Genomic DNA, 107,302 nt, shown 5'->3' on the forward strand with positions numbered 1-107,302 from the left:
GCCGTATACGCGGGGGTGGCCGGGGGTACCTCGGGGCGCTTGGGCCCCCCCCACGCGGCCCACCCCCCCCCCGGGGCTTCCCCCCGGGGGGGCGCCCCCCCCCGGCGGGGGGCGCCCCCCCCCCCGGTGTTCACCGAGCGGACGAGCCGCCGGTCAGAAGCCGAAGTGGATCACGTTGAAGGCCACGGTGCAGACGACGGTGACGCGGAAGGCCAGGACCCCGCGACTGCGCGCCAGCAGCGCGTGACCGTTCTGGAGGAACGACCCGTACTGCTTCAGCCGTACGGCGATGAGCGGCAGCAGCGCCAGCGCGAACCACCCGGGGATCCAGCCCAGCGCCGACGGCACGAGGATCACCAGCAGATTCAGCGCCGTCAGGGTGCCCAGGAAGATCTTGTTGCCGCGCTCCGACGTGAGGACGGCGACGGTGCGGCGGCCGACCGCCGCGTCACCGCTGATGTCCTTGGTGTTGGAGTAGCCGGCTATCAGCAGCTGGCCGAATCCGAAGAGCAGTCCCTCGACCAGGATGAGCGCCGGCAGTTCGCCGACCGTGATGCCGTACGGAGCGAGCACGAACGCCGAGGCGGAGAAGAGCAGCAGCAGCTCCCCCAGCCCGATGTAGCTGAGCTTGAGGCCCCACGAATACTGCACGCTGAAGACCAGCAGCAGGGCGGCCACGACGAGCGCCCAGACGGGCGTGTGCGGCGCCTGCCATACGGCCACCAGCCACCACACCGCCCCCCAGGCCAGGCTCAGCTGCCCGAAGCGCTGGGCCTGCTGAACCGTCAGGTCACCGGTGAGCAGGGGCTTGCGCTTCAGCGGTCGCAGTTCCGTGTTGTCGTCGGCGAGGTAGTTCGCACTGTCACTGCCGTCCTTGATCCCGGTCACGTCGTCCAGCGTCATGACCGCGGAGAGCACGCCGACCTTGCCCAGCGCCCAGAGCAGGACGGTCAGCAGGACGTCGCCGTCGAGCCGGGTCTCGGGCTCCATCCCCGTCCACACGATGACGAGGGCAAGGAAGAAGTCGATGACGAACTGGAACTTGACCAGTCGGGCGAAGACGCCGATCCGCCGGAGCACTCCGGACGCGGGCGGGACCTGGGTACTCGCTGCCATGGTTATTCCTTACGGTCGAGAGTCGCCGCGGCGGTGTTGAGGCAGGCGAGCAGGGAGCGCGCCTGCACGTTGACGTAATGTCCGTGCTGCACAAGGGTGTTGAGCTGGCCGGGGGTGGCCCAGAGATATCCGGGCGGCGGCTGCGTGGGAGCCTCGTCCTCGTCGGCCTCGACGATCAGATAGCGGCTCTCGGCGTGGTGGAAACGGCCGCCCTCCTCGGAGTGCACCGCCTCGTAACGCACCCGGTCCCGGGAGGCACCGCGTACGAAATCGAGGAAGGGCGGGCGGTCCGGACCGCTCAGGTGGCTGTAGTTCTCCGGCGTGTGCTGGACGGTCGGTGCCAGCTCGACGGTGTCCAGGAACCCGCCTTCGAACCGGGCGTGGACCAGCACGTGCGCGACCCCGCCGAAGGTGCGGGTCACGAACGCGGTGACGCCGAGCCCGAGGGGCTCGATCAGCGGCTGCGTCCAGCTCGTGACCTCCCGGTTCTCCGCCTGCACCGCCACCGCCATCAGCCGGAAGTACCGCTCCTGCGCGTGGTCGACGGTGGCCTCGCCGCGGGTCCAGTCCTTCACCTGGGCGAGGGGGATGCGGCGCACCCGTACGTCGTGCCGGGAGCGTTCCGCGGTGATCCAGGAGCGCAGCTGGGTGTCCGAATGGAGCGCGAAGCCGTCCTCGGCGTGGGTGAGGGGAGCGCAGGCGAGGACGGTCCGGGCGTCCATGTTCACGGTGTTGTCGCGGCGCAGCAGCTCACCGAGTTGCCCCAGGGTGAGCCAGCAGAAGTCCTCCTCCAGCACCACGTCGTCCCGCGTCTCGACGATCATGTTGCGGTTGGACTTCTGCAGGAACCAGGCGCCGTGCTCGGACTGGAGTACGTCGGCGAGCACCCGGGCCGGCCGGCCCTGTCCGGGCGGCAGGAAGTAGTCGAGGTACTTCACGTCCGCGCCCCGGTGGACCTTGGTGTAGTTGCTGCGGGTGGCCTGCACCGTCGGGGACAGCTGCAGCAGATTGGGGTTCCCGGGCTCCATCTTGGCCTGCATGAGGAAGTGCAGTACGCCGTCGAACTCCTTGGCCAGGATGCCGAGAATGCCGACTTCCGGCTGGTTGATGATCGGCTGCTGCCATTCGGGGAACGGGCCGTCCCGGTGCGTGACGTGCAGTCCCTCGACGGAGAAGAACCGTCCGCTGCGGTGTACCAGGTTCCCGGTGTCCTCCTCGAACGACCAGCCGTCGAGTTCGTGGAACGGGATCCGGTCGACCCGGAAGCGGTTCGCGGCGGCGCGCCCGGCGAGCCAGTCGGTGAACTTCTCGGTGGGCATCCCACTGCCCTGCAACGTACGGGCGGACAGCGCCATCCGGTCGGCCTGCCCCGCGTCCTCGCGGCGTTGGAGCCCCTGCCGCGCGGGCGGATCGTACGGCGGTGTCGCGGGGGAGAGCGGCGCGGTCACCGGGCGGCCATCTCGAGTGCGGACGCCTTCCACCAGCCGGGGTTGTCCCGGTACCAGGCGACGGTGTCGTACAGGCCCCGCTCGAACGGGATCCGCGGTTCGTAGCCGAGCTCCTCGCGGATCTTGGTGTCGTCCAGCGCGTAGCGGTCGTCGTGCCCCGGCCGGTCGGCCACCCGGCGGATCGACGAGGAGTCCGCACCGCAGAGCGCCAGCAGGCGTTCGGCGATGGCGGTGTTGGGGAGCTCCGCGCCGCCGGCGACGTTGTAGATCTCGCCCGCCCTGCCCTTGGTGAGGACGAGCTGAAGGGCGCGGCAGTGGTCGTCGACGTGCAGCCACTCGCGGATGTTGTGTCCGTCTCCGTAGAGGGGAACGTGCTTGCCCTCCAGGAGCCGGGTGGTGAACAGCGGGATGAGCTTCTCGATGTGCTGGTACGGGCCGTAGTTGTTGGAGCAGCGGGTGACGGAGACGTCGAGTCCGTGGGTTCGGGCGTACGAGCGGGCCACCAGGTCGGACGCGGCCTTGGAGGCGGCGTACGGCGAGTTGGGGGCCAGCGGCCAGTCCTCGGTCCAGGCGCCCTCGGCGATCGACCCGTACACCTCGTCGGTGGAGACGTGCACCACCCGCTCGACCCCGCTGTGCACGGCGGCCTCCAGCAGGACCTGGGTGCCGAGCACGTTCGTACGGAAGAACTCTCCGGCGGCGTCGATCGAGCGGTCGACGTGCGACTCGGCGGCGAAGTGCACCAGGGCGTCGTGTCCGGGCAACAGCTCGCGCACCAGCGCGGCGTCGCAGATGTCGCCCTCGACGAATTCCAGCTTCGCGGCATGGGACGGCAGGTTGTCGCGGTTTCCCGAGTAGGTCAGTTTGTCGAGGACGGTGACGTCGGCGTTCTCCATCCCCGGATAACCGCCGTCGAGCAGGGTGCGCACGAAGTGGGAGCCGATGAAGCCGGCTCCGCCGGTGACCAGGATCTTCATCGTGCGACCTCCACCACGGAGTCGTCCCCGACCACCAGCTGGTGGTGTCCGGCGGTACGGACCGATGCCGACTTGCCTATCAGGGAGCGGCTGAGGTGGTCCAGGCCCGACACCGTCGCACCGTCGAGCACGATGGAGTCGGCGATCCGGGTGTCCCGCAGCGCGCAGTTCCGGCCGATCGAGGTGTGCCGGCCGATGTGGCTGTCCTCCACGACCGTTCCGACGCCGATGAACGCCGGTCCCTCGATCGTCGAACGCACCACGCGCGCGCCCGACTCGACGATGACCTCGCCGGTGAGGCGGCTCGCTCCGTCGACCTCGCCGGAGCTCTCGGACCGGATTGCGTCCAGCATTCGGCGATTGCATTCCAGGACGCTGTCCACCTGCCCGGTGTCCTGCCAATAGCCGAGATATTCCACAGCCTTGACTTCGGTGTCCCGGGCGACCAGCCACTGAATGGCGTCGGTGATCTCCAGTTCGCCGCGAGCGCTGGGCGTGATGGCGGCGACCGCCTCATGGACGGCCGGTGTGAAGAAATAGACACCGATGAGCGCCAGATCGCTGCGCGGATCGGTCGGCTTCTCCACCAGACGCTGTACGGTTCCGGCCGCATCGATTTCGGCGACGCCGAAAGCGCTGGGGTCGGGGACCTTTTGCACGGCGATCTGCGCGGTCGGCCGCTCTCTCGCGAACGTCCGGGTGAGTTCGGTGATCCCCTCGGGCAGCATGTTGTCGCCGAGGTACATCAGGAAGTCGTCCTCGCCCAGGAACTCGCGGGCGATGAGCACGCAGTGGGCCAGTCCCAGCGGCTGGGTCTGCCGGATGTAGGTGATGCGGGCACCGAACCGGCTGCCGTCGCCGATTATCTCGCTGATCTTGTCGGCCTGATCTCCGACGATGATCCCGATTTCGGTGATGCCCGCGTCCAGGATGTTGTTCAGCACATGTTCCAGAACTGCCTTGCCGGCAATCGGAAGGAGCTGCTTCGGCGTGGAATGGGTGAAAGGCCGGAGCCGGGCCCCTGTCCCGCCGGATAGCACTAGAGCCTTCACTGGGTCCTCTCGGAGCGCGTATTTATCCGGTCACTCTCGAAAGCAATGTATCGACCACCCGGAACGCATTGGACGCTTGTTTGCCGGAGTCTGTCATGTTCCAGATGAATTCCGGCTCGGGGCCCTGAGGGGATCAAGGAAGCGGGTTACGCAGATGCTCTTCCGGCGTCAGTACGGCGCCCCGCTCGAACTCGGCGTCGTAGCGGGCCTCGCCCAGCGCGTCCCTGACCCGGGTCGTGATGCGGTCCACGTCGAAGCGTTCACCGGCCTGCAGCGGCGCCCGGACCGACTCCCTGGCCGCGGTGGCCGCCCCCAGCAACCGGGCGGCGTGCCCGTGGTGACCGGCCAGGGACTGCGCCCCGGCCAGACCCTCCAGGGCGAGTGCGACCGCCCGTGGATCGCCCGCGTCGCAGGCGGCGGCGTAGCAGTCGAGCTGGAGCGCCAGAGCGGTCGGCGCGTCGCCGCGGCACTCCGCGACGAACCCCAGCTCGGCCAGGATCAGCGCGGGCTTGGCGGGCTCGTAGCCCATCCGGCGGTGCAGCTCGACCACGCGGTGCAGATGCGTCTCGGCCGCGTCGAGCCTGCCCGCCCTGCGCGCTCCGAGGGCGAGCCCGATCTCGGCGAACTGCTCCCCGAACGTGTCCGACTGCTCGGTGGCGAGCCGTCTGGCGCGCTCGTGGAACTCCTCTGCCTGCGGAAGGTCACCGGTCAGCAGCGCGACCCGGCCGAGATTGGAGAGGTGGAAGGACACGTGGAGCCAGAGCCCCAGGTCCTCGGCCATCCGCAGTCCGTCCCGGTACAGCCGCCCGGCCTGCTGGTAGTCGCCGATGACGGTGGCCAGCGTCCCGAGCGGCACCATGGCCTGGAGCTGCCCCCACTGGTCGCCCAGTTCCCGGAACAGTTCGAGGCTCTGCTCACCGTCCCGCCGCAGCGCGGCGAAGTCTCCCCTCAGATTCGCGTGGAAGGTCCGGCTGTTCAGGGCCGCTGCCATGCCCCAGCGGTCGCCGAGCGACCGGAACGTCGTCAGTGCCTGATGGACCAGGTCCTCGCTCGGCGTCAGATCGCCGATGCCGTAGAGCCTGGACGCGAGGAACCACTGGGCACGAGCCTTGCCCTCCGGGTCGTCGACCCGTTCGTACGGCTGGAGGGCGGTGCGGTACTCCGTCACCGGGTCGGCGATGCCGCCGAGCACCAGCTTGAAGCCGCCCAGCAGGGCGGTGGCCCTGGCCGTCGCGGCGAGCGGCGCGCCGCCGATCGACAGCGCCGCGGTCAGCGACCGCTTGGCCTCGTTGTTCCGGCCGCGCAGGTACCAGTACCAGCTGAGCGCGTTCGCGAGGCGCAGCGCGCAGTCGGCGTCGCCGAGCTGCACCGCGCAGTCCAGCGCCGTACGCAGATTCGCGGTCTCGGCGTCCAGGCGGTGCAGCCACTGCCGCTGGCCGTGCCCCCGCAGGTGCGGCTCGGCCCGCTCCGCCAGGCCGGTGTAGTAGTCGCGGTGCCTGCGCCGGACGGCATCGAACTCGCCGGTCTCACGGAGGCGTTCGACGCAGTAGGCGGCGACCGATTCGAGCAGCTGGTACCGCGGCCCGTCCGCCCCGTCGACCATGACCACCAGCGACGCGTCCACCAACCGGGCGAGCAGGTCGAGCACGTCGGTACGGTCCACGTCGTCCGCGGCGCAGATCTCCTCGGCGGCGCCGAGCGTACAGCCGTCGGCGTGCACGGCCAGCCGCCCGAGCACCGCCCGCTCCTGGTCGCCGAGCAGCTCCCAGCTCCAGTCGATCACCGCCCGCAGTGTGCGCTGGCGTGCCGGGGCGCTGCGCGCTCCCACCGCGAGGAGGTGGAAGCGGTCGTCGAGGCGCGCGGCCAGCTCGCGTACGCCCAGTACCCGTACCCGGGTGGCGGCCATCTCCAGGGCGAGCGGAATGCCGTCGAGGCGCCGGCAGATCGAGACGACCGCCTCGACGTTGGACTCGTCGAGTACGAAGTGGGGCGCCGCCGCGGTGGCCCGCGCCACGAACAGCTCCACCGCGCTGAAGCGGCGCACGGCCGCGGGGCTGAGCTCGGTCCTGGGATCGGGCCGGCGCAGCGGGGGCACCTCCTGGAGGTGCTCGCCGCTGATTCCGAGCGGTGTCTGACTGGTCGCCAGGATCCGTAGACCCGGGGCGGCTTTCAGCAACACCTCGGCCAGCTCGGCGACCGGCTCGATCACATGCTCGCAGTTGTCGAAGATCAGCAGGGTCGGTCTCTCGCCCAGCGCGTGGGCGACACGGGCGGTCAGCGAGAGCGGCTCGCCCCCGGCCCCCGGGCTCGGAGTGGCGTCGTCCCGCACTCCGAGGACCGCGCCGACGATCTCGTGCACCTCGGTCGCCGAGGCCATGGTCCGCCGGCCCGGGGCGTCCGCCCGTGCCCCTGGGGCCGGGTCGAGCGCGGCGAACTCGGCCAGCCGTACTCCGCCCGGGAACACCTCACCCACCTGCGCGGCGGTCGCGAGCGCCAGTTGGGTCTTCCCGACCCCGCCCGAGCCGGTGAGCGTCACCAGCCTGTTCGCCTCGAGCAGCGAGCGGAGCTCGCTGATCGCCTCGGCCCGGCCGACCAGGCCGGTGAGCGCGGCCGGCAGGTTCGTCGGAGGGCGGACCGCGGTGGTGACGGGAGAGGGGGCGGCGGTCAGGGCCGGATCCTGGGTGAGGATCGCCTGGTGCAGAGCCGCGAGTTCGGGGCTGGGGTCGAGGCCCAGGCTCTCGGCCAGCCGCTCGCGCAGGTCGGTGTAGCTGCTCAGCGCGGCGCTCTGACGACCCGCGAGGTAGAGAGCGCGCACATGAGCGGTGCGCAGCCGTTCCCGCAGGGGATGCAGGGCGACCAGGTCACCGAGCTCGTCGGCCACCAGAGCGTGCTCGCCCAGCTCCAGCCGCGCCTCGGCCTGCTCCTCCAGCGCGGTCAGCCGCTGTTCCTCCAGCAGGTCCCGCGCGGCGCGGGTGAACTCCTCGTCCGCGAAGTCGGCGAACGCGGGCCCCCGCCACACCGCCAGCGCGTCCGCCAACAGGGCGGCGCGCGCCCGGGGGTCGCCCGTCGCCCGCGCCCGCGTCGTCAGGTCGTGGAACCGGTCCGCGTCCACCGCGTCGGGCCCGGTCCGCAGCTGGTATCCCGGCGAGAGCGACACCACGAGGTCCCGGCCGCCCGGCTCGGCGGCCTCGAGCGCGCGCCGCAGCTGCCACACCTTGCTCTGCAGGACGCCGGCCGGGTTGTTCGGCAGCTTGGTGCCCCACAGGTCGTCGATCAGCCTGTCGGCGGAGACCGGTCGTCCCCGGTGCACCAGCAGGGCGGCCAGCAGAGCGCGGACCTTGAGTTCCGGGACCCGGACCGGCCGTCCATCGGCTGTCCACACCCCCAACGAACCCAGAACCCCGAAGCGCATGTGATCACGCTAACCCGGCGCAGCGGCCCGTGACAGGGCGATATCGGCCCCCGGGACGGCCGAGATCGGACCGAGAGGAGACCGGGAGCGCTCGCGGGCACGGTGGTGTCGTCAAGGAGCGGAGAGCGCGAAGGGAACCGACATGTCCGAAGCCAGGCTGCGCGTAGCCGTGATCATCGGCTCCACCCGGACCGGCCGTTTCGGCCCCGTCGCGGCCGACTGGATCGCCGACGAGGCAGCCGGGCGCGGCGACCTCGACGTCGATGTGATCGACCTGGCCAAGGTGTGGCTGCCCGACGTTCTCGGCGCTGCGGGGCCCGCTCCACAGGCGGTACGGGACCTGTCGCCGTGGCTGGCCTCGTCGGACGCGTTCGTGATCGTGACGCCCGAGTACAACCACAGCTTCCCCGCTTCGCTCAAGAACGCCATCGACTGGTACACCGACGAATGGAAGGCCAAGCCCGTCGCCTTCGTCTCGTACGGGGGGATCGCCGGCGGCCTGCGAGCGGTGGCGCAGCTGCGCGGGATCTTCCCCACGCTGCACGCCGTCACCGTCCGGGACTCCGTCGCCTTCCCCCACCACCGGGAGCAGTTCGACGCCGACGGCCGGCCGAAGGACCCCGAGGGATGTTCGGCCGCGGCCACGTCGATGCTCGACCAGCTGACCTGGTGGGGCCACACCCTCCGCGACGCCCGGGCGCGACAGCCGTATCCGGGCTGAGCCGGTCCGTACGCCACCGACCCGATCCCATCCTCGAATCCACAGAAGGAATCCCCATGTCATCGAACGCCCCTGCGGCCACCGTGCCGCCCAAGGCCGGGGCCCGGGAATGGGCCGGGCTCGCCGTACTGGCCCTGCCGACCCTGCTGATCTCCCTCGACCAGAGCGTGCTGTTCCTGGCGCTGCCGCACCTGGCGGAGGCCATGGAGCCCTCCGGTACGCAGGCGCTGTGGATGATGGACGTCTACGGATTCATGATCGCCGGCTTCCTGGTCACCATGGGCACGCTCGGGGACCGGATCGGCCGCCGGAAGCTCCTGATGATCGGTGCGGTCTGCGTCAGCGTCACCTCGGTGATGACCGCGTACTCCACCAGCTCCGAGATGCTGATCGCGACGCGCGCGCTGCTCGGCATCTCCGCTGCGACGCTCATGCCCTCCACCCTCGCCCTGATCAGCAACATGTTCCACGACGCGCACGAGCGTGGCCGGGCCATCGCCGTATGGGCCAGTTGCTTCATGGCCGGCACCGCGCTGGGTCCGGTGATCGGCGGGACGCTGCTCGAGTTCTTCTGGTGGGGCTCCGTGTTCCTGCTGGGCGTACCGGTCATGGTCATCCTGCTGATCGCGGCGCCGATCCTGCTGCCGGAGTACAAGGACCCCGACGGCGGCAAGCTGGACCTGTTCAGCGTGGTGCTCTCGCTGGCGGCGATCATGCCGGTCGTGTACGGGCTCAAGGAGCTCGCGCGGTACGGCTGGGAGCCGGTGCCCACCACGGCGCTCGTCGTCGGTCTGGCCCTCGGCGCGGTGTTCGTGGCGCGGCAGCGCAAGCTCACCCACCCGCTGCTCGACATGCGCCTGTTCAGCAGCGGCGCGTTCACCTCGGCGCTGCTGATCCTGCTGTTCTCCATGATCGCCACGGGCGGCAGCTACCTGTTCATCACCGGCTTCCTCCAGATGGTCGAGGGCCTGGATCCGATGGAGGCCGGGCTGTGGATGGTGCCGTCGGCGGTGGCCTCCATCATCGCCGGGCAGTTCGCCCCGGTCCTGGCCAAGCGGCTTCCGCTGGGGGTCGTGGTCGCCCTGGGGCTGGGCAGCAGCATGGTGGGTTACGTGCTGATCGCCTTCGTCAGCCCGGTCGGCGGGCTGCCGCTTCTGCTGGCCGGCTTCGTGATCGTCTTCTTCGGCGGAGGCCCCATCGGGGCGCTGGGCACCAACCTGGTGGTGGGCTCCGCCCCGCCGGAGAAGGCCGGTTCCGCCGCCGCGATGTCGTCGATCGCCGGCGACCTGGGCGTGTCGCTGGGCATCGCCGGACTGGGCAGCCTCGGCGCCGCCGTCTACCGGAGCGAGATCGACCTGCCGGCCGGTCTTCCCGCGGACGCGGCCGAGAAGGCCCGAGGCGGCATGGAGGGCGCCCTGGCCGCGGCCCAGGAACTCCCCGCCGAGCTGGGCGGCAAGGTGCTGGCCGCTGCCCGGGATGCCTACACGAGTGGGCTGAACATGGTCGGTATCGCCTGTGCGGTACTCGTGGCCGTACTCGCCCTCACCGCGACGACCGTGCTGCGCGGCTCGGCCGGCGGCAAGGGGAAGAGCCCGGAGGGAGACGCTCCGGGGACCGAAGGCCCGGGACGGGACGAGGCCGCCGCATCCTCCGGGGACAAGGTCGCGGCCCTGCCCGAGCGGTAATCCGGACCACCCGAAAGCACGGGCCCTTCGCGAACGTGGCGAAGGGCCCGTGCTTTCTCATTGTCGGGCCGGACCTGACACACACCCCGGCACCATCTTGAGGGCGTTCGGCAGGATCCAACAGACTCCTTGAATTGGGAAAACCCGCCCCCGCCAAGGAACTCTCAAAGGAGTACGACTGTGGCCAAGTGCCGGATCTGCGGTGGCGCCGTCGATGAATTCTTCGACTTCGGAAGGCAGCCTGTTTCCGACTCCTTTGTGACACCGGAAACGGCCGGCAGCGAGTTCTATTTCCGGCTTGCCGCCGGTGTCTGCACGACCTGCACCATGGTGCAGCTGATCGAAGAGGTTCCCCGGGAGCAGATGTTCCACGAGGACTACCCCTACCGGTCGTCGGGTTCGTCCGTGATGCACCGGCATTTCGAGACGTTCGCCCGCCGGCTGCTGGAGACCGACCTCGCCGGCGACGACCCGTTCGTCGTGGAGATCGGTTCCAACGACGGCACCATGCTGAAGACCATCCAGAAGGCGGGTGTACGGCACCTGGGCGTCGATCCGTCCGCGCAGGTGGGCGAGTTCGCCCGAGCGGACGGCGTGCGGGTGCGCACCGCCTTCTTCGAGGACTCGACGGCGCGTGAGATCGCCGCCTCCGACGGCCCGGCGGACGTCATCTTCTCCGCGAACACCACGAGCCACATCCCCTACATGGACTCCATCTTCCGGGGTGTCGACGCGCTGCTGGCCTCCGACGGAGTGCTCGTACTCGAAGACCGCTACCTCGGTTCCATCATGGAGCAGAACGCGTTCGACCAGATCTACGACGAGCACTTCTACCTGTTCTCGGTGTCCTCGGTGCGGGCCATGGCCCAGACCTTCGGATTCGAACTGGTCGACGCCGAACCGCTCACGGTGCACGGCGGGTCGATGCGCTACACCATCGCGCGCCCCGGGAAGCGGACCCCGTCGACGACCATGACGGAACTGCTGGCGCGGGAGCGGGAACAAGGTCTGGCGAGCCCTCAGACGTACCAGCGGTTCGCGGCCGGGGTCCGGCGCAGCTGCGGCGACCTGATGGATCTGCTCAAGGACCTGCGCGCGCAGGGCCGCACGGTCGTGGGTTACGGCGCGACCGCGAAGAGCGCGACCGTCATCAACTACTGCGGTATCGGCCCGGAGCTCGTGCCGTTCATCTGCGACAGCACCGAGGCCAAACAGGGGCGACTGACGCCGGGGATGCACATTCCCGTCCGGCCGCCCGCCGCCTTTTCCGAGCCGTACCCGGACTACGCACTGCTCTTCGCCTGGAATCACGCCGAGGAAATCATGGCGAAGGAGCAGGGTTTCCGCGATGCGGGGGGTCAGTGGATCCTCTACGTCCCGGACGTCCACATCGTCTGATCGCCGAGAAAAGCAGCGCCCGAAGAAGAATCTCCGAAGAAGAATCACCGAAGAGGGATCACGTGGCGAAATACACAGGTAAGAAGGCCGTCGTCACCGGCGGCACGCACGGCATCGGAATGTCGGTCGTCAAGGCCCTTCTCGAGGGCGGCGCGGAGGTCCTCCTCACCGGGCTGAACGAGAAGAACATCGAGGCGGCCCGCGAGGAGCTCGGCCCGCGCGCCCACGTCGTGCGCTCCGACGCCTCGAACCTGGCCGAGATCGAAGCGCTGGGAAAGACCGTCGCGGACACGCTCGGCGAGGTCGACTTCGTCTTCGTCAACGTGGGCTACGTCAGGTTCGGTTCGCTCGGTCAGGTGACCGAGGAGACCTACGACAAGATGTTCGACACCAACACCAAGGGGGCGTTCTTCACCGCGCAGTGCCTCGCCCCGCTGGTCAGGAACGGCGGCTCGTTCGTCTTCACGACCTCCGCCACGACGGGAACGGCGTTCGTCGGCACGAGCGTCGGGACGGCGATGAAGTCGGCGATCCGCGCGTTCTCCAAGGTCATGGCCTCCGAGCTGCTGCCCAGGGGCATCAGGGTCAACACGGTGAGCCCGGGGTTCGTCCTGACCCCCTCCATGGGCCTCGTGGAGGCGACCGAGGAACACCGCGCGCTCAACATGTCGGAGGGCGAGCGGATCACTCCCATGCGGCGCTTCGGCACCCCGGAAGAGGTCGCCGACGCGGTGCTGTTCCTCGGCTTCGACGCCACCTTCACCACCGGGGTCGACCTGCCCGTCGACGGTGGTCTCGCGCAGGGGATGGAGTACCCGCACGACGAGATCGCCCCGCACTGACCGAAGCGGGACCACCCGCGCGCACGCTCTCACACGGAGGTGGATGTTGATGTCCGGTCGCACCAGGACCGCTGTCATCGGCGGCGGCATGGCCGGCAGCGCCGCTGCCAAGAAACTCATCAAGGCCGGCCGGGACGTCGTGATCTTCGAAGCGGCGGAAGGGCTCGGCGGGCGGGCCCGCTCCTGGCACCGGCCGGAGATCGAACCCGATGTCGGCATCAACTTGATGTACGTCAGCTTCTACAAGCAGATGACCGAACTCATCAAGGAGTACGGGCTGCAGGACGAGCTCGTGAAGATATCGAGCAACGTCCACATCTCCGACAACGGTGACCACGTCGCCCTGTCGTCCGACTCGCCGCTGAGCCTGCTCAGGTACCGGCACGCCCCCCTCCGCGACCGCATCGCCTTCCTGTTCACCACCCTGATGCAGGTGCGCAAGCAGAAGGAGCTCGATCTCTTCGATCCGGTCAAGTCCGCGCCGTTCGACGACGGGCAGTCAGCCGCGGACTGGGGCTACGGCCACGTGTCGCGGCGCGGCTTCGACTTCCTGCTGAGGCCGCAGATCGAGGGGTTCTGGAACTTCGCCTCCGAGGAGATCTCCGCGGTGCACGCCAGGGCGCTGCTTGCGTGGATGGGCGGGTCCGGCTTCTACGTGCTCCGCAACGGCATGGAGGTCATCGCCGAGAAGAACGCGGAGGGCGCCGAACTGCGTCTGTCGCACGAGGTGACCGGCGTGCAGATGATCGGCGACGAGCTTCGGGTGACGGCTGCCCGTGACGGCTCCGCGCCGGTGACCGAAAGCTTCGACGACGTGGTGATCGCGACCCCGGCGCCGATCGCGGCGAAGCTCGTCGCCTCCCTGCCCGACTCGGCGGTGAGCGACGACACGCGCGGCTTCCTGGAGACGCAGCGGTACGAGCCCGCCCTCTCGGTCTCGTACCTCGTGGATGCCGGGAGCCTGCCCGCGGAGGCGCACATCGTGGCCGGCGGCCCCGAAGACCCGCCGCTGCGCAACATGATCACCTACCCGCGCCAGGTACGGGACGAGCAGGGCAGGCTCGTCGACAAGCTGCTGGTCTTCACCTACCCCGGCCGGGCCAACACCCGCCGCCTGCTGGGGCTTTCGCCGCAGGAGCAGTTCGCCGCGGTCACGCCCCTGCTGAACACGCTGTGGCCGGGCTTCCCCGCCACAGCCGAACCGTTCCAGATCGCCGAGCGGCCGTACGGGTTCCCGATTCCGGCACCCGGCCGCTACCGCCGGTCCGTCCAGGTCATGCGGCAGATGAACGCCCCGGTGGCGTTCGCGGGCGACTACTTCAACTCGCCGACCACGGAGGCGGCGCTGCTCTCCGGCTTCCGGGCGGCAGCGGTGCTCACCAAGGCGGGCTGACCTGTCGGCCGGCCGCCTCTCAGCCCCCTCTCAGCAGTCCCCGTAGGAGAGACGATGAAGGTCCTGTTCATCCCGGGCAACAGCCCGTACCCCATCTTTTCGCACGCGCCCCTCGCGACGGCCGTACGCAATGCCGGTCACCAGGTCCTGATGGGCGGGATCGACTGGGTGCTGCCGAACATCGCGAGCGTCGGGCTGCCACCGGTCAAGATCTCTCCCGTCTCGATGGAAGAAGTCAGCGCCTTCATGGGTGCGATGCCGGACGACCCGCTGGACCAGCTCAAGGCGGTCGGCCGGGTCTACGCCGAGATCGCCGTGGACAGTCTGGAACCGCTGCTCGACCTGGCCGACCACTGGCGCCCCGATCTCGTGGTCGGCGGCGGGATGTTCTACACCGCCCCCCTGCTCGCGCACCATCTCGGCATCCCGTCGGTGCGCCTGGAGTGGGACCGGATCGACGCGCGTGCGTACGACCCCGGCGCCGAGGCGGTGCTCGCGCCGGTGCTCGGCGAGCTCGGCCTGGACCGGGTGCCCGAACCGGACCTGTGGCTCGACGTGTGTCCGCCGAGCCTCCAGCCCGCGAACCCGGTGCCGGCCCGGCCGATGAGGTGGATCCCCGGGAACCCGCAGAAGCCGCTGGAGCCGTGGATGTACACCAAGGGCGACCGCCCGCGGGTGTACATCACCGCGGGCACCCGCTTGTTCAGCGGAGAGGCCCTGCGGGACATGGCGAGGAGCATCGCCGACCTGGGCGTGGAGGTCGTCGTCGGGGCTCCGGAGAACGTCGCGGCGGAGCTGCGGGCCGAGCTGCCGGACGTACGGATCGGCTGGGTGCCGCTCGACGTGCTGGCCCCCACCTGCGACGTCATCATGCATCACGGCGGTGGCGGCACCGACATGACGGCGCTGAACGCGGGCGTGCCCCAGCTGATCGCCCACCCGGAGTACCCGACGGAGGCGACCCGGAAGGTCGCCGAGTTCGGCGCCGCGATCCTCATCGAGTCCGGCCCTCGGCAGGACATCACCGAGGCGTGCAGGAAGCTGCTCAGCGACGCCTCGTACCGGGAGCGGGCGGGTGTCCTCTCCCGGGAGATCGCCGAGATGCCGCTGCCCGCCGAGATCGTGGGCGAGATGGAGAAGCTCGTGGCCGCGCGAGCCTGACCGCCACCCGCAGCGGATCGAAAGAGAGGAGACACCGCGGTGCACATCGCGGCAACGGCGATCCCGGGAGCCTTCGTGGTCACCCCGCGGCTCCTGCCGGACGAGCGCGGCAGCTTCCACGAAAGTCTGCGCGCCGACAAGCTGGAGCGTGTACTCGGTGAACCCTTCGTGCCCCGGCAGGTCAGCTACTCCGTGTCCTGCCGGGGCACGCTGCGCGGCATTCACACGGTGGCACTGCCGCCGGGGCAGGCGAAGTACGTCACCTGCGTGCATGGAGCTCTGCGGGACGTCATCGTCGACCTGAGGATCGGATCGCCCGCGTTCGGCAGGCATCATGTCTGCACCCTCGACGCGGAGTCCGGCCGGGCTCTCTACATCCCGGAGGGTGTCGGCCACGGGTTCCTCGCGCTGGCCGACGACACCCGCATCTGCTACGTCATGTCGACGGTGTACGCACCCGGCACGCAGATCGACATCAACCCGCTGGACCCCGAACTCGGACTGCCCTGGGCGTACTCGGAGCCACCTCTGATGTCCGAGAAGGACGCCGGCGCGCGGAGTCTGGCCGAGACCGTGGCAGCGGGAGTGCTGCCCCACTGGAAGGCGGATACCTGATGGAGCCGGTCCGGATGGGCGTGCTCGGATGCGCCGACATCGCCAGGCGGCGGATGCTCCCGGCGTTCGCCGCCTGTGCCGCCACCGAGGTCGCCGCGGTGGCGAGCCGGAACGCGGACGGCGCGCGGCGGCTCGCCGCCGAGTACGGAGCCCGCCCGGTGCACGGCTACGACGCGCTGCTGGCGGACCCCGCGGTGGACGCGGTGTACGTGCCGGTACCCGCCGCTCTGCACGCGGAGTGGATCGAAGCGGCGCTGCTGAGCGGGAAGCACGTACTCGCGGAGAAGCCGCTGACCATGACCGCCGACACGACGGCCGCTCTCTTCCGGCTCGCCGAGTCCCGTGGGCTGGCCCTCATGGAGAACGTCATGTTCGTCCACCACGGTCAGCACGCCCGGGTGGGCGCGCTCGTCGCCGACGGGGCGATCGGTGAACTCAGGTCGTTCCAGGCCGCGTTCACCGTGCCGAGGCGGCCCGCCGACGACATCCGCTACCGCCCCGAACTCGGCGGCGGCGCGCTGTGGGACACCGGGGTGTACCCCGTGCGTGCGGCGTCGACGTTCCTCGGCCCCGACCTGAAGGTCGTCGGCGCCGGGCTCGCCTCGGGGGCCGGATTCCGTGTGGACACGGCCGGCGCCGTGCTGCTGCAGTCCCCGGACGGCGTCAGCGCACAGCTGACCTTCGGCCTCGACCACGCGTACCGCAACTCCTACGAGGTGCAGGGCAGTACGGGACGGATCACGCTCGACCGGGTGTTCACCCCTCCTGCCGACCACATTCCGGTGGCTGTCGTGGAGGGGCCGTCGGGGAGCCGCCGGATCCCGCTGCTCCCCGACGACCAGGTGGCCAATACCGTGGCCGTGTTCGCCGAAGCCGTACGGGCGGGTTCGGCACCGTACGAGGACAGCGTCCGCCAGGCGCGGCTGTTGGACGAGATCCGGCGCCGGGCCGCTCAGAACTGAGCGGGCTCCGGCTCGCCGGCGGACGGCTCACTCCGCGGTGTGGGTGCCCGTGGTGGGTGCGCCCGTGGTGTGCGCGGGCCCCAGATCCTCGATCCGGTAGTCGGCCTTGGGGAAGCTGGGGGTTGGCAGCGGGTCGGGGTAGGCGGCCTCCGTGCGGGGCGGTTGCCGGCGTACGTAGGCGGAGCGGGCCTTGATGGCGGCGTCGACGGCCAGGCACAGCAGCCGTGACGGTTCCCGGACGCCGAAGGCCCGCCGCATGTGCGGGCCCAGCAGCGCCGGCATTCCCGCCTTGGCGAGCCGGCGGGCGGTCGGACGCCATCGCTCGGGCACGTGTCCGACCATGGGCTCGACCACGGTCGGCTCCAGTGCCCGCCAGAGCTTCTCCGCCTCGGGCGAGTAGGCGAAATGGGCCTCGACGTAGTCGTCGTGGAAGCGGGCCATCTCCTGGTACGAACCGGGCATGTCCTTGAGGCCCATGAGCTCGCCCTGCTCCTTGATGTGCAGGTACGCCGCGACCTTCTCCTGCCGGCTCGTCGGACGCCAGGCGTAGCGGTCGACCCAGCGGACGGGCCCCAGCATGCTGGTGGCCAGCACGAAGAGGTAGTCCTCGTTGCTGATGCTCCACTGCTTGTTCTCGTCGCTGATGTGCTTGACCGCGTTCTTGTGGATGCGGTTCATCTGCCGCACCGCCGCCTTGCCCCGGTCGTCCTTGAAGCCGTGCCGGACCATCTGCATGGCGATCAGCCCGAAGTGCTCCATCCTCCGCTGGGTGTTCTCCGTGATCTCGCCGGTCCGTACGAGCAGGGCGGCCATGTGCGGCGGGGCGACGCTGTTGGCGAAGGCGAGAGCCCCGGCGACGCTGAAGTCCCACGGGTACTCGTAGCCGATGCCGAGCCACCAGATGTGGCTGTACTTCTCGTTGACGTCCATCGACTCGATCTGCTTCAGCCGCGCGTACCTCGGCTCGGCCCGCCGCTTCGTTCCCGTAGCGGGAGTCATGTCGGTGTTCCTCTCTCGGGGTTGCTGGTCCGTCATACGATCACTCCGTCGACATCGAACTCGGACATCTCCGGCCGGACCGCGGCCGGCACATGCGCCACCGGCGGCAGCGCGAGCACGGCGCGGGCGATCGCGTCGGAGTCGGCCACGGTCACCGAGTCGACCCCGGGGCGGATGCCCGCTGCGGTCACCCAGTGCACGGACTCGGTCGGGACTCCGTAGGCGTACCGGCGCGGATGCGCCTGACCACGCCCGTCGAGCAGCCGGTACGGCCGCTCCGTGACCGCGAGCCCGCCCGTCTCGAACGTGCTGCCGTGCGAACCGGGGATGCGGTACGGCATGGCCTGGTCGGTGTCGAGCAGATGCCGCAGGAGACGGTCATCGGTGCGGCGCAGGTCCGGCTCCGGCAGCCGCGCCTCGATGAGGACGGTCGCCCGCACCGGCGGGCCCGGCACCAGGGCCGAGGAGGCGACGTACTCCGGCGTGGCCGTGTTGAGCCTGACGTGCGTACCGGGGCCGGTGATCTCCAGGAGACCCGCCTCGATCAGCGCGATCAGCTCCTCGACCCGGGAGGCGGGCGGCCCGATGGACAGGAAGGCGTTGAGGGGCGTGTACCAGCCCTGCAGGTCGTCCCGGTGGGAGTTGCCTTCGAGCCCGCTGTGGTCGACCGCGAGCCGGATCTCGTTGCGCAGGTCCCGCAGTACGTCGAGGGCCGCCTTGAGCGGACCGCTCACATTGCCTCTGCGGGCTTCGGCGACATCGCGTTCCAGGTACGCCAGCAGCCAGTCGCGGAAGTCGCCGCGGTCGGTGAACTCCCGGTCGCCGCACGGCTTGGAGACCCGCTCCCAGTCCCACCGGTCGGCGGGCGGGATACCGGCCGAGTCGAGCAGCGGGCCCGGATCCTCGCCGTCGGCGAGGTGCAGGTACCTCTCGACCAGCGCCTCCCGCTCCGGGCCGCGCCCCGCGGCGTCCAGCAGAGTGCCGTAGTAGACGCTCTCCACCTCGCGACGGATCAGCGGCCACAGGTCCCGGCCGAAGTTCACGCGGTCACCGCCCCGGGACCGCGCGCGCATCCGCCCGATCACCTCGGGGGTGAGCAGCCTCGGGACGTACCTGCCGGACGCGCCCTTCTCGTTCTCGCCGCGTGCCTGGTAGGGCACTCCGCGGCGGGAGAACGCGTACATCAGGGGCTCGTTCCCCGACGGGTGGTAGACCAGCCGACCCTTCTCGCGGACGAACCTTCCTCCCCGACCGACGCTGAACAGCGCCATGTAGTCGAAGAAGCAGAGGCCCAGGCCGCGCAACAGCACCGGCCGGCCGGCCTCGACGTCGCTCAGGTCGAGGTCGGCCGGGTTGCTCGGAGTGATGTAGCGGAGACGGTGGATGCGCGCGAGGCTGGCCGTGCGCTCTTCCCTGGCGGTCGGGCGGGTCGGCACGTGCCCCTGCGCGAGGACGATGGCGTCCAGCTGGTTCAGCCGGGTGCCGTCCTCGAGACGGAGCCCTTGCGGGCCGCCGGGCACGCCGTGCGTATCGGCCATGGCGACCGCCCGCGAGCGGTGCACCGTGACGGTGATGTGCTCCGGGGCGGCGGCCGCCACCCGCTGGAAGCAGTCGTTGAGGTACCACCCGTAGAACGCCCGGGTCGGGTAGGTGTCCGGACCAAGCCGTCCGGCCTCGTCGAGGACCTCCTGCGCGTCGGCCTCCCACGGCTGGCCTTCCGGTCCGCCGAGCGCGCGCAGGCCGGCGGCCCATTCGTGCAGGGTCGGTCCCGGCTCGATCGGCCCCGCGATCTCCGAGCTTGCGTCGGTGAACACGGTGATCTGCGAGGCCACCGTGTTCATCAGCAGGTGCCGGGACTGCTCGGTGCGCCAGACCGCGCCGGCGCCGGGCTCCGACCGGTCCACCACATGGATGGTGACGCTCCGGTGCGTGCGCTGCGCCCGCTCGTTCGCACAGAGGCGTTCGAGTACGGACAGTCCGCGCGGCCCGACGCCGACGATCGCGATCTCGACGTGACTGTCCATCACGCCGGCGGGTCCTGGGCGGCCCGCAGCTGCTTGATCAGCTCCAGTCGCTTGATCTTCGTCGTGGCGGTCTGCGGCAGGTCTTCGAGACGCCACAGGACGGGCTCGGCCATCGGCGGCAGGTCGGCGACGGCGGAGCGCCAGGCGATGGTGTCGAGGGGCTTGTTGTCCCGGGTGGACACCACGGGCACCGGCAGCCCGTCCGCGCCGGGCACGATGATGACCTCGGTGAGCTCCCGCATCCGGCCGAAGAGCTTGTCCTCGACCTCCAGCGTGCTGTCGATGCCGGGTATCTCGTCCACCTCGCGGTCCAGCAGGTGCAGACAGCCCCACTTGGTGCGGTAGCCGACGTCGCCCATCCGCCACCAGCCGTCGTTGACCTGCTTCTGCCAGCGCTCGTGCTCGCCGAGGTAGGTGACGATCCGTCCGTCGCTGCGGACCTCGATGAAGCCGGGTGAGGACTTGCTGGGCGGGTTCCCGTCGCGGCTGACGACCCGCACTCCGGTCATGCCGGGGAACGGCGATCCGACGCACCGGCCCTCGGCCTCGGCCCCGCGCTTGTGGCTGTACGTACGGCCGGCGATCGGCCCCACCTCGCTCTGCCCGTACATCTGGATGAACAGGGCGCCCTTGCGGCGGGACGCGCCGAGCAGGCTGTGGACCGTCCGCGGGTGGATGGCGTCGAAGGTGCTGCTGAAGTACTTCACCCGCGCCAGGGGAGCGCGCGGGTCGTCCACCAGCTCCTCCCACCGCATGAACGAGTTCGGGTGTGCCTCGATCAGGCCGGGCGGCACCTGGGTGAACAGCTTGGCGACGCTCTCCGGGTCGTCCTCCGCGAGGATGAGCAGCGGATGCCCCTGAAGGATCGAGATGGGCATCGCGGTGAACATCCGGGAGTGCACGAAGGACACATGGATCGCCACCGGCTCGTTCGCTCCCACCAGCCTGGCCACCGTCCCCTGCGGGCGGTAGCGCGACTGGAAGGTCCGTCCGGTGTGCACGGCCAGCTTCGGGACACCCGTGGTGCCGGAGGTGTGCGTGATCAGCGTGGGGTGATCGGGGGAGACCTGCGCCGGCGCGACGCGCACGGCGCCCGCCAGGGAAGCGAGCTCGGTCGCTCCCTCGTGGCTGCCGGTGGTGAGCAGCAGCTTCCGGGAGAGTTCGAACACCTCGGCAGGCAGGTTGTTCTCGAGCTTGTCCTGGTCGGTGACGAGGTAGGGCCGGTCCACCCGGCGCAGCAGTTCGGCGACCGTCGCGCCGTCCAGCTTCGGTGACAGCAGGACGGGTACGGCCCCGATCCGCGCGATCGCGCAGGCGAGCAGGGTGATGTCGAAGCCGTTGGTCTTGTGGATGACCACACGCTCACTGGTGCGGACTCCGGCGGCCCAGAGCCGGGACGCGAAGTCGTCGACCAGCTCGGCCACTTCCGTCAGGGTGAGGCGACGGCCCAGTTGCGGTGCGATATCCAGATCGTGATCGAGAATCACCGGGCTCGCGGGGTGCTTCGCGGCTGCCCTCTCGAAGAGTGTTCCCAGGCCAATGCCCTTGTTTCCGATGCGCTGCAGAAACATACACACATCCCTCGTCTGCGTGGTGTCCGTCAACCCGGGTCAGAAATCACGACGTCGGGACTTCGAATTCGGCTTCGGACGGTGGTCAGGCCGCTTCGATGATGTTCTTTATGCGACTCAGAGTGGAGTCCAGGTCCTGCGCGATCTTGGAAGTCCACTCGTCGATGAACTTCGCGCGTTCCGTCTCGTCGAGGTCCGCGGCGATTTTGTGAATTCCCGCGGTCGCCGTGGCCATACGGAAGTGGTGCACCAGGACGGCGCCGCCCTCCGCGGGCTCGATGTCGAAGCCCCAGATGCTCTCCTGGTCGTCACCTGCGTGGGAGAGCATCATCCAGCGGAACGTCCGGCCCGGTTCGGCGGCGGTGACCCGGCATTCGGTGTGCCAGATGCCTCGGACCAGTGGAGCCCAGGCGACGACTTCCTCGCTGCGCAGATTCTCGCCGCGGAACACCGAACCAACGGCCGAAGCCTCGCCGGACACCCATTCACCGCCTTGGCATTCCGGGCTCCACTCGCCGCTGCGGGGGAGGTCGCTCACCACGGCGTAAATCTCCGACGGCGAGGCCCCGACGTGAATGTCGGCCCGGAGTTCGAAAAGGGGAGATTTTTCGATGATGGAGGTCATTGGGAAAGCATCGCAGTGGCCGGACCAGGGGTGTCAGAGATCGGTTCAGGGTTGGTCAGGTTCCGTTGGCCGGGTTCACTTCGCGTGCGGATCGGGTCGAGGGGGATCAGGTCCGGTCGGTGTGGAGTACCACCTTTCCGGTCACCTTTCCGGATTCGACGAGCCGGTGGCCTTCCGCCGCGTCGCTCAGCGGGAGCGGTTCGACGGCGCGGGGGCGCAGCAGGCCGTCGGCCAGGAGACCGTTGATTCCGTTGGCCGCCTCGGCGAGTTCGGCGCTCGACGCCTGGGAGATGGCGAAGCCGACGACGGAGCAGTCCTTGACGTACAGCGAGCCCACCGGCAGCACGGGACGGGTCATCAGGCCGGACAGCACGACGATGCGGCCGCGCCGGGCCAACAGGTCGACGGCGGTCGTCAGCTCGTTGCGGGCCGAGGTGTCGACATACATGTCGACTCCGCGCGGTGCCACCGCGCGGATGTCCTCGGCCACCTGACCACGCCGGTAGTCGACGACCTCAGCGGCCCCCAGGCCGCGGACGTACTCGGCGGACTCCGCGCTCGCGACGGCGATGACCCGAGCCCCGGCCTGCGCGGCCATCAGCACCACCGCGCTCCCGACGTTGCCGGCCGCGCCGACGACCACGACGGTCTCGCCCGTGCGCAGCCGCCCATGGGTGAACAGCGCGAGGTACGCCGTCGCCGCCGGGTGGGCCACGGCCACCGCGTCGGAGGACTCGACGCCGTCCGGCAGCCGGTACAGCCGTTCCGCGGCGACCACGGCCTGCTCGGCGGCGGCCCCCTGCCGGCCCTCGTACCCCAGGCTGTTGCACCACACCCGGTCACCGACGGCGAAGCCGGTCGCCCCGGGGCCGGTCGCCGTCACCGTGCCGACGAGGTCGCGGCCCACCACGAACGGCAGCGGGACCGGTGTGCGCCAGGCCCCGGAACGTACGAACGTGTCCACATGGTTGACGGCGGTGACCGCGACGTCGACAAGCACGTCGGTCGGCCCCGGGCGCGGAGCGGGCAGTTCGCCGTACCGGATCACATCAGGTGGGCCGAACTGCTCGATGTAGGCGGCATGCATGCCTGGATCCTGCCTGGCAAGCGCGCCGGGCCGCACGGTCGCCGGGGGACTGTGTCATCTCCCCGGCCGCTCCCCGGGGCCGCTCTTCTCGGACCGCCGGCGGTACCTGACAAAGATCGCGGTTCTGTATACGGGGGGAGGCGCGGGCGTGGGCAAGCTGAGGTAGCCCAGGGGACCTCGGGCTGTTTCTCGCCAGAACTGGAGCCTTCAGTGAGTAAGTTGAACCGACGACGATTTCTGGCCGGTACGGGCGCCGCTGTCGCGACGTCCGGTGCCGTCGGGGCCCTCGGCACCACCGCCGCACGGGCGGCCGAGCCGGTCACGCTCGCCGAGGGGACGACGACCGTCGTCCCCGTCGCCACCGTGACCCCGGCGGACGCCCGGTACCCGGACATGGTCTCGGGCAGCAACGCCCGCCTGGTCGGCACGCCCGAGGCCATCAAGTTCCCGACCACGACCCAGCAGGTCGTCGAGGTCGTACGCCAGGCGGTGCGTGACAAGAAGCGGGTCGTGGTCCGCAGCGGTGGGCACTGCTTCGAAGATCTCGTCTTCAACAAGGAAGCCCAGGTCATCATCGATCTGCGGCAGATGGCCCAGCTCGGCTACGACGACACGCGCAAGGCGTTCTTCGTCGATCCCGGTCTCCAGCTGCTCGACGTCTTCGGGAAGCTCTACAACGGCTGGGGCGTCACCATCCCCGCGGGCGGCTGCTACAGCGTGGGTGTGGGCGGTCACTTCACGAGCGGTGGCTACGGTGTGCTCTCGCGCAAGCACGGTCTCGTCAGCGACCACCTCTACGCCGCCGAGATCGTGACCGTGAACAAGTCCGGCGAGGTGCGCGCCGTCATCGCCACCCGCGAGCCCACCGACCCCAACCGTGACCTGCTGTGGGCGATCGCGGGCGGTGGCGGCGGCAACTTCGGTGTGATCACGCGCTACTGGCTGCGCTCTCGGGGCGCCACCGGGGCGCCGGAGAAGCTGCTGCCGACGCCGCCGACGCGCCTCTACTACTACGAGGTCGGCTGGGACTGGGACAAGATCTCCGAGGCGGGCTTCAAGCGGCTGCTCCGGGAGTACGGCGAGTGGTCCAAGCTCCATGACGACGTCGACTCGGAGTATCTGAGCATGGGGCACTGGGTGTTCCTGCAGCACAAGTCGTCGGGGCCGATCATTCTGGTGGGCCAGCTGGACGCCGACATCCCGGACTCCAAGAAGCTGCTGGACGACTTCATCGGCCTGATGAGTACGGCTTTGGGGACAGAGCCGGTCTTCAACAACCTCAAGCACCTGCCGTACATGAAGGCGACCTCCTACGGCACCACGGCCGGCGAGCCGCTGACCAACCCCAATATGCGCACCATCCACAAGTCGGCGTTGATGAAGTCGGGCTTCCCCGAACGGCAGATCGACGTGCTCTACAAGCAGCTGACGCGGCCCGACTACGACAACCAGTACACCTACATCGTGCTCCACACCGCCGGCGCCGAGATCAACCGGATGAGCCCCACCGAGACGGCGTCCTCGCATCGCGAATCGCCCTTCGTGATCTTCTACGAGTGCTACTGGCGCAATCCGGAGGACGACGAGAAGAACCTGACGTGGATGAAGGAGACCTACCGCGAGGTGTACGCCGACACCGGCGGCGTCCCGGTGCCCAACGACGTCACCGACGGCGTCTACATCGGGTACCCGGACCGGGACCTCAGCGACCCCTACTACAACACGTCGGGGGTCCCGTGGTCCGAGCTCTACTACAAGGGCAACTACCCCCGGCTCCAGCAGGTCAAGGCCAAGTGGGATCCGACGAACTTCTTCCGCCACCGCCACTCCATAGAGCTGCCCAAGAAGTAGGCACGAACCGCTGACGCGGCGAGAGGGTCGTACGGGGCATCCGTACGACCCTCTCGCGGTTTCGCCCTTCGCCCCTCACTGCTTCCTGAAGTGCTCGACCAGACGCGCGTAGCTGTCGTTGGCGTGGCCGTCGGCGACCGCCTTGGCCACCATCCCCAGCGTGTAGTTGGGGAACTCGTCGTTGATGCCTCGCGCGCGGCTCTCCTTGACCAGGTCCTCGACCGACGGCAGATGATGCTCGAGCGCCCCGAACGGGGTCGCGAACTCACCGCGGTCGACCTCGCCGGCGATCATCGGGAAGATGCCGAGCAGCGCGGAGACGGACGCGTCGGCCTGCTCCAGGAAGTGCTTCACCTCGATGCCTTCGTCCGTCAGCAGCGCGGCCGCGTGCAGGAAGCCGTTGAGCGTTCCCCACATCGTGCCGTGCACGGCCATCCCGTACAGGCTCGGGACACCCGCATCGGCCGAGACCACGGTTCCGCGGCCTCCGAGGAGCCCGAGCGTGGACTGGTGGCGGTCGTACACGGCGTCGGAGCCGCCGTAGAAGATCACCGTCTCCGGCTGTCCCACGCCCGGGGCGATCGTCATGATCTGCCCGTGCAGGTACTCGGCTCCCTGGCCCGTGGCCCACTCGGCCACTTCCCTGATCTCCGCCGACGTCCCGTCCGTCAGGTTGACGACGGCCTGGCCGGAAAGAGCGTCACCCGCTAATGCCAGGATCTCGCGGGCGGCGGCGTTGCCCTTCACACTGACGACCACGAGCCCACCGGCGGCCACCGCGTCGCGAACGCTCTCCGCCCGTCGCGCGCCCTTGGCGACCAGTGCGTCGGCCTTTTCCGGTGTGCGGTTCCATACCGTGGTGGGGTGTCCGCCGTCCAGAAACGCAGCCGCGAGAGCGCTGCCCATCTCCCCCAGTCCGATCACCGATACGCCCGGTCGGGCGCTGTTGTTTCCCGAGGTGGTGGTCATGAATTGCCTTTCTCCGGTTGCCGTGGCCCGCTCTTCCCAGGGAAGCCGCAGCTTGTCCATCGATAACGATGCTGGAAACTCAACTACGCCGGTCCGTCCATGTCCGGGCCTCGAGCCGAGTTTGTCAGCTCCGCGATACGACACCCCGATGCGAACCGGGCAGGCCGGAGCACCACCTCTGCGAGGGTTCGAGGTCGGGTTCAGGCCTCCGGAAGCAGGCCCAGTTGGTCCAGGAACTGCATCTGGTCGAAGTAGAGCCGGTAGCTCTGGATCCGGCCGTCCTTGACCGTCGCCAGGTCGATGCCGCGGATCGTGACGACCTTGCCCGTCGGCGGGAGCGTCTCCCCGGTGGGGAGCACGATCGGGCCCGTGTTCCTGCCGCTGAAGGTGCCCTCGTCGATGGCGGTGTCGCCGATCTCGTACTTGTTCAGGCTGGTGTACGTGGCTTCCGGGATCGAGTCGGTCATCGTGCGCCACTGCTCGATGACGGCCTCGCGTCCCCGTACCTCTCCCACGTCCGGGAAGTACGCCACCGCATCCTCCGCGTACAGGTCCCCAGCGACCTTGAGGTCCGGATTCTTCGTGGTCAGTGCCTCGGTCAGACGGTCCATGACCGCGCGCGCCTCTCCCATGATCCACCTCCGTGGCTCGGATCCTGGTGATCTGCTCTGTCCGGTTCCTCCATTTTCTCACCGTCGCGCCACGGGCGACGAGCGGGCGCGTCCTTCCTCATGCACGCTGCGTACGGGACGGACTGAGCCCCGTCTTCGCGCCCGCCCCGCACAGCGGTACGACCGTCAGGCCCGAACGCGGGGCCGACGCGCGTACGGCGGCCCAGCAGGCCACGCCCGTCGACTCGACGAAGAGCCCCCGGCGCGCCAGATCCAGCTGGGCGGCGTGGATCTGGTCCTCCGTCACCGTCATGAAGGTCCCGCCCGTCGCGCGGACCGCCCGCAGGATCTGGCGGGCGCGGGGCGGGTTCGGGATCGCGATGCCCTCCGCGAGGGTGGGGCGTACGGGCGCCGGTTCCGTCAGCTCCTCCGCGCCCGCGTGGAACGCCGCCGCCAGCGGGGACACCGCCTCGGCTTGTACGGCGACCAGGGCGGGGCGCGTGTCGAGGAGGCCGTGGCCGTACAGCTCGTCGACGGCCAGCGCGGCGCCCAGGAGCAGGGTGCCGTTGCCGACCGGGACCACGAGCGTGTCCGGGAGCCGGCCGCCGAGGTCCTCCCAGAGCTCGTACACGTACGTCTTGGTGCCGTGCAGGAAGTGCGGGTTGTAGACGTGCGACGCGTAGAAGGTGCCGGGCTCGTCGGCCGCCTCGCGCGCCGCCCGGGCCGTGGCCTCGCGGTCGCCGGGGACCACGGTCAGCCGCGCTCCGTGCGCACGGATCTGCTCCAGCTTCTTGGGGGACGTGCCGTCCGGTACGTAGACCACGCAGTCGAGCCCTGCCCGCGCGCAGTAGGCCGCGATCGCCGTGCCCGCGTTTCCGCTGCTGTCGGCGAGGACACGGCGCAGACCGCCGGCCCGCGCGAGGCGCCGGGCGAGCTCGGCGAGCATGACCGCGCCCCGGTCCTTGAAGGACAACGTCGGCATGAGGAAGTCGAGTTTGGCCGAAACCGTATCGCTGAGCGGCACCAGGGGTGTGCGGCCCTCGCCGAGGGTCACATGCGGGATCTCGGTTGCCAGCGGCAGCGCCTCCTCGTAACGCCACAATGAATTCACGCGTGACGCCAGGGACTTGAGTGACACGGGTCCGCTGCTGAATTCCAGGTCCCAGGGACCTCGACACTGCGGACAACACCAGGTGAGGGCGTCGGCGGGGGCGTGGACCCGGCAGCGGGGGCAGACGTAGGCGGTCATGGTCGTCAGGATGGCAGCGGTATGGCGCCTGTGTTACAGGGCGCTCGGAGGCCTTGTGGGATTCCTATGGATCCGTCAATCTTTCGCTCGGCAGCCGGACGTTCGAAACGGCGTGGACGCTTCACGTCTCTTTGACATGTCCCTGCCGTACCCCCACAGCAGCGCACCACCTATGAGGAGGATCCCTCACATGTCAGTGATGCGTGACTCGCGGCGCAGACTCGTCGCCGCCAGCGCCATAGCCGTCGCCGCCCTCGCTCTCGGCACCGTCTCCACCCTCCCGGCCACGGCGGCCGAGGCCGCCGCGGAAGGCGTCATCCTGAACGCCGGCGCCCCCGGGACGATCGAGGGCAGCTACATCGTCACCCTCGACGAGTCCGCCCAGGCGGAGACCGCGAAGGGCCGGGCGATCGCGACCAAGCACGGCGCGACGATCAAGAAGACGTACACCTCGGCGCTCAACGGCTTCAACGTCGAGCTCACCGAGGCGCAGGCGAAGAAGCTCGCCGCCGACCCCGCGGTCGAGTCCGTCGTGCAGAACCGCGTCTTCAAGGTCAGCGGCACGCAGCCCTCCCCGCCGTCCTGGGGCCTCGACCGGGTCGACCAGCGGGCCCTTCCGCTGAACCAGAGCTACACCTACCCGGACAGCGCGGGCCAGGGCGTGACGGCGTACATCATCGACACCGGTGTGCGGATCTCGCACAGCGACTTCGGTGGTCGCGCGTTCAACGGCTACGACGCGATCGACAACGACAACGTCGCCCAGGACGGCCACGGCCACGGCACCCACGTCGCCGGCACCGTCGCGGGATCCTCCTACGGTGTCGCGAAGAAGGCCAAGATCGTCGGCGTCCGCGTGCTCAACAACCAGGGCTCCGGCACGACCGCGCAGGTCGTCGCCGGCATCGACTGGGTCACGCAGAACGCCGTGAAGCCGGCCGTCGCGAACATGAGCCTCGGCGGCGGAGTCGACACCGTCCTCGACCAGGCCGTGCGCAACTCGATCGCCTCCGGTGTCACGTACGCCATCGCCGCCGGCAACGACGGTGCCAACGCGTCCAACACCTCCCCGGCCCGCGTCGCCGAGGCCATCACGGTCGGCTCCACGACCAACACCGACGCCCGCTCCAGCTTCTCCAACTACGGCAGCGTGCTGGACATCTTCGCCCCGGGCTCCTCCATCACCTCGGCCTGGAACTCCAGCGACAGCGCCACCAACACCATCTCCGGTACGTCGATGGCGACCCCGCACGTCGCGGGCGCCGCCGCGGTCTACCTCGCCGACAACCCGTCGGCCACCCCGGCCCAGGTGTCGACGGCGCTGACCGGCGCCGCCACACCGAACGTGGTCGGCAACCCCGGCACCGGCTCGCCGAACAGGCTCCTCTTCGTCGGTGGCGGCGGCACCACCCCGCCGCCCGGCAAGAAGTTCGAGAACACCGCGGACTACGCCATCGCCGACAACTCGACCGTCGAGTCCCCGGTCACCGTCAGCGGCGTCACGGGCAACGCGCCCTCCGCCCTGCAGGTGCCTGTGAACATCGTTCACACCTACATCGGTGACCTTCAGGTCCAGCTGATCGCTCCCGACGGCACGGCGTACACGCTGAAGGGGTACGGCACCGGCGGCAGCTCGGACAACATCAACACCACGTACACGGTCAACGCCTCCTCCGAGGTCGCGAACGGCACGTGGAAGCTGCGGGTCAGCGACAACGCGAACTACGACATCGGGAAGATCGACTCCTGGGCGCTGCAGTTCTGAGGACCCGTACCACCGGCGCTGTACCAACGGCGCTGTGCTTCTGAGCAGTGACGCGTGAGTGAGGGGCGGTCGCCTGAGGGCGGCCGCCCCTTCGTCATGCCTCGTCGAGGAGCCGGTACATCGTCTCCAGAGGAAGGGCCGGGTTGGCGGCCGCGTCCTTGGACAGCTCCTCGTCTTCAAGGAGTTGATGAAGGCGCTCTTGGGGGAGAGCCGGGTTACGGGTCGCCCCGGCGCGCACGCGGGCGTCAGGATCCCGGGTGAGCATGTCGGCGACAGAGGGGTCCAAGGCCGGATCACGCGTGGCCAGGAGTCGTACGGCAGGGTCCTCGGCCGTCCCGAAGCGGGCCCCGAGCCCCCGGCTCGGGAACTGGGGCAGGTCGAGAAGCCGGTCCCGGTACCGGCCGGTGTACTCCAGATAGCAGCGCAGAAGAAGCTCCGGTGGCGCACCAGGGTGGTACTGCGCCAGAAGCACCCGTACCCCCAGGTCGTCGTCGGCGGCGAGGAGCTCGACGAGCTCGGCGGGCAGCTCCGGGTTGTGGGCGACACGGCGGCGCAGGAGGGGATGGGCTGACCGGGCGTGGGAGAGCGGGGCCCGGTACGGATCCTCGCCCAGCTCCCCGAGGCTCAGCGGCTCGACGACGTAGTCGACGGCCGCCCGCTCGTCCTCGGTCAGTTCGGGGCGTACGGAGACGGCGGTACGGACGGCGGGGTCCGGGTCACGCGCGAGGAGGTCCACCACTTCTCGGGGGAGGTCCTTGCGCTCGGCGACCTCCAGACGGCTCTTGGGGCCGCCGACGCGGGCGACGTGCGCGACGACGTCCGGCGGCGTGCTGTAGTTGTGCGCGAGGCACCAGAGGTCGTCGTCCTGGCGCTCCCGGAGGAGTTCGTCGACGACGGCCCGGGAGAGCCGGCAGTTCACGAGGATGTGGCCGTGGGCGTGCGAACGGGTCCCGGGCAGCGCGCGCAGCTGCCGCTCCATCTCCTCCGCGTCGTCCTCCGCTGCCACGCGCGCCGCCATCCGCTCGGCGGAGGCGCGCACGTCCGGGTCGGGGTCGGCGAGCAGGGCCGCTCGCCGCTCCTCGGAGAGGTGGCGCCACATCCCCGTGCCGTACGTGCGAACCGCCGGCGTGGGGTGGGTCGCGAACGCGAGACGGGAGCCGAAGGGCACCTGCCGGGAGAAGGCCAGCGACTGGAGTTCCTGGCCGTCGTACGTCGCGTGCATCCGCTCGATCACGCGGTCGGGCAGGTACCGAGGCCATGCGTCCTCCCCCGGCCCGTCCGACAGGCATGCCCGCACGAGCCAGTCCTCGTCGTCGACGACCCGCCCGCGCACCTCCCCCGGCACATGGGGGTTCCGCGCGAGCGCGCCACGCACGCGTGGCTTCGGATGCGCCAGGATCGCGTCCACGACCTCCTCGGGCAGCTCCCGGCGCCACCGGCACACGGCCGACCAGGCGGCCTCGTAGGGCGGTTCGAGCAGCCGCAGCAGGACGTCCACCGGCGTGGCCGGGTTGAGCGCGAGGCCCTCCAGAGCCGCACTCACGCGTCCTCCTCCTCGTACTCCTCGTACTCCTCATCCTCCTCGAAGACGTAGTCCACCGGTTCGGCGACCCACCCCGCCGTCAGGACAAGCCGCGAGGTGCGGTGCACGGTCAGGAAGCCGAAGGGGCGGTCGAAGTAGAGGCCGATGCGTCGGGCCACGTACGCCGGGCGAGGGGCGATCCCGGCCCCGACCGCCCCTATCGCCGACACGGCCGCCGCCTCGAAGCCCTCCGCGTCGAAGCGGGCCATGGCGGACTGGCGGGCGTCGGCGAGCGCGAGCGGGGCGTCGCTGATGCCCGGGAAGTGGCCGCGCCGGCTGTCCAGCGCCGTCGTCAGGCCGAACAACTCGCGGAACCTCAGCAGGTCGTGATGGGCGGTGAGGGAGAACGGGGACGTCGTGACGGACAGCGTCGGTGCGCGGTCGTAGCTGCGCACGTTGCGGACGTTCAGGCCCGGTCCCGGTTCCCCGAGGGGGAGCAGGTCGCCCGGAACGGTCCGGCAGGTGCCCGACAGGACGTCGATCCCGGCCTTCAGGACCGCGCCCGGCTCCGTCTCCTCCTCTCCGAGGAGGAGGTGGACATCGACTCCCGTGTCGCCGAGCACCTTGAGGACGGTGAGCGGCCCGGAGGCCGTCTGCGCGACCCCGACCCGGTCGAGGAGCGAGGTGTCGCGGCGCAGCCCGATCAGTGACCGTCCGGCCCAAGGGCCGTACTCGGGCGCCATTTCACGGTCCCAGAAGGGCTGGAGCCACCGCGTCCGTACGGCCTGGGCGGTGGCGAGGATCAGCTTCGTGTCCTCGTTCACGACGACCGGCATGGCCGGGATCAGCCCGCCGGTCCGTTCCGACGCCCATAGGTCCAGCGCCTCCTGGTCCGCCCGGTCGTCACCGCTGAAGCGGCCGAGCGCGGCTTCCGGAAGGCCGGTCACCCACCGCTCGTGCAGTGCCAGTTCGGGCCGCGTCCACAGCCCGACCGCCGACGCCGAACCGCGGATCGCTCCCAGGGCACCGAGCAGCCCTCGTGCCGCCTCCGCCGCCTGGTCCGCCCGCATGCCGAGGGCGTCCTCCAGCTCGTCGCGCGCCGGGCCGTCCGCGCCGTCCGCCAGGAAGGCCAGGAGGGGCCAGACGCCCGTCGCGGACAGCACGCCGCCCTCGGTGCCGAGCACGCCGGCCGTGCCGGCCCACCGTGCGGTGAGCCGATTGACCACGCGTACCGTCTCCGCCCGGATCGTCGGTGTCCCGACCGCCGTGGATGTCACCCGCATACCGCCCCCGCTCCTGGACACCGTACGATGCGCGCGCCCGATCGCACGTTCGTGTCACCCGCCCCAACAGGAGCACCGTACTCGTGGACCCCTCCCAGCCGCCCCAGGATTCTCAGCCGCCCAGACAGGGCTGGCCCGCCCCTGAGCCGTCGAACCCGATGGGCACCCCGCAGGCGCCCGCGGCCGGGTCCCCCTACGCGTCTCCGGGGCCGTACGGCCCCGGCCCCTACGGCCCCGGCCCCTTCACCCCGTACGGGCCCCACGGACCCGGCGCCGCGCAGGTCCCGCCCGGCACCAACGGTATGGCCGTCGCCTCCCTGGTCACGGGCATCGTCTGCTGCCTCCCGCCCCTCGGCCTGATCTTCGGTCTGGTAGCCCTCCCGCAGATCAGGAAGAAGAACCAGACCGGCAAGGGGTTCGCGATCACGGGCATCGTCATGTCCTCGATCAGTACCCTTCTCGTCGCCGTCGCCCTGATCACCGGCGGTCTCGGCGAGATGTGGGGCGGCTTCAAGGAGGGGATGGACGAGGCCGCGCGCTCGAAGTCCCCGCTCTCACTGCGCGAGGGCGAGTGTTTCGAGGTCGACGGCAAGTTGGAGGCCTACACCACGGACGTCGACATCGTCGACTGCGAGAAGCTGCACGACGGCGAGGTCGTCGGCGGTTTCAAGGTCACCGGTTTCGACTCCTGGCCGGGCGAGGACGCCATCGACAAGCTCGCGGAGGAACGCTGCGCGAAGATCAGCAGCGCGTACGCGATGGACAACTGGGCGATCCCCGAGCACGTCTGGGACTACTACTACCTCCCGAACCGGCAGGGCTGGCGGGCCGGTGACCGCCTGGTGACCTGCACGCTCGCCGTCGACGGCGGCGAGCCGCTCAAGGGCTCCCTGCGCGCCGACGAGACCACCCTGGATCCCGACCAGTTGGCCTATCTGCAGGCCCTCAACCCCGTCGAGAACGCCGTCTTCGAGGAGCCGGAGGAGGACGCCGACGAGGACTTCGCGGCCAACAAGGCGTGGGCGAAGAAGGTCCACACGTCGATCGTGGAGGCGAGCCGGGGGCTCAAGAGCCGCCACTGGGCCGGTACGTCGGCAAAGCCGATCGCCGAGCTGGTCAAGGAGCTCGACGCGGCCGCGAAGGAGTGGGACAAGCTCGCCAAGTCCGCCGATTCGGAGGCGTACTGGGAGACGTACGACGTGGTCTTCGACACCCTGCCCGACGACCTCGGCGCGGACGCCCGGGCGGCTCTGGGGCTCGCACGTTTCGCGGGTCGCGGGGAGAACGGCACGTCCGTCTGACCACTCGACCGCGGCGCGGGTACGCCGACGGGGCCGGGTCTCCAGCGGGAGACCCGGCCCCGTCGTCTGCGGGCCGGGGCGGCGTGCCGGGAGGGAGCCGGGCGCTAGCGGCGCCCCAGGACCCCGTCGACCGCCGTGATCAGCTCGCCGTCGGGGGTGTCCCCGTCCAGCGACCAGAACATCGCGCCGCCGAGCCCCTTGGCCCGTACATACGCCGACTTGGTGCGCAGCACCTGCGGGTCGTCGTACGTCCACAGGGTCGTCCCGTCGAACAGCCAGGCGTGGCCGTTCCATCGGTCGCGGTGGACGGTGTACGAGCCCGAGTCCGCGAGCTTCTTGAGCGCCTTGTAGTCCTCGTAGCCGTTCGCCCAGGTCGCCGGGGCGGGGCCGGTCGCCGGTCGGCCGAGGCCGTTGCCGCCGCCCGTGACGCCTGTCCAGCCCTGTCCGTAGAACGGCATCCCGACCACGAGCTTGCGGGCGGGCGCGCCGCGTCGCAGCCAGTCGTTCACGGTCTGGTCGACGCTGAAGTCGTTCTTCGCGAAGAGCGCGGACTGCTGGGCGGTGGTGGACTCCCAGGAGCCGTGGAAGTCGTACCCCTGGAGGTTGACGAAGTCCAGATCGCGCATGATCTTCCGGACCTCGAAGCCCGCGTCGATCTTGGCGGGGGCGGTGGGGACGAAGGCGGTCAGCTCGTAGTGCTTGTGCTTGCCCCTGTCCTTGTCCTCGTCCTTGTCCTTGCCGTCGCCTTGGGCCTTCTGGGACTTCGCGTACGCGTCGAGCTGGGTGCGGAACTCCCGTACGAGCGCGGTGAAGTTCTGCTTGTCCTCCGGGCGGAAGACGGTGTCGACGTCACCGGCGGACGCGGGCCACTCCCAGTCGAGGTCGATGCCGTCGAAGAGACCCGCGGCGGCTCCCGCGCCGCCACGGGCGCCGTCGGTGGGCAGGTTGCCCTTGATGTAGAGATCGATGCAGGAGGAGACGAACGCCTTGCGCGAGGCGGGGGTGCGGGCCGCGTCGGAGAAGTGGGTGGACCAGCTCCAACCGCCCAGCGAGATCATGACTTTGAGGCCGGGATGCCTGGCCTTGAGTTCGCGCAGCTGGTTGAAGTTGCCGGCGAGGGGTTGGTCGGCGGTGTCGGCGACGCCGTCCACCGAGCCCGCGGCGTCGATCGGGCGGACGTAGTCGGCCCAGGCGTCGGCCTCGCCGGGGATGTTGCCGGTGAAGCACTTCCCGTCGGAACTCACGTTGCCGAACGCGTAGTTGATGTGGCTGAGCTTGGCCGCGGTGCCGCTGGTCTCCAGGTCCTTGACCTGGAAGTTCCGTCCGTAGACGCCCCATTGGGTGAAGTAGCCGACGCGCTTGTACGACGGGCGGGCGTCGCCGTGTGACGGGCGTGACGCGGAGTCGGCGCCCGCGGAGGGCGCGAGGGTGGCCACGAGACCGAGGGAGACGGCGGCGATCGTCAGCCGGGAAAGGGTTCTTCGACGCATGAGGCTCGTTTCCTGTGCGTGTGCCGGAAGGGAGCTGTGCTCACAGGAAAGTATTGGTCTGGACCATTGAGGTCAAGACTTCGGCGTCGATCGCCCGCTATACCTGCGGTAAGTCCAGGCGTAAAGGCAAGTCATCACTTCGGGTGAAACTTTGGCCCACGCTTGCGGGTGGACACCCAGGGTTGTCACTCTGTAGCTGTCCGTCAACCTGAGGGGAGTGTCCAGTGACGTTCGGTGAGCAGCCCGCCTATCTGCGTGTGGCGAGCGATCTCCGGGAGAAGATCGCCAACGGCTCGCTGCCGCCGCATACCCGACTCCCCTCGCAGGCGCGCATCCGCGAGGAGTACGGGGTCTCGGACACCGTGGCGCTGGAAGCCCGCAAGGTGCTCATGGCCGAGGGGCTCGTCGAGGGCCGCTCGGGCTCGGGGACGTACGTGCGGGAGCGGCCGGTGCCGCGCCGGATCGCCCGCTCCGGATACCGGCCGCCGTCCGGTGCCAACCCCTTCCGGCAGGAGCAGGCGGCCGACGGCGCGCGGGGCACCTGGGAGTCCACCAGCGAGCAGGAGCAGGCGAGCGCCGCCGTGGCCGCGCGGCTCGGCATCGAGCCGGGGGAGCGGGTGATGCGCACGCGGTACGTGTACCGGGACGCGGGTGAGCCGATGATGCTCTCCACCTCCTGGGAGCCGCTCGCGGTGACCGGACGCACGCCCGTGATGCTCCCCGAGGAGGGGCCGCTGGGCGGTTGCGGGGTCGTCGAGCGGATGGCGGCGATCGACGTGGTGGTCGACAACGTGGTGGAGGAGGTCGGCGCGCGCCCGGGGCTGGCGGAGGAGCTCCTGGCGCTCGGCGGTGTGCCGGGTCATGTGGTGATGGTGGTCGAGCGGACCTACTACGCCTCGGGGCGGGCGGTGGAGACGGCCGACGTCGTCGTCCCGGCCGACCGCTACCGGATTGCCTACCACCTGCCGGTCCGATAGCCGGAAGGCTCCTCCCTTTCTTCGGTCACTTCGACGCGTCCGTGGCGACGTCCTCGGCGAGGTCCTCCGCGACGTCCGTCGCAGCCGTGCCGGGCTGCTCCGGCCTGCCCTGATGTCGGCGCCGGCCGTCCCCGGGCCCGCTCTCGGGGCCCGATCTTCGGCCTCCCTCCGTCGTTTCCCGGCCGGATCCGTACCTCTTTGTGAAAACCTGTATCCGCTGTGTAAAGGTCAGGCGTAAGGTCGGGCATATGCGGATTGCCATTTCAGGGAGATCCTTAGAGACGACCGGACCGGCGAGGGGAGAAGCCCGATGACCGACAGCGGCCCTGTTCTGCCCTGGCTGGTCATACGGCAGGACGACAACGGCAACCGCTATCGCGTCGGGCGGTACGCGACGAAGGACGAGGCCCAGAAGGTCGCCGACAGCCTCGACGACCGCGGACACAAGCAGCTCTACTGGGTCGAGCGCATCGGCCAGCCCGCGGTCTGACCCCCGCGGCCTGAACGCCTAAGCTCCGGACCATGACAGATCGTCCTGTCGACCACGTGGCCGACCACGTGGTCGTGGTCGCCGGAGCCCTGTACGACCGGGGGCGCCTGCTGGCCGCGCGCCGCAGCGCCCCCGCCGAGCTCGCGGGCCGTTGGGAGCTGCCCGGCGGCAAGCTGGAGCCGGGGGAGAGCGCCGAGGAGGCCCTGGTCCGGGAGTTGCGCGAGGAACTCGGCGTCGAGACCGAGCCGGGGGAGCGCATCCCCGGCGAGTGGCCGCTGAAGCCCGGCTACGTCCTCCAGGTGTGGACCGCCCGGCTGCTCTCCGGCGAGCCGAGCCCGCTGGAGGACCACGACGAGCTGCGTTGGCTGGCCCGCCACGAGCTGGACGCCGTCGACTGGCTCGACCAGGACCGACCCGCCGTCGCGGAGGCCGGGCGACGACTGCCGGCCGCCCCGGCGGACGGAGTGCACGGCTGAGGCCCTACGCCGTTCGTGCCACCGTGCGCCCACTGGTCCACTCCCCGCGATATCCCGCCCTGAATATCGGGTATGTGCTGATTAACCCCCCGAAATAGGACGTGGGCCTTCCTTCTGGTGATGGGCTGGGGAAGTGATCAGGCGTGATCGACACCGAAGGCGACTGCGCCGAGTGGTACTTCCCTGCCGAAGCCAATGCCGTGCGCACCGCACGTCACGCGGTGCGCGACACACTCCGGGCCTGGCGGATCGACTCGGCGGTGGGTGACCTCACCATCCTGCTGGTGAGCGAGCTCGTGACCAATTCCCTGCGCTACGCCTCCGGCCCGATCGGCGTCCGGCTCGTCCACCTCCAGCCGGACGGGGACGACACCGCCCACCATCCCGCCCTTCTCGTGGAAGTCTCCGATCCGCTTCCGGATCCCCCCACCGAACGCGCCGCCGGCCCCGATGACGAGGGCGGTCGCGGGCTGCAGCTCGTGGCCTGTTCTGCCCGGCGCTGGGGCACCCGTAAGGGCAGGACGGGCAAGACAGTGTGGTTCGAGCTGGCCCTGCCGGGTTAGAAGACGGGGAGGGACAACGATCAACGGGGGCTCGGCCGGAAATGAACGAGACCACCCTGTGATCGTGAACGTCGTGCCGTCGGGGGCCGTAGTGCTGAATACTGCGGGCATGGCCGGTCCGGTGCGGTGAGCTGGAGGGGACGGTCGCGTGAGCGAGATACCTGAGACGGCGAGCGGCGTCGTGTGGCAGAGCAGCCCGCCCGGCTCGATCTATGACTACATCCGGGTCGCGTCCTTCTCGATAGGACCCGACGGGCTCGTCGACCAGTGGAGCCGCCGGGCCGTGGACCTCTTCGGCGTGCCCGCCGAAGAGGCGATGGGCAAGGATCCCGTCGAGGCGTTCATGCCGCCCGACCTGCGGGAGCGCGGTCGGCGCCGGGTCGCGGAGATCCTCGACGGCAAGGAATGGACGGGCCTCGTCCCCTTCCGCATACCGGGGCAGAACCGCCCCGACGGAATCGCCGAGATGTACGTCATGCCGAGCGAGACACCGTCGGGGGAGCGGGCCGCGCTGTGCATCGTCGTCGATGTCCGGGCCCTGCGGACTATCGAGACCGACCTCGCCGCCTCGCAGGCCATTTTCGGCCAATCGCCGTTCGGCTTTCTGCTCTTCGACACCGACCTCACCGTGAAGCGGGCCAACCAGCGCTTCGCCACCGTCTTCGGCGGCTCGGCCGACGACCACCGGGGCCGTACCGTCCACGACTACCTCTCGCGCCCCGAGGCCGAGCGGATGACCGCCGCGCTCCAGCGGGTCCTGGAGACCGGCGAGTCCGTCACCGAGCTCCAGATCGTCGGAGCGCCCCCGGGCTCCACCGACCGACGCCACTGGTCGATCAACCTCTACCGCGTGCACGGCGGCTCGGGACGGCCCGTCGGCGTCGCCGGGCTCGGCATCGACGTGACCCGCCGCCACAACGCCGCCCGCGAGGCGGCCAGCGCCCGCCGCAACCTCGCCCTCCTCAACGAGGCGGGCGCCCGCATCGGCAACTCCCTCGACCTGGAGGCCACCGCCCGCGAACTGCTCGACGTCGCCGTCCCCGGCTTCTGCGACCTCGCCTCCGTCGATCTCTACCAGGGCCTGCTGACCGGGGACGAGGCCCCGCCCGGACGCTGGGGCAACTCCCACGACGTGGGCTACGGGGCGGGCAGCGCCGAACTGCGCCGGGTCGCCTTTGCCAGCGCCATCTCCGACACCCCGCTCAGGGCCCACGAGACGGTCGTCGGCACCGGCGCGGACGACAGCTGTTGCGGCACCGGAGCCGTCGAGGTCGGCTCCGTCCACCGCTACCCCTTCAACTCGCCCTGCGCCGGAGCTCTGCGCACCGGCCGGGTCAGAGCCGTGCCGGGCGGCGAAGGCAGCCTCGTCCACTCCACCCTCGTGGTGCCGATGGTCGCTCACGACACCGTCGTCGGCCTCGTGCAGTTCTCCCGCGCCAAGGGCAGCGAGTCCTTCGGCGAGCGGGACCGGGCCCTCGCCGTCGAACTGGCCGCCCGCGCGGCGGTCTGCATCGACAACGCCCGCCTCTACCGCCGCGAGCACGAGCGGGCCCTGATCCTGCAGCGCAGCCTGCTCCCGCCCGGCGACCCCGAGGCCGCCGGCCTGGACATCGCCTGCCGCTACCTCCCCGGCACCACGGCCACCGAGGTCGGCGGCGACTGGTTCGACGTGATCGAACTCCCCGGCCACCGCACCGCACTGGTCATCGGAGACGTCATGGGCCGCGGTCTGCGGGCCGCCGTCGCCATGGGCGAACTGCGCACCGCCGTCCGTACGCTCGCCCAGCTCGACCTCGAACCCGCCGAGGTCCTCTCCCACCTCGACGAGATCGCCCGCGGCCTCGGCGCCCCCGCCGGAGCCCAGCAGAGCGCCCGCGCCCACAAGGCCCGTGGCCCCGAACTCTCCGAGGTCTACCTCGCCACCTGCGTCTACGCCGTCTACGACCCCGTCACCCGGCGCTGCACCTTCGCCAACGCCGGCCATCTGCCGCCGGTGCTCGTCGAACCCGGCGAGAAGGCGATGCTGCTCGACGTGCCGCCGGGAATGCCGCTCGGCGTCGGCGGCGAACCCTTCGAGGAGGTGGAGGTCGAACTGTCCGAAGGCTCGCTGCTCGCCCTCTACACCGACGGACTCGTCGAGTCCCGCGACCATCCCCTCGACGAGGGCCTGAGCGCCTTCCGCAGCGCCCTCACCGAATCGGCGCGCCCCCTCGAGGACGTCTGCGACCGCGTCCTGACCACCCTCGACACCGGGCACGGTGAGGACGACATCGCCCTCCTCATGGCCCGTATCCAGGGACTGCCGTGCGACGCGGTGGGGGACTGGCGGCTGCCGAGAGAACCCCGCTCGGTCGGCCGGGCCCGCGAACTGGCCCGGGCCCAGCTCACCGCCTGGGACCTCGAAGCGCTGGTGGACACCGTCGAACTGCTCGTCAGTGAACTGGTCACCAACGCCCTTCGCTACGGCGAGGGCGAGATCCGGCTGCGGCTGCTGCGCGACCGCACCCTGGTCTGCGAGGTCTGGGACGCCGGCCTGGTCCAGCCGAGGCGTCGCCGAGCCCGGGACACCGACGAGGGCGGGCGCGGACTGCAGCTGGTCGGACTCCTCAGCGCCGCCTGGGGCTCGCGCCGCACCCCCCGCGGCAAGACCGTCTGGTTCGAACTGCCCCTGCCGGACGGCGACGACGCCGCGGAGCCGACCGTGGAGCAGCTGCTCAGCATGTTCTGACCAGCGCCGCACCACCCCGCGGGCCCGGCCGGCCAGGACCAGGACCAGGACCATGGCCGACGCCATGGCCCGGACCCGCGGAGTGAGTGCTACCGCTTGAGCGCCGCGAGCCGGGCCTCGATCTCCGCGCTGTCGCCGAGAGCGTCCAGTTGCTCGAACTGCGCGTCCAGCGAGGAGGCGGCCAACTCCTGCTTGCCCATGGCCTTCGCCTCCTCGCGGCGCACCTTGTCCTCGAACCGGCTCAGCTCGCTCGTCGGGTCCAGGACGTCGATGTTCTTCACCGCGTCCATCATCCGGTTCTGCGCCTGCGCGGACGTGGCCCGCGCCACCAGCTCGTCCCGCTTCGCCTGGACCTCGTTCAGCTTGGTCTTCATCTGGTCCAGGCCGCTCCTGAGCTTGCCGACGACCTCGGTCTGCGCGGCGATCGTCGGCTCGGCCGTCTTCGCCTCCTTCTCCGACTGGAGCTGGCGTCCCAGCGCGACCTTCGCCAGGTTGTCGAACGTGTCCGCCTCCGCCGTCTTTCCGCCCGCCCGCAACGCGTCCGCCTTCCGGCTCGCGGCCAGGGCCTTCTCGCCCCACTCCTTCGCCGCCTCGACGTCCTCCTGGTGGTCCTGCTCCATCAGCCGCAGATTGCCGATCGTCGACGCCACCGCCTCCTCCGCCTCCGCGATGTTGCTGCTGTAGTCGCGGATCAGCTGGTCCAGCATCTTCTGCGGGTCCTCGGCCTGGTCCAGCAGGGCGTTGATGTTGGCCTTCGCCAGCTGGGCGACACGGCCGAGGATCGTCTGCTTGGTCATGCTTCTTCTCCTTGAACGCGATGAGCGTGCCTTGGCCGGCATGGTCAGAAACGGCCACCGCCGCCCAGCCGGCCGCGGGTGTCCCCGCCGCCGAAGCTGCCGGGCCCGCCGCCGAAACCTCCGCCTCCGAAACCACCGAAACCCCCTCCGCCTCTGCCGGAACCCCCACCGGAGCCTCCGCCGAACAGTCCGCCGAGGATGATGCCGCCGAGCACCGCACCGCCGAGCCCGCCGCCGCCACCTCCTACCCCTGTTACACCGCCCAGACCGTTCGGGTTCCCATACGTGCGGACGTCCTGCTCGGCGAGGTCCTGCGCCCGCCGTGCCAACGTGTCCGCCTGCTGGGCCTCGGCGAGGGCGGCCTGCGGATCCTCGGCGTCGGCGAGCGCCGTGGCCTTCTCCAGCCGGCGCTGGGCCTCGGCCAGTCGCGTACGGGCCTCTGCGCCGACCGCCCCGCGGTGCGTCGTGATGTAGTCGGCGGCCGCCCCGATCGCGGAACGGGCGGTCAGCATCACCTGATCGAGGAGCGCGCGGGCGCGCCGCGTGCCCGACTCACGCGCCCGCGCGCCCTCCAGCGCCTGGTCGAGCGCCGTGTCGGCCTCCTCGATGCGCCGCAGCGCGTCGAGCGGGTCGTAGCGGCCCGCGTCCACCGTCCGCCGCACATCGGCGACGACGGACTCCGCCCGGGCGATACGGCCCTGGATGTCGGCGGTGGAGACCCCCTCCGCCGTGCCCTGGAGCAGGCCGCGGGCGTCGGCGAGGTCGGCCTCGATCTCGTCCAGCGCGGTCGGCAGTCTGCCGACCGCCTCCGCCAGTTCCCGGGCCCTCCGGTCCACGGCCTCGCTGAGCCGCGCCGCCTGGTCGACGGCTCCCTCGGCGGCGCGGATGTGTACCGCGGCGAGGCCGTTTTCGCCCGCGTCGACCGCCTGTCGCGCCTGGTCGAGGTTGGTCCTCGCGAACACCAGCCGGTCCTTGGCCTGCTCGACATCGCTCGCGACGGGGGAGGCCGCCGACTCGGCGTACCGCTCGCGCATCGCGGTCAGCGCCGCCTCCGCCGTACCGACCTGCCCGGTCTGCTCGCGGAACGCGGCCTCCGCGGTGGCCAGCGCCTCGGGGGCGTTGCGTTCCAGGGCACGCAGCCGGTCGAAGTCCTCGGACTCCGCGTCGAGGCGGGTGTTCGCCTCGCCGCACCGCCGGATGATCTCGTCGAGCATCGAACGCCGGGTCGCGTCGTCCTCGGGAAAGGCGTCGTCGAGCTTCTGCCGCAGCCGGAACGCGGCCGTCAGCTCTTCCTTCGCGAACGCCACCGCGTCGGTGAACGGCTTCACCGCCTCGTCGCCGAACTGGGCGCTCGCGAAGCCGAGTTCCTCCTGGCTCGTGCGGACGGCGTCGTCGGTGGCGACCAGCACCTGCCGGGCCTGGCCGTCCAGCTGGTCCAGCGGGACCTGCGCGGGTTCCTTCGTCGTGCCCCAGCCCTGCCCCGCGTGCGGCTTCGTGCCGCCCGCCGCCCCGGTCCGCCGGCGCCGCTTGGTCCAGGCGTACGCCGCGACGGCGCCCGCCCCGCCGATGAGGACGACCGGAAGTACCAGGTCCGTCCCCGAGCTGCCCTCGTCCGTCGTGCCGCCGGGATCGGCGGGGCCCGGGGTGAGGGTGGGTGCGGGCACGGGCTGTCCGGCGAGCACGGCGCCGTAGCCGTTCGCCGCGCCGATCGCGGCCCCGGCCCAGTCGTTCTGGCGCAGCGCGGGCTCGATCGCGGTGGTCGCCACGTCGTCGAGTTGTGCCTGGGTGAAGCGGGAGCCGGGGTCCGCCGAGTAGCCGTACTGCCGGTCGTGCGTGGCCACCGCGAGCAGGGCGTCGTTGATGCCCAGACCGTTGCGCTCGGCCGTCGCGTCGGCCCAGTTCTGGGCCGAACGCCCGGAGAAGTCCCGTACGTAGACGACGAAGAGCTGCACCCGCCGGTCGTCGTAGAGCTGGTCCAGGGCCTGGACCACCGCGCTGCGGCGGTCACCCAGCGCCCCCACCGTGTCGGTGATCTGCCCCTCGCGGGACAGGACGACCGGGTCGTCGGCGCGGGCGCCGTGCGCGGCGGGCACGACCAGCCACCACGCCGCCACCAGCACCGCGAGGAGGATTCGGGTGGCCATTCGCGTCACATGGGGAGGTTATGTCCCGGTCTTGCCACCCGCGACCGGGCGGAAACCGTTTCTCCGCCCTGAGCGTCACTGTCGGTAGCCGCCTCTAGGGTGGGTGATCACGACGTCGACGATCTTGGGGGCACGGGTGAACGGACGCGTACGCGGCTGGTGGCGGCGGGGGCGTTGGGTCGTCCTCGGCCTCGTCCTGCTCCTGGTGCTGCCGCTCGGCGGAAGTGCGGTCGCCCTGCGGATCAACTACGCGGGCGACCTCCGCGAGGGGACGCAGTCCCGCGGCAAGGATGCCATCTGGCTGGGCCACGCCTGGGTGGACGGGCGGAAGAAGGACGCCGACCTCGCGGCCTTCGCCGCCCGGATCAAGGGCACGGGGATACGCGACCTCTATGTCCACGCCGGTCCGCTGGAGCACGACGGCACCCTCCCCGCGGCGCGGTACCCGCGCGCGGCCTGGCTGATCGACGGCGTGCACCGGACGATGCCCGGCATTCGGGTGCACGCCTGGCTGGGAGACATCCTGGCCACCGAGGGCCCCGAGGGACTGCGCCTGGAGGACGCGGCCTCGCGCGCGGCCGTGGTGGGATCGGCCCGACAGATCCTCGACGCCGGCTTCGAGGGGGTCCACTTCGACCTGGAGCCCCTGCACTCCGACGACGCGCACTACCTCTCCCTGCTCGACGACCTGGGCGAGCTGACCAGGGCCCGCAAGGCCCCGCTCTCCGTCGCCGCCCACCAGATCGATCCGCTGCCCGCCCTGCACTCGGTGAACGGAGCGCTCACCGGCAGCGAGAAATGGTGGTCGCAGGAGTTCTTCGGCCAGGTCGCCCGGCGCGTCGACCAGATCGCCGTCATGTCGTACGACACCTGGATGCCGCTGGAGAGCCTGTACGGCGGCTACGTCGCCCAGCAGACCAGCCTCGCCCTCGAGGTCACGCCCGAGGACACCGACCTGCTCATGGGTCTGCCGTTCTTCCACGAGGACGACCTCGGCCACCACGACTCGGCGGAGACGGTCGCGGCCGCGATCCGCGGCACCCGGCTGGGCCTGGGGCGCACGGACCACGACCGCGAACGGTTCGGCGTCGCGCTCTACGTCGACTTCGCCGCGAAGGAGGAGGACTGGGCGGCCTACCGCGAGGGCTGGCACTGATCCCGACCGGATCGGCGGCCCTACGTCTCCCGCCTGCGGATCTTGTTGCCCAGCCACACCAGCGGGTCGTACTTGACGTCCACGGCCCGCTCCTTGAGGGGGATCAGCGCGTTGTCGGTGATCTTGATGTCCTCCGGGCACACCTCCGTACAGCACTTCGTGATGTTGCAGTACCCGAGCCCGTGGTCCTCCTGGGCGGTCCGCTTCCGATCGAGGCCCGCCTCCTCGGCGGCGTCCAGCGGGTGCATGTCCAGCTCCGCCACCCGCATCAGGAATCGCGGTCCGGCGAACGCCGACTTGTTCTCCTCGTGGTCCCGCACCACATGACAGGTGTCCTGGCACAGGAAGCACTCGATGCACTTGCGGAACTCCTGCGAGCGCGCCACGTCCATCTGCCGCATCCGGTACTCGCCCGGGGCGAGACCAGCGGGCGGCACGAAGGCCGGGATCTCCCGCGCCTTGGCGTAGTTGAAGGACACGTCCGTCACCAGGTCGCGGACGACCGGGAAGGCCCGCAGCGGGGTGACGGTGATGGTCTCCGCGCGGTCGAAGGTGGACATCCGGGTCATGCACATCAGCCGCGGCCGGCCGTTGATCTCGGCCGAGCACGAACCGCACTTGCCCGCCTTGCAGTTCCAGCGCACAGCCAGATCCGGTGCCTGTGTGGCCTGCAACCGGTGGATGATGTCGAGCACCACCTCGCCGTCGTTCACCTCGACCGTGAAGTCCGTCAGATCCCCGCCGCCCGTGTCGCCGCGCCACACCTTGAACGCGGCCTGGTAGCTGCTCACTCGTAGAGCTCCTCTTCGGCGAGGTACTTGACCAGCTCCTCCTTCTCGAAGAGTGCGAGCAGGTCCGGACGAATGGATTCGGTACGGGTCCGTTCGAGCGCGATGCCGTCCTCCGCCGGGTGGCAGAGCAGGTTCACCGGACGCCACGCCCGCTCCATCGACGGGTAGTCCTCCCGGGTGTGCCCGCCCCGGCTCTCGGTCCGCTCCAGCGCCGCCCGGGCCACGCACTCGCTCACCAGCAGCATGTTCCGCAGGTCGAGCGCCAGGTGCCAGCCGGGGTTGAACTGTCGGTGCCCCTCGACCCCGGCCCGCCGCGCCCGGAGCCGCAGCTCGGCGATGCGCTCCAGGGCCTCGGCCATCTCACCCTCCCGCCGGATGATGCCGACGAGGTCGTTCATCGTCTGCTGGAGCTCCTGGTGGAGGGTGTACGGGTTCTCGGCGGAAGCCTCCTGCGCCGCGCCGAAGGGAGCCAGCGCCTCCGCGGCCGCCGCGTCGATCCCGGCCTCCGAGACGCCATGGCGTTCGGCGGACGTCGCGTACTCCGCCGCGTGCCACCCCGCCCGCCGCCCGAAGACGAGCAGGTCGGAGAGCGAGTTGCCGCCGAGCCGGTTGGAGCCGTGCATGCCACCCGCGACCTCACCGGCCGCGAAGAGCCCCGGAACCCCCACCGTGGCCGCCGATTCCGAGTCGACCGCGATGCCGCCCATCACGTAGTGACAGGTCGGCCCGACCTCCATCGCCTCCGCCGTGATGTCGACGTCCGCCAGCTCCTTGAACTGGTGGTACATCGACGGCAGCCGCCGCTTGATCACCTCGGCCGGCATCCGCGTCGACACGTCCAGGAACACCCCGCCGTGCGGAGAGCCCCGCCCCGCCTTCACCTCCGCGTTGATGGCCCGCGCCACCTCGTCGCGCGGCAGCAGCTCGGGCGGGCGCCGGTTGTTGTCCGGGTCCTCGTACCAGCGGTCGCCCTCCTCCTCCGTCTGCGCGTACTTCTCCTTGAAGACGTCGGGCACGTAGTCGAACATGAACCGCTTGCCCTCGGAGTTGCGCAGCACGCCCCCGTCCCCGCGCACGGACTCGGTGACCAGGATCCCCTTCACCGACGGCGGCCAGACCATCCCGGTCGGATGGAACTGCACGAACTCCATGTTCACCAGCGGCGCGCCCGCGAGCAGCGCGAGCGCGTGCCCGTCGCCCGTGTACTCCCAGGAGTTGGACGTCACCTTGAAGGACTTGCCGATCCCGCCGGTGGCCAGCACCACGGCCGGTGCCTCCAGGACGAAGAAGCGCCCGGTCTCCCGCTCGTAGCAGAAGACCCCGCTCACCCGCCCGGAATCGTCCTTCAGGATCCGGGTGACCGTGCACTCCTGGAAGACCTTCAGCCGCGACTCGTACTCCCCGCTCTCCCGGAAGTCCTCCTGCTGGAGCGCGACGGTCTTCTGCTGGAGCGTGCGGATCAGCTCCAGACCCGTCCGGTCGCCGACGTGCGCGAGCCGCGGGTACTCGTGCCCGCCGAAGTTGCGCTGGGAGATCCGGCCGTCCGGCGTACGGTCGAAGAGGGCCCCCCACGCCTCCAGCTCCCACACCCGCTCCGGGGCCTCGCGCGCGTGCAGCTCCGCCATCCGCCACTGGTTGAGGAACTTCCCGCCGCGCATGGTGTCGCGGAAGTGGACCTGCCAGTTGTCGTGGGCGTTGACGTTGGCCATGGACGCGGCAATGCCGCCCTCGGCCATCACCGTATGGGCCTTGCCGAAGAGCGACTTGCAGATCACGGCGGTACGGGCGCCCCGCTCGCGCGCCTCGATCGCGGCCCGCAGCCCGGCACCGCCCGCGCCGACCACGACCACGTCCCACTGCTGCCGTTCGACTTGAGCCATGTCAGAAGATCCTCGGGTCGTCGAATGCGCCGGTGGCGAGCAGGTACACGTACAGATCACAGAGCGCCACCGAGACCAACGAGGCCCAGGCGAGCACCATGTGACGGGTATTCAGCTTCCCCACCAGGCTCCACAGGCGGTAGCGCACCGGATGCCGGGAGAAGTGCCGCAGCCGCCCGCCGACGATGTGCCGGCAGGAGTGGCAGGACAGGGTGTACGCCCAGATCAGCACGATGTTGACCAGGAAGATCACGGTCCCGAGGCCCGCGTGACCCCACGCGTAGGAGGAGTCCCGGAAGGTCAGCACCGTGTCGTACGTGAGGATCGCGGCGACCGGGAGCGCGGCGTAGAAGAAGTACCGGTGGATGTTCTGCAGGATCAGCGGGAAGCGCGTCTCGCCGGTGTACGCCGTATGCGGCTCGGCGACCGCGCAGGCCGGAGGCGAGGCCCAGAAGCCCCGGTAATACGCCTTGCGGTAGTAGTAGCAGGTCAGTCGGAAGCCGAGCGGGAAGATCAGGATCAGCAGGGCGGGGGAGAGGCCCCACCAGCTGCCGAAGATCTCCCAGTTGGGCCCGTCCTGCATCGGGACGCAGTTCTCCGCCAGACACGGCGAGTAGAACGGCGAGACGTACGGGGCGGCGTAGTAGTCGCTGTTGGCGAAGGCTCGCCAGGTGGAGTAGGCGATGAAGGCGAGCAGTCCGGCCGCGGTGGCGGCGGGCGCCAGCCACCAGCGGTCGGTCCGTAGATGGCGGGGGGCGATCGCCGCACGGGAGGGGGAGTGCACCCCGGTGGCGGGCACTCCCCTTCCGGTGGAGGGCGGTTCGGTTCCTGTGGCCAAGGAGGTCTCCTAGGGCGCGTGCCGGTCGCGTGCTCCCAGGCCCTCGTCGTCCGTGTCCGACCCCCATAGCCCGCTGTCATAGGGGGTGTCGGGGATCGTCACGATGTTCTCGGGCCGACCAGGGGTCGGTGGCGAGGGGGCGCCCCGCTCTGCCGCGATGCTGCGTTCCAGCTGTCCGACCGTACGGACCAGGTCTTCGAGGCAGCGCTTGACGGCCGCCAAATCGTCCTGAAGGGACATGGATTGCCCTCACTTCCGCGAGTGCGGGTGGCGAACACGCGCCTGAGAGTGTCGCGCGTCACATCCCGCTTTGTGAAGCCATGTGTACGGGATTCCACTCGTCCGGTGAGCCGCGCCGCCCGGCGGTTGGGCCGCATGGGTGGGGTTTGTCCGCCCCGCCGTCGTGTCGCCGTGGCCTGATCCGATCCGTCCTTTTCAGTGTATGAGCAATAGGTGTGATCATCGCCAAATGCCATAAAACTGGACGAAGGGGTACAAGTCATGTCCCAGGTCGGCGCCCCTCGCGGGAGGACATGCTCCAGGAGCCCCCGCTCCCGCACGCTCCGCTCCGTCGCCACCCTCACCAGCGCGGTGCTCGCGATCTCGGTCCTGGCCGGCTGCAGCTCCGGTGACGAGGCCGACGAGGCCCGGGCGGCCGCCCCGGACCACGCGCCCGCCGCGCGCGACCGGGTGGCCGACGGCGGAACCCTGAACTGGGCCGTGGACGCGATGCCCACCACGCTCAACGCCTTCCAGGCGGACGCCGACGGCAGCACCTCGCGCGTCACCGGAGCCGTACTCCCCTCCCTCTACACCCTCGACGAGCGCGGCCGGCCGCAGCGCAACCCGGACTACCTGGAATCCGCGCAGGTGGTCGAGACGGAGCCGAAGCAGGTCGTCCTCTACAAGCTCAACCAGCAGGCGGTGTGGAGCGACGGCCGGGAGATCGGTGCCCCCGACTTCGTCGCGCAGTGGCGGGCCCTGAACGGCCGGGACACCGCGTACTGGACGGCTCGCAACTCCGGCTACGAGCGGATCGAGAAGATCGAGCGCGGCAAGAACGACCTGGAGGTACGGGTCACCTTCGCCAAGCCGTACGCCGACTGGCAGTCCCTCTTCACCCCCCTCTACCCGAAGGAGGTGATGGGGTCCCCGGCCGGCTTCAACGACGGCGCGCGCACGGCCCTGAAGTCGACCGCGGGCCCGTTCCAGCTCAAGGCGGCCAACCGCGCGGCCGGCACCCTCACCCTGGTCCGCAACCCCCGCTGGTGGGGTCAGCCCGCCAAGCTCGACCAGCTCGTCCTGAAGGCCGTACCGCGCGCCGAGCGCGTCACCGCGCTGGCCGCAGGCAAGCTCGATCTGGCCGAGATCGATCGGTCCGCGGCGGACCGCATCGCGCTCGCCGTACGGGACACCCGGGCCGGCCAGGGCGGCGGACAGGCCCTCGCCCACGGCCCCGGCGCCGCTCTCACCCCCTCGGTGGCCCTGAAGTCCTGGGCGGTGGCGAACGGCTCCGACGAGGAGAAGGCGGAGGCCGTTCAGGCCGCCCGCAAGAAGAACCAGCAGGCCATCGACCGCTACACGGCCGAGCAGCGGGCGCTCGGGGCGTTCGTGGTGCGCAAGTCGCTGGAGCCGGCGTACACGCAGCTCTCGCTGAACGGCGAGTCCGGTCCGCTGGCCGACGAGCGGGTACGGCGGGCGGTGGCGCGCGCGCTCGACCGCCGGGCACTGGCCGAAGCCGTACTCAAGCCGCTGGGGCTGCCCGCCGACCCGCCCGGCAGCCACCTGGCCCTGGCCGGGCAGTCGGCGTACGCGGACAGCAGCGACGCGCTCGGCGACCAGGACGCCAAGGAGGCGCGGGCGCTGCTCGCGGACGCGGGCTGGGTGCCGGGCGGCGCGGCCAAGAAGCCGGCCGGGACGAAGGCGGGCAGCGAGGCGGAGAGCAAGGACACGAACAAGAAGGACACGAACAAGAAGGAACCCGCCGAGAAGAAGCCCGAGGCGGACAAGGTGGACAAGGCGCGCGGCGCGGACAAGGCGGAGCAGGCGGACAAGGCCAAGAAGCCCGCGGCCGACGCCGCCTCCGACGACGGCCTCTACATCGTCGGCGACGACAAGCCGGGCGGCACCGCGGCCCGCGACGACGGCAAGGCGAGCGAGCCCGAGATCGGCGTCGCCGGCCCCGAGAGCGGCACCAACATCCTCGCCCCGGCCCCCGGCGCCGCCCTGCAGAACATGGCCCTGCTCCGCCAGGCCGCCCTGCTCGACACCGCCCCCGTCGCCGCCGACGCCGCCACCACGACCGAGGCCAAGGCCAAGGCCAAGGCCCAGAACCCGGCCAAGCCCGAAAGCGGCGTCGCGGGCGCCTACGCTCCGCTCGGAACCGCCGCCCCCGCCGTCCCTGCGGCCGCCGGCCAGGCCCTGGGGAAGGACGGCAAGGCCCTCAGCCTGCGCTTCGTCCTGCCTTCGGGCCCCGGCTCGGAGTCGCTCCGGGCGGTCGGCGACAAGATCGTGCAGATGCTCGACGCCGTCGGCATCCGCACCGAGATCACCAAGGTCGCGGACGACAGCTTCTTCAAGGACCACATCGCCTCCGGCGACTACGACCTGGCCCTCTACTCCTGGCCCGCCTCCGCCTTCCCGGCGACGGACGCCCGGCCGATCTTCGCCAAGCCCGAGCCGGCCTCGGACGGCTCCCTCCTGGTCGAGCAGAACTACGCCCGGGTCGGCACCGACCGTATCGACCAGCTGTTCGACCAGGCGGTGGCCACGCTCGACGAGGAGGAGGCCCGTGACCTGGTCCGCCAGGCCGACGCCCGGATCTGGGCCGCTGCCGGATCGATTCCCCTCTACCAGCGCCCCCAGCTGGTGGCGGCCAAGCAGGAGCTCGTGAACGCGGGTGCCTGGGGCTTCGCGGCCCCGCGCTACCAGGACATCGGGTTCAAGAAGCCCGAATCCGCCAAGGGGGCGGAGCGCAACACCAAGAAATAGCCGAAAGTGCAGGTCACAACCTCAGATGCAGCTCAAGTGCCTTGCCCGCCGGCGACCCCGGCGGGCAGGATCACGTCCGGCCCCTTGACCCGGCCGGTTCCGCACGCTCAGTGCCCCTCCGCACCCCCAGTGCACCGCACCACCGAGGCCCCCAAACCTCCTAGTAGACCGTTCCTAGAGACTGAGCGGGAGCGAGTCCTGTTGCCAGGACTCGTGCTCAGCCGCGCGCCCCGAACGATCTTGGGCACGCTGGTCGCCCGCTTTCGCTCCGCGTCCGGGCGGCATGCATCGTGTGCGTGGTCCGGGAACGCGGGGGCGGGTTACCTCACGCCCAAGGGCGCCCGATGAGGCCTGGACGGTCCGATGCCCACGACGATCACTCCGGTCGTCGTGGGGCGGTGCCGTCCGTCGCCGGATCGGGTGCCCTTGGGCGCGCCTTCCGATCGCCACGGCGGCAGCGTCGTGGCGAGTGGTTCTACGGGTCATGCTGGTGAGGGGCTTCTGCCAGTGCTGCGCACCCCAGCGGCTGGTGTAGGCGGGGTCGACGGCGATGATGCTGATGCCAGTCTGGTCTGCCATCGAGGTGAGGCGGGCGCGGAGTTTGCCAGTGGGCATGCCGGAGATCAGCTGCCGGAACCGGCGCTTGCGGCCGTGCTTCTCGCGGGTCTTCTCCGCCCGGAAGTCCAGGTCCTCGACCGCGATCGCCGCCACGCCGCAGGTCTTCGCCCAGTTCAGCAGTCGGGTGAGGGCGTGGCGGACCTGGGCGTCACGGTGCTGGGCGGTACCCGACAGGTCGTAGCAGAAGTGGCGCGGGTTGCCGATGGGGTTGCCGTGGTCGTCGAGGCGCCAGGCGGCGAGATGGTCGGCATTCATGTCGACACCGATCACCCCATGAGCGAGCGCAGCCTCCAGCGGAACCACGGGTGCGGGCGGGATCTGCCAGGATGCGGTCAGATACCAGCGTCCGCGCTGGGTGTCGTAGTGGATGCGGTACGCCACCGCCCGGTTCGCGTCGACACGGTCGGCCCACTCCGTACCCCGGTGCGCGAACCGCACCCGTGCGGCTAGTGCGTACCGGCCGTGCGGGGCGTTCGCCAGCCCGGCCAGCGGCGTCGGCAGCTTGATCGACACCTCCCCGTCCGGAGTGACCCTGATGGTCTCGTTGCCGTACCGCTTCCCCGACTCACCATCGGCCTGGAGGAACCAGCGTTCCGCCGCCCACCGCTCGCGCCACTCCGGCTCCGTGAGACCAGCGGCGCCAAGGTGGTGGCGGGTGTTCAGCAGACGCCGGCCACCACGGACCACCCGCACTCGGCCCGCCTGCCAGTCCGTCAACGCCGTGGCGTGGCGGGCTTCCAGCGTGGTCAGGCGTCGAGACTTCGCATGCCACTCCCGCCGCGACCGGTAACCACCCGGCGCCCGTTTCGAGCCGGGCGCACCGACGGGAAGGGACAGCCGGTGCCGGATCATCCTGATCCCCGACTCCAGACCTTGGATGTGCGCGGCCTGACAGCGCCTGGCCAGCCCCCACTGGTCATGCGACACCTTCGTCACCGCCCCCGCCCACCGCGACGACGACACCCCCGTCAGAACCCTCTTCCGCATCGCCCACGATTCGCCGGAGTGATCCAGACCGTCCCGGCAGCGCACCTTGAGGTCCTGCGAAGCGAGCGCACCCATGTGCGCGCCTAGCAGCCTCAGAACCTTCTCGTCCTCAGCTGTGGGGCCCGTCAAGCGGTCACGCACGGCAACACCCATGGGGCCTGGCACGACGAAAGGCCCCATGGGCGCTCGAAGCCCTGAAACGGACCGCTCCCCAGCCATCGCACCCCCTCGCTGCCCTCTTGGCCAGACTGTTCAACGACCAGCAGTGCGAAAGGACACCCGTTCCTATCTCGAACCTCTGACGTACCTCGTTTCCGGGTCAGGCCACGGCAGGTGGTCCAGGGCGGCCGATCCGGCGGACCGTCGGCTACCAGCTGCTTTCGGTCCGCTACGGCCCGGTCAGGAATCCCCCTGGACGCGGGCATGCAGGTGCTCGTCATGCCAACCATCTGCATGCAGGAGCGCACTGCGCATGGTCCCTTCGAGGGCAAATCCTGCCTTCGTCGCCACATGGCAGGACGCCGGGTTCTCAAGGGAGTGGGTGATCCGGAGCCGATGCAGGCCGACGTCCTCCAGAGCCCACCGGCTGATGCGGATGGTCGCCTCGACCATCACTCCGTGAACCGCGGCCCTCAGGCAAGAGCCAGTACAGGTATTCGGCGCTGCCTCCGGTCAAATCGATGTCAGCGAGACCGATCAGCCCTATCGGCTTGGCGTCGGCAGACAGGGCTATCGCCCAAATCGCCGCCTTCTCGTCCCTCCAACGCCGACTCCATCGCGCGATCCTTCCGCGCGCCTCGTCCAGCGACAGGTAGCCGGGCCGGTTCCATTGCTGAATCTCCGCATCGTGGCAGGAGCCGACCAGCACCTCGGCACCCTCCGGCTGCCACGGCGCAGGAGGAAGCCGTTGGTGAGACGGAAACCGGCTGCTCAGCCTGACTCATGCTGCCGACTGGGGCCACAGGAGGTATCGAAGTCATCGGAGCATCATGGCAAGGGCCGGAGCGACGCTGATCCTCCATCCAGCCCGGGCGACGGGCGCGGACGGATCACATCCGTGACCACGACGGGAGCGTGCCGCTCTCCATGCGGTAATGCTGCATTGGCCGGCAAATATTGCGGAAGCGGGGCATGTCCGCTCCTCTCGAATCCGGGCGGGGAAGCCCCTTGCGCGGCGGCCCCGTACCATAGGACATAGCCGTGGCGCGTCCGCCCGGCGGGCGTAAGAGGAACTGACGCCGCATCCCACGATCCGAGAGAAGCGCAAGCACCCATGCCCACGCGCCACGACATCCGTAACGTCGCCATCGTCGCCCACGTCGACCATGGCAAGACGACCATCGTCGACGCCATGCTCAAGCAGGCCGGTGCCTTCGCCGCCCACCAGCAGCTCGACGACCGCATGATGGACTCGAACGACCTGGAGCGTGAGAAGGGCATCACGATCCTCGCCAAGAACACGGCGGTGAAGTATCACCCCAAGGACGGCGGGGCCCCGATCACGATCAACATCATCGACACCCCCGGTCACGCCGACTTCGGTGGCGAGGTCGAGCGTGGTCTGTCGATGGTCGACGCGGTCGTCCTGCTCGTCGACGCTTCCGAGGGTCCGCTGCCGCAGACGCGCTTCGTGCTCCGCAAGGCCCTTCAGGCCCGGATGCCCGTCATCCTCTGCATCAACAAGACGGACCGCCCGGACTCCCGGATCGACGAGGTCGTCAACGAGACCTACGACCTCTTCCTCGACCTGGACGCGGACGAGGACCAGATCGAGTTCCCGATCGTCTACGCCTGCGGCCGTGACGGCATCGCCTCGCTGACCAAGCCGGAGGACGGCACCGTCCCGGCCGACAGCGACAGCCTGGAGCCGTTCTTCTCCACCATCCTCGAGCACGTCCCGGCCCCGTCGTACGACGAGGACGCGCCGCTCCAGGCCCACGTCACCAACCTCGACGCCGACAACTTCCTCGGCCGTATCGCGCTGCTCCGTGTCGAGCAGGGCGAGCTGCGCAAGGGCCAGACGGTCGCGTGGATCAAGCGGGACGGCACGATCACCAGCGTCCGCATCACCGAGCTGATGATGACCGAGGCGCTCACCCGCAAGCCGGCGGAGGTCGCCGGCCCCGGTGACATCTGCGCCGTCGCCGGTATCCCCGACATCATGATCGGCGAGACCCTGGCCGACCCGGAGAACCCGATCGCGCTGCCGCTGATCACGGTCGACCAGCCGGCCATCTCCATGACCATCGGTACGAACACCTCGCCGCTCGTCGGCCGCGGTGGCACCGGCAAGGGCGCGGACGCGAAGGCCGCGGTCAAGGACCGCAAGGTCACCGCCCGCCAGGTCAAGGACCGTCTGGACCGCGAGCTGGTCGGTAACGTCTCGCTCCGCGTCCTCGACACCGAGCGTCCGGACGCCTGGGAGGTCCAGGGCCGTGGTGAGCTCGCGCTCGCCATCCTGGTCGAGCAGATGCGCCGCGAGGGCTTCGAGCTGACCATCGGCAAGCCGCAGGTCGTCACCAAGGAGGTCGACGGCAAGATCCACGAGCCCGTCGAGCGTCTGACGGTCGACGTGCCCGAGGAGCACATGGGCGCCGTCACGCAGCTCATGGGTGTCCGCAAGGGCCGCATGGACAACATGTCGAACCACGGCTCCGGCTGGGTCCGCATGGAGTTCGTCGTTCCGTCCCGTGGCCTCATCGGCTTCCGTACGGAGTTCCTGACCAACACCCGCGGTACGGGCATCGCCCACTCGATCCACGAGGGCCACGAGCCGTGGTTCGGCACCCTGACGACCCGTAACAACGGTTCGCTGGTCGCCGACCGCGCGGGCGCGGTCACCGCCTTCGCGATGACCAACCTGCAGGAGCGCGGTGTCCTGTTCACCGACCCCGGCACCGAGGTGTACGAGGGCATGATCGTCGGCGAGAACTCGCGCTCCGACGACATGGACGTGAACATCACCAAGGAGAAGAAGCTCACCAACATGCGCTCCTCCTCCGCCGACTCCTTCGAGGCGATCGTCCCGCCGCGCAAGCTGTCCCTGGAGCAGTCCCTGGAGTTCTGCCGCGACGACGAGTGCGTCGAGGTGACCCCGGAGGCCGTGCGCATCCGTAAGGTCGTCCTGGACCAGAAGGAGCGCGGCCGCTCGGCCTCGCGCGCCAAGAACGGCTGACCTGTGTGATCTTCGGCGCCTGCCGCTGACACCACCTCAGACACGAGGCCCGGACCCCCGCAGTCACTGTGGGGGTCCGGGCCTTTCGTCAAATCCATTTCATGGGCGGGGTGTCCGCATATCGACCGTCGCTCTCCGGAACGTGTGTTAACGGTCCGTTTCGCGGGTGTCTGTCTGTGATCGCTTTGTCCGGATTTCGGTCTCAAGGCCCCTGGTGATGTTGTCAAACCGAGACCACTTAAGTGTGGTTTACAGCCCTGACGTACTTAATAGTTGGCTCCATTGAGCTCGGGTCAATGGGTCACGCACTGTGGGGAGTGCCGACTCACGAGCACACTCGGGGCACGGGAGTGCATCGCCGTCAGGGGTGTCGGCGAACTCGGAGTGCCCCTCTTGTAGTGACAAGTGGACTCATGAGGAGGAACCCATGCGCGGTGCCAAGAGCGCCAAGTGGGTAACGGGCGCGATCGTCGTCGCCCTGGCAGCGACCGCCTGTGGCGGGGGTAGTGGCAGCAGCGACTCTGCCTCGAAGGAGAAGGGCAAGCCCGCGGGCTATGTCTCGATCGACGTCGGCGAGCCGCAGAAGCCGCTGATCCCGGCCGACACCAACGAGTCGCTGGGTAGCTACGTCATCCAGTCGCTGTTCACGCAGCTGCTGGACTTCGACGCCCAGGGCAAGATCGTCTACACCAACGCCGAGTCGATCAAGACGACCGACTCGAAGACCTGGACGGTCAAGCTCAAGAGCGGCTGGAAGTTCCACGACGGCACCCCCGTCACGTCGAAGTCGTACGTCGACGCGTGGAACTGGTACGCCAACATCGAGAACAAGCAGCAGAACGCCTTCTGGTTCGAGGACATCGCCGGCTACGCCGACGTCCACCCGGACAAGGGTGCGCCCAAGAAGAAGGAGATGTCCGGCCTGAAGGTCGTGGACGACACGACCTTCACGATCGAGCTCACCAACGCCGTCCCGTACTTCGAGTACAAGCTCGGCTACACGACCTGGGCCCCGCTCCCCGAGTCCTTCTACAAGGACCCCGCGGCGTTCGGTCAGAAGCCGGTCGGCAACGGTCCCTACATCTTCGAGAAGTGGGACCACAAGAAGCTCATCCAGGTCAAGGCCAACCCTGACTACCAGGGCCCGAACAAGGCCAAGAACAAGGGTGTCCTCTTCAAGAACTACGCGACCGTCGAGGCCGCGTACCAGGACCTCCTCTCCGGCAACCTGGACATGATCCGCCAGGTCGGCCCGAAGGACCTGCCGAAGTACAAGCAGGACCTGGGCGACCGCGCGATCGAGCAGCCGTACGCGGCCATCCAGAGCCTCGTGCCGACCTTCTACTCGAAGACCTTCAAGGGCATCAACCCGAAGGTCCTGCAGGGTCTCTCGATGGGCATCGACCGCGAGACGATCACCAAGACCGTCCTCAACGGCACCCGCAAGCCGGCCACGAGCTTCATCCCCGAGGGTGTCGCCGGTAAGCAGGACCTGGGCAGCGACATCTTCACCTTCAACCCGGCGAAGGCCAAGCAGCTCGTCACCGAGGGCGGCGGCGTTCCGGACAACAAGATCTGGATCCAGTACAACGCCGACGGTGGCCACAAGGAGTGGATCACCGCCGTCTGCGAGTCGATCCGCAACTCCACCGGTGTCGACTGCGTGCCGGACGCGAAGCCGGACTTCCAGACCGACCTGGAAGCGCGTGACAACAACAAGGTCAAGTCGATGTACCGCGGTGGCTGGGTCGCCGACTACCCGGTGAACGCCAACTTCATGCGTGAGCTCTACGGCACCACGGCCGAGGCGAACAACGGTCGCTTCTCGGACCCCGCGGTCGACGCGGCGTTCAAGAAGGGCGACAACGCGAAGTCCCTGGAGGAGTCGATCAAGGCTTACCAGGAGGCCGAGAAGCTGGTTCTCACCAAGATGCCGGCCATCCCGCTGTGGGAGTACAAGATCAACGGTGGTCACTCCGAGGCTGTCGACAACGTGACTGTCGACTTCCACGGTGACTTCAACATCACCGAAGTCACCGTCAAGTAACCATCCCACGGTCCCACCCCCACTCGGCCGTCACCCGCCACCGCAACTGGCGGTAGGCCCCCGGGGCCGCTTCCCGCATCCAGGAATCGGCCCCGGGGGCTGTAGGTATTCATATCGGAGGCAAACATGGGGCGTTATGTCGCGCGGCGACTGCTCCAGATGATCCCGGTCTTCATCGGGTCAACCTTGCTGGTCTTCTCCATGATGTACGCGCTGCCCGGCGATCCCGTGCGCGCGCTCGCGGGAGAGCAGACTGTCGACCCGGCGCAGATCGCTGCGATGAAGAAGGACCTCGGGCTCGACCAGCCGCTCCTGGTCCAGTACGGGAACTATCTCGTCAACCTGTTCCAGGGTGACTTCGGCACGCAGATCGCCAGCGGGCAACCGGTCGCGGACATCATCGCGGACGCGTTCCCGATCACGATCAGACTCACCCTGTTCGCCTTCACCTTCACCGCGCTCGTCGGTATCTCTCTCGGTGTCTTCGCCGGACTGAAGGCCGACACGCTCCGGGACCGCGGTCTGCTGGTCCTGACCCTGCTCCTGATCTCCGTCCCCTCGTTCGTCCTCGGCTTCCTGGCGCAGTACTTCTTCGCCCACCAGCTCGGCTGGGTCGACCCGAACGTGAGCGCCCTGGCGGAGTGGAACGAACTGATCCTTCCCGCCGTCGTGCTCGGCTCGCTGTCGCTGGCGTACGTCGCCCGCCTCACCCGTACCTCGATCGCCGAGAACCTGCGCTCCGACTACATGCGCACCGCGGTGGCCAAGGGCCTGCCGCGCCGCCGCATCATCGGCGTCCACCTGATGCGCAACTCGATGATCCCCGTCGTCACCTTCCTCGGCACCGACATCGGCGCCCTGATGGGCGGCGCGGTCGTCACCGAGGGCATCTTCAACGTCCAGGGCGTCGGCTACAACGTCTTCTCCGCGCTGAAGCACCGTGAGGGCGCCACCGTCGTGGGCATCGTGACCCTGATCGTGGTCGTCTATCTCGTCGCCAGCCTGCTCGTCGACCTGCTCTACGCGGTCCTGGACCCGAGGATCCGTTATGCCTGAGGCACTCAAGGAAGCTGTCGACGCGCAGTCTTCGGCGGACGCCACCGCTGCCAAGCCGGTCGAGAAGCAGGAGAAGCCGCGCAGCCTCTGGTCGGACGCCTGGCACGATCTGCGCCGCAACCCGATCTTCCTCATCTCCGCCGTCCTGATCGTCGTCCTGCTGACCATGGCCGTCTTCCCCGGCCTGTTCACCAGCGCCGACCCGCGCCACGCGGACCTCGCCAAGCACTACCTCCAGAAGCCGAACTGGGGCAGCTTCTTCAGCGAGGACTGGTTCGGCTACGACATCCAGGGCCGGTCGATCTACGCGCGTGTCGTCTACGGCGCCCGCGCCTCGATCGCCGTCGCCGTCGTCGTCACCCTGCTCGTCACCATCCTGGGCACGGTCGTCGGCATGCTCGCCGGCTACTTCGGCGGCTGGCTGGACACGATCCTGTCCCGGATCACGGACATCTTCTTCGGTGTCCCCTTCATCCTCGGCGCGATGGTCGTCCTGACCTCCTTCGAGGAGCGTCACCTCTGGGTCGTCATCCTGGCCCTGGCCTTCCTGGGCTGGACCCAGATCGCCCGTGTCGCCCGCGGCTCGGTGATCACCATCAAGCAGGCGGACTACGTGATGGCGGCCAAGGCGCTCGGCGCCTCCACCACGCGCATCCTGCTCCGGCACATCCTGCCGAACGCCATCGCCCCGGTCATCGTGGTCGCGACCATCGCACTCGGTGGCTACATCTCGGCGGAGGCGACGCTCTCCTTCCTGGGCATCGGTCTCGCCGAGCCGACCGTCTCGTGGGGTGTCGACATCTCGTCCGGCCAGGAGCAGCTGCGTAACGCCGCGTTCGTCCTGGTCGTCCCGTCGGTCATGGTGTCGATCACCGTTCTGGCGTTCATCATGCTCGGCGATGCGGTTCGCAGCGCCCTCGACCCCAAGCTGCGCTGAGGAGGGCGTACAACGTGAGCATCATCGACAAGACCGCGAGCGTCCCCGCCCCCCGCGGCGGCGACGAGCACACCGGGCCTCTGCTCGAAGTCCGTGACCTGCACGTGGAGTTCCACACCCGTGACGGTGTGGCCAAGGCGGTCAACGGAGTCAACTACAGCGTGAACGCCGGCGAGACGCTCGCCGTGCTCGGCGAGTCCGGGTCCGGCAAGTCCGTCACCGCGCAGGCCATCATGGGCATCCTCGACATGCCGCCCGGCAAGATCCCGAAGGGTGAGATCTTCTTCCGCGGCGAGGACATGCTCAAGATGTCCTACGAGGAGCGCCGGAAGATCCGTGGCCGGAAGATCGCGATGATCTTCCAGGACGCGCTGTCCTCCCTGAACCCGGTCCTCACCGTCGGCTACCAGCTCGGCGAGATGTTCCGGGTGCACCACGGCCTCTCCAAGAAGGAGGCCAAGGCCAAGGCCATCGAGCTGATGGACAAGGTCAAGATCCCGGCCGCCGCGGCCCGGGTGAACGACTACCCCCACCAGTTCTCCGGCGGTATGCGCCAGCGCATCATGATCGCCATGGCGCTCGCCCTGGAGCCCGACCTGATCATCGCGGACGAGCCCACCACGGCGCTCGACGTGACGGTCCAGGCCCAGGTCATGGACCTCCTCGCGGAGCTCCAGCGGGAATACAACATGGGCCTGATCCTGATCACCCACGACCTCGGCGTGGTCGCCGACGTCGCGGACAAGATCGCGGTCATGTACGCGGGCCGGATCGTCGAGACCGCCCCCGTCCACGAGCTGTACAAGCGCCCGGCGCACCCGTACACCCGGGGTCTGCTCGACTCGATCCCGCGCCTGGACCAGAAGGGCCAGGAGCTGTACGCGATCAAGGGCCTGCCGCCCAACCTGCTCCGCGTGCCCACCGGCTGCGCCTTCAACCCGCGCTGCCCGAAGGCCGACGACATCTGCCGCACGGAGATCCCGGCCCTCGCGCCGGTCACCGAGCAGGACGGCACGGAGCTGGCCGGCCGCGGCAGCGCCTGCCACTTCTGGAAGGAGACGATCCATGGCTGAGTTCAGCAAGAAGGAAGAGGCCGTGGACGCGACCCCGAACGTGACCGAGGTCGAGACGGTCGACGCCGCGAGCGAGGCCGAGGCCGTGGCCGCCATCGAGGCGCCGGTCGAGCGCGGTGAGCCGATCCTGCAGGTGCGCAACCTGGTCAAGCACTTCCCGCTGACCCAGGGCATCCTGTTCAAGAAGCAGGTCGGCGCGGTGAAGGCCGTCGACGGGATCTCCTTCGACCTCTACCAGGGCGAGACCCTCGGCATCGTCGGCGAGTCCGGCTGTGGCAAGTCCACGGTCGCCAAGCTGCTGATGACGCTGGAGCGGGCGACCGCGGGCGAGGTCTTCTACAAGGGCCAGGACATCACCAAGCTGTCCGGCCGCGCCCTGAAGGCCGTCCGCCGGAACATCCAGATGGTGTTCCAGGACCCGTACACCTCGCTGAACCCGCGTATGACGGTCGGCGACATCATCGGCGAGCCCTTCGACATCCACCCCGAGGTGGCCCCGAAGGGCGACCGGCGCCGCAGGGTGCAGGAGCTGCTCGATGTGGTCGGTCTGAACCCCGAGTACATCAACCGGTACCCGCACCAGTTCTCCGGCGGTCAGCGCCAGCGCATCGGCATCGCCCGCGGCCTCGCGCTCAACCCGGAGATCATCATCTGCGACGAGCCGGTCTCGGCCCTGGACGTCTCCGTCCAGGCACAGGTCATCAACCTGATGGAGAAGCTGCAGGACGAGTTCAACCTCTCCTACGTCTTCATCGCGCACGACCTGTCGATCGTCCGGCACATCTCCGACCGGGTCGGCGTGATGTACCTCGGCAAGATGGCCGAGATCGGTACGGACACGCAGATCTACGACCACCCGACGCACCCCTACACCCAGGCGCTGCTGTCGGCGGTCCCCGTCCCGGACCCGGATGCCCGCGAGGGTCGCGAGCGGATCATCCTCACCGGTGACGTTCCCTCTCCGGCCAACCCGCCGTCGGGCTGCCGCTTCCGCACCCGGTGCTGGAAGGCGGAGGAGAAGTGCTCCACGGAGATCCCGCTCCTCGCGATCCCCGAGCGCTTCCAGGGGCAGGACACCCCGGCCGCGCACGAGTCGGCGTGCCACTTCGCCGAGGAGAAGGACGTCGTCCACGCGGCGTAGTTCTCCCCGCTGTACGCGCCGAGGGCGCCCGGACCGCATCGGTCCGGGCGCCCTCGGCGCGTTTCTTCATATGGATGCCAAGAAGGTGCATTTCATCCGCACCCGGGTGATATTGGGGCCTAAGTCGGACTTAGGACACTCAGGAGGCACCTCATGCGCGGAGCCACGCACGCCAAGTGGGCCGCATTGGCCGCCGCCGTCGCCCTCGTGGCAACTGCCTGCGGCGGCGGCGACGACAGCGGCGGCGGCAGTGGCGCCGACGGGATCGTGAGCTCCTCGTGGGGTGATCCACAGAACCCGCTGGAGCCCGCGAACACCAACGAGGTCCAGGGCGGCAAGGTCCTCTCCATGATCTTCCGGGGGCTCAAGCAGTACGACCCGAAGACCGGCGAGGCCCAGAACATGCTCGCCGAGAACATCGAGACGACCGACTCGACCAACTTCACCATCACCGTCAAGGACGGCTGGACCTTCTCCAACGGTGAGGCGGTCACCGCGAAGTCCTTCGTGGACGCCTGGAACTACGGCGCCTCACTGAAGAACAATCAGAAGAACTCCTCCTTCTTCGGCCAGATCGAGGGCTACGACCAGGTCCACCCCGAGAAGGGCGAGCCGACCGCCGAGACCATGTCCGGCCTCAAGGTCGTCGACGACAAGACCTTCACGGTCAAGCTCACCCAGAAGTTCTCCACCTGGCCGGACACCCTCGGTTACGTGGCCTTCGCCCCGCTGCCCCAGTCCTTCTTCAGCGACCACGCCGCCTGGCTCGACAAGCCCGTCGGCAACGGCCCGTACACCGTCGACTCGTACGCCAAGGGCTCACAGATGGAGCTGAAGCGCTGGGACGCCTACCCCGGCGAGGACAAGGCGCAGAACGGCGGCGTGACCCTCAAGGTCTACACCGACAACAACACGGCCTACACGGACCTCACGGCCGGCAATCTCGACCTCGTCGACGACGTGCCCGCCTCCCAGCTCAAGAACGTCCAGGCGGACCTCGGCGACCGGTACATCAACGTCCCGGCCGGCATCATCCAGACCCTCGGCTTCCCCTTCTACGACGCCGCGTGGAACAAGCCGGGCCAGGAGAAGCTCCGCCAGGGCCTCTCCATGGCGATCAACCGCGAGCAGATCACCGACACGATCTTCCAGAAGACCCGCACCCCGGCCGTCGACTGGACCTCCCCGGTCCTCGGCGAGGACGGCGGCTTCAAGGACATCTGCGGCGACTTCTGCACGTACAACGCCGAAGAGGCGAAGAAGCTGGTGGCCGAGGGCGGAGGCATCCCCGGCGGCACCATGACGATCTCGTACAACGCCGACACCGGCTCCCACAAGGAGTGGGTGGACGCCGTCTGCAACTCCATCAACAACGCGCTCGGCAACAACAGGGCCTGCGTCGGCAACCCGATCGGCACCTTCGCCGACTATCGCAGCCAGGTCAGCACGCAGAAGATGAAGGGCCCGTTCCGCGCCGGCTGGCAGATGGACTACCCGCTCATCCAGAACTTCCTCCAGCCGCTCTACTACACCAACGCCTCGTCCAACGACGGCAAGTACAGCGACCCGGAGTTCGACAAGCTCGTCGACCAGGCCAACGCGGAGTCCGACATCAACAAGGCCGTCGAGACCTTCCAGCAGGCCGAGGAAGTCCTCCGCGACGACATGGGCGCGATCCCGCTCTGGTACCAGAACGGCAGCGCGGGCTACTCCGAGCGCGTCTCCAACGTGATGCTGAACCCCTTCAGCGTCCCCGTCTACGACCAGATCAAGGTCGGCTGACGCAGCTCGTCGGCGTACGGCCCGGCCCGGCCCCGCGTTCCCCCGCGTGCCGGGCCGTACGACTTCCCCACACCCCCGGAGCCCCTCATGGGACGTTATGTGATCCGGCGTCTGCTGCAGATGATCCCGGTCTTCATCGGCGCCACCCTGCTGATCTTCCTCATGGTCAACGTGATGGGCGACCCCATCGCCGGCCTCTGCGGCGACCGCGCCTGCGACCCGGCGACCGCGGCCCAGCTGGAGAAAGAGTTCGGCCTCGACAAGCCGGTCTGGCAGCAATACCTGATCTACATGGGCAATCTCTTCACCGGTGACTTCGGTACGGCCTTCAACGGCCAGCCGGTGACCGAGCTGATGGCGAGCGCCTTCCCCGTCACCATCCGGCTCACGATCGTCGCGATCCTCTTCGAGATCGTCATCGGCATCACCCTCGGCGTCCTCACCGGCCTGCGCCGCGGCCGCCCCATCGACACCAGCGTGCTGCTGCTCACGCTGGTCGTCATCTCGATCCCGACCTTCGTCACCGGTCTCCTGCTCCAGCTGCTGCTCGGCGTGGAGTGGGGCTGGATCAAGCCCGCCGTCTCGCCCGAGGCCCCCTTCAACGAGCTGATCGTCCCCGGCCTCGTCCTCGCCTCCGTCTCGCTCGCCTACGTCACCCGGCTCACCCGCACCTCGATCGCCGAGAACAAGCGCGCCGACTACGTTCGCACCGCCGTCGCCAAGGGCCTGCCGCGCCGCCGGGTCATCACCCGCCACCTGCTGCGCAACTCGCTCATCCCGGTGGTCACCTTCATCGGCGCCGACATCGGCGCGCTGATGGGCGGCGCCATCGTCACCGAGCGGATCTTCAACATCCACGGCGTCGGCTACCAGCTCTACCAGGGCATCGTCCGCCAGAACACCCAGACCGTCGTCGGCTTCGTGACGATCCTCGTCCTCATCTTCCTGCTGGCCAACCTCCTCGTCGACCTCCTGTACGCCGTCCTTGACCCGAGGATCCGCTATGCCTGAGCCGCTTGAGCCGTTCGACGACGGGCGCGCCATCGACCACACGGGAGCGGGTGGCGCCACCGACCTCGCCATGGAGGAGGGGGAGTCGCTCGAGAAGACCCCGGGCGGCCCCCTCGGCACCGGGCCCTCGGGCAAGCCCCGCTCCCTGTGGTCCGACGCCTGGCACGACCTGCGCCGCAACCCGGTCTTCATCATCTCGGGCCTGATCATCCTCTTCCTGGTCGTCATCTCCATCTGGCCCTCCCTGATCGCCAGCGGAGACCCCCTCCAGTGCGATCTGTCCAAGGCCCAGGAAGGCTCCCAGCCCGGCCACCCCTTCGGCTTCAACGGCCAGGGCTGCGACGTCTACACGCGCACGGTCTACGGCGCCCGGACCTCCGTCTCCGTCGGCGTCCTCGCCACCCTCGGCGTCGCGATCCTCGGCTCCGCCCTCGGCAGCCTGGCCGGCTTCTTCGGCGGCGGCTGGGACGCGGTCCTCTCCCGGATCACCGACGTCTTCTTCGCCATCCCCGTCGTCCTCGGCGGACTCGTCCTGCTGTCGGTCGTCACCAGCAACACCATCTGGCCCGTCATCGGCTTCATGGTGCTGCTCGGCTGGCCGCAGATCTCCCGCATCGCCCGCGGCTCGGTCATCACCGCCAAACAGAACGACTACGTCCAGGCGGCCCGCGCGCTCGGCGCCCCCAGTTCCCGGATCCTGCTGCGCCACATCGCGCCCAACGCCGTCGCGCCGGTCATCGTCGTGGCGACCATCGCCCTCGGTACGTACATCTCGCTGGAGGCGACCCTGTCGTACCTCGGCGTCGGGCTGAAGCCGCCGACCGTGTCCTGGGGCATCGACATCTCCTCGGCCTCGCAGTACATCCGCAACGCCCCGCACATGCTGCTCTGGCCGGCGGGCGCGCTCGCCATCACCGTGCTCGCGTTCATCATGCTCGGCGACGCGGTGCGCGACGCCCTCGACCCGAAGCTGAGGTAGGCGCCCATGCTGCTCGAAGTGCGCGATCTGCACGTGGAGTTCCACACCCGGGACGGGGTGGCCAAGGCCGTCAACGGGGTCAGCTACTCGGTCGACGCGGGCGAGACGCTGGCCGTGCTCGGCGAGTCCGGCTCCGGCAAGTCCGTCACCGCCCAGGCCGTCATGGGCATCCTCGACATCCCGCCGGGAAAGATCACCGGCGGCGAGATCCTCTTCCAGGGCCAGGACCTGCTGACGTACAAGGAGGAGGAACGGCGCAAGGTCCGGGGCGCGAAGATGGCGATGATCTTCCAGGACGCGCTGTCCTCCCTCAACCCGGTCATCAGCGTCGGGGACCAGCTCGGCGAGATGTTCCAGGTCCACCAGGGCATGTCCCGCAAGGACTCCCGGACCAAGGCGATCGAGCTGATGGACCGGGTCCGCATCCCGGCGGCCAAGGAACGGGTGGGGCAGTACCCGCACCAGTTCTCCGGCGGCATGCGCCAGCGCATCATGATCGCGATGGCGCTCTCCCTCGAACCGGAGCTGATCATCGCGGACGAGCCGACGACCGCGCTCGACGTCACCGTCCAGGCCCAGGTCATGGACCTGCTCGCCGAGCTCCAGCGCGAGCTCAACATGGGCCTCATCCTCATCACCCACGACCTCGGCGTGGTCGCCGACGTCGCCGACAAGATCGCCGTCATGTACGCGGGCCGGATCGTCGAGACCGCCCCCGTCCACGAGATCTACAAGTCACCCGCCCACCCCTACACCCGCGGCCTGCTCGACTCGATCCCGCGCCTGGACCAGAAGGGGCAGGAGCTGTACGCCATCAAGGGCCTGCCCCCGAACCTGCTGGCCATCCCGCCCGGCTGCGCCTTCAACCCGCGCTGTCCGCTGGCCCGGGACGTGTGCCGCACCGACGAGCCGCCGTTGTACGAAGTGTCGGAGGAACGCCGCAGCGCGTGCCACTTCTGGCAGGAGGCCATCCGTGGCTGAGCCGATTCTCGAGGTCCGGGACCTGTACAAGCACTACCCGCTGACCCAGGGCATCCTCTTCAAGAAGCAGGTCGGTGCGGTCAAGGCCGTCGACGGCGTCGACTTCGACCTGGCGGCGGGGGAGACCCTGGGCATCGTCGGCGAGTCCGGCTGCGGCAAGTCGACCGTGGCCAAGATGCTGGTCAACCTGGAGCGCCCGACCTCGGGCTCGATCCGCTACAAGGGCGACGACATCACCACGCTGTCCCCGAAGGCCCTGCGCGCGGTCCGCCGCAACATCCAGATGGTGTTCCAGGACCCGTACACCTCGCTCAACCCGCGGATGACCGTCGGCGACATCATCGGAGAGCCGTACGAGATCCACCCCGAGGTCGCCCCGAAGGGCGACCGGCGGCGGAAGGTCCAGGACCTGCTCGACGTGGTGGGCCTCAACCCGGAGTACATCAACCGCTATCCGCACCAGTTCTCCGGCGGCCAGCGTCAGCGCATCGGCATCGCCCGCGGCCTCGCGCTCCAGCCGGAGATCATCGTCGCGGACGAACCGGTCTCGGCGCTCGACGTGTCCGTCCAGGCCCAGGTGGTGAACCTCCTGGGGAAGCTCCAGGACGAGTTCTCGCTCTCGTACGTGTTCATCGCCCACGACCTGTCGATCGTCCGGCACATCTCCGACCGGGTCGGCGTCATGTACCTCGGCAGGATCGTGGAGATCGGCACCGAGGACCAGATCTACGAGCACCCCACGCACCCGTACACCCAGGCGCTGCTCTCCGCGGTGCCGGTGCCCGACCCGGACGCGCGGGAGCACCGCGAACGCATCATCCTCACCGGGGACGTACCCTCGCCGGCCAACATCCCCTCGGGCTGCCGCTTCCGCACCCGCTGCTGGAAGGCCCAGGAGCGCTGCACGCTGGAGGTCCCGCTGCTTGCGGTCCCCGCGGAGTTCCGGCTGTCGGACACCCCGGCGAAGCACGACTCCGCCTGCCACTTCGCGGAGGAGAAGCACGTGGTGCCCACGGAGCCGACGGAGGGCGAGTCGGAGTAAATGGGTTAACACGCAGGCAACTCGACCGACCCGGCTCCGATATACGGACGCGTCACTCTCGACAGCGTACGGCCGTGCGGGTGCCGTAGGCCGGCCGGGACGCGCCATGTCGTCCCGGCCGGCCGCCGCGTCGCCCCGCCTTGCCGGTCGAATATGCGGAATCGCTTGTTTCGCCGCGTGGTAGCGGTGAGTATCGGCCTCGTGACAGTGACTCGCGCAGCACGACTCACCGGCGCCGCCCTCTCCCTCGTACTCGCCCTCGTGACCGCGGGCTGGATCCTGCGGGACGTCGCCGCCCTCGGCGGCTCGTACACCGACCTCGCCTGGTACTGGGCCGGGGACCATCGCCTGCTGCTGCGCGACCGGTCCGCCACCACGGGCTTCGACCTCGTCCTGACGGGCATCTACGTCGCCACCGCCGTCGCGGCCCTGCGCTCGCCCCTCGCCGCCTCCGCCTTCGCCGCCACGGGCGCCGTCACCCTCGCGTTACGGCTGCCGGGGATGTGGGCCACCGGAGACGGCAACGGAGCCCTCCTCACCACGCTCCTCGACCTGGCCCTCGCCGCCGGCCTGCTCGTCACGGCCGCGGTCGGCCGCCGCCCCGCCGATTCGGTGTACGAGCCCCTCCCGAGCCGCCCCCGCTCCGGCCCCGCCATCGCCGCCGCCGTCCTGCTGCTGATCGCCGCTCTCGCCGAGACGGCCTGGGAGGTCTACTGGGCCCTCGAACTCCCCGCCGAGATCACCGTCGACCGCTTCACCGGCGGCCGCTCCCTCCTCGCGCCGCTGCTCGCGCCGCCGCCCGGCTGGCTCGTCGCCGTCGTCGTGCTGCTGATGCTGACGGCGGCGGGTGGCGCCTTCGCCCGTCGCCCGTACGCCCGCCCCCTCGGCCTGGTCTCGGGTGCGCTCCTGTGCGGCGGGGGAATCATGGGTTTCCTGGCGGCCGTGCGGTACGAGCTGATCGAGAACGTCGTTCACCGCGACCTTCCGGAGCAACTGACCGTCCTGTCCTCGGCGTTCTACGTCCTCGCCGGTGCCGCCGTCCTCGTCGTGCTGGCCGGCCGGGGCGAGCGCCCTGTCGCCCCGGCCCCGCTGGGCACCCCGGTGTTGCCACCCGCACCGCCGTTCCCGCCGCCGCCCGGCTGGTGAACCCCTAGGGCCTGTCCGGCGGATCAGGGTCTAGGGGGCCGGGGGCAGCGACCGCTGCAGGAAGTCCACCTGGAGCAGGAGCAGGTTCTCCGCCACCTGCTCCTGCGGCGTCATATGGGTCACGCCCGTCAGCGGCAGCACCTCATGGGGCCGCCCCGCCGCGAGCAGCGCCGAGGACAGCCGCAGCGTATGGGCCATCACCACATTGTCGTCGACCAGACCATGGATGATCATCATTGGTCGTGCGGGGTTCTCCGGCGCCGACAGACCGTCGTCGGTGACCAGCGAGTTCGCCGCGTACACCTCCGGACTGTCCTGTGGGGTCCCCAGATACCGCTCCGTGTAGTGGGTGTCGTAGAGCCGGAAGTCGGCCACCGGCGCCCCCGCGATCGCGGCATGGAACACATCGGGCCGTCGCAGCACCCCGAGGGCCGCCAGATAACCGCCGTACGACCAGCCCCGGATCGCCACCCGCCCCAGATCCAGCGGGAAGTCCTTCGCCAGCGCGTGCAGCGCCTCGACCTGGTCGTCGAGGGCGGGCGTCAGATCGTTCGCGATCGCCTTCTCCCAGGCCGGAGACCGGCCCGGAGCGCCCCGCCCGTCCGCGACGATCACGGCGAAGCCCTGGTCGGCGAACCACTGGGACGTCAGATGCGGGTTGTGCGCGGCGAGCACCCGCTGACCGTGCGGACCACCGTACGGATCCATGAGTACGGGCAGTAGTCCGTCACCTTCCCGGTACCCCGAGGGGAGCAGGACGGCGCACGGAATCCGCCGTGCGCCCCCTTCCACCAGACGCACCCGCGCCGACAGCACCGGCGTCTCCGCGTGCGAGGCGATCACCGCCACCTGCTCGCCGTCGCGCAGCACCCGCGCCACACTCCCCGGCGTGTCCGGCCGGGCGGAGACCAGCACCGTCACCGCGCCGCCCCGCACCGCCGAGTGAATTCCGGTCCCCTCGGAGACCCGCTCCACCCCCAGCTCATTGACCCGGTAGACATGGATCTCCCCGGTCTCCGGCTCCGCCGCCTCCTCGCCGGCCGACGCCGACACCAGGACGTCGTTCTCCCCGACGTCGAGGACGTTCAGCAGCTGGAGCTGCGCCCCGGTGAGCGCCCGGTCCCCGACCGCCAGCACCCGCGCCCCGCCCTCGTCGGCGATCCGGACGAGACGCCCGTCCGGAGCCCAGGCCGGCACCCCCGGCAGCAGCTCCAGCCACACCGGGTCCTCGTCCACATGCACCGTCCGGGTCGCCCCGGACTCCGCGTCCACCGCCAGATGGAGCTGCGTGCGCTGGTCACGGGCCTGTACGAGGATCAGCGGAGCCCCACCCGACGACCAGTGCACCCGGGCCAGATACGGATACCGGTCCCGGTCCCACTCGACCTCCGTACGCTCCCCGGCGAGATCCACCACGTACAGCCGCACCTCCGCGTTCGGCGTCCCCGCCGCCGGGTACGGCACGACCCGCGGCTCCCGGTCCGGATGCGCCGGGTCCGCGATCCACCACCGCCGCACCGGCCGGTCGTCCGCCCGCGCCGCAAGCAGCCGGTCCGACTCCGGCGACCACCAGAAGCCCCGCGAGCGCCCCATCTCCTCGGCCGCCACGAACTCCGCCAGACCGTAGGTCGTGTGCGCGTCCTCCGGCTCCGCCAGCGCCCGGTCGCCCTCCCCGTCCGCCCCCGCCACCCGCAGCGCGCCCCGCGTCACATAGGCGATGTGCCGCCCGTCCGGCGACGGCCGCGGATCGATCACGGGCCCGGGCACCCGCAGCTCCCGCGCCGTCCCCGCCCTCAGCTCCGCCGCGAACAGCCGCCCCGACAGCGCGAACGCCGCCAACTCCACGGCCGCGTCCACCGCATAGGCCACGATCCCGCCCGAGCCCTCGCGGCTCCGCTCCCGCCGGTCGCGCTCCTCGGCCGACAACTCCTCGGCCGCGCCCTCGAGCAGCGCCTCCGGATCGGCCGCGAGCCGCTCCCGGGCCTCGCGCGCCGGACCGTCGAGGTCGAGCACCCACAAGGCGTGCGAACGGTCGGTACCGGACGACGAGCGCACGAACACCACCCGCTCACCGTCCGGGGAGACCGTGAACGCTCGCGGAACGCCCAGGGTGAAGCGCTGCGTCCGGGCGTACTGACGAGGGAACGAGAGCGGGAACGACCGCTGTTGCCTGGAGGTCATGCGACCGAACCTAGCGCTGTGCGCCCCCCTGTGCCCCCGTACACCATCAATGCGAAGCCACACATAGTTATGATCCGTAGCGCTAGGTGGGTAGGGGACAGCTGGCACATGCTCGCCGACCTGACCGTCCGAATATCCGACCGAAGAAGTGTGGAGGTGAACCGCCGTGGCACTCTCGATTTCGGCGGTGGTGCTGCTGGCGATCGTCGTCTTCCTGCTGATCCGGAAATCCGGGCTGAAGGCTGGACATGCGGCGGTCTGCGCGCTCCTGGGGTTCTACCTGGCGAGCTCGTCCATCGCCCCGTCCATCAGCACCCTCACCACGAACGTGGCGGGCATGATCGGCGGCCTCAAGTTCTGACCTCGGACGCTGCGAGTGGCCCCGCCTCGTAGGGTGGGGCCATGACGGTTCTCCCAGCCCGTCGTCTGCTCCTGGTGCACGCGCACCCCGACGACGAGTCGATCAACAACGGCGCCACCATGGCCAGGTACGCGGCCGAGGGTGCCCAGGTCACCCTGGTGACCTGCACGCTCGGCGAGGAGGGCGAGGTCATCCCGCCCGAGCTCGCCCACCTGGCACCCGACCGGGAGGACCGGCTCGGGGCCCATCGCGTCGGCGAACTCGCCGCCGCGATGAAGGAGCTGGGCGTCACCGACCACCGCTTCCTCGGCGGCCCCGGCCGCTTCCGCGACTCCGGAATGATGGGAGTCGAGCAGAACCGGCGCGAGAACGCCTTCTGGAACACGGACGTCGACACCGCCGCCCCGTACCTCGTCGAGATCATCCGCGAGACCCGCCCACAGGTCCTGGTCACCTACGACCCGGACGGCGGCTACGGCCACCCCGACCACATCCAGGCCCACCGCGTCGCCATGCGCGCCGCCGAGCTGGCGGCGGACGCCTCGTACCGCCCCGACCTCGGCCCGGCGCACGCGATCGCGAAGATCTACTGGAACCGGGTCCCGCGCCCGGTCGCCGAGGCCGCCTTCGCCCGGCTGCGCGTCGAGGGCGCCGACTTCCCCGGCATCGCGGACATCGACGACGTGCCGGGCGTGGTCGACGACTCCCTGATCACCGCCGAGATCGACGGCGGTACGGGAGGCACGGACTGGGCGGGGCGCAAGACGGCCGCGATGCGGGCCCATGTCACCCAAATCGCCGTCGACGGACCCTTCTTCGCCCTCTCCAACGACCTCGGCCAGCCGATCTTCACCACGGAGTACTACCAGTTGGTCAGGGGCACACCGGGCGCACCGGCGGGCGTGCGCGAGAAGGACCTGTTCGCGGGTGTGGTGACGCCGTGAACATCCGTGTGGTCTGGTACGTACTTTTCCTCGTCCTCGGTGCACTCGTCGGAGCGGCGGGCTCGCTCGCCCAAGGCGCCTGGTTCCCCGGGGGATTGATCATCGCGCTGCTCGCCACCGCGGGCGTCTTCTACGGAGGGCTGCGGGCCACCGACACGCAACTGGGCCTCGCGGCGCCGGCGGCGGGCTGGCTCGTCGCGATCGTGCTGCTCAGCCTCGGACGGCCGGAAGGCGACGGGGTCTTCGGCGGCGGGGTCGAGGAGATGATCTATCTTCTGGGCGGCATGGCCGTCGCTGTGATGTGCGCCACCATGTCGCGGCTGTCGCGACCGGCCTCGTGAACAGGCCGAGTTGAGCGGAGCTTCTGTGAAGGGCTGCCCGGACTTCGGCCGGAATGCCCCGTGCTCGATCCCCGGCCGTCGGGTGCCTGTCGGCGACGGCCAGTATGGTGGTGCGCGCCGCCGAGCCGCCCGGGTACACGAGCACCAGCAAGAGCGGGCGGTGGAGCCAACCGGGAGAACCTGCTTTGAGTCGTGAAACTGGTCGAGAGACTGACAGTTCGTCCTCCGGCGCCCAGGGGCGCGGTGGAGCCGCGTACCCCTCGGGTACACCGCCGTACGGATCCCGTCAGTATCCGTCGCTCCACCCCACGCAGGACGGGTCCGACGACACGGCCGGCGCCGCCGCCGCGTCCGCTCCGCCGCAGCCGGAGGAGCCGAAGACCGAGACCACGCTGACCACCCGGATCCGGATCAACATCCCGGGTTCGCGGCCGATCCCGCCCGTGGTGGTCCGCAAGCCGGTCGGGGAGACCGAGGCCCAGGCCGAGGCGCCCAGGCGTGAGCCGGCCGCCGCCCAGAAGGCCCAAGTGCCGGCCCCGGCCCCGGCCCCGGAGCGCGAGGCCCCGGCTTCGCCTACGGTGGAGCCGGAGCCCAAGGCCGAGGACAAGCCCACCAGCGACTGGTTCGCCCCGCGCAAGCCGGCCGCCCCCACGGCATCGGCGGCCCCGGCTCCGGCCGCGCCCGCCACGCCGTCCGCACCCTCCGCGCCGTCCAGGCCCGCCGGACCCTCGGGGCCCGCGGGCCGGGGACCCGGTGCCGCTCCCGGCGGCCCCGGCGCGCCCGGACGTACGCCTCCTCCGGGTGCGCGACCCCCGGCCACGGGCGGCCCGGCCCGCGGTTCCGGCTTCGCCGGGCCCGCGACCGGCGGCATCCCGACCGTCGGCGGCGCCTCGATCGCGGCGACCCCCGCGTCCGGTACGCCGATGTACCTCGCGACGCCGCCGCAGGACGAGGCCGCGTACGGCCCCGACGGCGCCCCGTACTCCCCGGGTGCTCCCGGTGGCCCGGGCGGCCCGAAGCCGCCGACCGGTCCGACCACCGGCCCCGTCACCGGCAGCAGTCCGGTGGGCGGCGCTCCGGTGGGCGGCGCTCCGGTGGGCGGCGCTCCGGCGGGCGGTGGCCCGCTGGGTGGCGGCCCACTGGGCGGCGGGCCTCTCGGCGGCGGCCCCTTCGGGGGAGCGCCGCGCATGTCGGACGACACCGCGGTCCTGACCCCGCAGAGCCCCGGCCCGATCACCCCGCCGGGCGCGGGCACCGGCGGCGGCCACGTCTCCGGTGACACGCTCACCAGCGGCATCCCCGTCGTGCCGTCCGGCCCGGACCTCACGCCCCGCCTCCCGGACCGAGGCTTCTCGGCGCCCGAGGTCGTCGGCGGCGCCCCGGCGCCCGCCGCTCCGAGGACCTCGACGCCCTCCGCCTCAGCCTCCTCCGCCCCGGCGAAGAAGGGCCGCTCCAAGCTCGTCCTCGTCGGTGTCGGCGTGTTCGGCCTCGTCGGCGTCGCCTACGGCGCCGGCCTGCTCCTCAACCACTCCGACGTCCCCAAGGGCACGACCGTCCTCGGTGTCGACATCGGCGGCGGTACGAAGGAGGAGGGCGTCAACAAGCTGGAAGCCGCACTCGGCAAGCGCGCCCACGCCCCCCTCCGGCTCAGCGTCGGTGGGAAGACGGTCGAGCTGTCCCCGGACAAGGCCGGTCTCTCCCTCGACAGCCAGGAGACCGTCCGCGCCGCCGCGGGCAGCGACTACAACCCCGTCTCCGTGATCGGCTCGCTCTTCGGCGGCGAGCGCGTCGCCGAGCCGAAGCTCCCGGTCGACGAGGAGAAGCTGGCCGTGGCTCTCACCGACGTCTCCGGCACGTCCGGCTCGGCCACCGAGGGCACCATCCGGTTCTCCCCGGGCAAGGCCACCGCCGTACCGGGCAAGCCGGGCAAGGGTCTGGACGTCGCCCGTTCGATGATCTTCGTCAAGGACGCGTTCCGCGCCCAGGTCCAGACGGGCCAGTCGAAGCCCGTCGAACTGCCCGTCGTCACCCGCGAGCCCACCATCACCCAGGCCGAGCTGGACCGGGCGATGAAGGAGTTCGCCCAGCCCGCGATGTCCGACCTGATCACGATCAAGGCGGGCTCGAAGGAGATCAAGTTCGGCCCGGCGCGGTCGCTGCCGCAGATCCTCTCCATGAAGCCCGTCGGCGGCCGCCTGGTGGAGGTCTACGACAAGAAGGCGATCGAGAAGCTCCTCGACGGCGTCTTCGACGGCATCGTGATCACCAAGGGCGACGGCAAGAAGCACCAGGTCTCCGCCGACGACGTGGCCTTCGTGATGCGCGACGCCCTGATGGGCAAGACCCCGGCCGAGCGGACGAAGGTCATCGACCTGAACGGCGAGGGCTGACGCTTCGTACGAGCGAGGGAGCCCCATCCGGCAGCAGTCTGCCCGAGCCGACGCCGGCGGCCGAGCGGGCCGGGTCGCAGATGTCGGTGGTCTGCACCGCGCCGGGCGCGGTGGTCCACGGCCCCCGGCTGCCCGCTCAGCAGCCACCCGACCCGCACGAACATCACCCGTCGGGCCCGCGCCCACGTCGGCTCGACGGGTTCTTTCAGGACGTGGGCGCGTCCGGCTTCGGCTTCCGCTTCACCTCGTTCACCTGCACGTCCTCGGTCTCCGGAGCCCCGAACGTTTCGACGATCACGCCGCTGCCGGTGCCGGTGACCTCCAGGGCCACGTGGCTGCCCATGAAGCGCAGGTCGACCCGTGCCCGGGGCTTGCCCGCGTGGTCGGGCATCCGGTGGATTCGCGGCGCCGGGTAGTCGAGGCTCGTCAGCTTCGTGTGCATCGCCTGGTAGTTGGTCGTGCCGGTGTTTCTGAACGCCTCGCCGACGCGCTGCGCGTGCTCTTCGCCGGTGCACCTCTCGACGGCGGTCAGCGGAACCTCCTGGACCGGCTCGGACGCGACCGGATTGGGCGCGGTGGAGTCGGGGGTCGGCTTCGACGGCACGGGGTCATCCACGGGAATCGGGATGTCCCCGTCGGCGTTCGGCACACCCGGTGGCGTCTCGCCCGGCCCGTATCTCGGGGTGGGCGCGGCCTCCCAGCCCGGCAGGTCCTCGGGTCTGGGCGCGAGGTCCGGGGCGCAGCCCCGATTGACGCGGTCCAGCAACGTGAGGAACCGCATCTCCGGGTCGCCGTCGGTCGGCGGAGCGACCGGCGGGGTCGTCGCCGAGACGGTGCCGCCGGCGGGGGTCTGATCGGCGGTGGCCTTCTGGGTGCCGCAGCCGGAGAGGACGATGCAGCCGAGCACGGCCGCCAGCAAGGGCTTCGCAAGGGTTGTCGATCGCATGCACGCATCATGCGGAGGCCGCGTCACCGGGCACATGAGCATGCGTACTCACGTCACTTGAGCAGACAACCACCCGAAGAATCGGAGTCTTTGGCTCCGTGTCCAGTGGGTCGGCGGCGTGCCCGGTGTGGGGATGGGGGAGGTCGTGGGTGCGTCGTGTTCAGCTTTCGCCGAAGGACCCGTTCGGGGGAGCCGGGCGAAACCCGGGTGACCTGGATGCTGTCTCAGACCGTGCACTGTCGAGATTCAGTCCAGTCGGAGAGAGACCCATGCGCGTGATCACCCGTACCGCAACCACCGCCGCCGCCATCGTGTTGGCGGGCCTGAGCCTGACGGCCTGCGGTGACGACAAGTCCGCCGACAAGGCGGCCGGCGACGGCCCGTCGGCGACGGCGTCCGCGTCCGGCTCCGCGTCGACCTCCGCGTCCGCCTCCGCCTCGGCGAGCTCGTCGGCGAGCGGCTCCGGCTCGAACGCGTCCTCCTCCGGTGGGTCTTCCTCGGGCACGTCCTCCGCGGGTACGTCGACGGGCGGCGGAACGGGCGGTGCCACGGGGGCGTGTACGACGAAGAACACCGCGCTGACGTTCATCGCGTCCGCTCACCACGCGAGCGAGCAGGAGCCGGCCGGGGCCACCATCAAGGTCACCAACACGTCGAAGGCGACCTGCACCATCGTCGGCGCCAGCACCCTGGTGGCCAAGGACGACCAGGCCAAGGCCGAGCCGATCAGCGCCGACAACTCCAAGAACGGCACCGACGCCGTCGACATCAAGCCCGGCGCCTCGGCCGAGGCGATGGTCATGTACCAGGACCTGAACTTCGAGGGCTCCGCATCGGCCCGTGAGGTGTGCGCCATCCAGGCGTCCACGGTCGAGATCGCACTGCCGGACGACGAGGGCCGTAGCGTCAAGGTGACCAAGGCCGACGGTTCGGCGGCCACCTTCAACGTCTGCGGTCCGGACGTGAAGTTCGACCGCTTCGGCCGCTGACGCCCGGCCGACGCATCTCCCGAGGGCTCTTGCCTCTCCCGTAAGGGGAGGCCGCAGAGTGGTCCGCATGGACGGCGAGACGCTCTACTCGATCGGTGAACTGGCGCGGCGGACCGGGACGACGGTCAAAACCGTCCGCTTCTACGCCGACGAGGGCATCGTCCCGCCCGCCGACCGCACACCCGCGGGCCACCGCCGCTTCGGCGCCGACGCCGTCGCACGCATCGACCTCGTACGCACCCTGCGCGACTTCGGTCTCGGCCTTCCGGCCATCCGGAAGGTCGTGGACCGGGAGGCCACCCTGGCCGAGGTCGTCGCCGCGCACGCCGACGCGCTGGACGTGCAGATCCGCACGCTGCGTCTGCGGCGCGCGGTGCTGACGGCGGTGGCAGGGCGCGGGTCCACCCCGGAGGAGCTGGACCTCATGCACAAGCTCGCGCGACTGTCCGCCGTCGAACGCGACCGTCTGATCGCGGACTTCCTCGCCGCCGCCTACGGCGCTCTCGACGCGGGCGTCGTCCGCTCGATGACACCGGAGCTGCCCGACGACCCCGACGACGCGCAGGTCGCCGCCTGGGTGGAGCTGGCGGAACTGGCCCAGGACCCGGAGTTCGTGGCCGGCGCCCGGGGGATGGCCGAGCGGTTCGCCGCCGCGCACGAGGGCGGCCTCACGCCCCCGCGCCCCGACATCGTGGCCGTCGTCCGCGAGACGGCCGACCTCGCCCTCGACCCGGCCTCGCCGGCGGCGCGCGCGATCGTCGCCCACGTCACCGCCCACCCCTCCTGCCCCGACGACCTCCGCTCGTACCTCGAAGCCGCCGCCGACCCGCGCCGAGTCCGCTACCTCCAGCTGCTCGCCGTGATCAATGCCTGGCCACCGCCGGAGCCCTTGGCCCCCGCCCTCGACTGGTTCCTGCGGGCGCAGGCCGAGCAGCCACAGGCGGATCCTGACCGCCGCAGGGCAGGTCACAGGGAGGGGCACCTCCAGCGTGAGCGACCGGACCCGCGCTAGTTCAGCAGCGCCCGCGCCGCCTGCGCCCGGTTGCGGATCGATGCCGCCGCGCTCGGTTCGACCGCGTCCACGACCGTGGCGTACGCCTCCATCTCCGCCGCCCCCGCCAGGAACTCGCCGCGCTGGACCAGCAGCTCCGCGTGTTCGTAGCGCAGGCGGGCCGGGTGGGAGGGGAGGAGGAGGGACAGCTCGACCGCCCAGAGCGCGACGCCCGAGCGTTCCGGGCGTGGTGAGGCCCAGGCGCGGATGTTGTTGAGGATGCGCAGGACGATGTCCAGGCGGTCCGCCGGACGCAGCATCGAGGGTTCCAGGGGCTCGCCCGTCGCGCCCGCCACCAGCAGCTCCGCGTCCAGGCCCGTCATCGCCCGGCCGCCCGCGAAGGGGTCCGCGAGGACCTGCGCCGCCGGGTCGCCGAAGCCGACGACGAAATGGCCCGGGAGGCCGAGCCCGTACACCGGCGCGCCCGCCCTGCGGGCGACCTCCAGCCAGACGACCGACAGCAGGATCGGCAGGCCCCGCCTTCGCTGCAGGACCTCGTGCAGCAGCGAGGACTCCAGGCGCTGGTAGTCGGCCGGGGTGCCCTGGAAGCCGTACCGGTCGCCGAGCAGCCGGGAGAGCGCCGCCACCCACTCCGCCGGGTCCCGCAGACCATAGGGCAGCTCGCCGGCCAGCCGGTCCAGCTCGATCTCCGCCGCGTCCAGGTCGGCCGGGGTCACCCCGTCGTCCGCCACCGCGCCGATCAGCAGACAGAGCCGCGCGAGGTCCGGACGCCTCGAACGGGCCTCCTCCGCGAACTCCCGCCGCCAGTCGGTCACGCCGGTCACCTCGCTCACGCCTCCGCCGCCCGGTAGTGGTGGTAGTGGTGATGGACCGCGAAGCCCATCCCCTCGTACAGCGCCCTTGCCCCGTCGTTGTCCGCCTCCACCTGGAGCCAGGCCGCCGACGCGCCCTCGTCGAGGGCCTGCCGGGCGAGCGCCGTCATGACGGCCGTGGCCAGGCCCTGGCGCCGGGACGCGGGGTCGACCTCCACAGCCATGAATCCGGCCCAGCGGCCGTCGACCACACACCGTCCGATCGCCGCCGGTATGTCTCCCGTGCCCGGTACGGACGCGAACCACACACTCGGGCCGCTGGAGAGGACGCTCGACACATGGGGGCCGGGCACACCGAAACGGTTGTAGCGCCGCAGCCAGGACGCGTCCAGGTCCCGGGACAGCCGGACGGACGAGACGTCGGCGTCCAGGTCCCCGATCGGCGCGAGCCCGCCGACCCGTACCTCCGCCGAGACCTCCGCCTGCCAGCCGCGCCGCTCGAGCTCGGCGCAGAGGAGTTCCTGCGTGCCCTCGGCACCGGTCGCCGTCTGGACGTACGCGGGCAGATCCCGCTTCGCGTACCAGTCGCGCACCCGCGCCAGCGCCTCGTCCAGCGGCAGGCCCGGGTCGCCGAGGGGAAGGACGGAGTTGGCCCGGCGCGTGAACCCCGCCGCCGCCCGCAGCGTCCACTCGCCGAGCGGCTCGCTCTCCACCGGCTGCCACGCGCGCGCCGTGACCCGCGCCAGCTCGTCGAAGGAGGCCGCGGGCCCCCGCCTGCGGGCCGGGGCGGCGGGCACGACCTTCCCCGCGACCAGCGCGGATTCCGCGATCCGGACGCTCTCACCGGTCCTGCGTGTGATCAGCAGCACACCCGCGTCCCATGATGTGAGAACGCCGACCGCGTCGGTGAAGCGCTCACCCGGGGCACCGGAGTGTGTCACGTACCGAACTGAGACACGTTTTCCCACGTCAGCGCGGGTAATACGCATCTCTAGGCGTCCTCCAGCGGTGAATTCCACAGGTTCTCCGCCCCTCCTGTTCGGATCGTCCCCAAGAACGGAGATACTAGGGGCGGGCATCGACGACGCCGCGCTCCCGCGCAGACCAGCCCTACCGAGGAGGAACGACAGCGTGACCTACGTCATCGCGCAGCCTTGTGTCGACGTCAAGGACAAGGCTTGCATCGAGGAGTGCCCCGTCGACTGCATCTACGAGGGCTCCCGGTCCTTGTACATCCACCCGGACGAATGCGTCGACTGTGGTGCTTGTGAGCCGGTGTGCCCGGTCGAGGCCATCTTCTACGAGGACGACACCCCGGAGGAGTGGAAGGACTACTACAAGGCGAACGTCGAGTTCTTCGACGAGCTCGGTTCGCCCGGTGGTGCCTCCAAGCTCGGCCTGATCGAGCGCGACCACCCCTTCATCGCCGCTCTGCCGCCGCAGAACGGCTGATCAACCACCCTCGGTCCCGTACGGCCTCGCCCGCTGTACGGGACCGACGCGTTTCCCCGACGCGTCACCCCGTACGTACGAGGAAGTGAGCCAACTCGTGAGCGCAGTCTCGGGCGCAGTCTCTTCGCGCCTGCCCGTCTTCCCCTGGGACAAGCTGGAGCCGTACAAGAAGACGGCGGTCGCCCACCCGGACGGCATCGTGGACCTGTCCGTGGGCACACCGGTCGACCCGGTGCCGGAGCTGATCCAGCGGGCGCTGGTCGCGGCGGCCGACTCGCCGGGCTATCCCACGGTGTGGGGCACCACCGAGCTGCGGGACGCGCTGACGGGCTGGTGCGAGCGGCGCCTGGGCGCGGTCGGCCTCACCCACGGGAACGTGCTGCCGGTCGTCGGCTCCAAGGAGCTGGTGGCCTGGCTGCCGACCCAGCTGGGGCTCGGCGCCGGGGACCAGGTCGCGTACCCGCGGCTCGCCTACCCGACGTACGAGGTCGGCGCGCGGCTCTGCGGCGCGGAGCCGGTCGTCTACGACGACCCGACCACCGACCTCGACCCGGCCGCGGTCAAGCTGCTCTGGCTCAATTCGCCCTCGAACCCCACCGGCAAGGTCCTCGGCAAGGACGAGCTGACCCGGATCGTGGCCTGGGCGCGTGAGCACGGCATCCTCATCTTCTCGGACGAGTGCTACCTGGAGCTGGGCTGGGAGGCCGACCCGGTGTCGGTCCTGCACCCGGACGTCTGCGGCGGTACGCACGAGGGCATCGTCGCCGTCCACTCGCTCTCCAAGCGCTCCAACCTGGCCGGCTACCGCGCCGCGTTCATCGCGGGCGACGCGGCCGTCCTCGGCGAGCTGCTCCAGATCCGCAAGCACGGCGGCATGATGACGGCCGCCCCGGTGCAGGCGGCCACGGTCGCCGCCCTGGGCGACGACGCGCACGTGGCCGAGCAGCGGGAGCGGTACGCGGCCCGGCGCGCGGCGCTGCGGACCGCCCTGGAGGCGCACGGCTTCCGGATCGAGCACAGCGAGGCGAGCCTCTACCTGTGGGCGACGCGCGACGAGCCGTGCTGGGAGACGGTGGCGTACCTGGCCGAGAAGGGCATCCTGGTCGCGCCCGGCGACTTCTACGGGGCGGCGGGGGAGCGGTTCGTCCGCGTGGCCTTCACCGCCACCGACGAGCGGGTCGAGGCGGCCGTCAAGCGCCTGGCCTGACGCCACCGACGTCGTACGTATGTGAGAGGGCCCGGGGAGCGTGTGCTCCCCGGGCCCTCTCCCGTACCGGTGCCGGAGTACCGGACGGCGTCAGCCGCCGAGCGGCAGGCCGCCCAGCGACGGCACGCCGCCGCCGGTCGGCAGGGCGCCGCCGAGGCCACCGGCCGACGGGGCGCTCTCGGAGGCCGCACCGGCGGTCGAGCCGAGGACCTCGCCCGCGCTGCCCGCGGTGTCGCCCGCGACCTTCTGCGCGGCCGGGGCGGCGGTCTTGCCCGCCGCGCCCACGGTCTTGCCGGCGGCCGGGACGGCCGTGCCGACGGCCTTGCTGCCGGTGTCGCCGACCACGCCGGTGGCGGTCTGGGAGGCGCCGTCGACGGCGGTGCCGACACCGGCGCCGTCCAGGCTGGAGATACCGGAGAGGGCTCCGGTCGGCGCGATGTTGTGGTCCAGGGCGCTCGCGGAGCCGGCCGCACCGACCACGGGGGCTGCTCCGGCCGCTACGAGGAGTGCGGCGCGGGCGATCCGACGGGTCAGGGGGAGGGACATGGTGCTCCTTCGACGGAGAGGACGTTCTGACGCCGTGACAACCGAGGCGGGGGAGGGAGAGGTTGCGGCGGCCGAAGGTAAAGGCTGTGCAATGCATCGCATTATCGGGTGGGGAGGAAAGCGGACGAACGCGTCCGAAGATCCAACGTCTGCCGAACCGTCACTTCCCTTGCGTGGCAAGGGAAGTGGCAGGGAGTTGCCGGGGCGCGGCGAGGGGCGCGCGGACGGCGGTCCGCGAATACCCGGTCGGGTGAAGGGTCGTACACGCGCCCGGCGCGCGGGTCGAGCAACCAGGGCGACGCCGGGCGGGCCGGCGCGGATGATCGCGGGCCACCCGTCCGTCCCGTCGTCGGGCGCGCTGCCGGAGCCACCGGGGCTACCCGGGCGTCGCCTGGCGGGCCGCGGGGCCGGCTACCCGGGCGTCGCCGGTCGCGTCCCCCGTCATCTGGCGAACCGCCTGCCGCGCTGCCGCGCTAGCGCGCGAGCTTGATACGGACCGTTCCGTCGCCGGCCGCGTCCGCCGTCCTTGCCCACGTGCCCGTGGAGTCGCCCGCGCGCCAGACCTTGTCCGCGTACGCGACTTCCGAGATCCGCAGGTCGTCCGCGCGCGCCACCGCCCAGTGGGCGAGCTCCCAGCCGCGCTGCGCGTCCGTCCCGGTGGTCGCCAGGACCGGTACCGAGACCACGGCGGGGGCGGCGCCCGTCTTGGCTCCGGAGCGTCCTGAGCCTCCCGAGCTGCCGCCGGCCGTCGCCTTCGGGGCGGCCTTCTCGCCGAACGCCCGCACCAGCTCCGCCCGGACCTTCGTCGGATCGCCCGGCTCCCCGTCCTGCACCTCGCCGGTCGTACAGCTGAGCGCGGCGGCCGAGCGGCCGGTCAGCGCGGCCGCCAGCAGCGCCGCGTCCGGCTCGTGCTTCGCGTACGCCTGCGGGAAACCGCTGCGCTGCACCTTCTGCGCCGCCACGGTCAGCGGGAGCCGCGAATAGCCCGGAACCTTCGCGAGACCTTCGTAGAACTTCCCCGAGGAGTACACCGGGTCCATGATCTGCTCCGGCGTTCCCCAGCCCATGGACGGGCGCTGCTGGAACAGACCCAGGGAGTCCCGGTCGCCGTGCCGGATGTTGCGCAGCGCGGACTCCTGGAGCGCCGTCGCCAGGGCGATCGTCACCGCGCGCTCCGGCATCCGGCGCGTCGTGCCGACGGCGGAGATGGTGGCGGCGTTCGACGCCTGCTCCAGCGTGAACTCGTATGTGTTCTCGCCACTCCCCACACGGCACTGGGGAGCGCCCTTGGGGCCCGTGACCTGGTGCACGGCCACATAGGCGATCAGGCCGCAGAGCACGGTGAAGGCGGCCGTGAACCTGGCGAGACGGCCTGTGCGGGAGGTGCGGGGGGTACGGGTGGGCTCGGACACGGGGCCCACCGTACTGGAGGCCGGGTTAGGGTCGGCACATGGCTGACAACGCTCCCCTCGACCTCACGCTGGACGGTCCGGCGCTCACCGCCGCGCTCGTCGACTTCCCCTCCGTCAGCGGGACAGAGAAGCCGCTCGCCGACGCGATCGAGCTGGCCCTGCGCGCCCTGCCGCACCTGACCGTCGACCGATACGGCAACAACGTCGTGGCCCGCACCCGGCTCGGCCACGCGGAGCGCGTCATCCTGGCCGGCCACATCGACACCGTGCCGATCGCGGACAACGTGCCCTCACGCCTCGACGAGAACGGCATCCTGTGGGGCTGCGGCACCACCGACATGAAGTCGGGCGTCGCCGTCCAGCTCCGGATCGCCGCCACCGTCCCCGAGCCCAACCGCGACCTCACCTTCGTCTTCTACGACCAGGAGGAGGTCGCCGCCCACCTCAACGGCCTCGGGAAGGTCGCCGAGGCGCACCCCGACTGGCTGGAGGGCGACTTCGCGATCCTCCTGGAGGGCTCGAACGCCGAGGTCGAGGGCGGCTGCCAGGGCACGCTGCGGGTCCTCCTGCGGACCGAGGGCGAGCGCGCCCACTCCGCGCGCTCCTGGATGGGCTCCAACGCCATCCACGCGGCGGCCCCGATCCTGGCCCGGCTCGCCGCGTACGAGCCGCGCAAGCCGGTCATCGACGGTCTGGAGTACCACGAGGGCCTCAACGCGGTACGGATCGAGGGCGGCGTCGCCAACAACGTCATCCCCGACGCCTGCACGGTCGTCGTCAACTACCGCTACGCCCCCGACCTCACCCAGGCCGAGGCCGTGGCGCACGTCCGCGAGGTCTTCGCCGACTGCGGGGTCGCCGAGTTCGTGATCGACGACCACAGCGGCGGCGCCCTGCCCGGCCTCTCGCACCCGGCCGCGGCCGAGTTCATGAAGGCGGTCGGCGGCACGGCCCACCCCAAGTTCGGCTGGACCGACGTCGCCCGCTTCAGCGCCCTCGGCGTCCCCGCGGTCAACTACGGCCCCGGCGACCCGATCTACGCGCACAAGGTGGACGAGCACGTGATCGTGGACCGGATCGTGCAGTGCGAGGAGCGGCTCCGCGACTGGCTCACTGACTGACAGCCGTAATTTCGCTTTTTGTCACGTCTGTGGACCTACCCTGACCGAATCAGAAGATCAGTGGATCGGTGGAGGGAGCAGGCCATGGGTATCCCCGAGGGAGCGTCGAAGCCGGAGGAGCAGCGGCTGGGACCGGTGCTCAGGCGCCGGGAGCAGGTCCAGCCGGGCACCACGGATCAGCGTCTGCTGGACACCGAGGGCGACTCGGAGTGGGTGCACACCGACCCCTGGCGGGTCATGCGCATCCAGTCCGAGTTCGTGGAGGGCTTCGGCGCCCTCGCCGAACTGCCGAGCGCGATCAGCGTCTTCGGCTCGGCCCGCACGAAGCCGGACTCGCCGGAGTACGAGGCCGGCGTGCGGCTCGGCCGCGCGCTGGTCGAGGCGGGCTTCGCGGTGATCACGGGCGGCGGCCCGGGCGCCATGGAGGCGGCGAACAAGGGCGCGCGGGAGGCCAAGGGCATCTCGGTGGGCCTGGGCATCGAGCTCCCCTTCGAGCAGGGGCTCAACCCGCACGTCGACATCGGCGTGAACTTCCGCTACTTCTTTGTCCGCAAGACGATGTTCGTGAAGTACGCCCAGGGCTTCGTGGTCCTCCCGGGCGGCCTGGGCACCCTGGACGAGCTCTTCGAGGCGCTCACGCTGGTCCAGACGCGGAAGGTGACCCGCTTCCCGATCGTGCTCTTCGGTACGGAGTACTGGAAGGGCCTCGTCGACTGGCTCCGCGACTCGGTCGTCGCCGGCGGCAAGGCCTCGGAACGGGACCTGCTGCTCTTCCACGTGACGGACGACGTGGAAGAGGCGGTAGCGCTGGTCTCGAAGGAGACAGGCCGGTAGAGCCGCGGGTGCCCCCGGTCGGTTGTGGGCATGCGTTCCGCGTGGGGGTCCCCCCAGGACGGAGTCCTAGGGGGAGGAACGGGTGGGCACAACCGACCACCGGCCTGCAGGCGCAGGTCTACGCGAGCCCCCTGCGGGCCACTGCGGGCGCCCGGTGCCCCGCGATCGTCGCCACCATGTCGAGCACCTGCTTGGTCTCGGCCACCTCGTGCACCCGGTACACCTGGGCGCCCAGCCACGCGGAAACCGCCGTCGTCGCCAAGGTGCCGAGCACCCGCTCCTTCACCGGCCGATCCAACGTCTCGCCCACGAAGTCCTTGTTCGACAGAGACACCAGCACCGGCCACCCAGTCTCCGCCATCTCCCCGAGCCGTCGCGTCGCCTCCAGGCTGTGGCGGGTGTTCTTGCCGAAGTCGTGACCCGGGTCGATCATGATCCCGTCCCGCCGCACGCCCAGCTCCACCGCCCGCTCCGCGAGCCCCACGGTGACCCGCAGGATGTCGGCCATCACGTCCTCGTACTCGACCCGGTGCGGCCGGGTCCGCGGCTCCGCGCCGCCCGCGTGGGTGCAGACGAGACCGGCGCCGTACCGGGCGGCGACCTCCGCGAGTCGCGGGTCCACCCCGCCCCACGCGTCGTTGAGGACGTCCGCGCCCGCCTCGCAGACCGCCTCTCCGACATCGGCGCGCCAGGTGTCGACGCTGATGACGACGTCCGGATGCCTGCGCCGTACCTCCGCGACGAAACCGACCGTACGCCGCGCCTCCTCCTCGGCCGTGACGTCCTCGCCGGGGCCCGCCTTCACCCCGCCGATGTCGATGATCGCGGCGCCTTCGGCGACCGCCTGCTCGACGCGGGCGAGGGCCGGCTCGTCGCGGAAGGTGGCGCCCTGGTCGTAGAAGGAATCGGGGGTCCGGTTCACGATCGCCATGATCACCGGCTCGTGCGGCCCGAATTCACGCCGTCCCAAGCGCAGCATCCCTTATGTCCTCCCTCGCGTCCGTTCGCCTGTGACCCTAACTGTCGGTGGCACATGGCACGATCGGCACCGGACGATTTCCACTCCGGGGAGAGGCGCGCTGGTGTTCTGGTTTTTGCTGATCGCGATGGTCGTGGTCGTGGCGGCGGTCACCCTCGCGGTGGTCGGCGGAGGCGACAGCGAGGTGCTGCCCGAGGTGGCACCGGAGCAGTTGGTGGACCCCCTGCCGGCGGCGCGGCCGATCGACCGCGCCGACATCGAGGCGCTCCGGCTGCCGGTGACCGCGCGGGGCTACCGCATGGCGGACGTGGACGACGTCCTGGGTCGGCTGGCGGCGGAGCTCGCGGAGCGGGACGCGCGGATCGCGGATCTGCAGGCGGCGCTCGCGGGCGGGAACGGCGGAGGGAACGGCGGGCAGGGGCCCTCGCTGCACAAGGACGAAGGACAGTGACCGGCGAGGCGATCCCCGGCCCGGACGGCCGACTGCGCTGCCCCTGGGGCCTGTCGACCGAGGACTACGTGGCGTACCACGACGAGGAGTGGGGCCGCCCGGTCCACGGCGACGACGCGCTGTTCGAGCGGCTGTGCCTGGAGGCGTTCCAGTCGGGTCTCTCGTGGATCACGATCCTGCGCCGGCGCGAGGGCTTCCGGCGGGCCTTCGCCGACTTCAAGATCGCCTCGGTGGCGGAGTTCGGCGAGGCGGACCGCGAGCGGCTCCTCGTGGACGAGGGCATCATCCGCAACCGCGCGAAGATCGACGCGACGATGGCCAACGCGAAGGTGCTCGCTGAGTGGGCCCCCGGCGAGCTCGACGCCCTGATCTGGTCGTACGCCCCGGACCCGGCGACCCGCCCGGCACCCCTGACCATCGCCGACGTCCCGGCGGTGACCGACGAGTCGACGGCCCTGTCGAAGGCCCTGAAGAAGCGCGGCCTGCGGTTCATCGGCCCGACGACGGCCTACGCCCTCATGCAGGCCTGCGGCCTGGTCGACGACCACGTGCAGGGCTGCGTGGCCCGGGGCGCCACCAAGGGGCGCCCCGGGGGCGCGCGCTAGCGGCCCACGTACTTCGGCTTCTCCTTCGCCAGGAAGGCCTGGACCGCGATCGTGTGGTCCTCGGAGGCGCCCGCCTCCGTCTGGAGCTCGTCCTCCTTCTCCAGCGCCTCGGCGAGTGAGTGGTCCGCCCCGTACGCCATCGACTGCTTCAGCGCCGCGTAGGCCACCGTCGGGCCCTCGGCCAGCGTGCGGGCGACCTTCAGGGCCTCCTGCGCCAGGTCGGCGGCCGGGACCAGCTTGTTCACGATGCCGAGCTCGTACGCCTCCTGGGCGCTGATCGAACGCGGGAAGAGCAGCAGGTCGGACGCGCGGCTCGCGCCGATCAGCCGCGGCAGCGTCCACGACATGCCGGAGTCGGCGGTGAGCGCGACCCCCGCGAAGGAGGTGTTGAACGCGGCGGTGTCGGCGACCACCCGGTAGTCCGCCGCCAGCGCGAAGCCGAAGCCGGCCCCCGCCGCGACGCCGTTCACGCCCGCCACCACCGGCTTCTTCATGCCGGTCAGCGCCCGGACGATCGGGTTGTAGTGGTCCCGGACGGTGTTCATCGTCGCCTGCGACCCGGACTCTTTGTCCGTCATCAGCAGGCCCACGTGCTCCTTGAGGTCCTGACCCACGCAGAACGCCCGGTCGCCCGCCGCCGTGAGCAGCACCGCACGTACGGCGGTGTCCGCCGCGGCCGCCTCCGCGGCGTCCCGCAGGGCGACCTTCGCCTCGATGTTCATCGCGTTCATGGCCTCGGGCCGGTTGAGCGTGATCGTGGCGAGTCCGTCGCTCACTTCGTACAGCACGGTGTCGGCCATTGCGGCTTCCCTTCGCGTCTTTGCGTCCCTGACCCTCCCCTGGACTTCGTCCGGGGACCCCCAGCATGGCGGAGATCACGCACCCCGCACATGTGAGCTGCGTCAAAGACCGACGGGGTGGTGGTGGCGCGGTGGCGGCGAAGTATCGCAGGCCGATCGCCGGAATGGGCTGTTTTGCGGAAGCGCGTTGCGCAAGCGATGCAGTCTGATGTTGGTCATCGGGTCCTGTGATGCGGGATAATGACCTGGAAGCAATGTGTTCGATGCCGGTGACGTGTGCTCCCGATCAGGGGCCGTCGGCTGACGAAGAGCTGGTTTCAGGAAGGGGAACAAGCATGGCGGCCATGAAGCCGCGGACGGGCGACGGCCCGCTCGAGGTGACCAAGGAGGGGCGGGGCATTGTCATGCGCGTTCCGCTCGAAGGCGGCGGTCGGCTTGTCGTCGAGCTGACCCCGGACGAGGCCGAAGCACTCGGCGACGCCCTGAAGCAGGTAGTCGGCTGACGCGACAAGCCAGGATTGTCCGCTCCTGCCCCGGCACGGTACTCACCGCGCCGGGGCAGGAGTGTTTTCCGGCTCGTGCCTACGGATCGGGGCCTACGGATCTGGGTCTACGGATCTGCGTCTACGGATCCTGGCCTACGACCCTGGGGCCTTACGGCGCCGGGACCTTGCGGCCCTGGGGCGCTACGGCTCCGGCCCGGCGTTTCCGCGCGTCAGCCGCGCCGTACCGCGCACAGCAGGCCGTCGCCCACCGGCAGCAGCGACGGCAGCAGCTCCTGGCTCTCGCGGACCGCCCGCAGCAGCTCGCGCACGCGCAGCACCTCCGCCGGCTGGGCCGCCGAGTCGACGGTACGGCCGTCAGCGAAGACGCCCTCGAAGCAGACCAGACCCCCCGGTCGCAGCAGGCGCAACGATTCAGCGAGGTAGTCCAGGCACTCCAGCCGGTCGCCGTCGCAGAAGACGAGGTCGTACCCGCCGTCCGCGAGCCGCGGCAGGACGTCCAGGGCGCGGCCCGGGATGAAACGCGCGCGGTTCCCGGCGAAGCCCGCCGCCCGGAAGGCCGTCTTCGCGAACTGCTGGCGCTCGGGCTCCAGGTCCACCGTCGTCAGGACCCCGTCCGGCCGCATCCCGTGCAGCAGATAGATCCCGGACACGCCCGTTCCGGTACCGATTTCGGCCACTGCTTTCGCGTCGGCGGTCGCGGCCAGCAGGCGCAGGGCGGCGCCGGTGCCCGGAGACACCGAGGGCAGCCCTGCGTCCCGGGCCCGCTCACGGGCCCAGCGCAGCGCATCGTCCTCGGCGACAAAGGCGTCGGCGAACGCCCAGCTCGTCTGCCGGTTGGCGGTAATGGCCCTCTCCTGTCCCCGTAGTTGGCGCAACGGTGACTGTATCCGCTGCACGCGGGAACCCGCAGATGGGACCGCGCGTTCAAAGAGGCAGGACGCGATACGGAGCGCCGGGCGAGCCGACCCCCAAATTCGCGTAAAGATTCTTATCCGGAGCTAACGGGCGAGGTGGCTATGGTAGGGGCTCCACTGGACACCACCAGAGCCGACAGGGGAGGTGCGGCTGCGCCTGTGGATCGGGGAGGAGTGCTTCGGCGTCTTCTCAGGTCGGCGGGTGAGCCGAAATCCGTGACCGACACCGCTGACCGTTTCCACACCGCCGACTCCGCTCCCACCACCGCGACCTTCGCATCGGATGCGGAATCGCAGGCGTGGACTCCGCCCACTTGGGAGGAGATCGTCAGCACGCACAGTGGCCGGGTCTATCGCCTCGCCTACCGGCTGACCGGCAACCAGCACGACGCGGAGGACCTGACCCAGGAGGTCTTCGTCCGCGTCTTCCGCTCGCTGTCGACGTACACGCCGGGCACCTTCGAGGGCTGGCTGCACCGCATCACCACCAACCTCTTCCTCGACATGGTCCGCCGCAAGCAGCGGATCCGTTTCGACGCGCTCGCCGACGACGCGGCCGAGCGGCTGCCCAGCCGCGAGCCCTCGCCGCAGCAGGCGTTCAACGACACGCACTTCGACGCCGACGTACAGCAGGCTCTCGACACCCTCGCGCCCGAATTCCGGGCCGCGGTCGTCCTCTGTGACATCGAAGGACTCTCGTACGAGGAGATCGCCGCCACGCTCGGCGTGAAGCTCGGCACGGTCCGCAGCCGCATCCACCGCGGGCGCTCGCACCTGCGCAAGGCGCTGAAGCACCGTTCCCCCGAGGCTCGGGCGGAGCGTGCGCTGGCCGCCGTCGGCTGGGAGGGCGGTACGGCGTGAGCACACGTCCTGCCGGCCCGACCCCCGCGGAGCAGCACCTCGGGGACCGGCTCGCCGCGTTGGTCGACGGGGAGCTCGGCCACGACGCCCGCGAGCGGGTACTCGCGCACCTCGCGACCTGCGCCAAATGCAAGGCGGAGGCGGACGCCCAGCGCAAGCTGAAGAGCGTCTTCGCCTCCACCGCACCCCCTCCGCCCTCGGAGGGCCTCCTCGCCCGTCTCCAAGGGCTGCCCGGGGGGCCCGGTGATCCGGGGGGCGACGACCGTCGGGGGGGACCCTTCGACGACCTCTTCGGCCTGGGCGGCGGAGGCGGGGTCGGTGGCGTCGGCGGGGTGAAGTCCGACGGCTTCGCCACGGCCGCCGCGGTCTCCCCGCACTCCGGCTTCCGTATCCACGAGGTGGGCGGCCGTGGTGACCACGACCGTTCGCCCTGGCGTGGGCGGCGCTTCGGCATCGCGGCGGCCAGCGCGGTCTCGTTCGCGGCCATCGCGCTCGGTGGTGCCCTGCCGCTGGAGTCCTCGGTGGGCGTCGGCGCGCGTGGCGAGGGCACGGGTAACACCGTGACTCCGCTGCGGGCCGCGGCCTCGGGCGGCGGCACCGGCCCGAACTCGGGCACGGGCGCGGGTACGAACGCGGGCACGGTCACCGGTCGCGGCGGGCGCTCGGGAGAGCGGTCGGTCACGGACTCCTCGTCCGCGACGAACCCGGTCGGCGCGCCGGTGTCGACGCCCGGGATCGTGGCGCCCGCACCCCTGGTGCCCGGTGGCGCGACACCCGCGGTGGCCGGCCCGCTCCAGGACCAGGCTCCGCCGTCGCTGCTCGCCCTCTCGCCGTTCATACGTCCCACGGGACCGGCCCTGCACCTGGCGTTCACGTCCGGGCTCAACCCGCTGGGCGGCCCGACGCACACCTCGCCCGCGACCCCGAGCTCGTCGACGATCCCGCTCACCGCCCAACGCTGACCCCGGACCTGGTTGAATCCAGGGCACGGGCGCCCGACGCAGGCGGGCGCGGACAGGTCAGCTGTTGCGGGGAGAGCATGAACGACGGGAAGCCCACCGGCCAGAAGCCGAAGTGGTGGAGCCGGCCTACGAGTACGCCGGCGGTCCGGGAGATACCGGAGCCGCCGGCCGCGGACGAGGGTGACTTCACGCTCGCCGCCCCCGCGGCACCGGAGCCCCCCGGGGCCTCCGCCCCACACACCGGCCCCGACGCCATCGAGGCCCCGGGGGCCCATGGCCCGGAGGCCCATGGCCCGGAGGCCCATGGCCCGGAAGCCCAGGGCCCGGAGGCCCAGGGAGTCCCGGAGACCCTGGGGGCCCCTGAGGCCCAGGGAGTCCCGCAAGGCCCGGAGGCCACGGGGTCCCTGGAGGCGCCGGATTCCCGGGCCCCGGAAGCCCAGGGAGTCCCGCAGGGCCCGGAGACCCTGGCGGCCCCTGAAGCCCTGGGGGTCACCGAGACCCTGGAGGCTCCGGCGGGCGGTCAGGCTCCCGCCGTACCGCAGCAGGCGCAGCCCGAGCACCAGACGCAGACGCCGCAGGCGCAGCCTCTGCACGAGCCCGACGAGTACCGGACCCCGCCCTACGGCGGGCCCGGTCCCTGGGCCCCCGCCCCGCCCGTGCAGCGGCCGGTGGCGACCCCGGCCCACGGGGTCCCCGTACCGCCGCAGCCCACGGCTCCTCAGCACACCGTCGCGCAGCCGGTCGCTCCGCAGCCGGTCGCGCCCCAGCCGGTCGCTCCGCAGGCAGCCGCGCCCCAGCCGGTCGCGTCCCAGCCCGCTCAGTGGGTGCAGTACGACCCCTGGGGAGCCCCTGGCGCCCCGCTGACCATCGGTGCCGAGCCGCCCGCCAAGTCCCGGCGTTCACGGCGCGGGCTCGCGCTCACGGGCGCGCTGGTCTTCGCCGTGATCACGGGCGTTCTCGGCGGCGCGGTCGGCGCCTACGTCGAGCGCAACGGCGGCATCAGCACCCTCGAGCTGCCCCAGGCCGGCCCCGAGGACTCCGGCCGCGCGCCCGACAGCGTCGCCGGGATCGCGGCCAGCGCCCTGCCCAGCGTCGTCACCCTGCACGTCAGCGGCGGCGGTTCCGCCGGCACCGGGACCGGTTTCGTCCTGGACACCCAGGGCCACATCCTGACCAACAACCACGTGGTCGACGGGGCGGGGACCTCCGGGGACATCTCGGTCACCTTCAGCAGTGGCGAGACCGCGAGCGCGAAGCTGGTCGGCAAGGACAGCGGCTACGACCTCGCCGTCGTCAAGGTCACCGGCGTCTCGGGGCTCAAGCCCCTGCCGCTCGGCAACTCCGACAACGTACGGGTCGGCGACCCGGTCGTGGCCATCGGTGCCCCCTTCGACCTCCAGAACACCGTCACCTCCGGCATCATCAGCGCCAAGGAGCGGCCCATCACGGCCGGCGGCGAGAAGGGCGACGGCAGCGACGTCAGCTATGTCGACGCGCTCCAGACCGACGCGCCGATAAACCCGGGCAATTCGGGCGGTCCGCTGGTCGACTCCAAGGCCCGCGTCATCGGCATCAACAGCGCCATCCGCGCCGCCGGTGGCGGCGAGGGCGGCGAGGGCGGCGGTCAGTCCGGCTCCATCGGCCTGGGCTTCGCCATCCCGATCAACCAGGGCAAGCGGGTCGCCGAGGAGCTCATCAACACCGGCAAGGCCACCCACCCCGTCATCGGTGTGAGCCTCGACATGCAGTTCAACGGCGACGGCGCCCGCGTCGGCGAGAAGGGCAAGGACGGCTCGGCCGCCGTCACCGCCGGCGGCCCGGCCGCCAAGGCCGGCATCCGGCCCGGCGACGTCATCACCAAGGTCGACGGCCAGCGGGTCCACAGCGGCGAGGAGTTGATCGTCAAGATCCGCGCCCACCGTCCGGGGGACCGGCTGGAGCTGACGCTGTTGCGCGGAGGCAAAGAGCAGACCAAGACGTTGACGCTCGGTTCCTCGCAAGGCGACTGAGCGCCATGTGGGCGACACCGCAAGGTACCCGCCCGGCAGTTTCGGCGGGTACCGTGGAGCGGGCCCCGGACCCCGTGTAAGGAGCAGCAAGGTGTTCAACGACCTAGGCATACTCGAGCTCGTGACGCTCGTGGTCCTCGCCGTGCTCATTTTTGGCCCGGACAAGCTGCCGAAGGTCATCCAGGACGTCTCGCGCTTCATCCGCAAGATCCGCGAGTTCTCCGAGAGCGCGAAGCAGGACATCCGGACCGAGCTGGGGCCCGAGTTCAAGGACTTCGAGTTCGAGGACCTGAACCCGAAGACGTTCCTGCGCAAGCAGCTCGACGGCAACGAGGACTTCAAGGAGTTGAAGGAGCTGCGCAGCAGCTTCGACCTCAAGAAGGAGATGAACGAGGTCGCCGACGCGGTCAACGGCCGTGAGCCGGAGCCGTCCGCCTCGACTTCCTCGGTGCCCGCGGCGGTCAACGGCTCGCCCGATCTGCTCAAGAAGAAGCAGGACAAGCCGGACGCCGGTGAGCGGCCGCCGTACGACTCCGACGCGACCTGACAACCTGGGCTGACACACCGCGCGCAGGCCGGTGGCTATCCTCCATCTGTTGTCCGCCGACGCGGGCACGACGGATCGAGGAGGCGGCCGAGATGGAGACGACGAGTCGGGTGGAGGGATTGCCCGCAGCCCGGCGTACGGCCGAAGGCTTTCTGCGCGCACCCTTCACCTGGTACGGACTTGACGAGGCGTTCACCGGACCGCGCTGGCTGATGCAGGTGGGCACGGCGGCGGACGGGACCGTCCAGCACGGGTCGATGGGCCACGGCGACGAGCCGTCCATAAAGTCCGATGCGAGCGGAGCGGAGAAGGAGCGCTTCGCGGTCGTCGTGACGGTCGCGGCGAACCCGGTGCGGCGCTCGGGCGACGGTACGGGCGTCCTGGAAGCCACCACGGTCTCCTCCGCCGCCTGGCTGGCCGGCTCGGGGCTGCTCGCGTACACCTGGCCCGCGCAGCTGGACCACTCGCTGCGGGACGACTGGCTGGACCAGCAGACGGAGGCCGCGTTCGAGCTGGCGGACGACCTGACGGGCCCGGAGTGGTCGACGTTGTCGCTGCCGGTGGACGGCGTGCCGGTGCCGTTCCACTACCGGGAGTCGGAGTTCGGCTGGGTGCTTGCCGGGTCTGCGGGTGAGGTGCACATCGGGGCGTACGGCAGGGGCATGAGCGCGTACGGGCTCGGGTTCGCCGGGGTGAAGGACCTCGGGCTGTACGCCGCCTCCTAGACGCGAGAACTCCTAGGCACGAGAACTCCTGGGCGCGAGAAAGGGGGCACCCCGAACGGGGTGCCCCCTCACGCGTCTCAGAACTTGTTGCGCGGGGTGATGCCCAGGCTCATGCCCGAGAGGCCCCTGGCGCGGCCGCCGAGCTTGCCGGCGATGGAGCGGAGCGCCGAGCCCGCGGGGGAGTCCGGGTCGGTCAGGACGACCGGCTTCCCCTCGTCGCCGCCCTCGCGCAGGCGGACGTCGATCGGGATGGAGCCGAGGACCGGAACCGTCGCGCCCGTGGTCTTCGTCAGCCCGTCCGCGACCTTCTGGCCGCCGCCCGTGCCGAAGACGTCGACCATCTCGTCGCAGTGCGGGCACGGCAGGCCCGACATGTTCTCGACGACGCCGACGATCTTCTGGTGGGTCTGGACGGCGATCGAGCCGGCCCGCTCGGCGACCTCGGCCGCCGCCTGCTGCGGGGTCGTGACGACGAGGATCTCGGCGTTCGGCACCAGCTGCGCCACCGAGATCGCGATGTCGCCCGTGCCCGGGGGCAGGTCGAGCAGCAGCACGTCCAGGTCACCCCAGTACACGTCCGCGAGGAACTGCTGGAGTGCGCGGTGGAGCATCGGGCCGCGCCATACGACCGGGGCGTTGCCCGGGGTGAACATACCGATGGAGATGACCTTCACACCGTTCGCGGACGGCGGCATGATCATGTTCTCGACCTGGGTCGGACGGCCGTCCACACCCAGCATGCGGGGCACCGAGTGCCCGTAGATGTCGGCGTCGACGACACCGACCTTCAGACCGTCGGCGGCCATCGCCGCGGCCAGGTTCACGGTCACGGAGGACTTGCCGACGCCGCCCTTGCCGGAGGCGACCGCGTACACGCGGGTCAGCGAGCCGGGCTTCGCGAACGGCACCTCACGCTCGGCCGTCGTGCCGCGCAGCGCCGAGGCGAGCTCCTTGCGCTGCTCGTCGCTCATCACGTCCAGCGTGACGTCGACGCCGGAGACGCCTTCGACCCGGGAGACGGCGTCGGTGACGCGCTGGGTGATCGTGTCACGCATCGGGCAGCCGGAGACGGTGAGGTAGACCGTGACGGCGACCCTGCCGTCGGAACCGATCTCCACCGACTTGACCATGCCGAGCTCAGTGATCGGTTTGTTGATCTCGGGGTCGTTCACCGTCGCCAGTGCTTCAAGCACCGCGTCTTCCGTAGCCATACGGACGATGGTACGGCGCCGACCACCGACCCCGGAAAGACCCGTCAGCGGTCGGGTACGTCACTTCTGTGATCGCCGCCGGAGGGGAATAGATCGCGGTGGTCCCGATGACCGTCACTGCGCTCCTCCATCTCCTTGATCAGGTCCTGGAGCTCCGAACGGATCCAGTCGCGGGTCGCCACCTCCCCCAGACCCATCCGCAGCGCCGCGATCTCCCGGGTCAGGTACTCGGTGTCCGCGATGGACCGCTCGTTCTGCTTCCTGTCCTGTTCGAGATTGACCCGGTCCCGGTCGTCCTGACGGTTCTGGGCGAGGAGGATCAGCGGGGCCGCGTACGAGGCCTGGAGCGACAGGGCGAGCGTCAGGAAGATGAACGGGTACTCGTCGAACTTCAGCGACGACGGCGCGAAGATGTTCCACAGCACCCAGACGATGATCGTCACCGTCATCCAGACGATGAACCGCCCGGTCCCCAGGAAACGCGCGATCCGCTCCGAGAACCGCCCGAAGGCCTCGGGGTCGTACTCGGGCAGCAGCCTGAGCCGTCGCTCCCGCGGGAGGTCGAGCCGGATCCGGGGCATGGACCGTTCCCGGTCCCTCTCCCTCTCCCGCTCCCGCTCGTGCGTGCGCTCAGCCGCCATGCGTCACCCCCTCGTCGTGGAACTCGGTCTCCCGCCAGTCCTCCGGCAGCAGATGGTCGAGTACGTCGTCGACGGTGACCGCACCGAGCAGGGACCCGCTCTCGTCCACCACCGGCGCCGCGACCATGTTGTACGCGGCGAGGTAGCTGGTGACGGCGGGCAGCGGGGTGTCCGGGGACAGCGGCGGCAGGTCGCTGTCGACCAGCGAGCTGACCAGCGTGAACGGCGGGTCGCGGAGCAGCCGCTGGAAGTGCACCGTGCCCAGGTACTTGCCCGTCGGCGTCTCGTCCGGCGGCCGGCACACGTACACCTGCGCCGCGAGCGCCGGGGAGAGGTCCTGCTGCCGTACGCGGGCCAGCGCGTCCGCCACCGTGGCGTCCGGCCGCAGCACGATCGGCTCGGTCGTCATCAACCCGCCCGCCGTCCGCTCCTCGTACGCGAGCAGACGGCGTACGTCGGCGGCGTCGTCCGGGCGCATCAGGGTGAGCAGCCGCTCCTTGTCCTCCTCCGGCAGCTCGGAGAGCAGGTCGGCCGCGTCGTCCGGATCCATCGCCTCCAGGACGTCGGCGGCCCGCTCCTCCTTCAGCTTGCCGAGGATCTCGATCTGGTCGTCCTCCGGCAGCTCCTCCAGGACGTCGGCGAGCCGGTCGTCGTCGAGCGCCGCGGCGACCTCGGCGCGCCGCTTGGGCGAGAGGTGGTGCAGCACATTGGCCAGGTCGGCGGGGCGCAGCCGCTCGAACGTGGCGACCAGGCTCTCGGCACCCTGCCCCTCCTCCTCCAGCGAGAAGCCACTGACCGCCGACCACTCCACGGTCAGCGTCTCGCCCTTGCGGCGCAGCGCGCCGGGCTTGCCGCGCCGTACGAAGACCTTGTCGATCTCCCAGTCGCGGCGGGCCGGCAGCTGCTGGATGGCCACGTCCAGGACGGTGACCTCCTCGTCCGTCTCCACGAGCTTCACCCGGCGGTCGAGCAGCTCGCCGAGGACGAGCCGCTCCGTGGGGCGCTGCTCGAAGCGGCGCATGTTCACCACGCCCGTGGTGATGACCTGGCCGGACTCGACGCCCGTGATGCGGGTCATCGGGACGAAGACCCGGCGGCGGCTGAGGACCTCGACGACCATGCCGAGCAGCCGGGGCGGGCGGCGGCCCACCCGGAGCATGGCGACGAGGTCGCTGACCCGGCCCACCTGGTCGCCGTTGGGGTCGAACACGGGGACACCGGCGAGGTGCGAGACGAAGATCCGGGGGGCGCCTGCCGCCATGCCACGCGCCTCCTCGATGTCGCACGATTCGGGTCATTGCCGAGGTATGCCGGGTTCAGGCTAGCCCGTGCCATTCGGTGGCGCCCCGGCAGAGCGCCCGTACGGCTGCCTGTGGGGCCGTTCCCCCGCCCGGGTACGCTGCGTGCTGCCGTCCCCCCACCGACGACGTTCGAGAGGCAGCGCAGGTGACCGCACTCCCCACTGCATCGCGCATCCGCCGGGCCGTCCTGCCCGTGGCGCTCTGCGCCGGTCTCGTGGCGGGACTCACCGCCTGCGCATCGGATCCGGACGAGGGGACGAACGGGGTCGGGAAGCTCGAGGCGACCGCCATCGAGCAGAAGGCGCAGTCCGCCGCCGACACGGCGAAGGCGGTACGGCTCGCCGGCACCCTGGTCAGCAAGGGCGGCACGTACAAGCTGAACATGCGGCTCAAGCAGGACGGCGCGAGCGGTTCGGTGACCACGAAGAACAGCACGTTCGAGCTGCTGCGGATCGGTGACGCGCTCTACATGAAGGCCGACGCGGGCTTCTGGGCGCACGACGGCGACACGTCCGACGGCGAGGCGAACGGGGGCGCGGGGTCCGGCGGCGGGGAGTCCGGCGGCGGGGCGTCCGACGCGCCGACCGAGTCGGACAGCGAGGCCGCCGACAAGCTCGACGACAAGTACGTGAAGGTGCCGCAGGACGACCCCTCGTACAAGCAGCTGCGCGGCTTCACCGACATGGGCCTGCTCCTCGACGGGCTCCTCGGGCTGCACGGCGAGGTCGTCAAGGGCGACCGCGACAAGATCGGCGGCCTGCGCACGGTCAAGGTCAAGGGCGGGGAGGACGGCGAGGGCGGAACCCTGGACGTCTCGCTGGACGGAACTCCGTTCCCGCTCCGGTTCGCACGCGGCGGTGGAGCGGGCGTGGTGGTGCTGTCCGAGTGGGACAAGGACTTCCCGCTGGAAGAGCCGTCGAAGGACCAGACCCTGGACTACGGCAAGCAGCTGCCGCGCACCTGAGGGCCTGGGCGTCGCGTCAGCGCTTGCGCCGCTTGAACAGCAGGCGGGGGAGCGCCGCGGGCACCGGCCGCCTCGTCGTGGCCTCCGACGGCTGCGGGGCCGCGGCAAGGGACCCGTCCGGCAGGTCCGTCGTGGAGCCCACCGGCTCGAGCCGCAGCACCCGGCACTCCCGCGCCCACCGCTCCGGCATCGCCTCGCCGTCCGTCGCGTTCAGGCGCTTGCCCTTCAGCTCGGCGACCGCCGCGTCCCACTCCTGCGAACCCGGAGCCAGTTCGCTCACCGCCGCCGTCCAGGCGACGATCCGGCCGCCCTTGTCCTTGCTGCGAACCGTCACCTCGGCCGTCGCGCCCGCGACGAGACCGGGGAGCGGCTGCTCGCCGGGGCCGTCGCCCACGACGTGCGCCGCACCCTCGTGCCAGACGTGCCACAGCGCCCGGGCCGCGGGGGCGTCGCCCCGGACCCAGATGAGGCCGGACTTCTTGGTGGCCTCCTCGACGAGGGCGAGGCCGAGCGGCGTGTCTGTCATGCCCCGCAGCCTATCTAGAGCCAGCCGTTGCGCTTGAGGGTCCGGTGGATGGCGAAACAGATCACCGTGATGCCGACGAGCACCATCGGGTAGCCGTACTTCCACTCCAGCTCGGGCATGTGGTCGAAGTTCATCCCGTACACACCGCAGACCGCCGTCGGTACGGCGATGATCGCCGCCCAGGAGGTGATCTTGCGCATGTCCTCGTTCTGCGTGACCGTCGCCTGGGCCAGGTTGGCCTGGAGGATCGAGTTGAGGAGCTCGTCGAAGCCGACGACCTGCTCCTGCACGCGCGCGAGGTGGTCGGCGACGTCGCGGAAGTACTTCTGGATGTCCGGGTCCACCAGCCGCATCGGGCGCTCGCTCAGCAGCTGCATCGGGCGCAGCAGCGGGGTGACGGCCCGCTTGAACTCCAGTACCTCACGCTTCAGCTGGTAGATCCGGCCCGTGTCGGTGCCGCGCGTGGAGCCCTTGGCCGGCGGGGAGAAGACGTCGATCTCGATCTGGTCGATGTCGAGCTCGACCGCGTCGGCGACCGCGATGTAGCCGTCGACGACATGGTCGGCGATGGCGTGCAGGACGGCGGAAGGCCCTTTGGCGAGCAGTTCGGGCTCGCCCTGGAGGCGGTGGCGGAGGTTGCGCAGCGAGCCCTGCCCGCCGTGCCGGACGGTGATGACGAAGTCGGGGCCGGTGAAGCACATCACCTCGCCGGTCTCGACGACCTCGCTGGTGGCGGTGAGCTCGGCGTGCTCGACGTAGTGGATCGTCTTGAAGACGGTGAAGAGGGTGTCGTCGTACCGCTCCAGCTTGGGCCGCTGGTGGGCGTGGACGGCGTCCTCGACGGCGAGCGGGTGGAGCCCGAACTCGGCGGCGATACCGGCGAATTCGGACTCCGTCGGCTCGTGCAGGCCGATCCAGGCGAAGCCGCCGCTCTCCCGCACCTGGCGCATCGCGCCGCGCGGCGTCAGGCAGGCGCGGTCGTCCACGCGGCGGCCGTCGCGGTAGACGGCGCAGTCGACGACGGCGCTTGAGGCGGACGGGTCGCGGGTGGCGTCGTAGTTGGCGTACGGCGAGGCGAGGGCGGTACCGGTCTTGCGCAGGGAGGGGCGCAGGGAGGGGCGGACCGCGGCGCGCAGGTCACGGATCATCGACATTGGCATGCTCCTTCACGGAGAAGCCGCCGGCGAGGCGTGGCACAGCCCGGAATGGGGACGTGGAGCTACGTCGTCCACAAAGCGGGCGGCACCGCGGATTCGCGGTGACGGCGTTCGCTACAGACAGGCAAAGGCGAAGTGCTCTTCCGTCGTGCGAGATGCCGGATGACGGGGCGGACCGGGTGCGGAAGGCCTCAGATCACCGGGAAGAACGCACCGGGCTCGGGTGCGGGGCGGAAGAGCGGTTGGTACTGCCCGATCGACTTCGATCCACGCAGCCCCACCTCCTCCAGCCGGTCCCCCATGGGGGATGACGAGTAGTCGGGAGTCCCGACCAGCGGCCAAGACTATCAGCCGACAGAGGGTCAATCCCTTCGTTTGCCCGTTCCGTACGCGCTTTATGCTCAAGTCATGGGAGAAGTTCTTGCTCTGGTCGAGGCCCGGTTGCGTACGACGCTCGGTGAGCCCGACGCGCGGGCCGCGGTGACGTTTCTCGGCACGGACCGGATCGAGGTGCTCCGCTTCATCGACGGCGATGTGGTGCGGTACGCCACCCTCGGCATGTCCGCACACCCGATGACCGACCCGACGTCCGCGCTCGCCGACCCGGTGAAGGGCCCTCGCGCGGAACTGGTGCTGTCGGTACGCGCCGGGCTCGCCGAGACCGACAAGGTGCTGCGCCCGCTCGCGGTCCTCGCCTCGACCCCGCAGGTCGAGGGCGTGGTCGTGGCCGCCGGCGCCTCGCTCGACGTGGGTGAACCCCTGTGGCCAGGGGCCCCGTTCAGCTCGGTGCTGGTCGCGGAGCCGGGCGGTCTCGTGGCGGACCTGGACCTCGACGACCCGATGGATCCCGTCCGGTTCCTTCCGCTGCTGCCGATGACGCCGAACGAGGCGGCGTGGAAGCGGGTCCACGGGGCGAAGGCCCTGGAGGAGCGCTGGCTGACGAGCGGCACGGACCTGCGGGATCCGGTGCGCAGGTCCGTATCGCTGGACTAGGGGCAGGGCGCCGCGTCGGCGCGGGCCGTGGGCAGGGTCCGACGGCCCGCGCCGATCCGGCGGGGAGACGAAGCCGGTGACATGCATCCCGACGGCGTCGAGATGATTGCGATATGCACAGAATGAGTCGGGCGAGCCAGTAGCTGTACGTTGCACTTATCACTCGGGGTGAACTGGTCGGGCCGGACGGGTGATCGTCCTTGACGCGGACGCGGCGGGGTAGGACCGTTGGGCTCTATGAGGGGCGAACCCAGTTGCCCGAAGTGCGGTGGCCGGGTCAGGGCGCCCGGTCTTTTTGCCGACTCCTGGCAGTGCGACGTGCACGGCTCGGTGCACCCGCTGCAACCCGTGATCCCGCCCAGCGTCGAGGCCCTAGGTGTCGTGGTGCACCGGGCCCAGGTGCCGGTGTGGATGCCGTGGCCCCTGCCCGTCGGATGGCTCTTCACCGGCGTCGCGTACGCCGGTGACGACCGCAGCGGAGGGCGCGCGACGGCCGTCGCCTGCTCCGGTCCCGGGCCGCTCGGGGGGATCGGCGAGCTGCTGCTCATCGCCGAGGAGCTCGGTGTCGGACTCGGCGCGCGGTACGCCGGGATCGACGGACCCGACCCCGGTCCCCACATGTCCATCGAGAAGCCCGCCCAGACCAAGGTGCTCGCCGCCGGACGGCCGACGCCGCTGTGGCACGTGAACGGCGCGCCGCAGGACCGCGCGGTCTTCGCGGGGGAGGCGCGCGGGCTGTGGCTGTGGGCGATCGTGTGGCCCGAGCAGTCGGGCCTTCTGATGTACGACGAGCTGGTGCTGACCGACCTGCGGGACGCGGGTGCGGAGGTCGAGCTGCTGCCGTGCGGGGCGCTGACGCCGCGTCTGCTGGCGTAGGGGGCGGTGGGGTGGTCAGGGGGTAGGGGGCCGGGCCTTCGCGGCCGAGCGGGGTGGGGGTGTTCGAATCCCCCGTTATGCTGGAGCGTCCCCTTCGTCCGCCCCGAACCCTGGAGTACCGCGTCGTGCGCATCGACCTGCACACCCACTCCACGGCGTCGGACGGCACGGACACCCCGGCCGAGCTGGTCCGCAACGCGGCCGCCGCCGGACTCGACGTCGTCGCCCTCACCGACCACGACACGACCCGTGGGTACGCCGAGGCGATCGCCGCGCTTCCCGAGGGGCTGACCCTCGTCACCGGAGCCGAGCTGTCCTGCCGGATCGACGGGGTCGGGCTGCACATGCTCGCCTACCTCTTCGACCCCGACGAGCCCGAACTGGCCGCCGAGCGCGAGCTGGTCAGGGACGACCGGGTGCCGCGCGCCCGGGCGATGGTCGGCAAGCTCCAGGAGCTCGGCGTCCCCGTCACCTGGGAGCAGGTCGCCCGGATCGCGGGGGACGGCTCGGTGGGCCGCCCGCACGTCGCGGAGGCGCTGGTCGAACTCGGCGTCGTACCGGACGTGTCCGGGGCGTTCACGCAGGAGTGGCTGGCGGACGGCGGACGCGCGTACGTCGAGAAGCACGAGCTCGACCCGTTCGACGCGATCCGGCTCGTCAAGGCGGCCGGCGGCGTCACGGTCTTCGCGCACCCGCTCGCCGTCAAGCGCGGCGAGGTCGTGCCGGAGTCCGCGATGGCCCGGCTCGCGGAGGCCGGCCTCGACGGCATCGAGGTCGACCACATGGACCACGACGAGGCGACGCGGGCGCGGCTGCGCGGGCTCGCGAAGGAGCTCGGGCTGCTCGCCACGGGCTCCAGCGACTACCACGGCAGCCGCAAGACGTGCCGCCTCGGGGACTTCACCACCGACCCCGAGATCTACGGCGAAATCACCCGCCGCGCCACGGGCGCCTTCCCGGTCCCGGGCACGGGAGGACTCGCGTAGCCCCTGAAGGCCCTGCTCCCGGCCCTCGGTGACCGGCCCCTCACGGGCTGCCCCCGCCGTGCCGACCGCAGTCCTGGGTGGCCACGCACCTGACGCCTTGGTGACCGAACACCGCCGGAAAGCTCCCGGCGGGGCCTCTGGCGGGAGCCTGGTCGGGTCCTCCGGCGGGGGTCCCGGTCGGGCGCCTCGTGGGAGTCCGGTCGGGTGCCTTCTGGTCCGGCCCCGGTGGGAGCCCAGTCGGATCCCGGCGGAATCCTCAGGCGGGAGTCCGGTCGGTTCCTGGCGGAGTCCTCCGGCGAGGTCGGTCGGGCCGCTGGCGGAGTCCTCGTCAGGTCACTGCCGGAACCCGCTGCGGGAAGCTCCGACCGGCGTTTCGGCGGGCCCGGTGGGCCTGGCGGGACGCCGCGCCGCCCCGGCGGTGGCCACCTCGGCCGGCGCCCCGCGGAGCCCCTCGGTATCGGCCCGGCGGAAGCCCGGACGCGCTGCCACGGAGTTCCCCGGCAGGGGCCCGAGGGCAGTCAGGTCGGCTCTCCGCAGGAGGCATCGGCGGGTCTGTTCGCACTCCTGGTCCGGCCTCCGGCGGAGGCACCGGCAGGGGCCCGCGGGGAGTCCGGTCCGTCCCGGTCGCCCGGGGGTCCCGCCCGGCCCACGCCACCCATCCACCCCACCGCGCCCGCCTCAGGGCGCACACCCACCCCTCGTACACCCCACATCGCAAGGCTCATCGTGTTCGACGTCGCCGTCTTCGGCTCGCTGTTTCTCACCCTTTTTGTGATCATGGATCCCCCCGGGATCACCCCGATCTTCCTCGCCCTCACCTCCGGCCGGCCCGCCAAGGTCCAGCGGCGGATGGCCTGGCAGGCCGTCGCCGTGGCCTTCGGCGTCATCACCGTCTTCGGCATCCTCGGGCAGCAGATCCTCGACTATCTCCACGTGTCCGTCCCCGCCCTGATGATCGCGGGCGGTCTGCTCCTGCTGCTCATCGCGCTCGACCTGCTCACCGGCAAGACCGACGAGCCCAAGCAGACCAAGGACGTCAACGTCGCCCTCGTCCCCCTCGGCATGCCGCTGCTCGCCGGGCCCGGTGCGATCGTGTCCGTGATCCTCGCCGTGCAGCACGCCGACGGCGCCGCCGCCCAGGTCTCGGTCTGGGCCGCGATCGTCGCCATGCACGTCGTGCTCTGGCTGACCATGCGCTACTCGCTGGTGATCATCCGCGTCATCAAGGACGGCGGTGTCGTGCTGGTGACCCGGCTCGCCGGCATGATGCTGTCGGCCATCGCCGTGCAGCAGATCATCAACGGTGTGACGCAGATCGTCCAGGGAGCCTAGAGGCCCAGGTCGGAGCCGCACACCACTGCGCCCCCGTACGGATTCCGGTTCACGGAGTCCATGCGGGGGCGCGGTGCGTCTGAGCGGTTGCCTTGTTATGAGGCCGTGGTGTCGGCCGGGCGGATCCAGATGCGCTGGCCGATCGAGGCGGCCTGCTGCACGATCCGGTTGACGGAGGCGGCGTCCACGACGGTCCGGTCGACGGGCGTGCCGTCGATGTCGTCGAGTCGCAGGATTTCGAAGCGCATGGGCTTCTCCCTTCGTCTGGAGTTGATCCTCCTGGTGGAGAACTGCGTTGCGTGTTACGTACTGGTCCAACGGGATGCATCCTGCAAACATTCCCTACGCTAAGGAAATTTTTTGGATGTCTAACTACTAACCGGTAGGGGACGTTGGCGGGCGGGCCCGGACCGGCGGAGAATGAGGCCGGTATGAACGACGCAGAGACACCACAGACGACGCCCGGCGACCCGGTCCGTGACCTCGGCGTCCGCCTGGAGCGCACCAATGAGCTCCTCCAGCGGATGCTGGCCGAGGTGGCGAAAACCCCTTCGACTCATGCCATCTTCGTCGACGCAGGTTACGTCTATGCTGCGGCCGGGTTGCTGGTCGCGGGCACCGAGGACCGCCGCTCCTTCGACCTCGACGCCGAGGGGCTGATCGAGGCCTTCATCGACAAGGCCCGCACGATCTTCGCGGACAGCCGGCTGCTGCGGGTGTACTGGTACGACGGCGCGCGGCGCCGGATCCACACCCCCGAGCAGCAGTCGATCGCCGAGCTGCCCGACGTCAAGGTCCGCCTCGGCAACCTCAACGCCAACAATCAGCAGAAGGGCGTCGACTCCCTCATCCGCACCGACCTGGAGTCCCTCGCCCGGCACCGCGCCATCAGCGACGCCGCCCTCGTCGGCGGCGACGAGGACCTCGTCTCGGCCGTCGAGGCCGCCCAGGGGTACGGAGCCCGCGTCCACCTCTGGGGCATCGAGGCCGCCGAGGGACGCAACCAGGCCGAGCCGCTGCTCTGGGAGGTCGACAGCCAGCGCACCTTCGACCTCGACTTCTGCCGCCCCTACGTCACCCGCCGACCCGTCACGACGTACGAGAACGAGGGCGAGCCCCCGCCCTCGCGCGACGAGGTCCGCTTCGTCGGTGCCCAGATCGCCGCGACCTGGCTCGTCGAACGGGGCCGCGACGCACTGGCCGAGCTGCTGCCCGGGCATCCGTATCTGCCCGGACCGGTCGACCAGGACCTTCTTATCGAGGCGGAGAAGCTGCTCAGCCGTTCCCTGCGCGGGCACGCGGCGCTGAGAAGGGCGCTGCGGGACGGGTTCTGGCAGCACCTCCAGGCCCAGTACTGAGGACCCCTACGGGCAGCGCTCCCAGAACGCGGTCAGCCGGTCGGCCAGCTCCTGCGGATGGGACACGTTGGGGGAGTGGCCCGCGCCCGCGACCACCGTGTGATGGGCGCCGGTCCGCCGCGCCGCCTCCGCCAGGCTCGCCGTCGGCCAGACCATCTCCTCGTCCCCGTAGGCGATGTGCAACGGCACGGTGAGCCGCGCCAGTTGCGCCGTACCGTCCCGGTCTCGCCGCAACAGCCGCCCCGCCGCGGAGAGTTGGACGATCCGTGTGCGCATCCAGCGGCGCCGCAGGAAGCTCACGATCTCCGGCGGGTCGGTCACGCCCGGCTCCTCGCCCCGGCTGTCCAGCCAGCGCGTCGCCCGCCAGACGCGCTCCTTGGACAGCAGCGCGAGCGCCCCGCGCAGCACCCGGACGCGGACGCGCTGCGGCCGGGCCACCCGGCCGGGCCCCGACGAGAGCAGGGTCAGCGAACGGAACGCCTCCGGCGCCATCCAGGCCGCCGCCCTCGCCACCAGTCCGCCGAACGAATGCCCCAGCAGATGCACGGGCCCGTCGCCGAGCGCCGCGGCCTGGGCGACGGCGTCGAGGGCCAGCGCCCGTCGGCTGTAGGCGCCCCGGTGCCGCGGCCCCGGTGTCTCGTGCTGGCCCCGGCCGTCGACCGCGACGGCGCGGTACCCGGCGTCGCTCAGCGGCCCGAGCAGCGCGAGGAAGTCCTCCTTGCTGCCGGTGTAGCCGGGCAGCAGCAGTACCGTGCCGCGGGCCTCGCCGTCGGGTGCGGTGTCCAGGACGGCGAAGTCTCCGCGTGCCGTCACGAGCCGGTAGGCGCGGGTGCGCGGCGGCCGCGCCAGGGACCGGGGCTTGCTCATAGAGGGACTGTAACCGCACCTCGGGACCGGTCACCGAGGCAGACCTCCGGGGTGATCCTTTTCGCCTCAGGGGCTCTCGTTCTCGACAGCTGTATCGACGGGTTCGAGAGCCGCATCGACGGCCTCCGCGTGCGGGGACTCCCCGGCCGGTGGCGAAACGACAGGGCGGCCCGCTCCCCGGGCAGGTGCCGGGCGGCCCCGGGGGGTGGGGGGGGGCGCAGGTGTCGGGGGGGGCGGCCGCGGGCATA

The 107,302-nt window shown here is 70.5% G+C and carries 94 protein-coding genes and 1 pseudogene; 54 read left to right on the plus strand and 41 right to left on the minus strand.

Translation table 11 applies throughout. The features are described from left to right. Window positions 1-153: 153 nt before the first annotated feature. The 5 genes from ACFV9D_RS15250 to ACFV9D_RS15270 form a co-directional block, all read right to left on the minus strand. On the minus strand, window positions 154-1,116 hold the full coding sequence (locus ACFV9D_RS15250) for a UbiA family prenyltransferase (RefSeq protein ID WP_385145513.1): 963 nt from the start codon (window positions 1,114-1,116) through the stop codon (window positions 154-156). 2 nt (window positions 1,117-1,118) lie between these two features. Continuing rightward, on the minus strand, window positions 1,119-2,471 hold the full coding sequence (locus ACFV9D_RS15255) for an NDP-hexose 2,3-dehydratase family protein (protein ID WP_385145694.1): 1,353 nt from the start codon (window positions 2,469-2,471) through the stop codon (window positions 1,119-1,121). An 89-nt stretch (window positions 2,472-2,560) separates the two neighbouring features. Then, window positions 2,561-3,541: a dTDP-glucose 4,6-dehydratase gene (gene rfbB / locus ACFV9D_RS15260; RefSeq protein ID WP_385145515.1), complete on the minus strand. Its 981-nt coding sequence runs from the start codon at window positions 3,539-3,541 to the stop codon at window positions 2,561-2,563. Continuing rightward, a complete protein-coding gene (locus tag ACFV9D_RS15265; RefSeq protein ID WP_385145517.1) occupies window positions 3,538-4,593 on the minus strand; it encodes a glucose-1-phosphate thymidylyltransferase in 1,056 nt (351 codons plus the stop codon). Before ACFV9D_RS15265 ends, rfbB begins: the two co-directional genes overlap by 4 nt. A gap of 133 nt (window positions 4,594-4,726) precedes the next feature. Then, window positions 4,727-8,005 (minus strand): BTAD domain-containing putative transcriptional regulator, encoded by a 3,279-nt coding sequence (locus ACFV9D_RS15270; RefSeq protein ID WP_385145519.1) that lies wholly within the window; start codon window positions 8,003-8,005, stop codon window positions 4,727-4,729. A 142-nt stretch (window positions 8,006-8,147) separates the two neighbouring features. On the opposite strand from ACFV9D_RS15270, the gene ACFV9D_RS15275 reads away from it, so the two are divergent. The 8 genes from ACFV9D_RS15275 to ACFV9D_RS15310 all read left to right on the plus strand — a co-directional run bounded on the left by ACFV9D_RS15275 (window position 8,148) and on the right by ACFV9D_RS15310 (window position 16,782). Continuing rightward, entirely contained in the window at window positions 8,148-8,726 is a 579-nt protein-coding gene (locus ACFV9D_RS15275; RefSeq protein WP_385145521.1) for an NADPH-dependent FMN reductase, read from the plus strand. Window positions 8,727-8,782: 56 nt separating this feature from the next. Then, on the plus strand, window positions 8,783-10,411 hold the full coding sequence (locus tag ACFV9D_RS15280) for an MFS transporter (RefSeq protein WP_385145523.1): 1,629 nt from the start codon (window positions 8,783-8,785) through the stop codon (window positions 10,409-10,411). 180 nt (window positions 10,412-10,591) lie between these two features. After that, window positions 10,592-11,809: a methyltransferase domain-containing protein gene (locus tag ACFV9D_RS15285; RefSeq protein ID WP_385145525.1), complete on the plus strand. Its 1,218-nt coding sequence runs from the start codon at window positions 10,592-10,594 to the stop codon at window positions 11,807-11,809. A 62-nt stretch (window positions 11,810-11,871) separates the two neighbouring features. Further along, complete coding sequence (locus tag ACFV9D_RS15290; protein WP_385145527.1) at window positions 11,872-12,651, plus strand: SDR family oxidoreductase; 780 nt, start codon at window positions 11,872-11,874, stop codon at window positions 12,649-12,651. 49 nt (window positions 12,652-12,700) lie between these two features. Beyond that, window positions 12,701-14,044, plus strand: a complete 1,344-nt coding sequence (locus ACFV9D_RS15295; protein ID WP_385145528.1) for an FAD-dependent oxidoreductase — start codon at window positions 12,701-12,703, stop codon at window positions 14,042-14,044. A 54-nt stretch (window positions 14,045-14,098) separates the two neighbouring features. Beyond that, the gene (locus tag ACFV9D_RS15300) at window positions 14,099-15,205 is read left to right on the plus strand and encodes a nucleotide disphospho-sugar-binding domain-containing protein (protein ID WP_385145530.1); all 1,107 of its coding nucleotides are present in this window, start codon (window positions 14,099-14,101) and stop codon (window positions 15,203-15,205) included. Window positions 15,206-15,244: 39 nt separating this feature from the next. Then, window positions 15,245-15,820, plus strand: coding sequence for a dTDP-4-dehydrorhamnose 3,5-epimerase family protein (locus ACFV9D_RS15305; protein WP_385145532.1), 576 nt, complete (start codon window positions 15,245-15,247; stop codon window positions 15,818-15,820). Continuing rightward, entirely contained in the window at window positions 15,820-16,782 is a 963-nt protein-coding gene (locus ACFV9D_RS15310) for a Gfo/Idh/MocA family protein (protein WP_385145534.1), read from the plus strand. Before ACFV9D_RS15305 ends, ACFV9D_RS15310 begins: the two co-directional genes overlap by 1 nt. Before the next feature lie 27 nt (window positions 16,783-16,809). Here ACFV9D_RS15310 and ACFV9D_RS15315 read toward each other — a convergent pair whose 3' ends face one another. From ACFV9D_RS15315 to ACFV9D_RS15335, 5 genes are all read right to left on the minus strand, one after another. After that, window positions 16,810-17,781, minus strand: coding sequence for an oxygenase MpaB family protein (locus ACFV9D_RS15315; protein ID WP_385145536.1), 972 nt, complete (start codon window positions 17,779-17,781; stop codon window positions 16,810-16,812). Window positions 17,782-17,813: 32 nt separating this feature from the next. After that, the gene (locus ACFV9D_RS15320) at window positions 17,814-19,805 is read right to left on the minus strand and encodes an FAD/NAD(P)-binding protein (protein WP_385145538.1); all 1,992 of its coding nucleotides are present in this window, start codon (window positions 19,803-19,805) and stop codon (window positions 17,814-17,816) included. Continuing rightward, window positions 19,805-21,376 carry a class I adenylate-forming enzyme family protein gene (locus ACFV9D_RS15325; protein WP_385145540.1) on the minus strand — a complete coding sequence of 524 codons (1,572 nt, stop codon included), beginning with the start codon at window positions 21,374-21,376 and terminating at the stop codon, window positions 19,805-19,807. Before ACFV9D_RS15325 ends, ACFV9D_RS15320 begins: the two co-directional genes overlap by 1 nt. Window positions 21,377-21,461: 85 nt before the next feature. Beyond that, entirely contained in the window at window positions 21,462-22,001 is a 540-nt protein-coding gene (locus ACFV9D_RS15330; RefSeq protein WP_385145542.1) for an SRPBCC family protein, read from the minus strand. A 106-nt stretch (window positions 22,002-22,107) separates the two neighbouring features. Then, complete coding sequence (locus tag ACFV9D_RS15335) at window positions 22,108-23,088, minus strand: NADPH:quinone reductase (protein ID WP_385145544.1); 981 nt, start codon at window positions 23,086-23,088, stop codon at window positions 22,108-22,110. Between the two features lie 210 nt (window positions 23,089-23,298). On the opposite strand from ACFV9D_RS15335, the gene ACFV9D_RS15340 reads away from it, so the two are divergent. After that, the gene (locus tag ACFV9D_RS15340) at window positions 23,299-24,939 is read left to right on the plus strand and encodes an FAD-binding protein (RefSeq protein WP_385145546.1); all 1,641 of its coding nucleotides are present in this window, start codon (window positions 23,299-23,301) and stop codon (window positions 24,937-24,939) included. 75 nt (window positions 24,940-25,014) lie between these two features. Here ACFV9D_RS15340 and ACFV9D_RS15345 read toward each other — a convergent pair whose 3' ends face one another. The 3 genes from ACFV9D_RS15345 to ACFV9D_RS15355 form a co-directional block, all read right to left on the minus strand. Beyond that, window positions 25,015-25,908: an NAD(P)-dependent oxidoreductase gene (locus tag ACFV9D_RS15345; RefSeq protein WP_385145548.1), complete on the minus strand. Its 894-nt coding sequence runs from the start codon at window positions 25,906-25,908 to the stop codon at window positions 25,015-25,017. 200 nt (window positions 25,909-26,108) lie between these two features. Beyond that, a complete protein-coding gene (locus tag ACFV9D_RS15350; RefSeq protein ID WP_385145550.1) occupies window positions 26,109-26,540 on the minus strand; it encodes an ester cyclase in 432 nt (143 codons plus the stop codon). 97 nt (window positions 26,541-26,637) lie between these two features. Next, complete coding sequence (locus ACFV9D_RS15355) at window positions 26,638-27,768, minus strand: threonine synthase (RefSeq protein ID WP_385145552.1); 1,131 nt, start codon at window positions 27,766-27,768, stop codon at window positions 26,638-26,640. Window positions 27,769-27,958: 190 nt separating this feature from the next. On the opposite strand from ACFV9D_RS15355, the gene ACFV9D_RS15360 reads away from it, so the two are divergent. Continuing rightward, window positions 27,959-29,533 (plus strand): S8 family serine peptidase, encoded by a 1,575-nt coding sequence (locus ACFV9D_RS15360; protein WP_385145554.1) that lies wholly within the window; start codon window positions 27,959-27,961, stop codon window positions 29,531-29,533. Between the two features lie 94 nt (window positions 29,534-29,627). Here ACFV9D_RS15360 and ACFV9D_RS15365 read toward each other — a convergent pair whose 3' ends face one another. After that, window positions 29,628-31,076 (minus strand): translation initiation factor 2, encoded by a 1,449-nt coding sequence (locus ACFV9D_RS15365; protein WP_385145556.1) that lies wholly within the window; start codon window positions 31,074-31,076, stop codon window positions 29,628-29,630. Next, entirely contained in the window at window positions 31,073-32,338 is a 1,266-nt protein-coding gene (locus ACFV9D_RS15370; protein WP_385145558.1) for a serpin family protein, read from the minus strand. Before ACFV9D_RS15370 ends, ACFV9D_RS15365 begins: the two co-directional genes overlap by 4 nt. 83 nt (window positions 32,339-32,421) lie before the next feature. On the opposite strand from ACFV9D_RS15370, the gene ACFV9D_RS15375 reads away from it, so the two are divergent. Further along, window positions 32,422-33,639: a DUF4190 domain-containing protein gene (locus ACFV9D_RS15375; RefSeq protein WP_385145560.1), complete on the plus strand. Its 1,218-nt coding sequence runs from the start codon at window positions 32,422-32,424 to the stop codon at window positions 33,637-33,639. A gap of 104 nt (window positions 33,640-33,743) precedes the next feature. On the opposite strand, the gene ACFV9D_RS15380 is transcribed toward ACFV9D_RS15375, so the two are convergent. Then, window positions 33,744-35,129 carry a glycoside hydrolase family 18 protein gene (locus ACFV9D_RS15380; protein ID WP_385145562.1) on the minus strand — a complete coding sequence of 462 codons (1,386 nt, stop codon included), beginning with the start codon at window positions 35,127-35,129 and terminating at the stop codon, window positions 33,744-33,746. A gap of 224 nt (window positions 35,130-35,353) precedes the next feature. On the opposite strand from ACFV9D_RS15380, the gene ACFV9D_RS15385 reads away from it, so the two are divergent. From ACFV9D_RS15385 to ACFV9D_RS15405, 5 genes are all read left to right on the plus strand, one after another. Then, window positions 35,354-36,106, plus strand: a complete 753-nt coding sequence (locus tag ACFV9D_RS15385) for a GntR family transcriptional regulator (RefSeq protein WP_385145564.1) — start codon at window positions 35,354-35,356, stop codon at window positions 36,104-36,106. A gap of 310 nt (window positions 36,107-36,416) precedes the next feature. After that, window positions 36,417-36,596 carry an SPOR domain-containing protein gene (locus tag ACFV9D_RS15390; protein WP_385145565.1) on the plus strand — a complete coding sequence of 60 codons (180 nt, stop codon included), beginning with the start codon at window positions 36,417-36,419 and terminating at the stop codon, window positions 36,594-36,596. A gap of 32 nt (window positions 36,597-36,628) precedes the next feature. Beyond that, window positions 36,629-37,072 (plus strand): (deoxy)nucleoside triphosphate pyrophosphohydrolase, encoded by a 444-nt coding sequence (locus tag ACFV9D_RS15395; protein WP_385145567.1) that lies wholly within the window; start codon window positions 36,629-36,631, stop codon window positions 37,070-37,072. Window positions 37,073-37,215: 143 nt separating this feature from the next. Beyond that, the gene (locus ACFV9D_RS15400) at window positions 37,216-37,635 is read left to right on the plus strand and encodes an ATP-binding protein (protein ID WP_385145569.1); all 420 of its coding nucleotides are present in this window, start codon (window positions 37,216-37,218) and stop codon (window positions 37,633-37,635) included. A 148-nt stretch (window positions 37,636-37,783) separates the two neighbouring features. After that, window positions 37,784-40,363, plus strand: a complete 2,580-nt coding sequence (locus tag ACFV9D_RS15405) for a SpoIIE family protein phosphatase (RefSeq protein ID WP_385145571.1) — start codon at window positions 37,784-37,786, stop codon at window positions 40,361-40,363. Between the two features lie 89 nt (window positions 40,364-40,452). Here the strand turns inward: ACFV9D_RS15405 and ACFV9D_RS15410 are convergent, their stop codons facing one another. Both ACFV9D_RS15410 and ACFV9D_RS15415 read right to left on the minus strand, forming a co-directional pair. Then, window positions 40,453-41,160 (minus strand): PspA/IM30 family protein, encoded by a 708-nt coding sequence (locus ACFV9D_RS15410; RefSeq protein ID WP_385145573.1) that lies wholly within the window; start codon window positions 41,158-41,160, stop codon window positions 40,453-40,455. Between the two features lie 44 nt (window positions 41,161-41,204). Then, a complete protein-coding gene (locus ACFV9D_RS15415) occupies window positions 41,205-43,304 on the minus strand; it encodes a TPM domain-containing protein (RefSeq protein WP_385145575.1) in 2,100 nt (699 codons plus the stop codon). A 136-nt stretch (window positions 43,305-43,440) separates the two neighbouring features. Here ACFV9D_RS15415 and ACFV9D_RS15420 point away from each other — a divergent pair, with 136 nt between their 5' ends. Then, window positions 43,441-44,460 carry a hypothetical protein gene (locus ACFV9D_RS15420; protein WP_385145577.1) on the plus strand — a complete coding sequence of 340 codons (1,020 nt, stop codon included), beginning with the start codon at window positions 43,441-43,443 and terminating at the stop codon, window positions 44,458-44,460. A 20-nt stretch (window positions 44,461-44,480) separates the two neighbouring features. On the opposite strand, the gene ACFV9D_RS15425 is transcribed toward ACFV9D_RS15420, so the two are convergent. From ACFV9D_RS15425 to ACFV9D_RS15440, 4 genes are read right to left on the minus strand one after another with little or no spacing between them, the layout of a single operon-like run. Beyond that, entirely contained in the window at window positions 44,481-45,251 is a 771-nt protein-coding gene (locus tag ACFV9D_RS15425) for a succinate dehydrogenase/fumarate reductase iron-sulfur subunit (RefSeq protein WP_385145579.1), read from the minus strand. Then, on the minus strand, window positions 45,248-47,131 hold the full coding sequence (locus tag ACFV9D_RS15430) for a fumarate reductase/succinate dehydrogenase flavoprotein subunit (protein ID WP_385145581.1): 1,884 nt from the start codon (window positions 47,129-47,131) through the stop codon (window positions 45,248-45,250). Before ACFV9D_RS15430 ends, ACFV9D_RS15425 begins: the two co-directional genes overlap by 4 nt. A gap of 1 nt (window position 47,132) precedes the next feature. Next, the gene (locus tag ACFV9D_RS15435) at window positions 47,133-47,969 is read right to left on the minus strand and encodes a hypothetical protein (protein WP_385145583.1); all 837 of its coding nucleotides are present in this window, start codon (window positions 47,967-47,969) and stop codon (window positions 47,133-47,135) included. A 9-nt stretch (window positions 47,970-47,978) separates the two neighbouring features. Continuing rightward, window positions 47,979-48,209 carry a hypothetical protein gene (locus ACFV9D_RS15440; RefSeq protein ID WP_385145585.1) on the minus strand — a complete coding sequence of 77 codons (231 nt, stop codon included), beginning with the start codon at window positions 48,207-48,209 and terminating at the stop codon, window positions 47,979-47,981. Window positions 48,210-48,470: 261 nt separating this feature from the next. Here ACFV9D_RS15440 and ACFV9D_RS15445 point away from each other — a divergent pair, with 261 nt between their 5' ends. Next, entirely contained in the window at window positions 48,471-50,960 is a 2,490-nt protein-coding gene (locus ACFV9D_RS15445; protein WP_385145587.1) for an ABC transporter family substrate-binding protein, read from the plus strand. Window positions 50,961-51,134: 174 nt separating this feature from the next. On the opposite strand, the pseudogene ACFV9D_RS15450 reads toward ACFV9D_RS15445, so the two are convergent. The 3 genes and pseudogenes from ACFV9D_RS15450 to ACFV9D_RS15460 form a co-directional block, all read right to left on the minus strand. Beyond that, window positions 51,135-52,784 (minus strand): annotated as a pseudogene (locus ACFV9D_RS15450) (IS200/IS605 family accessory protein TnpB-related protein). A 180-nt stretch (window positions 52,785-52,964) separates the two neighbouring features. Then, window positions 52,965-53,177: a GNAT family N-acetyltransferase gene (locus ACFV9D_RS15455; protein ID WP_385145589.1), complete on the minus strand. Its 213-nt coding sequence runs from the start codon at window positions 53,175-53,177 to the stop codon at window positions 52,965-52,967. Beyond that, window positions 53,095-53,433 carry a GNAT family N-acetyltransferase gene (locus ACFV9D_RS15460; RefSeq protein ID WP_385145591.1) on the minus strand — a complete coding sequence of 113 codons (339 nt, stop codon included), beginning with the start codon at window positions 53,431-53,433 and terminating at the stop codon, window positions 53,095-53,097. Before ACFV9D_RS15460 ends, ACFV9D_RS15455 begins: the two co-directional genes overlap by 83 nt. Window positions 53,434-53,838: 405 nt before the next feature. On the opposite strand from ACFV9D_RS15460, the gene typA reads away from it, so the two are divergent. The 12 genes from typA (at window position 53,839) to ACFV9D_RS15520 (ending at window position 68,935) form a co-directional block, all read left to right on the plus strand. Continuing rightward, window positions 53,839-55,740, plus strand: coding sequence for a translational GTPase TypA (typA, locus tag ACFV9D_RS15465; protein ID WP_385145593.1), 1,902 nt, complete (start codon window positions 53,839-53,841; stop codon window positions 55,738-55,740). A 427-nt stretch (window positions 55,741-56,167) separates the two neighbouring features. Next, window positions 56,168-57,787, plus strand: coding sequence for an ABC transporter substrate-binding protein (locus ACFV9D_RS15470; RefSeq protein ID WP_385145596.1), 1,620 nt, complete (start codon window positions 56,168-56,170; stop codon window positions 57,785-57,787). A gap of 126 nt (window positions 57,788-57,913) precedes the next feature. Next, complete coding sequence (locus tag ACFV9D_RS15475; RefSeq protein ID WP_385145598.1) at window positions 57,914-58,843, plus strand: ABC transporter permease; 930 nt, start codon at window positions 57,914-57,916, stop codon at window positions 58,841-58,843. Continuing rightward, the gene (locus tag ACFV9D_RS15480) at window positions 58,836-59,780 is read left to right on the plus strand and encodes an ABC transporter permease (protein ID WP_385145600.1); all 945 of its coding nucleotides are present in this window, start codon (window positions 58,836-58,838) and stop codon (window positions 59,778-59,780) included. The genes ACFV9D_RS15475 and ACFV9D_RS15480 overlap by 8 nt, the downstream gene beginning before the upstream one ends. Before the next feature lie 14 nt (window positions 59,781-59,794). Then, a complete protein-coding gene (locus ACFV9D_RS15485; protein WP_385145602.1) occupies window positions 59,795-60,853 on the plus strand; it encodes an ABC transporter ATP-binding protein in 1,059 nt (352 codons plus the stop codon). Next, window positions 60,846-61,994: an ABC transporter ATP-binding protein gene (locus tag ACFV9D_RS15490; protein WP_385145604.1), complete on the plus strand. Its 1,149-nt coding sequence runs from the start codon at window positions 60,846-60,848 to the stop codon at window positions 61,992-61,994. The genes ACFV9D_RS15485 and ACFV9D_RS15490 overlap by 8 nt, the downstream gene beginning before the upstream one ends. A gap of 153 nt (window positions 61,995-62,147) precedes the next feature. Continuing rightward, window positions 62,148-63,776, plus strand: coding sequence for an ABC transporter substrate-binding protein (locus ACFV9D_RS15495; protein ID WP_385145606.1), 1,629 nt, complete (start codon window positions 62,148-62,150; stop codon window positions 63,774-63,776). An 87-nt stretch (window positions 63,777-63,863) separates the two neighbouring features. After that, window positions 63,864-64,787, plus strand: coding sequence for an ABC transporter permease (locus ACFV9D_RS15500; RefSeq protein ID WP_385145608.1), 924 nt, complete (start codon window positions 63,864-63,866; stop codon window positions 64,785-64,787). Continuing rightward, window positions 64,780-65,766 (plus strand): ABC transporter permease, encoded by a 987-nt coding sequence (locus ACFV9D_RS15505; RefSeq protein ID WP_385145610.1) that lies wholly within the window; start codon window positions 64,780-64,782, stop codon window positions 65,764-65,766. The genes ACFV9D_RS15500 and ACFV9D_RS15505 overlap by 8 nt, the downstream gene beginning before the upstream one ends. Before the next feature lie 6 nt (window positions 65,767-65,772). Further along, entirely contained in the window at window positions 65,773-66,747 is a 975-nt protein-coding gene (locus tag ACFV9D_RS15510) for an ABC transporter ATP-binding protein (protein WP_385145612.1), read from the plus strand. Then, entirely contained in the window at window positions 66,740-67,789 is a 1,050-nt protein-coding gene (locus ACFV9D_RS15515) for an ABC transporter ATP-binding protein (RefSeq protein ID WP_385145614.1), read from the plus strand. The genes ACFV9D_RS15510 and ACFV9D_RS15515 overlap by 8 nt, the downstream gene beginning before the upstream one ends. 201 nt (window positions 67,790-67,990) lie before the next feature. After that, a complete protein-coding gene (locus ACFV9D_RS15520) occupies window positions 67,991-68,935 on the plus strand; it encodes a hypothetical protein (RefSeq protein ID WP_385145616.1) in 945 nt (314 codons plus the stop codon). 30 nt (window positions 68,936-68,965) lie between these two features. On the opposite strand, the gene ACFV9D_RS15525 is transcribed toward ACFV9D_RS15520, so the two are convergent. Then, entirely contained in the window at window positions 68,966-71,116 is a 2,151-nt protein-coding gene (locus tag ACFV9D_RS15525) for a prolyl oligopeptidase family serine peptidase (protein WP_385145618.1), read from the minus strand. Window positions 71,117-71,282: 166 nt separating this feature from the next. Between ACFV9D_RS15525 and ACFV9D_RS15530 the strand changes: the two genes are divergently transcribed. The 4 genes from ACFV9D_RS15530 (at window position 71,283) to ACFV9D_RS15545 (ending at window position 75,152) form a co-directional block, all read left to right on the plus strand. Continuing rightward, on the plus strand, window positions 71,283-71,477 hold the full coding sequence (locus tag ACFV9D_RS15530) for a hypothetical protein (protein ID WP_137993529.1): 195 nt from the start codon (window positions 71,283-71,285) through the stop codon (window positions 71,475-71,477). A 41-nt stretch (window positions 71,478-71,518) separates the two neighbouring features. Continuing rightward, window positions 71,519-72,421 carry an N-acetyl-1-D-myo-inositol-2-amino-2-deoxy-alpha-D-glucopyranoside deacetylase gene (gene mshB / locus ACFV9D_RS15535; RefSeq protein WP_385145620.1) on the plus strand — a complete coding sequence of 301 codons (903 nt, stop codon included), beginning with the start codon at window positions 71,519-71,521 and terminating at the stop codon, window positions 72,419-72,421. Then, the gene (locus ACFV9D_RS15540; protein ID WP_385145622.1) at window positions 72,418-72,762 is read left to right on the plus strand and encodes a DUF6113 family protein; all 345 of its coding nucleotides are present in this window, start codon (window positions 72,418-72,420) and stop codon (window positions 72,760-72,762) included. Before mshB ends, ACFV9D_RS15540 begins: the two co-directional genes overlap by 4 nt. Window positions 72,763-72,947: 185 nt before the next feature. Next, on the plus strand, window positions 72,948-75,152 hold the full coding sequence (locus ACFV9D_RS15545) for a hypothetical protein (RefSeq protein WP_385145624.1): 2,205 nt from the start codon (window positions 72,948-72,950) through the stop codon (window positions 75,150-75,152). A gap of 205 nt (window positions 75,153-75,357) precedes the next feature. Here ACFV9D_RS15545 and ACFV9D_RS15550 read toward each other — a convergent pair whose 3' ends face one another. Beyond that, window positions 75,358-76,098 carry a hypothetical protein gene (locus ACFV9D_RS15550; RefSeq protein ID WP_385145626.1) on the minus strand — a complete coding sequence of 247 codons (741 nt, stop codon included), beginning with the start codon at window positions 76,096-76,098 and terminating at the stop codon, window positions 75,358-75,360. Between the two features lie 269 nt (window positions 76,099-76,367). Here ACFV9D_RS15550 and ACFV9D_RS15555 point away from each other — a divergent pair, with 269 nt between their 5' ends. Next, window positions 76,368-77,087: a DUF4232 domain-containing protein gene (locus ACFV9D_RS15555; protein WP_385145628.1), complete on the plus strand. Its 720-nt coding sequence runs from the start codon at window positions 76,368-76,370 to the stop codon at window positions 77,085-77,087. A 67-nt stretch (window positions 77,088-77,154) separates the two neighbouring features. Then, window positions 77,155-78,099 (plus strand): MerR family transcriptional regulator, encoded by a 945-nt coding sequence (locus tag ACFV9D_RS15560; RefSeq protein ID WP_385145629.1) that lies wholly within the window; start codon window positions 77,155-77,157, stop codon window positions 78,097-78,099. Here ACFV9D_RS15560 and ACFV9D_RS15565 read toward each other — a convergent pair. After that, window positions 78,096-78,932, minus strand: coding sequence for a tetratricopeptide repeat protein (locus ACFV9D_RS15565; RefSeq protein WP_385145631.1), 837 nt, complete (start codon window positions 78,930-78,932; stop codon window positions 78,096-78,098). The two genes, ACFV9D_RS15560 and ACFV9D_RS15565, sit on opposite strands and share 4 nt — an antisense overlap. Beyond that, window positions 78,929-79,930, minus strand: a complete 1,002-nt coding sequence (locus ACFV9D_RS15570) for a GNAT family N-acetyltransferase (RefSeq protein WP_385145633.1) — start codon at window positions 79,928-79,930, stop codon at window positions 78,929-78,931. The genes ACFV9D_RS15565 and ACFV9D_RS15570 overlap by 4 nt, the downstream gene beginning before the upstream one ends. Before the next feature lie 112 nt (window positions 79,931-80,042). Here ACFV9D_RS15570 and fdxA point away from each other — a divergent pair, with 112 nt between their 5' ends. Continuing rightward, window positions 80,043-80,363 (plus strand): ferredoxin, encoded by a 321-nt coding sequence (gene fdxA / locus ACFV9D_RS15575; RefSeq protein ID WP_003985062.1) that lies wholly within the window; start codon window positions 80,043-80,045, stop codon window positions 80,361-80,363. A gap of 97 nt (window positions 80,364-80,460) precedes the next feature. After that, window positions 80,461-81,570, plus strand: coding sequence for a bifunctional succinyldiaminopimelate transaminase/glutamate-prephenate aminotransferase (locus tag ACFV9D_RS15580; RefSeq protein WP_385145635.1), 1,110 nt, complete (start codon window positions 80,461-80,463; stop codon window positions 81,568-81,570). Between the two features lie 90 nt (window positions 81,571-81,660). Here ACFV9D_RS15580 and ACFV9D_RS15585 read toward each other — a convergent pair whose 3' ends face one another. Both ACFV9D_RS15585 and ACFV9D_RS15590 read right to left on the minus strand, forming a co-directional pair. Continuing rightward, the gene (locus ACFV9D_RS15585; RefSeq protein ID WP_385145636.1) at window positions 81,661-82,116 is read right to left on the minus strand and encodes an ATP-binding protein; all 456 of its coding nucleotides are present in this window, start codon (window positions 82,114-82,116) and stop codon (window positions 81,661-81,663) included. A gap of 473 nt (window positions 82,117-82,589) precedes the next feature. Then, the gene (locus ACFV9D_RS15590; protein ID WP_385145638.1) at window positions 82,590-83,528 is read right to left on the minus strand and encodes a hypothetical protein; all 939 of its coding nucleotides are present in this window, start codon (window positions 83,526-83,528) and stop codon (window positions 82,590-82,592) included. A 38-nt stretch (window positions 83,529-83,566) separates the two neighbouring features. On the opposite strand from ACFV9D_RS15590, the gene dapE reads away from it, so the two are divergent. Then, window positions 83,567-84,649, plus strand: a complete 1,083-nt coding sequence (gene dapE / locus ACFV9D_RS15595; RefSeq protein WP_385145640.1) for a succinyl-diaminopimelate desuccinylase — start codon at window positions 83,567-83,569, stop codon at window positions 84,647-84,649. Window positions 84,650-84,733: 84 nt separating this feature from the next. Next, window positions 84,734-85,483 (plus strand): TIGR00730 family Rossman fold protein, encoded by a 750-nt coding sequence (locus tag ACFV9D_RS15600; protein WP_361864109.1) that lies wholly within the window; start codon window positions 84,734-84,736, stop codon window positions 85,481-85,483. Between the two features lie 118 nt (window positions 85,484-85,601). Here the strand turns inward: ACFV9D_RS15600 and folP are convergent, their stop codons facing one another. Continuing rightward, window positions 85,602-86,462 carry a dihydropteroate synthase gene (gene folP, locus ACFV9D_RS15605; RefSeq protein ID WP_385145642.1) on the minus strand — a complete coding sequence of 287 codons (861 nt, stop codon included), beginning with the start codon at window positions 86,460-86,462 and terminating at the stop codon, window positions 85,602-85,604. A gap of 103 nt (window positions 86,463-86,565) precedes the next feature. Between folP and ACFV9D_RS15610 the strand changes: the two genes are divergently transcribed. Together ACFV9D_RS15610 and ACFV9D_RS15615 are read left to right on the plus strand one after the other, a co-directional pair. Then, entirely contained in the window at window positions 86,566-86,913 is a 348-nt protein-coding gene (locus tag ACFV9D_RS15610; protein WP_385145644.1) for a DivIVA domain-containing protein, read from the plus strand. Continuing rightward, window positions 86,910-87,518 carry a DNA-3-methyladenine glycosylase I gene (locus ACFV9D_RS15615; RefSeq protein WP_385145646.1) on the plus strand — a complete coding sequence of 203 codons (609 nt, stop codon included), beginning with the start codon at window positions 86,910-86,912 and terminating at the stop codon, window positions 87,516-87,518. Before ACFV9D_RS15610 ends, ACFV9D_RS15615 begins: the two co-directional genes overlap by 4 nt. On the opposite strand, the gene ACFV9D_RS15620 is transcribed toward ACFV9D_RS15615, so the two are convergent. Beyond that, on the minus strand, window positions 87,515-88,318 hold the full coding sequence (locus tag ACFV9D_RS15620; RefSeq protein ID WP_385145648.1) for an enoyl-CoA hydratase/isomerase family protein: 804 nt from the start codon (window positions 88,316-88,318) through the stop codon (window positions 87,515-87,517). The genes ACFV9D_RS15615 and ACFV9D_RS15620 overlap by 4 nt on opposite strands. 335 nt (window positions 88,319-88,653) lie before the next feature. Here ACFV9D_RS15620 and ACFV9D_RS15625 point away from each other — a divergent pair, with 335 nt between their 5' ends. Continuing rightward, the gene (locus ACFV9D_RS15625) at window positions 88,654-88,821 is read left to right on the plus strand and encodes a DUF3117 domain-containing protein (protein ID WP_006346801.1); all 168 of its coding nucleotides are present in this window, start codon (window positions 88,654-88,656) and stop codon (window positions 88,819-88,821) included. A gap of 212 nt (window positions 88,822-89,033) precedes the next feature. Here the strand turns inward: ACFV9D_RS15625 and ACFV9D_RS15630 are convergent, their stop codons facing one another. Beyond that, complete coding sequence (locus ACFV9D_RS15630) at window positions 89,034-89,699, minus strand: O-methyltransferase (RefSeq protein WP_385145696.1); 666 nt, start codon at window positions 89,697-89,699, stop codon at window positions 89,034-89,036. A gap of 141 nt (window positions 89,700-89,840) precedes the next feature. On the opposite strand from ACFV9D_RS15630, the gene sigE reads away from it, so the two are divergent. From sigE to ACFV9D_RS15655, 5 genes are all read left to right on the plus strand, one after another. Beyond that, complete coding sequence (gene sigE / locus ACFV9D_RS15635) at window positions 89,841-90,599, plus strand: RNA polymerase sigma factor SigE (protein ID WP_385145650.1); 759 nt, start codon at window positions 89,841-89,843, stop codon at window positions 90,597-90,599. Then, entirely contained in the window at window positions 90,596-91,561 is a 966-nt protein-coding gene (locus ACFV9D_RS15640; RefSeq protein ID WP_385145652.1) for a zf-HC2 domain-containing protein, read from the plus strand. The genes sigE and ACFV9D_RS15640 overlap by 4 nt, the downstream gene beginning before the upstream one ends. 77 nt (window positions 91,562-91,638) lie before the next feature. Further along, window positions 91,639-93,570 (plus strand): trypsin-like peptidase domain-containing protein, encoded by a 1,932-nt coding sequence (locus ACFV9D_RS15645; protein ID WP_385145654.1) that lies wholly within the window; start codon window positions 91,639-91,641, stop codon window positions 93,568-93,570. Window positions 93,571-93,661: 91 nt separating this feature from the next. Continuing rightward, window positions 93,662-94,117, plus strand: coding sequence for a sec-independent translocase (locus tag ACFV9D_RS15650; protein WP_385145656.1), 456 nt, complete (start codon window positions 93,662-93,664; stop codon window positions 94,115-94,117). Between the two features lie 92 nt (window positions 94,118-94,209). Beyond that, window positions 94,210-94,842 carry a hypothetical protein gene (locus tag ACFV9D_RS15655; RefSeq protein WP_385145658.1) on the plus strand — a complete coding sequence of 211 codons (633 nt, stop codon included), beginning with the start codon at window positions 94,210-94,212 and terminating at the stop codon, window positions 94,840-94,842. Between the two features lie 77 nt (window positions 94,843-94,919). On the opposite strand, the gene ACFV9D_RS15660 is transcribed toward ACFV9D_RS15655, so the two are convergent. Genes ACFV9D_RS15660 through ACFV9D_RS15670 form a run of 3 tightly spaced genes read right to left on the minus strand, consistent with a single transcriptional unit; the run spans window position 94,920 to window position 97,955 of the window. Continuing rightward, the gene (locus tag ACFV9D_RS15660; RefSeq protein WP_385145660.1) at window positions 94,920-96,053 is read right to left on the minus strand and encodes an Mrp/NBP35 family ATP-binding protein; all 1,134 of its coding nucleotides are present in this window, start codon (window positions 96,051-96,053) and stop codon (window positions 94,920-94,922) included. A 44-nt stretch (window positions 96,054-96,097) separates the two neighbouring features. Next, a complete protein-coding gene (locus tag ACFV9D_RS15665) occupies window positions 96,098-96,694 on the minus strand; it encodes a DUF1003 domain-containing protein (protein ID WP_385145662.1) in 597 nt (198 codons plus the stop codon). After that, a complete protein-coding gene (locus ACFV9D_RS15670) occupies window positions 96,684-97,955 on the minus strand; it encodes a magnesium transporter MgtE N-terminal domain-containing protein (protein WP_385145664.1) in 1,272 nt (423 codons plus the stop codon). The genes ACFV9D_RS15665 and ACFV9D_RS15670 overlap by 11 nt, the downstream gene beginning before the upstream one ends. A gap of 185 nt (window positions 97,956-98,140) precedes the next feature. Between ACFV9D_RS15670 and ACFV9D_RS15675 the strand changes: the two genes are divergently transcribed. Beyond that, on the plus strand, window positions 98,141-98,959 hold the full coding sequence (locus ACFV9D_RS15675) for a hypothetical protein (protein WP_385145666.1): 819 nt from the start codon (window positions 98,141-98,143) through the stop codon (window positions 98,957-98,959). 16 nt (window positions 98,960-98,975) lie between these two features. On the opposite strand, the gene ACFV9D_RS15680 is transcribed toward ACFV9D_RS15675, so the two are convergent. After that, window positions 98,976-99,485: a hypothetical protein gene (locus ACFV9D_RS15680; RefSeq protein ID WP_385145668.1), complete on the minus strand. Its 510-nt coding sequence runs from the start codon at window positions 99,483-99,485 to the stop codon at window positions 98,976-98,978. A gap of 14 nt (window positions 99,486-99,499) precedes the next feature. Further along, a complete protein-coding gene (locus tag ACFV9D_RS15685) occupies window positions 99,500-100,639 on the minus strand; it encodes a magnesium and cobalt transport protein CorA (protein ID WP_385145670.1) in 1,140 nt (379 codons plus the stop codon). A gap of 411 nt (window positions 100,640-101,050) precedes the next feature. On the opposite strand from ACFV9D_RS15685, the gene ACFV9D_RS15690 reads away from it, so the two are divergent. The 4 genes from ACFV9D_RS15690 to ACFV9D_RS15705 all read left to right on the plus strand — a co-directional run bounded on the left by ACFV9D_RS15690 (window position 101,051) and on the right by ACFV9D_RS15705 (window position 104,829). Next, window positions 101,051-101,635 carry a suppressor of fused domain protein gene (locus ACFV9D_RS15690; RefSeq protein ID WP_385145672.1) on the plus strand — a complete coding sequence of 195 codons (585 nt, stop codon included), beginning with the start codon at window positions 101,051-101,053 and terminating at the stop codon, window positions 101,633-101,635. Between the two features lie 237 nt (window positions 101,636-101,872). Next, on the plus strand, window positions 101,873-102,511 hold the full coding sequence (locus ACFV9D_RS15695; RefSeq protein ID WP_385145674.1) for a DUF6758 family protein: 639 nt from the start codon (window positions 101,873-101,875) through the stop codon (window positions 102,509-102,511). Between the two features lie 125 nt (window positions 102,512-102,636). Then, complete coding sequence (locus tag ACFV9D_RS15700; protein WP_385145676.1) at window positions 102,637-103,497, plus strand: PHP domain-containing protein; 861 nt, start codon at window positions 102,637-102,639, stop codon at window positions 103,495-103,497. 726 nt (window positions 103,498-104,223) lie between these two features. Next, window positions 104,224-104,829, plus strand: coding sequence for a MarC family protein (locus tag ACFV9D_RS15705; protein ID WP_385145678.1), 606 nt, complete (start codon window positions 104,224-104,226; stop codon window positions 104,827-104,829). A 95-nt stretch (window positions 104,830-104,924) separates the two neighbouring features. Here the strand turns inward: ACFV9D_RS15705 and ACFV9D_RS15710 are convergent, their stop codons facing one another. Next, the gene (locus tag ACFV9D_RS15710; protein WP_318103221.1) at window positions 104,925-105,077 is read right to left on the minus strand and encodes a hypothetical protein; all 153 of its coding nucleotides are present in this window, start codon (window positions 105,075-105,077) and stop codon (window positions 104,925-104,927) included. A 183-nt stretch (window positions 105,078-105,260) separates the two neighbouring features. Here ACFV9D_RS15710 and ACFV9D_RS15715 point away from each other — a divergent pair, with 183 nt between their 5' ends. Further along, entirely contained in the window at window positions 105,261-106,187 is a 927-nt protein-coding gene (locus ACFV9D_RS15715) for an NYN domain-containing protein (RefSeq protein WP_385145680.1), read from the plus strand. 6 nt (window positions 106,188-106,193) lie between these two features. On the opposite strand, the gene ACFV9D_RS15720 is transcribed toward ACFV9D_RS15715, so the two are convergent. Further along, on the minus strand, window positions 106,194-107,054 hold the full coding sequence (locus ACFV9D_RS15720) for an alpha/beta fold hydrolase (protein WP_385145682.1): 861 nt from the start codon (window positions 107,052-107,054) through the stop codon (window positions 106,194-106,196). Between the last annotated feature and the right edge of the window lie 248 nt (window positions 107,055-107,302).

It is taken from the genome of Streptomyces sp. NPDC059875 (genome assembly GCF_042731085.1).
In the GTDB taxonomy this organism is placed as follows: Bacteria; Actinomycetota; Actinomycetes; order Streptomycetales; family Streptomycetaceae; genus Streptomyces.

Excerpts from the sequence above, each read along its gene's own strand:
- ACFV9D_RS15550 (WP_385145626.1), bottom strand. The coding sequence starts at position 76,098 with ATGCGATCGACAACCCTTGCGAAGCCCTTGCTGGCGGCCGTGCTCGGC.
- ACFV9D_RS15430 (WP_385145581.1), bottom strand. The coding sequence starts at position 47,131 with ATGGCTCAAGTCGAACGGCAGCAGTGGGACGTGGTCGTGGTCGGCGCG.
- ACFV9D_RS15510 (WP_385145612.1), top strand. The coding sequence starts at position 65,773 with ATGCTGCTCGAAGTGCGCGATCTGCACGTGGAGTTCCACACCCGGGAC.
- ACFV9D_RS15720 (WP_385145682.1), bottom strand. The coding sequence starts at position 107,054 with ATGAGCAAGCCCCGGTCCCTGGCGCGGCCGCCGCGCACCCGCGCCTAC.
- ACFV9D_RS15410 (WP_385145573.1), bottom strand. The coding sequence starts at position 41,160 with ATGACCAAGCAGACGATCCTCGGCCGTGTCGCCCAGCTGGCGAAGGCC.
- ACFV9D_RS15470 (WP_385145596.1), top strand. The coding sequence starts at position 56,168 with ATGCGCGGTGCCAAGAGCGCCAAGTGGGTAACGGGCGCGATCGTCGTC.
- ACFV9D_RS15480 (WP_385145600.1), top strand. The coding sequence starts at position 58,836 with ATGCCTGAGGCACTCAAGGAAGCTGTCGACGCGCAGTCTTCGGCGGAC.
- ACFV9D_RS15335 (WP_385145544.1), bottom strand. The coding sequence starts at position 23,088 with ATGCATGCCGCCTACATCGAGCAGTTCGGCCCACCTGATGTGATCCGG.
- mshB (WP_385145620.1), top strand. The coding sequence starts at position 71,519 with ATGACGGTTCTCCCAGCCCGTCGTCTGCTCCTGGTGCACGCGCACCCC.
- ACFV9D_RS15280 (WP_385145523.1), top strand. The coding sequence starts at position 8,783 with ATGTCATCGAACGCCCCTGCGGCCACCGTGCCGCCCAAGGCCGGGGCC.
- ACFV9D_RS15660 (WP_385145660.1), bottom strand. The coding sequence starts at position 96,053 with ATGGCTACGGAAGACGCGGTGCTTGAAGCACTGGCGACGGTGAACGAC.
- ACFV9D_RS15320 (WP_385145538.1), bottom strand. The coding sequence starts at position 19,805 with ATGGACAGTCACGTCGAGATCGCGATCGTCGGCGTCGGGCCGCGCGGA.
- ACFV9D_RS15555 (WP_385145628.1), top strand. The coding sequence starts at position 76,368 with ATGCGCGTGATCACCCGTACCGCAACCACCGCCGCCGCCATCGTGTTG.
- ACFV9D_RS15685 (WP_385145670.1), bottom strand. The coding sequence starts at position 100,639 with ATGTCGATGATCCGTGACCTGCGCGCCGCGGTCCGCCCCTCCCTGCGC.
- ACFV9D_RS15645 (WP_385145654.1), top strand. The coding sequence starts at position 91,639 with ATGAACGACGGGAAGCCCACCGGCCAGAAGCCGAAGTGGTGGAGCCGG.
- folP (WP_385145642.1), bottom strand. The coding sequence starts at position 86,462 with ATGCTGCGCTTGGGACGGCGTGAATTCGGGCCGCACGAGCCGGTGATC.
- ACFV9D_RS15525 (WP_385145618.1), bottom strand. The coding sequence starts at position 71,116 with ATGACCTCCAGGCAACAGCGGTCGTTCCCGCTCTCGTTCCCTCGTCAG.
- ACFV9D_RS15655 (WP_385145658.1), top strand. The coding sequence starts at position 94,210 with ATGGAGACGACGAGTCGGGTGGAGGGATTGCCCGCAGCCCGGCGTACG.
- ACFV9D_RS15560 (WP_385145629.1), top strand. The coding sequence starts at position 77,155 with ATGGACGGCGAGACGCTCTACTCGATCGGTGAACTGGCGCGGCGGACC.
- ACFV9D_RS15330 (WP_385145542.1), bottom strand. The coding sequence starts at position 22,001 with ATGACCTCCATCATCGAAAAATCTCCCCTTTTCGAACTCCGGGCCGAC.
- ACFV9D_RS15415 (WP_385145575.1), bottom strand. The coding sequence starts at position 43,304 with ATGGCCACCCGAATCCTCCTCGCGGTGCTGGTGGCGGCGTGGTGGCTG.
- ACFV9D_RS15270 (WP_385145519.1), bottom strand. The coding sequence starts at position 8,005 with ATGCGCTTCGGGGTTCTGGGTTCGTTGGGGGTGTGGACAGCCGATGGA.
- ACFV9D_RS15600 (WP_361864109.1), top strand. The coding sequence starts at position 84,734 with ATGGGTATCCCCGAGGGAGCGTCGAAGCCGGAGGAGCAGCGGCTGGGA.
- ACFV9D_RS15445 (WP_385145587.1), top strand. The coding sequence starts at position 48,471 with ATGTCCCAGGTCGGCGCCCCTCGCGGGAGGACATGCTCCAGGAGCCCC.
- ACFV9D_RS15395 (WP_385145567.1), top strand. The coding sequence starts at position 36,629 with ATGACAGATCGTCCTGTCGACCACGTGGCCGACCACGTGGTCGTGGTC.
- ACFV9D_RS15295 (WP_385145528.1), top strand. The coding sequence starts at position 12,701 with ATGTCCGGTCGCACCAGGACCGCTGTCATCGGCGGCGGCATGGCCGGC.
- ACFV9D_RS15710 (WP_318103221.1), bottom strand. The coding sequence starts at position 105,077 with ATGCGCTTCGAAATCCTGCGACTCGACGACATCGACGGCACGCCCGTC.
- ACFV9D_RS15670 (WP_385145664.1), bottom strand. The coding sequence starts at position 97,955 with ATGGCGGCAGGCGCCCCCCGGATCTTCGTCTCGCACCTCGCCGGTGTC.
- ACFV9D_RS15620 (WP_385145648.1), bottom strand. The coding sequence starts at position 88,318 with ATGGCCGACACCGTGCTGTACGAAGTGAGCGACGGACTCGCCACGATC.
- ACFV9D_RS15275 (WP_385145521.1), top strand. The coding sequence starts at position 8,148 with ATGTCCGAAGCCAGGCTGCGCGTAGCCGTGATCATCGGCTCCACCCGG.
- sigE (WP_385145650.1), top strand. The coding sequence starts at position 89,841 with ATGGTAGGGGCTCCACTGGACACCACCAGAGCCGACAGGGGAGGTGCG.
- typA (WP_385145593.1), top strand. The coding sequence starts at position 53,839 with ATGCCCACGCGCCACGACATCCGTAACGTCGCCATCGTCGCCCACGTC.
- dapE (WP_385145640.1), top strand. The coding sequence starts at position 83,567 with ATGGCTGACAACGCTCCCCTCGACCTCACGCTGGACGGTCCGGCGCTC.
- ACFV9D_RS15300 (WP_385145530.1), top strand. The coding sequence starts at position 14,099 with ATGAAGGTCCTGTTCATCCCGGGCAACAGCCCGTACCCCATCTTTTCG.
- ACFV9D_RS15310 (WP_385145534.1), top strand. The coding sequence starts at position 15,820 with ATGGAGCCGGTCCGGATGGGCGTGCTCGGATGCGCCGACATCGCCAGG.
- ACFV9D_RS15715 (WP_385145680.1), top strand. The coding sequence starts at position 105,261 with ATGAACGACGCAGAGACACCACAGACGACGCCCGGCGACCCGGTCCGT.
- ACFV9D_RS15665 (WP_385145662.1), bottom strand. The coding sequence starts at position 96,694 with ATGGCGGCTGAGCGCACGCACGAGCGGGAGCGGGAGAGGGAGAGGGAC.
- ACFV9D_RS15585 (WP_385145636.1), bottom strand. The coding sequence starts at position 82,116 with ATGTCCCTCCCCCTGACCCGTCGGATCGCCCGCGCCGCACTCCTCGTA.
- ACFV9D_RS15380 (WP_385145562.1), bottom strand. The coding sequence starts at position 35,129 with ATGCGTCGAAGAACCCTTTCCCGGCTGACGATCGCCGCCGTCTCCCTC.
- ACFV9D_RS15255 (WP_385145694.1), bottom strand. The coding sequence starts at position 2,471 with ATGGCGCTGTCCGCCCGTACGTTGCAGGGCAGTGGGATGCCCACCGAG.
- ACFV9D_RS15695 (WP_385145674.1), top strand. The coding sequence starts at position 101,873 with ATGAGGGGCGAACCCAGTTGCCCGAAGTGCGGTGGCCGGGTCAGGGCG.
- ACFV9D_RS15500 (WP_385145608.1), top strand. The coding sequence starts at position 63,864 with ATGGGACGTTATGTGATCCGGCGTCTGCTGCAGATGATCCCGGTCTTC.
- ACFV9D_RS15390 (WP_385145565.1), top strand. The coding sequence starts at position 36,417 with ATGACCGACAGCGGCCCTGTTCTGCCCTGGCTGGTCATACGGCAGGAC.
- ACFV9D_RS15350 (WP_385145550.1), bottom strand. The coding sequence starts at position 26,540 with ATGGGAGAGGCGCGCGCGGTCATGGACCGTCTGACCGAGGCACTGACC.
- ACFV9D_RS15505 (WP_385145610.1), top strand. The coding sequence starts at position 64,780 with ATGCCTGAGCCGCTTGAGCCGTTCGACGACGGGCGCGCCATCGACCAC.
- ACFV9D_RS15370 (WP_385145558.1), bottom strand. The coding sequence starts at position 32,338 with ATGCGGGTGACATCCACGGCGGTCGGGACACCGACGATCCGGGCGGAG.
- ACFV9D_RS15690 (WP_385145672.1), top strand. The coding sequence starts at position 101,051 with ATGGGAGAAGTTCTTGCTCTGGTCGAGGCCCGGTTGCGTACGACGCTC.
- ACFV9D_RS15250 (WP_385145513.1), bottom strand. The coding sequence starts at position 1,116 with ATGGCAGCGAGTACCCAGGTCCCGCCCGCGTCCGGAGTGCTCCGGCGG.
- ACFV9D_RS15490 (WP_385145604.1), top strand. The coding sequence starts at position 60,846 with ATGGCTGAGTTCAGCAAGAAGGAAGAGGCCGTGGACGCGACCCCGAAC.
- ACFV9D_RS15345 (WP_385145548.1), bottom strand. The coding sequence starts at position 25,908 with ATGACCACCACCTCGGGAAACAACAGCGCCCGACCGGGCGTATCGGTG.
- ACFV9D_RS15355 (WP_385145552.1), bottom strand. The coding sequence starts at position 27,768 with ATGACCGCCTACGTCTGCCCCCGCTGCCGGGTCCACGCCCCCGCCGAC.
- ACFV9D_RS15475 (WP_385145598.1), top strand. The coding sequence starts at position 57,914 with ATGGGGCGTTATGTCGCGCGGCGACTGCTCCAGATGATCCCGGTCTTC.
- ACFV9D_RS15680 (WP_385145668.1), bottom strand. The coding sequence starts at position 99,485 with ATGACAGACACGCCGCTCGGCCTCGCCCTCGTCGAGGAGGCCACCAAG.
- ACFV9D_RS15455 (WP_385145589.1), bottom strand. The coding sequence starts at position 53,177 with ATGGTCGAGGCGACCATCCGCATCAGCCGGTGGGCTCTGGAGGACGTC.
- ACFV9D_RS15625 (WP_006346801.1), top strand. The coding sequence starts at position 88,654 with ATGGCGGCCATGAAGCCGCGGACGGGCGACGGCCCGCTCGAGGTGACC.
- rfbB (WP_385145515.1), bottom strand. The coding sequence starts at position 3,541 with ATGAAGATCCTGGTCACCGGCGGAGCCGGCTTCATCGGCTCCCACTTC.
- ACFV9D_RS15495 (WP_385145606.1), top strand. The coding sequence starts at position 62,148 with ATGCGCGGAGCCACGCACGCCAAGTGGGCCGCATTGGCCGCCGCCGTC.
- ACFV9D_RS15315 (WP_385145536.1), bottom strand. The coding sequence starts at position 17,781 with ATGACTCCCGCTACGGGAACGAAGCGGCGGGCCGAGCCGAGGTACGCG.
- ACFV9D_RS15360 (WP_385145554.1), top strand. The coding sequence starts at position 27,959 with ATGTCAGTGATGCGTGACTCGCGGCGCAGACTCGTCGCCGCCAGCGCC.
- ACFV9D_RS15325 (WP_385145540.1), bottom strand. The coding sequence starts at position 21,376 with ATGTTTCTGCAGCGCATCGGAAACAAGGGCATTGGCCTGGGAACACTC.
- ACFV9D_RS15440 (WP_385145585.1), bottom strand. The coding sequence starts at position 48,209 with ATGTCCCTTCAGGACGATTTGGCGGCCGTCAAGCGCTGCCTCGAAGAC.